The sequence below is a fragment of the Streptomyces sp. AM25 genome (assembly GCF_058146165.1).
The window spans coordinates 1-85,895 of the sequence record NZ_JBKIWN010000025.1 but is presented as its reverse complement, the minus strand read 5'-3'; the positions used below and the strand labels follow the sequence as shown (position 1 = coordinate 85,895).

General features: G+C 72.6%; 66 protein-coding genes. 37 read left to right on the top strand and 29 right to left on the bottom strand.

The annotated features are described in order from the left end of the window. Window positions 1-29: 29 nt before the first annotated feature. From ACLHRZ_RS28980 to ACLHRZ_RS28940, 9 genes are all read right to left on the bottom strand, one after another. Window positions 30-884, bottom strand: a complete 855-nt coding sequence (locus ACLHRZ_RS28980) for a hypothetical protein (protein WP_490421514.1) — start codon at window positions 882-884, stop codon at window positions 30-32. A gap of 15 nt (window positions 885-899) precedes the next feature. Beyond that, window positions 900-1,814 (bottom strand): papain-like cysteine protease family protein, encoded by a 915-nt coding sequence (locus tag ACLHRZ_RS28975; RefSeq protein ID WP_490421513.1) that lies wholly within the window; start codon window positions 1,812-1,814, stop codon window positions 900-902. Window positions 1,815-1,845: 31 nt separating this feature from the next. Then, the gene (locus ACLHRZ_RS28970) at window positions 1,846-3,552 is read right to left on the bottom strand and encodes a mycolysin (RefSeq protein WP_490421512.1); all 1,707 of its coding nucleotides are present in this window, start codon (window positions 3,550-3,552) and stop codon (window positions 1,846-1,848) included. Between the two features lie 350 nt (window positions 3,553-3,902). Beyond that, entirely contained in the window at window positions 3,903-5,450 is a 1,548-nt protein-coding gene (locus ACLHRZ_RS28965; RefSeq protein WP_490421511.1) for a hypothetical protein, read from the bottom strand. A 73-nt stretch (window positions 5,451-5,523) separates the two neighbouring features. Next, window positions 5,524-6,693 (bottom strand): glycosyltransferase, encoded by a 1,170-nt coding sequence (locus tag ACLHRZ_RS28960; protein WP_490421510.1) that lies wholly within the window; start codon window positions 6,691-6,693, stop codon window positions 5,524-5,526. Continuing rightward, window positions 6,690-7,511 (bottom strand): alpha/beta fold hydrolase, encoded by an 822-nt coding sequence (locus ACLHRZ_RS28955; protein WP_490421509.1) that lies wholly within the window; start codon window positions 7,509-7,511, stop codon window positions 6,690-6,692. Before ACLHRZ_RS28955 ends, ACLHRZ_RS28960 begins: the two co-directional genes overlap by 4 nt. Window positions 7,512-7,514: 3 nt before the next feature. After that, window positions 7,515-7,772, bottom strand: a complete 258-nt coding sequence (locus ACLHRZ_RS28950) for an acyl carrier protein (RefSeq protein WP_490421518.1) — start codon at window positions 7,770-7,772, stop codon at window positions 7,515-7,517. A 77-nt stretch (window positions 7,773-7,849) separates the two neighbouring features. Continuing rightward, window positions 7,850-12,352, bottom strand: coding sequence for a beta-ketoacyl synthase N-terminal-like domain-containing protein (locus ACLHRZ_RS28945; protein WP_490421508.1), 4,503 nt, complete (start codon window positions 12,350-12,352; stop codon window positions 7,850-7,852). 20 nt (window positions 12,353-12,372) lie between these two features. Next, a complete protein-coding gene (locus ACLHRZ_RS28940) occupies window positions 12,373-19,203 on the bottom strand; it encodes an SDR family NAD(P)-dependent oxidoreductase (protein WP_490421507.1) in 6,831 nt (2,276 codons plus the stop codon). 518 nt (window positions 19,204-19,721) lie between these two features. Here ACLHRZ_RS28940 and ACLHRZ_RS28935 point away from each other — a divergent pair. The 8 genes from ACLHRZ_RS28935 (at window position 19,722) to ACLHRZ_RS28900 (ending at window position 30,306) form a co-directional block, all read left to right on the top strand. Beyond that, window positions 19,722-20,867: an amidase domain-containing protein gene (locus ACLHRZ_RS28935; RefSeq protein WP_490421506.1), complete on the top strand. Its 1,146-nt coding sequence runs from the start codon at window positions 19,722-19,724 to the stop codon at window positions 20,865-20,867. After that, window positions 20,867-22,150: a polysaccharide deacetylase family protein gene (locus ACLHRZ_RS28930; protein ID WP_490421505.1), complete on the top strand. Its 1,284-nt coding sequence runs from the start codon at window positions 20,867-20,869 to the stop codon at window positions 22,148-22,150. Before ACLHRZ_RS28935 ends, ACLHRZ_RS28930 begins: the two co-directional genes overlap by 1 nt. A 12-nt stretch (window positions 22,151-22,162) precedes the next feature. Next, window positions 22,163-23,059, top strand: coding sequence for an esterase/lipase family protein (locus tag ACLHRZ_RS28925; RefSeq protein ID WP_490421504.1), 897 nt, complete (start codon window positions 22,163-22,165; stop codon window positions 23,057-23,059). A gap of 63 nt (window positions 23,060-23,122) precedes the next feature. Beyond that, window positions 23,123-24,010 (top strand): esterase/lipase family protein, encoded by an 888-nt coding sequence (locus ACLHRZ_RS28920; RefSeq protein ID WP_490421503.1) that lies wholly within the window; start codon window positions 23,123-23,125, stop codon window positions 24,008-24,010. Between the two features lie 70 nt (window positions 24,011-24,080). Further along, the gene (locus tag ACLHRZ_RS28915; RefSeq protein WP_490421502.1) at window positions 24,081-26,057 is read left to right on the top strand and encodes a transglycosylase domain-containing protein; all 1,977 of its coding nucleotides are present in this window, start codon (window positions 24,081-24,083) and stop codon (window positions 26,055-26,057) included. A 118-nt stretch (window positions 26,058-26,175) separates the two neighbouring features. Next, window positions 26,176-28,818: an alpha/beta fold hydrolase gene (locus ACLHRZ_RS28910; protein WP_490421501.1), complete on the top strand. Its 2,643-nt coding sequence runs from the start codon at window positions 26,176-26,178 to the stop codon at window positions 28,816-28,818. 13 nt (window positions 28,819-28,831) lie between these two features. Next, a complete protein-coding gene (locus ACLHRZ_RS28905) occupies window positions 28,832-29,479 on the top strand; it encodes an MBL fold metallo-hydrolase (protein WP_490421500.1) in 648 nt (215 codons plus the stop codon). A 47-nt stretch (window positions 29,480-29,526) separates the two neighbouring features. After that, window positions 29,527-30,306, top strand: coding sequence for an exodeoxyribonuclease III (locus ACLHRZ_RS28900; protein WP_490421499.1), 780 nt, complete (start codon window positions 29,527-29,529; stop codon window positions 30,304-30,306). Between the two features lie 8 nt (window positions 30,307-30,314). Here the strand turns inward: ACLHRZ_RS28900 and ACLHRZ_RS28895 are convergent, their stop codons facing one another. Further along, entirely contained in the window at window positions 30,315-32,138 is a 1,824-nt protein-coding gene (locus ACLHRZ_RS28895; RefSeq protein WP_490421517.1) for an SGNH/GDSL hydrolase family protein, read from the bottom strand. A 147-nt stretch (window positions 32,139-32,285) separates the two neighbouring features. Between ACLHRZ_RS28895 and ACLHRZ_RS28890 the strand changes: the two genes are divergently transcribed. Next, window positions 32,286-32,726, top strand: coding sequence for a DUF6278 family protein (locus tag ACLHRZ_RS28890; RefSeq protein WP_490421498.1), 441 nt, complete (start codon window positions 32,286-32,288; stop codon window positions 32,724-32,726). A gap of 13 nt (window positions 32,727-32,739) precedes the next feature. Here the strand turns inward: ACLHRZ_RS28890 and ACLHRZ_RS28885 are convergent, their stop codons facing one another. Continuing rightward, a complete protein-coding gene (locus ACLHRZ_RS28885; protein ID WP_490421497.1) occupies window positions 32,740-33,513 on the bottom strand; it encodes a GntR family transcriptional regulator in 774 nt (257 codons plus the stop codon). Between the two features lie 217 nt (window positions 33,514-33,730). Here ACLHRZ_RS28885 and ACLHRZ_RS28880 point away from each other — a divergent pair, with 217 nt between their 5' ends. The 4 genes from ACLHRZ_RS28880 to ACLHRZ_RS28865 are packed head-to-tail and all read left to right on the top strand — an operon-like array spanning window position 33,731 to window position 36,943. Next, window positions 33,731-34,474, top strand: coding sequence for an amino acid ABC transporter ATP-binding protein (locus ACLHRZ_RS28880; protein WP_490421496.1), 744 nt, complete (start codon window positions 33,731-33,733; stop codon window positions 34,472-34,474). Window positions 34,475-34,488: 14 nt separating this feature from the next. Continuing rightward, on the top strand, window positions 34,489-35,397 hold the full coding sequence (locus tag ACLHRZ_RS28875; RefSeq protein ID WP_490421495.1) for a glutamate ABC transporter substrate-binding protein: 909 nt from the start codon (window positions 34,489-34,491) through the stop codon (window positions 35,395-35,397). Next, window positions 35,394-36,038 (top strand): amino acid ABC transporter permease, encoded by a 645-nt coding sequence (locus tag ACLHRZ_RS28870; protein ID WP_490421494.1) that lies wholly within the window; start codon window positions 35,394-35,396, stop codon window positions 36,036-36,038. The genes ACLHRZ_RS28875 and ACLHRZ_RS28870 overlap by 4 nt, the downstream gene beginning before the upstream one ends. After that, a complete protein-coding gene (locus tag ACLHRZ_RS28865; protein ID WP_490421493.1) occupies window positions 36,035-36,943 on the top strand; it encodes an amino acid ABC transporter permease in 909 nt (302 codons plus the stop codon). Before ACLHRZ_RS28870 ends, ACLHRZ_RS28865 begins: the two co-directional genes overlap by 4 nt. Here the strand turns inward: ACLHRZ_RS28865 and ACLHRZ_RS28860 are convergent. After that, a complete protein-coding gene (locus tag ACLHRZ_RS28860) occupies window positions 36,898-38,079 on the bottom strand; it encodes a globin domain-containing protein (protein ID WP_490421492.1) in 1,182 nt (393 codons plus the stop codon). The two genes, ACLHRZ_RS28865 and ACLHRZ_RS28860, sit on opposite strands and share 46 nt — an antisense overlap. 78 nt (window positions 38,080-38,157) lie before the next feature. Next, window positions 38,158-38,604: an RrF2 family transcriptional regulator gene (locus ACLHRZ_RS28855; RefSeq protein WP_490421491.1), complete on the bottom strand. Its 447-nt coding sequence runs from the start codon at window positions 38,602-38,604 to the stop codon at window positions 38,158-38,160. Window positions 38,605-38,776: 172 nt separating this feature from the next. Here ACLHRZ_RS28855 and ACLHRZ_RS28850 point away from each other — a divergent pair, with 172 nt between their 5' ends. The 3 genes from ACLHRZ_RS28850 to ACLHRZ_RS28840 all read left to right on the top strand — a co-directional run bounded on the left by ACLHRZ_RS28850 (window position 38,777) and on the right by ACLHRZ_RS28840 (window position 42,946). Beyond that, window positions 38,777-39,667, top strand: coding sequence for an SGNH/GDSL hydrolase family protein (locus ACLHRZ_RS28850; RefSeq protein ID WP_490421490.1), 891 nt, complete (start codon window positions 38,777-38,779; stop codon window positions 39,665-39,667). Window positions 39,668-39,979: 312 nt separating this feature from the next. Beyond that, complete coding sequence (gene ggt / locus ACLHRZ_RS28845) at window positions 39,980-41,803, top strand: gamma-glutamyltransferase (protein ID WP_490421489.1); 1,824 nt, start codon at window positions 39,980-39,982, stop codon at window positions 41,801-41,803. A gap of 93 nt (window positions 41,804-41,896) precedes the next feature. Then, window positions 41,897-42,946 carry a ligand-gated ion channel gene (locus ACLHRZ_RS28840; RefSeq protein WP_490421488.1) on the top strand — a complete coding sequence of 350 codons (1,050 nt, stop codon included), beginning with the start codon at window positions 41,897-41,899 and terminating at the stop codon, window positions 42,944-42,946. On the opposite strand, the gene ACLHRZ_RS28835 is transcribed toward ACLHRZ_RS28840, so the two are convergent. Beyond that, window positions 42,935-43,495 (bottom strand): isochorismatase family protein, encoded by a 561-nt coding sequence (locus ACLHRZ_RS28835; protein WP_490421487.1) that lies wholly within the window; start codon window positions 43,493-43,495, stop codon window positions 42,935-42,937. The two genes, ACLHRZ_RS28840 and ACLHRZ_RS28835, sit on opposite strands and share 12 nt — an antisense overlap. 186 nt (window positions 43,496-43,681) lie before the next feature. Between ACLHRZ_RS28835 and ACLHRZ_RS28830 the strand changes: the two genes are divergently transcribed. Genes ACLHRZ_RS28830 through ACLHRZ_RS28815 form a run of 4 tightly spaced genes read left to right on the top strand, consistent with a single transcriptional unit; the run spans window position 43,682 to window position 48,241 of the window. Beyond that, entirely contained in the window at window positions 43,682-44,524 is an 843-nt protein-coding gene (locus tag ACLHRZ_RS28830) for a nitrilase-related carbon-nitrogen hydrolase (protein WP_490421486.1), read from the top strand. Between the two features lie 29 nt (window positions 44,525-44,553). Continuing rightward, the gene (locus tag ACLHRZ_RS28825; protein WP_490421516.1) at window positions 44,554-45,828 is read left to right on the top strand and encodes an aspartate aminotransferase family protein; all 1,275 of its coding nucleotides are present in this window, start codon (window positions 44,554-44,556) and stop codon (window positions 45,826-45,828) included. Then, a complete protein-coding gene (gene hydA / locus ACLHRZ_RS28820) occupies window positions 45,825-47,228 on the top strand; it encodes a dihydropyrimidinase (protein WP_490421485.1) in 1,404 nt (467 codons plus the stop codon). Before ACLHRZ_RS28825 ends, hydA begins: the two co-directional genes overlap by 4 nt. Window positions 47,229-47,242: 14 nt before the next feature. Beyond that, window positions 47,243-48,241 carry a TIGR03842 family LLM class F420-dependent oxidoreductase gene (locus ACLHRZ_RS28815; RefSeq protein ID WP_490421484.1) on the top strand — a complete coding sequence of 333 codons (999 nt, stop codon included), beginning with the start codon at window positions 47,243-47,245 and terminating at the stop codon, window positions 48,239-48,241. Between the two features lie 88 nt (window positions 48,242-48,329). On the opposite strand, the gene ACLHRZ_RS28810 is transcribed toward ACLHRZ_RS28815, so the two are convergent. Together ACLHRZ_RS28810 and lplAB are read right to left on the bottom strand one after the other, a co-directional pair. Beyond that, the gene (locus ACLHRZ_RS28810) at window positions 48,330-48,632 is read right to left on the bottom strand and encodes a hypothetical protein (RefSeq protein ID WP_336413932.1); all 303 of its coding nucleotides are present in this window, start codon (window positions 48,630-48,632) and stop codon (window positions 48,330-48,332) included. A gap of 374 nt (window positions 48,633-49,006) precedes the next feature. After that, window positions 49,007-50,062: a lipoate-protein ligase LplAB gene (gene lplAB / locus ACLHRZ_RS28805; protein ID WP_490421483.1), complete on the bottom strand. Its 1,056-nt coding sequence runs from the start codon at window positions 50,060-50,062 to the stop codon at window positions 49,007-49,009. Between the two features lie 218 nt (window positions 50,063-50,280). On the opposite strand from lplAB, the gene ACLHRZ_RS28800 reads away from it, so the two are divergent. The 4 genes from ACLHRZ_RS28800 (at window position 50,281) to ACLHRZ_RS28785 (ending at window position 54,930) form a co-directional block, all read left to right on the top strand. After that, window positions 50,281-50,751, top strand: coding sequence for a DUF3761 domain-containing protein (locus ACLHRZ_RS28800; protein ID WP_490421482.1), 471 nt, complete (start codon window positions 50,281-50,283; stop codon window positions 50,749-50,751). A gap of 5 nt (window positions 50,752-50,756) precedes the next feature. Further along, window positions 50,757-52,556 (top strand): gamma-glutamyltransferase family protein, encoded by a 1,800-nt coding sequence (locus tag ACLHRZ_RS28795; protein WP_490421481.1) that lies wholly within the window; start codon window positions 50,757-50,759, stop codon window positions 52,554-52,556. A gap of 94 nt (window positions 52,557-52,650) precedes the next feature. After that, complete coding sequence (locus ACLHRZ_RS28790) at window positions 52,651-53,478, top strand: inositol monophosphatase family protein (RefSeq protein WP_490421480.1); 828 nt, start codon at window positions 52,651-52,653, stop codon at window positions 53,476-53,478. A 33-nt stretch (window positions 53,479-53,511) separates the two neighbouring features. Beyond that, window positions 53,512-54,930, top strand: coding sequence for a phytoene desaturase family protein (locus ACLHRZ_RS28785; RefSeq protein WP_490421479.1), 1,419 nt, complete (start codon window positions 53,512-53,514; stop codon window positions 54,928-54,930). A 103-nt stretch (window positions 54,931-55,033) separates the two neighbouring features. Here ACLHRZ_RS28785 and ACLHRZ_RS28780 read toward each other — a convergent pair whose 3' ends face one another. Next, on the bottom strand, window positions 55,034-55,621 hold the full coding sequence (locus ACLHRZ_RS28780; RefSeq protein ID WP_490421478.1) for a Clp protease N-terminal domain-containing protein: 588 nt from the start codon (window positions 55,619-55,621) through the stop codon (window positions 55,034-55,036). Window positions 55,622-55,623: 2 nt separating this feature from the next. Further along, on the bottom strand, window positions 55,624-55,848 hold the full coding sequence (locus ACLHRZ_RS28775; protein ID WP_490421477.1) for a hypothetical protein: 225 nt from the start codon (window positions 55,846-55,848) through the stop codon (window positions 55,624-55,626). Between the two features lie 2,083 nt (window positions 55,849-57,931). On the opposite strand from ACLHRZ_RS28775, the gene ACLHRZ_RS28770 reads away from it, so the two are divergent. Beyond that, window positions 57,932-58,201, top strand: a complete 270-nt coding sequence (locus ACLHRZ_RS28770; RefSeq protein ID WP_490421476.1) for a hypothetical protein — start codon at window positions 57,932-57,934, stop codon at window positions 58,199-58,201. A gap of 32 nt (window positions 58,202-58,233) precedes the next feature. On the opposite strand, the gene ACLHRZ_RS28765 is transcribed toward ACLHRZ_RS28770, so the two are convergent. Further along, complete coding sequence (locus ACLHRZ_RS28765; RefSeq protein ID WP_490421475.1) at window positions 58,234-59,013, bottom strand: SIR2 family NAD-dependent protein deacylase; 780 nt, start codon at window positions 59,011-59,013, stop codon at window positions 58,234-58,236. A 306-nt stretch (window positions 59,014-59,319) separates the two neighbouring features. Here ACLHRZ_RS28765 and ACLHRZ_RS28760 point away from each other — a divergent pair, with 306 nt between their 5' ends. After that, window positions 59,320-59,958, top strand: coding sequence for a hypothetical protein (locus ACLHRZ_RS28760; RefSeq protein WP_490421474.1), 639 nt, complete (start codon window positions 59,320-59,322; stop codon window positions 59,956-59,958). Window positions 59,959-60,133: 175 nt separating this feature from the next. Next, window positions 60,134-61,276 (top strand): serine hydrolase domain-containing protein, encoded by a 1,143-nt coding sequence (locus ACLHRZ_RS28755; protein WP_490421473.1) that lies wholly within the window; start codon window positions 60,134-60,136, stop codon window positions 61,274-61,276. A gap of 226 nt (window positions 61,277-61,502) precedes the next feature. Here the strand turns inward: ACLHRZ_RS28755 and ACLHRZ_RS28750 are convergent, their stop codons facing one another. Further along, the gene (locus tag ACLHRZ_RS28750; protein ID WP_490421472.1) at window positions 61,503-63,182 is read right to left on the bottom strand and encodes a BCCT family transporter; all 1,680 of its coding nucleotides are present in this window, start codon (window positions 63,180-63,182) and stop codon (window positions 61,503-61,505) included. A gap of 123 nt (window positions 63,183-63,305) precedes the next feature. On the opposite strand from ACLHRZ_RS28750, the gene ACLHRZ_RS28745 reads away from it, so the two are divergent. Then, window positions 63,306-64,397 (top strand): glycerate kinase, encoded by a 1,092-nt coding sequence (locus tag ACLHRZ_RS28745; RefSeq protein WP_490421471.1) that lies wholly within the window; start codon window positions 63,306-63,308, stop codon window positions 64,395-64,397. Window positions 64,398-64,530: 133 nt separating this feature from the next. On the opposite strand, the gene pssA is transcribed toward ACLHRZ_RS28745, so the two are convergent. The 9 genes from pssA to ACLHRZ_RS28700 form a co-directional block, all read right to left on the bottom strand. After that, entirely contained in the window at window positions 64,531-65,391 is an 861-nt protein-coding gene (pssA, locus tag ACLHRZ_RS28740; protein ID WP_490421470.1) for a CDP-diacylglycerol--serine O-phosphatidyltransferase, read from the bottom strand. After that, window positions 65,378-66,034 carry a phosphatidylserine decarboxylase gene (locus tag ACLHRZ_RS28735; protein ID WP_490421469.1) on the bottom strand — a complete coding sequence of 219 codons (657 nt, stop codon included), beginning with the start codon at window positions 66,032-66,034 and terminating at the stop codon, window positions 65,378-65,380. The genes pssA and ACLHRZ_RS28735 overlap by 14 nt, the downstream gene beginning before the upstream one ends. 169 nt (window positions 66,035-66,203) lie before the next feature. Beyond that, entirely contained in the window at window positions 66,204-67,409 is a 1,206-nt protein-coding gene (locus tag ACLHRZ_RS28730; RefSeq protein WP_490421468.1) for an acyl-CoA dehydrogenase family protein, read from the bottom strand. 1 nt (window position 67,410) lies between these two features. After that, window positions 67,411-67,923 (bottom strand): MaoC family dehydratase, encoded by a 513-nt coding sequence (locus ACLHRZ_RS28725; protein ID WP_227725030.1) that lies wholly within the window; start codon window positions 67,921-67,923, stop codon window positions 67,411-67,413. Window positions 67,924-67,928: 5 nt separating this feature from the next. Next, window positions 67,929-68,954 (bottom strand): HpcH/HpaI aldolase/citrate lyase family protein, encoded by a 1,026-nt coding sequence (locus tag ACLHRZ_RS28720; protein ID WP_490421467.1) that lies wholly within the window; start codon window positions 68,952-68,954, stop codon window positions 67,929-67,931. After that, window positions 68,951-70,963, bottom strand: coding sequence for a protein meaA (locus ACLHRZ_RS28715; protein WP_490421466.1), 2,013 nt, complete (start codon window positions 70,961-70,963; stop codon window positions 68,951-68,953). Before ACLHRZ_RS28715 ends, ACLHRZ_RS28720 begins: the two co-directional genes overlap by 4 nt. A 10-nt stretch (window positions 70,964-70,973) precedes the next feature. Next, complete coding sequence (ccrA, locus tag ACLHRZ_RS28710) at window positions 70,974-72,347, bottom strand: crotonyl-CoA carboxylase/reductase (protein WP_490421465.1); 1,374 nt, start codon at window positions 72,345-72,347, stop codon at window positions 70,974-70,976. Between the two features lie 415 nt (window positions 72,348-72,762). Then, entirely contained in the window at window positions 72,763-73,611 is an 849-nt protein-coding gene (locus tag ACLHRZ_RS28705; RefSeq protein WP_490421464.1) for a TetR family transcriptional regulator, read from the bottom strand. Window positions 73,612-73,696: 85 nt separating this feature from the next. After that, window positions 73,697-75,529: a 3-hydroxyacyl-CoA dehydrogenase family protein gene (locus ACLHRZ_RS28700; protein ID WP_490421463.1), complete on the bottom strand. Its 1,833-nt coding sequence runs from the start codon at window positions 75,527-75,529 to the stop codon at window positions 73,697-73,699. A gap of 327 nt (window positions 75,530-75,856) precedes the next feature. Here ACLHRZ_RS28700 and ACLHRZ_RS28695 point away from each other — a divergent pair, with 327 nt between their 5' ends. The 9 genes from ACLHRZ_RS28695 to ACLHRZ_RS28655 all read left to right on the top strand — a co-directional run bounded on the left by ACLHRZ_RS28695 (window position 75,857) and on the right by ACLHRZ_RS28655 (window position 85,868). Continuing rightward, window positions 75,857-76,492: a HEAT repeat domain-containing protein gene (locus ACLHRZ_RS28695; RefSeq protein WP_490421462.1), complete on the top strand. Its 636-nt coding sequence runs from the start codon at window positions 75,857-75,859 to the stop codon at window positions 76,490-76,492. Between the two features lie 150 nt (window positions 76,493-76,642). Continuing rightward, entirely contained in the window at window positions 76,643-77,101 is a 459-nt protein-coding gene (locus ACLHRZ_RS28690; RefSeq protein WP_490421461.1) for an SRPBCC family protein, read from the top strand. Window positions 77,102-77,345: 244 nt separating this feature from the next. Beyond that, window positions 77,346-79,754: an MFS transporter gene (locus ACLHRZ_RS28685; protein ID WP_490421460.1), complete on the top strand. Its 2,409-nt coding sequence runs from the start codon at window positions 77,346-77,348 to the stop codon at window positions 79,752-79,754. Window positions 79,755-79,836: 82 nt separating this feature from the next. Continuing rightward, window positions 79,837-80,553, top strand: a complete 717-nt coding sequence (locus tag ACLHRZ_RS28680) for a class I SAM-dependent methyltransferase (RefSeq protein WP_490421515.1) — start codon at window positions 79,837-79,839, stop codon at window positions 80,551-80,553. A gap of 50 nt (window positions 80,554-80,603) precedes the next feature. Further along, window positions 80,604-81,440, top strand: a complete 837-nt coding sequence (locus tag ACLHRZ_RS28675) for a M55 family metallopeptidase (protein WP_490421459.1) — start codon at window positions 80,604-80,606, stop codon at window positions 81,438-81,440. Then, complete coding sequence (locus ACLHRZ_RS28670; protein WP_490421458.1) at window positions 81,433-82,824, top strand: M20/M25/M40 family metallo-hydrolase; 1,392 nt, start codon at window positions 81,433-81,435, stop codon at window positions 82,822-82,824. The genes ACLHRZ_RS28675 and ACLHRZ_RS28670 overlap by 8 nt, the downstream gene beginning before the upstream one ends. Before the next feature lie 29 nt (window positions 82,825-82,853). Then, window positions 82,854-84,842, top strand: coding sequence for a prolyl oligopeptidase family serine peptidase (locus ACLHRZ_RS28665; protein WP_490421457.1), 1,989 nt, complete (start codon window positions 82,854-82,856; stop codon window positions 84,840-84,842). 90 nt (window positions 84,843-84,932) lie between these two features. Further along, window positions 84,933-85,634 carry a 4'-phosphopantetheinyl transferase family protein gene (locus ACLHRZ_RS28660; RefSeq protein ID WP_490421456.1) on the top strand — a complete coding sequence of 234 codons (702 nt, stop codon included), beginning with the start codon at window positions 84,933-84,935 and terminating at the stop codon, window positions 85,632-85,634. A 12-nt stretch (window positions 85,635-85,646) separates the two neighbouring features. Further along, complete coding sequence (locus tag ACLHRZ_RS28655) at window positions 85,647-85,868, top strand: DUF1049 domain-containing protein (protein ID WP_490421455.1); 222 nt, start codon at window positions 85,647-85,649, stop codon at window positions 85,866-85,868. The last annotated feature ends 27 nt before the right edge of the window (window positions 85,869-85,895 follow it).

Below are 85,895 nucleotides of genomic sequence, written 5' to 3'. Positions count from 1 at the left end.
GCCCGTACGGGCGGGCCGGGGGCGGGGGATCAGGCCGAGCAGCGCCGGCGGCCCAGGTGGAGGGCCGCCGCGCTCGACACCGCCAGGGCTGCCGCGCCGGAGGCGACCGGGAGCCAGGGGAAGGCGGAGGCGGAGGCGGTCTGCTCCTCGGCGAGGGCGTAGCCGCCCGCGAGACCCTTGCGGTCGTAGTCCGAGCCGGGGAGCTTGTCGCCGTAGCGCTTGGCGACCAGCTGCTGGTACGCCGCGAGCGAGACACGGGACTTGCCCTGCAGCGCCGTCCGGGCCTCCTCGTTGAGCGGCTCGACGGAGCCGCCGCCGGTCAGCCGGTACCAGCCGTGGATCTGCGGCTCCATGAACGTCTGCGCCTGGTCCGTGCCGCGTTCGGCGGCGCTGATGTCCGCGTCGCCGTCGCGGATGCCGGCCAGCTGCCAGGCATGGCCCCCATCCTCCGGGGCGAGCAGGACGGCGGCCTGCTGACCGTTGGCGGCCGCGACGCGGGAGGCGAGGTAGGACAGCTTCAGGGCCGCGCGGGCGGTGGCCTTGGTCTTGCCTGTGACGAACTCGGGCGAGAGCTCGTAGAAGGGGACCGGCTTCTTGAGGTCGAAGCCGGTGTCGGCGGAAGGTTTCTGCGCGCGGTCGCGCGAGGCGCCGGCCATACCGCCGTCCGCGCCGCCGTCCGGGGTGCCGCGCTCGGCGGCGGCCGTCAGGAAGCGGGCGACGGTGTCGCGGACCTGGCCGGTGCGCAGCATCTTCTGAGCGGCGGTGTAGTCGGTCGCCGCAGGGGCGGCGGGTCCGTCGGCGGCTTGTGCGGGAACGATTCCGCAGAGGGCGGCGACGGCAGTGGCCGCACACAGGGTGGCGGCGCGTCCGGTCTTACGGTGCATGGTGGGTCGTCTCCTCTAGCCCTGCATGCCGATGCGGGTGTGGGTCCACCGGAAGGAGTTGTTTCCGGAGTAGGCGGAGTAGTTCCACCAGGTGTAGGTCTTCGTGGTGGGCCAGGGGTCGCCGACCGCGATCATGTTGCTGCTGCTGTCGTAGCCGTAGACGACGTTCATGTGGCCGCCGCCGGAGTTCCAGCCGATACGGACGGCGAACGGGCGCCTGCCGGCGATCTCGTTCCGGGTCTCGCCGAAGGAGGCGTTGCGGTACAGGTCGCTGCCGCTGCTGCGGAAGCCCATGTTGCGCAGGCCGTTGGCCATGTCGCCGAGGGTGGCGGGGCGGTTGTTGCAGTCCAGCCGGTTGTTCTGGGCGGCCAGGCGGCAGAAGTCGGCCTGGCTGTAGCGGGTGTAGCCCCAGTAGTTGGCTATGGTCAGGCCGGTGGCGTCCCAGCACCACTGGTCCTTGACCTGCTTCTGCATGCTGATGTCGAGGGCCTTCCGGCCGGTGGGGTTGCCGGTGGGGTTGCCCGTCGGATTGCCCGTGGGCCTCGTGTCGGGCTGGGTGGAGGAGCAGACCGGCAGGCCGTTGGTGTTCTCGCGGACGAACGCGTCGGCGACGTAGTACGTGCCGGACCGGATCCAGCGGGAGTTGCTCTCGACGACGTCGCCGGTGGTGCGGCAGGACATCAGGATGCGGTCGCCGGCCCGGGAGCTTCCGGTGATGCCGGCCGAAAGGGACGGCTGGGAACGCTGGTTGATATTGCTGAAGTTGCCTCGACCGCCGTAGAGCGTGCCGGTGACGGTGGCCTGGGCCTTGGGGGAGATGCTCAGCAGGAGTCCGCAGGACAGGACGGCGGCTGTCGTCGTGGACAGAAGTATCTTGCTGCGCGTCGATATGCGCTTTGACGTGCGGGGTGATCTACGAATTCCGGGCATGGGGGGTCTTTCTCGTGCTGAACGGTGTTGATCAGTACTGGATGGTGTGGTTGTAGAGGATCTGGCGGGCCTTGGCTCCGCTGTCCAGGCCGTACGCGGGCCGGTCGGTGAGGAAGTACTCACGGAAGGTGGACTGGCGCTCGCGGGACATCATGGTGTTGCTCTTCGTCCAGCCCCCGTCGACCTGGGACCACAGGTCGACCAGCGCGGTGGCGACCCGGGCCTCGCAGGCGTCGCCCCGGTCCATGCCGCGCGTGCTGCGGTCGTTGGCGAGGTTCATGGAACTGCCGTTGCCCCACGTCATGGTGGTGTCCTTGAAGGTGTGGAACGCCACGGCGTCGGCGTAGCCCTCGGTCCAGCCGCAGGTGGTGGAGGAGGTGCGGTTGACGTAGTGGGGCGAGCAGTTGGTGACGTACGGCCACCATCCGTTGTAGAGCTTGCCCATGAGGGAGTGGCCGGCCTCGTGGACGGTGGTGTGGCCGGAGTCGGGGTCGCTGTCCGCGAGGTGGACCTTGTCGTCGCGGTTCGTCCAGTACGTACCGTCCTGGGAGCCCGGGTACCACTGGACGGTGATCGGGGTGCAGCGGCCGTCCCGCTCGTTGCTCGTCCAGCACGTGCCGGTCGAACCCCGGTCCCACCAGAGCTTGTTGAGGGTGTCGAAGGCGTGCCAGGCGCGGCTCTGGCCGCTGTTGGCGTAGACGGTGCCCAGGCTCCTGCTGCCCGAGACGTTGCTCAGGGCGCCCGAGGTGGTCGAGTAGCGGCGGTTGTACCCGTCGACGACCGACCACATGCTGCCGGCCTGGGTCTGGAACTCCGCCCAGACCTGCGAGGTGACGGACGTGCCCGGCGTGTAGCAGAGGTTGAACGTGCCGTCCCCGTTGCCGGTCAGGCCCGTGGCGAGCTTCTGCGTGCCGCCGCCCGCGGTCGCCCTGCCCCAGAGGGTGACGTTGGCGTTGCTGACCGGCAGGTCCCGGTCGGCCTTGCGGTTCCAGCTGCCGCCCTCGGAGGACTGGAAGCGGTTGCGCAGCGTGCCGTTGACGCAGACCGGGGCGGAGGGCCTGCCGGGGGCGGCGGCCTGCGGGGGAGTGCTCGGCGCGGCCGGGGCGGCGGCGCCGGGGCGTGCCGGGCGGTCGTGCGTCGTGGGTCCGCCGGCCGCGGGTCCGCCGGCCGAGGCCGTGTCGGCCGGGGTCGCGCCGGCCTTCGTGACGGACATGCCCTTGGCGGTGGAGCCCTTGGCCTTGCCGATGGTCAGTTCCACCGAGGCGTGACCGGCGCGGCGCGGGTCGGGGCGGTCGACGTCGCTGACGTCCGCCTGGATCTGGGCGGGGCCCGCGGCGACGGCCTGGACCTCGACCTTGACGGTGCGGGTGCCCGGGGCGAGGGCCAGCGTCCGGCTGGTGCGCTGGCCGAAGGCGTCCGTCGCGGGGGCGGCGAGGGCGGGGTCCCGGCCGACGATCCGGAGGGCGGGCGGCAGTTGGAGGGAGAGGCCGGCGCGCTTGACGCCGGTCTGCGCCGTGATGGCCACGGTGAGGGTGGTCCGCTCGCCGACGGCGGGGAGGCGGCCGAGGGAGGCGGTGACGCCGAGACAGCTCAGCGGCGCTTCGGAGTTCTTGTCCGCGGGGCGGACCGTGCAGGTGTCCGCCGTGGTGGGGGCTGCCGCGTAGGCGGACGGTACGGCGACGGTGGCGATACAGGCGACGGTGCCGCCGGCTGCGACCAGCGCCGCGGGTCTCGGCATTCGTATTCGGAACATGGGCATGCCTTTCTGCGGCGTGCACGACGGGTCCGGTGCACGCCGATTCGGAACATGGGGGGTGGGTGCTGCCGCGATCGTCAATCGCTGGTGAACGGCAGTGCGTTGAGCAGCAACTTGCCGAGACTTTACGTCACAGGGATTGCGGATGTCATATTCGCCATGCAACTACGCATCCCGGACGGCGAGTTTATGCGGCGTCACCTGCGAATTTGCGGTAAACCCGCAATAAATGACGGAGGTTGGAATGTCGGCGGGGACGCCCGAAAAGGCCACCCGCACGGCAACGGTGCCTCGCCTGCGTGGCGTTGCCGTGCGGGTGGAGTGTCGGTGTGTCAGTGGCGCCGGGGCTTGCCGCCGCCGAACTGGTCCTGGTCACCCGGCTTCGGGTCGTCCTGCGGAGTGCGCGGCTGGGGGATCTGAATGGCTCCCTTGCCGTGTGCGACCTGCACCTCGCGCTGCACCTTGGGCATCGGCAGGCGTATCGCGAGCGCCTGCACGCCGCCGATGTTCAGATACGGCATGACCCAGCCCTCCAGATCGACTCCCGCGAACAGTTTCCAGTCGGCGTCGGCCGCGGCCCTGCCCTCGGTCGACCCGCCGGCCCTGCCCTTGATTTCCGTGCGCACGTACGGCGCGGCGACGTCGCCCTTCACGCCCACGCTGCCGTAGAGACCGAGATTCGCCTCGGTGCCGAACCGGACCTTCGCGTTGACCGCGGCCGAGGCGCTCGCCTTCAGCGTCGCGGGGGTGAAGCCCGCCTTGGCCTCCGGCTGCCAGCCCTCCTTGAGGCTGAACGCGGAGCCGAGGGTGAAGTCGCCCTTCACCGGGTCCTGTTGCACGTCCAGGCTCGCCCTGCCGTCGGCGTCGATCAGGACGTAGCAGGTGAGGTCGATGTTGACGGTGACCGGGAGTTCACCGATGTAGAAGGTCGGGTTGGCGTGCAGGACGACGAACGGCACCCGCACCGGCTTGCCGTTGGTCGTGGGGGACGTCCGCCCCTTGAAGTGGAATCCCGAGGACCAGTCACCGCTGAGCCGCAGGCCGGTCCCCGACGGGCCGTCGCCGGAACCGCGGCCGTAGTAGTTGAAGTCGACCTCGGGCGCGAGCTGGACGAAGCCCTTGAGCGAGGCCTTCGTGGGGCTTTCCACCCCTTCCTTCTTCGCGTCCTTCTCCGTGTCGAGGGTGGTGTCGACGTCGACGCGCATGCTGCCGAAGGGCAGTTTGAGGCCCTCGGGTCCGGCGTGCACGTTCCCGCGCTTGGCCCAGGAGACCTTCACTCCCGGGACGAGCGAGTCGACCTTGAAGGAGGACGGGTCGACGGGCAGCTTGTTCTCGACCTTGGAGTCGCCGAGCACCGTGGAGAGATCGACCGGGGTGGTACGGACCTCGGTGCCCTTCGAGGTCTTCTTCTCCACCTTCGTGACCTTGGCCAGCATGCCCTCGGGCGCGCCGGGCGTGGGCTTGCTGGCGATGATGTCGCCCACGGCGACCGGCTTCTTCGCCTCGGGCGTCGCGGGCGTCGCCGACGGCCCGGTACTGCCGGACGGGCTCGGGGAGTTCGAGGGCTTCGGGGCGACGTCCTGGGAGATGACGGCGCGTCCGCTGCTCGGGTCGATGGAGTCGACCTTCACCGGCGGCTTCTCTGCCTTGATGCCGCCGCCCGCCGGAATGGCCACCGCGCTGGGCCCGGCTGCCCCGGGGGACGGTTCGCCGAAGGTGCGGCCGACACTGGGGGCGCTGGCCGCACCGGTGCTCGCCACCCCGTCCGAGGCGTCGGTGGAGCCGCCGTCGAGCGGTGAGCAGCCGGCGAGGGCGAGTGAGAGTGAGACGGAGGTGAGCAGCACCGGTGTCAGCGCCGCTCTTCTGCGGAAGTTGCGCATGGAGGATCCTCGTGGGTTGGAATGAGGGGTCTGTCTTCTTTGCAGGAGACCCGCAACGGATGGCGGGGGCATGTCACTTCACGCCCGTCGCCAGGGCTTCGAGGTGCGCGGCAGCGGTCTCGGCGCCCCCCGCGGCGCGGAACGACGCGCGCACCCTCCCGGCCGCCTCGCGGCAGCCGGGCTCGCGGAGGACGGTGTCCAGCGCCGCGCCCAGCACGTCGGCGGTCGCCCGGTTGAACCGGACCCGTACGCCCGCCCCCGCGTCCGTCACCTGGGCGGCGACGACGGGCTGGTCGTCCCGGATGGGCGCGACGACCAGCGGGAGGCCGTGCCACAGCGCCTCGCACACGGTGTTGTGACCGGCGTGGCAGATCACCGCGTCGCACCGTTCCAGCAGGGCCAGTTGGGGAACGTGCGGCCGGACCAGCACCCGGTCGGCGAACTCCGGCACCGTGCCCGTCGGGTCGACGATCACCGCCTGCGCCCGGTCCGGCCGTCCGCGCACCGCCTCGGCGCACGCGGCCAGGAAGCGGGACGCCGCCTCGGCGTTGGCCGTGCCGAGGGTGATCAGCACGGTGGGCGTCCGGGGGTCGAGCCGGTGCCAGGGGAAGCCGTCCGCGGCCGGCCGGGCGGCGAGCGACGGGCCGACGAACCGGACCTGTGGGGCGGCGGACGGGACCGGCCCGGCCAGGGACTCGGTGCTGAAGGCCAGCACCAGCCGGTCGGACAGCCGCGGGTCCGCGGTGCCCCGGGGGTTGCCGATGCGCCGCCGCAGATCCTCGATCAGCCCGGTGATCCAGGCGTCGACCAGCGGCAGGCCGGACAGCGACGTGAAGCCCGCCGTGGTGGTCGCCGAGGTGGCCCACACCAGACCCAGCCGCTCGGCCACGAGGCCGCCGGCGACGGCCTGTTGGTCGGCGACCAGGACATCCGGCCGGAACTCCCGGACGGCCGCCCGCACTCCGGGCGCCATGTGCTCGGCGAGCGGCCCGAGGAACCGTTCCCACAGGAACTTCAGCGCCGCCGGGCCGCGGAGCGAGGGCGGGCGCAGCAGGGCGGGGTCGGCCAGGTCCGGGGAGGCGCAGCGGAACACGGTCGCGCCGTCGCCCACCAGCGGTCCCACGACCTCCGGCAGACCGGCCCAGGCCACCCGGTGCCCGCGCCGGGCCAGTTCGGCGGCGACGCCGACCGTGGGGTTGACGTGCCCGGCCAGGGGCGGCACCACGAAGAGGAAACGGCTCACCGGACCACGTCCCCGGCCGCCGGCGCGGGCGTGTGCGCGCGGATCCAGTCCAGGATCAGGTCGCCGGCCAGCTCGGTCGCACCGACCAGGACCCAGTGCTCCTGGTCCGGCACCACGACGGTGCGGCACTGCGGCAGCAGTGAGTGCAACCAGTCCGCCTGGACGGCGAGTTCGGACTCGGCCCCGTAGAGCGCCAGCACCGGGCAGTCCACCGCGCGGAGGGTGTCGTCGTCGAGCACCCGGCTCGCGGGGACGTCCCGCGCCGTGGTGGTGGAGTGCAGCAGCCGGGCGGCCGACCGGATGCGTTTGGTGACGTGCTTGCCGTGCTTCTCGGTGAGTTCCGCGAAGAGGCCGTCGCGGGCGAGCTCCTCCGCCCCGCGCGCGAGGTTGTCCGCCATCTTGCAGGACCAGGCGGCGGTGGCGGGCTCCGACTCGATCAGCGAGACGCTGGCGATCCGGCCGGGGTGCCGCTCCGCGAGGCCGAACGCGATGGTGCCGCCGTAGGAGTTGCCCACCAGGTGCACGGGGCCCACCGGGTCCAGGCGGTCGAGCAGGGCCTCCAGGTCGTCGAGGTGGTCGTCGAGCCGGTAGCCGGCCGGCGGCCGTTCACTGAGGCCCTGCCCCCGCAGGTCGTACATGATCACGTCGAGCCCGGCGGCGGCGAACCGGGGCGCCAGGGTGAAGTAGTAGCTGACGAGGCTGTCGATGAGCATCCCGTGGACGAGCACCACGGTGGGCGGCGGGGCCGTGCCGGCCGCCGCCCGCGCGGGCATCCGTTCCACGTGCAGCGCAAGGCCGTTGGCGTCGATGATGGCCATGGGTCACCGCTCCCCGGTGACCTGCAGGCAGCCGGCTGTGTACGCGACGAGCTGTCCGACCGTCAGACCGATGATCTCCTCCAGCCCCAGCTCGGCCAGGTACTCGGCGAAGTTCACCGATTCCCCGTACCGCGCCTGGAGGTGGCCGCCGAGGGTGACCAGGTCGATGCTCTCCAGGTCCAGGTCGTCGTGGAACCGGGTGTCCATCGTGATCCCGGCGTCGTCCACGCCCCCGTACTCGCCGAGGACGGCGTGGAGCATGCCGGTGATCTCCTCGAACACGGCCTCGGACACGGCCTGCTGGACCTGGGCATCCGGTGCCGTGGCCTGACTGCTGTTCACTTGGCTTCTCCTCGCGTTGCCGGTCCGGTGCACTCCGTGGGCCTGTGATTCCGGCCGGGGGTCCGGGGGTTGTTCCCCGGAGAGACGCAGCACTGCCGGCTCTCCTGTCGTTCGTCTTCCGGCCGGGCGTCCCCGGCGGCCGGGCCCGTGGTCCACGCGACCACGTACTCCCGCTCGGGCAGGCCCTGCGGGTTGGTGACGGTGCGGCAGCGCACCGGGTACCGGTGGCCGCCCACGGCCACCACCAGGGCGTCCGCCCGGGCCTCGACCACCGCGAAGTCCTTCGGGCGTCCCCGCAGCCCGGTGCCCTCGGCCTGGGCCTTGGCCACCGCCTCCTTCGCCGCCCAGAACCGGGTGAACCACAGCGGCTGCGGTTCGCCGGTCCGGAAGCACAGCGCGACGAGGAGTTCGCGCTCGGCGGGGCCGAGGGCGGCGCCCAGGGTTCCCGGCGGCCGGTGGGCGACCTCCTCCAGGTCGATGCCGACCGCCGCCGGGCGCCCGTCCGTGCCGCGCGGCCGGACCAGGGCGACCGCGGCCTCGGCCCGGTGCGCCAGCGAGACGTCGAGGGCGGGGAGGGCCCGGCCGTGCACACCGGTCACCCGCGGCCGGCCGGACGCCTCGTTGTCCACCCGGATCTCGGCCGGGAAGACCGGCCCCTTGCCGTGCTCCCACAGCCACCGGCGGACCGCGTCCTTGGCCGCGATGCGCCCGAGCAGCCACTGGCGGCGGCCGGACGGCGGGCGCCGCTCGTGGTCCTCGCGCTCGGCGGTGCCGAGGTGCCGCCGCATCACGAGGTCGCGGGACGCGAGATCGTGGCACCCGTCGAACAGAAGCACCCAGCCGCCCGGTTGGACGGAGGAGAGGGTGTTCCGCTCGGGGAACCGTTCCTGCGCCTTGGTGTCCGTGCGGCTGTCGAACCGGTGGTCCTGCCAGCCGCCGATCTCCGCCCAGACCCGGCCGTCCACGAGCAGCTGCACGTCCGCCTCCACCGTGGCGTCGGTGACCGAGACGATCCTGATGAGGCACTCGACCCGGGTGCCGGGCGCCGGTTGCGGGCCGAAGAACCGGATCCGCCGCACGCGGACGGGGAACACCAGGGTCCGCTCGGTCAGGGTGGCGAGGATCCAGTGGCCGAGCAGCTGCCCCACGTTGTCGAGCAGAGCGCCGGGTGCCGAGGGGGCGGTGAGCACGCCGCGTACGTGCGCGTCGCCGACCGCCGTCAGTTCGGTGACGCCCTGGAACGCCGGGCCGTGGAACATCCAGCGGTCGTCGTACAGTTGCGCGGCCGTGATTCCGGGGGCCCGCTCCTCCTCGGGAGCCCACTGCCAGGGCCTGGGCGCGCCGTCGGGGTGGCGGTCCGCGAGTTCGACCTCGCCGTGGGCGTACGCGCCGAAGGTCACAGCGGCCCGGCCGGTCCCGCGCGCCTCGACGGTCACGGGGACGTCGACGGCGGGAGCCGCGGCCACCCAGCGGTTCAGCCGCACTTCGTGCAGCGCGACCGCGGTCGTCCCGGGCCGGGCCCGTTCGGCGTGCTCCATCATGTGGTGCACCACCGTCGTGGCCGGGACCACCGGCCACCGGTCGGCCTCGTCCGGCCAGTCGGGGCGCTGCGCGAAGAAGCAGTGGTCGCGCAGGTACGGCATGGCGTCCGTGGACACCCGCAGCACGGTGCGGACCGTGGGCGCCGCCGCGGCGCGGGAGACCGCGAGGGCCGTGTCGGCGGTGTCCTTCAACAGGGCCCGCAGCTCGGCGTCCAGAGGGGAGCCGTCGGGGGCGGGCGGCTCTCCGCCGGAGACGGCGAGCGCCGAGCGCACCGCGGCCACCGTCTCCCGGTCCAGGGACACCAGCTTCCCGCCCAGGTCCAGCCGCGAGGGCGGCAGCCGGCGGGCATGGACTGCGGATGCAGCCGGGTCGCCGCCGACGGTCCACAGCGCCGTGGCGACCCGGAGCAGCTGCGCCGTCCCGTCCCGGTGCGGGGAGTTGGCGGACACCACCAGGTGCGGGAGGCCGCGCAGGGTGTTCTCGACGAGCGAGCCCACCTGGCCCGTACCGGCCTGGACGAAGACCCGGAAGCCGGCCGCGTACATGGCGTGGATCAGCGGGCGGAAGCGGACGGGCTCCAGCAGGTGGCGTACGAAGAGCTCCCGCACCTCGTCCTCGGCGCCGGGGTACTCCGCGGCGGTGGTCGCCGACCAGACGGGAACGTCTGGCCGGTGCAGCTCGAACAGGCCCGCGTAGTGCCGGATCTGCCCGAGGTAGGGGGCCAGCATCGGGGTGTGGAAGCCCGAACGGAACGGCAGGACCTGCCCGATGACGCCGCGTGCCCGGAAGTGCCGTACCAGCTCCTTCACCTGGTCCGGTGGGCCGCAGACCATCGACTGCTCCGGGGCGTTGTCGTGCGACAGCACCACCCCGGGGTGGGCGGCGAGCGCGGCGGTGACCCGCTCGGCCGGTGCGCCCAGCGCGGCGAAGGACAGCCCGGCCACCCGCACCTGGCCCGGGTCGAAGGAGCGGGTGAACTCGTCGACCGCGTCCCCGGCGTACATCCCGGCGGTGGCCATGGCCGTCCACTCGCCGATGCTGTGGCCCGCGACGGCGTCGGGCACGATGCCCATCCGGCGCAGCGCGGCGTCCAGCACCCGCCCCACGGCGATGACCCCGGCCCCGTGCCGTCCGACGTCCGTCACATCGGCCCCGGAGCCGCCGAACCCCGCGGGCAGCAGCGCCGAGAGGCCGAACCGTTCGACTACGTCGTCGATCCGGGGCCTGAACTCGGCCTCCAGCCCGGGGAAGACGAAGGCCAGCCGGCCACCCTCGGAGCCGCCGAGCAGCGGTTCCGGGGAGAACCACACGTCACTGCGCCCGCGCCAGGGGCCGCCCTTGGCCACCGCCTTCCGGGCCAGGGCGAGGCGCTCGGCGGTCGGGGCGACGACGCCCAGCCGGGCGCGCCCGTCGGGCGCGGACCGTCGGCCACGGACGGTGGCGTCCTCGGCGTCGAGCAGCGCGGCGAGTTCCGCCGGGGTGCCGGCGGCCAGCCGGAGCACCTGTTCCGGCTCGCGGACTGTCACCGCCGGACGGCCGGCCGGACCGGGGGCGGCTTCGAGCACCACATGGGCGTTGATGCCGCCGAAGCCGAACGCGTTGACACCGGCGACCCGTTTGCCGGGCGCCCAGTCCCGCGCCGCGGCGATCGTCCGGAAGCGGGTACGGGCCAGGTCCGGGTGCGGCTCCTCGCAGTGCAGCGTCGGCGGCAGTACGCCGTGGTGCACCGCGAGCGCCGCCTTGACGAGACCGGCCACGCCCGCGGCGGGCATGGTGTGCCCGATCATCGACTTCACGGACCCGAGCACCGGCCGGTCCCCGTCGTCGCCGGGGCCGAACACCTCGGCCAGCGTGGCCAGTTCGGCCGCGTCCCCCGAGGGGGTGGCGGTCCCGTGCGCCTCCAGCAGTCCGACGGACCCCGGTGCGGCGGGGTCCAGCCCCGCCTCCCGCCAGGCCGCCCGCACCGCCTTCACCTGGCCCGACGGGTCGGGGTTGACCAGGCTGCCGCTGCGGCCGTCGCTGGCCACCCCGGTGCCGCGGACGACGGCGTAGACGCGGTCGCCGTCGCGCACCGCGTCGGAGAGGCGCTTGAGCGCCACGACTCCGGTGCCCTCGCCGATCAGCAGCCCGTCCGCGTCGCGGTGGAACGGGCGGATCCGCTGGCTCGGCGACATCGCGCGCAGCCGGGAGAACAGGGACCACAACGTGATGTCGTGGCAGTGGTGGACCCCGCCCGCCAGCACCATGTCGCAGCGGCCCGCGGCCAGTTCACCGACCGCCTGGTCGACGGCGACCAGCGAGGAGGCGCAGGCGGCGTCCACCGTGTACGCCGGGCCGCGCAGGTCGAGCCGGTTGGCGACCCGGGATGCGGTCAGGTTGGGCACCAGGTTGATCGCCTGCTCGGGCTCGTCCGGTCCCAGCTGCTCCGTGTACGCGCGCCGGACCCGCTCCAGCAGCCCGGCGTCCAGCTCGGGCAGCAACTCGGCGAGGGTCCGCACCAGTTGGTTGGACGTCTGGACGGACTGGGTGCCCCGCGCCATCCCGGGGGACAGGTAGCCGCCCCGGCCCAGGATCACCCCGATCCGGTCCCGGTCCGGCAGCCGGGCCTCGCCGCCCGCGTCCGCGATCGCCTCGGCGGCCACGTGCAGCGCGATGAGCTGCTCCGGCTCGGTGCCCGGCACCGAGTTGGGCATGATCCCGAATCGGGTGGCCTCCACCTCGGCCAGCTCGTCGACGAATCCGCCGCGGCGGCAGTACACCCGGTCCGAGCGGCTGCCGGCCGCCGCCGGGTCGTAGAAGGACGGGTCCCAGCGCCCGGACGGGACCTCGGTGATCGCGTCGTGTCCCGCCGTCAGGTTGCGCCAGTACGTCGCGAGGTCCGGTGCGCCCGGGAAGAGGACGGCCATGCCGACGATGGCGACTGCGGGCCGGCCGGTCGATGTGTGCGTCGTGCTCATTCTCACTTACCAGTTCTCACTTACCAGCCGGTTGCGGTGTAGACCACGGCGTCGGCCGATTCCTCGCCCCAGGCGAGCTCGCGCAGCAGGCACAGTGCCCCCTCCTCGGGGTCGATGAGCCCGATGCCGCGCCGCGCGTACTCCCGGGCGAGCTCGGGGGTCACCATGCCCGCGTGCTCCCCGTCCGGCGCCCAGGGTCCCCAATGCACCGTCAGCGCACGGGACGTGGACTGCTCCGCCCACCGGCTGCCGAGGGACTGCAGGGCGTCGTTGGCCGCCGCATAGTCCGCCTGGCCGCGGTTGCCGAGGACGGCGGCGATGCTGCCGAAGAACACGGCGAACCGGGGGGCCTGCGGCAGCTCGTCCAATGAGGCCAGCAGGGTGCGTGCGCCGTCGACCTTGGTGTCGTAGACCCGGCGGAAGGAGTCGGGGTCCTTCTCGGCCAGGACGCGGTCCTCGATGATCCCGGCCGCGTACACCACGCCGTCCAGGCGGCCGTGTTCGGCGTGGACGTCCGCCACCAGGCGGCGCACCGCCTCGGGGTCCCGGACGTCCACCGTGCGGTAGCGCACCGGACTGCCCAGGTCCTGCAGGATGTCGAGGGTGCGGCGCACCTCGCGGCGGGCGAGGATCTCCGAGACGGCCCGCTCGATGCCGGCCGGAGAGCGTTCACCCTGCCCGGCCAGGACGGCCCGCAGCGCGGCCCGGTCCGGCGCCTGCCGGACGGAGTCGTCCTCGGGGGTGTCAGGGAGGACGGTCCGGCCGGCCAGCTCGATCCGGCAGCGCGAGGCCGCCGCGAAGGTCGCGGCGATCCGCGCGGAGATGCCCCGGGCGCCGCCGATCAGCAGCACCACCGCGTCCCGGTCCAGGCCGACGGCGGCCGCCTCGGCAGTGCCGTCCCCGGCCGGGCCCGCGCCGCGGTCGCCCAGGGCGCCGAGGCCGGCGGCCACGGTTTCGAGCCCGTACCGGCCGCCGTCCGCCGACCGCAGCACCACCGGGGCCGGCTCCCCGGCCGTCAACTCGCCCACCAGCGCGGCCGCCACCTCGGCGGCGGTCAGCTGCGGGGCCGGCTCGACGAACCGGGCGAGGACGTCCGGGTACTCCCGCGCGACGGTCCGGAACAGGCCCCGCAGCCCGTCCGCCCGTCCGTCGGCCCCGGCGGGCGCAGCGGCGAGCAGCCAGCGCGGCCCGCGCCGCAGCGCGGCCTGGAACACCGGGAAGGCCCCGGGCAGGAGCGGCCCGCCGCCGTCCTGCGACAGCGCCGCCAGGTGGAACACCCCGTCCAGCGGGCCGTCCTCGTCCGTGAGCACGTGGTCCGGCGGCAGGACGACCGCCTCCGCGCCGCGGGCGCCCAGCAGGGCGGCCAGCGCGTCCGGCACCGGCCCGGCGTCACCCAGCAGGGCGAACCGTGTTCCCTCCAGGGCCGCGAAGTCCCCGTCGGGGGAGGCGAGTCGGACGCTGCGCAGGACCAGCCTGCCGGGCGCCTCGCCGACGACGGCCGGACCGGGGTCCTCCGCAGGGGCGGGGGTCTGCTGCGCGGGGGCCGTTCCCCCGCCGGGCAGCCGCTCCTCCAGCAGCTCGGCGATGCCGGACGCCGTACGGGCCTTGGAGACCGCCTCCAGCTCCGCGTCGTCGAGCCGGGGGAGCTCCGTACCGCCGGTGCCGAAGCCCAGCCGTGCGGCCAGCTCGCCGACGATCTCGACGCGCTTGATGGAGTCGATGCTCAGGTCGGCCTCCAGGTCGAGACCGGGCTCGATCATGTCGAGGGGATAGCCGGTGCGTTCGCCGATGATGTCCAGGACGGTCGCGAGCACGTCGGCCGGTGGTGCCGCGGGCTCGGGAAGAGCCTCGACGGCAGGAGGCGCGGCAGGCCGGAACGTGTCCGGCACCGGTGCCGGCACCGGCACCGGTGCGGCCGGTGGCGCATCCGCCGCCCCGCCGAGGTACGTCAGCAGCACGTCGCGCTGCGCTGCGACCAACTCCCGGCTGGTGCGCAGGAATTCGTGGACCATCCGGTCGCGGTCGGCCGCCGTGCCGCCGTCCTGGGCGCGGATCACTGTCATCTCCTCCATCGGTATGCGTCGGGCGGGTGCGAGCGAGCCGGGCAGCAGGCCGCCGTCGCGGGTGCGCGTCAGCTGCCCGTTGACGATCCAGCCGGGGGCCGCGGGGCAGGCCCCGGGGACGGCTTCGACGCTGTCGCGCCCCCGGTGCGTCCAGCCGGTACGGACGGGGACGCCGGCGACGGCGAGCCGGGCGAGCAGGCCCAGGAAGCCGCGCAGTCCGGGGCCTTCGGGCCCCTCGCACCCCACCGCCGTGTGCGGACGGTCGCCGAGGATCTTGCTGACGAGCCCCGTCAGCACCGACCCCGGTCCGGCCTCCACGAAGACCCGGACGCCGGACTCGTACATCCCCTCGATCTGCTGCGCGAAGAGCACGGGGGAACCGATCTGGGCCGCCAGCCCGGCCCGTATCCCGTCCGGGTGGCCGGGATGGACGGTGGCCGTCAGGTTCGCCCACACCGGTATCTCCGGTGCGGCCATGGGCCGGGCGGCGAGGGCCTCGGCGAACCGCTCGCCGGCCGGGGCCACCAGGGGGCTGTGGAAGGCGCACGCCACCGGGATCGGTTTGGCTCCCAGGCCCCGCTCGCGCAGCCGGCGCACCGCTTCCTCGACTGCTTCGACGGGGCCGGAAATCACGGTCTGCCGCGGTGCGTTGTGGTTCGCGACCACCACCCGGCCGGCCGGCCCGGCCGCCCGCAGCTCCTCGGCGACGTCCTCGGGCCCGGCCGCCACGGCGGCCATGGTCCCCGGCTCCGCGCCGGCGGCGGCGAGGATCGCCTCCGCGCGCGCCGCGCTCAGCTCCAGCAGCGTCTCCGGGCCGAACGCCCCGGCCGCGCACAGCGCGACCAGTTCGCCGTAGCTGTGCCCGGCCACCGCCGCGGGCCGGATCCCGGCCCGGCCCAGCAGCTCGGTCACGGTCAGCCCCATGACGCCCAGCGCGGGCTGGGCGGTCCTGGTGTCGGTGACCCGGGCGCGCCGCGTCTCCTCGGCGGCGGGGTCGAAGGCGGTCGGCGGGAAGACGATGTCCGCCCACTCGTGACCGGTCCGCAGATACCGCTGGACCTCCGGGAAGGCGATGAACAACTCGGCGAGCATGTCCGGCCGTTGACTGCCTTGACCGGGGAAGAGGAACGCCACCTCGCCGCCCTCCGGCCCGTCCGTCCCCGCACCGAAGACCCCCGCCCGGGGATCGTGCTCGCCCTCCCGGGCCCGTCCCAGCAGCCCGGGTAGCTCGTCCAGGTCGCGGGCCACGACGGCCGCCCAGGCCGGCTTCCCGGACGCGTCGGCGCGCCGGGCGGCGCTCAGCGCCAGGTCGCGCAGCCGCCAGGTGTGGCCCTGGCGGTCGTTCTCCGCGGCCAGTTCCAGCAGCCGGCCGATCTCCCGGGCGGCGTCCGCCCGGTCGGTGCCGTGGAAGACGAACAGCTCCGCAGGCCAGGCGTCGAGCCCGTGCCGGGGCGGGGGCCCCGCCTCGTGCCCGCGCAGCACCACGTGGAAGTTGGTGCCGCCGAAGCCGAACGCGCTGACCCCGGCGACCCGTTCGCCGGGCTCGGCCGCCCACGGGCGGGCGACGGTGTGGAAGGCGAACGGGCTGCTCTCCGCCTCCCAGGCCGGGTTGGGCCGGGTCAGCTGCGCCGTGGGCGGCCTGACCCCGGTGTGCAGGGCCAGGGCCGTCTTGACCAGGCCGGCCAGTCCTGCGGCGCACTTGGTGTGCCCGATCTGGGACTTCACCGAGCCGAGCGCGCAGCCGCCCGGCGCCGCCCCGGCCTCGGTGAACACCTCGGTGAGCGTGGTGAGTTCGGTGCGGTCGCCGACGACCGTCCCGGTGCCGTGGGCCTCCAGCAGGCCCACGGCGGCGGGCGAGATCCCGGCGTGGCGGTAGGCCCGCTCCAGCGCGGCCCGCTGGCCCTCCGGGCGGGGTGCCGTCAGGCCCAGGGACCTGCCGTCGCTCGAACTGCCGACGCCCTTGACGACGGCGTAGACGCGGTCGCCGTCCCGCTCGGCGTCCGCCAGCCGCTTGAGGACGACGCAGGCGACGCCCTCGCCGAGCGCGATGCCGTCCGCCGCGCTGTCGAAGGTGCGGGAGCGGCCGGTGGGGGACAGCGCGTGCACGGAGGAGAACAGCAGAAAGTCGTTGATCCCGTTGTGCAGGTCCGCGCCTCCGCACAGCACGAGGTCGCTGGTGCCGGCGGACAGTTCCTTGCACGCCACGTCCACCGCGGCCAGCGAGGAGGCGCAGGCCGCGTCCACGGTGAAGTTCGCGCCGCCGAGGTCGAGCCGGTTGGCGATCCGACCGGCGATGACGTTGGCCAGCATGCCCGGGAACGAGTCCTCGGTCAGCCGCGGCAGTTGCTCGTCCAGCCCGGGCGGCAGTTCGCCCAGGTAGGCGGGGAGCACCGTGCGCACGGTGGTGGCGTTCGACAGGTCGCTGCCCGCCTCGGCCCCGAACACGACCGAGGCCCTGGAGCGGTCGAAGGGACGCTTCTCGTATCCGGCGTCGCTCAGCGCCCGCCGCGCGGCCTCCAGCGCGAGCAGCTGCACCGGCTCGATGCTGCCGAGCGAGGACGGCGGGATGCCGTAGCGCAGCGGGTCGAAGGGGATGTCCGGCAGGAAGCCGCCCCACTTCGACTCCGTGCGGGTGCCGTCCGCCCCGGGTCCGTGGTGCAGCTCCGCGTCCCAGCGCTCCGGCGGCACCTCGCCGACCGCGTCGGTGCCCGCGACGACGTTCGCCCAGTAGGCGGCCAGGTCCGGCGCGCCGGGGAACATGCAGGCCATGCCGACCACGGCGATGTCGAGCGGGGCAGGGGTCAGCTCCGGGGCCTCCTGGCGGAACCCCTCGCGCAGCCGCCGGGCGCGCGCGGCGAAGAAGCCGGCGGCCTCCGCGCTGACGGCGGCGTGCAGTTCGGGGACGGTGGTGACCGCGGACCGCAGCACGGCCACCTGGCCGGCCATGAACATGCCCTCGGCCAGCTGCCGGTCCTCGTCCACCTCCGTGAGCGAATCGCCGGTCCGCTCCACGCCCTTGCTGGCGATCCTCAGCCGCCCGACGTTGAGCTGTTCCAGCTGCTCCCACGCCTGCCGCTCCGGGACGCCGCTCTCCCGCAACTCCTCCTTGGCACCGCGGAATTCGTCCGTGAACGGGCTGCTCACGCAGCGGGTGGCGTGGCCGGGCGCGGTCTCCAGCAGCTCGGTCCGGCGGGCCGTCAGGACCTGCCGCTGGAACGACGGCCGCACGGCGCCCCGGTCCACCGCCTCCTCGGTGAACAGGTAGGCGGTGCCCATGAGCAGCCCGACCGCGACTCCGCGGGCGGACAGCGGCGCGGCGAGCGCGGCCACCATCGCGGCCGACCGCTTGTCGTGCACGCCGCCGGCGAAGAACACCCGCAGCTCGGCGGGGTCCGCGTCCGCGGCCGTGTCGAGGAACTCCTCCAGCACCTCGGCCTGCGCCTCCCACAGGGCGAAGCTGCTCCGCGGTCCGACGTGGCCGCCGCACTCCGAGCCCTCGAAGACGAACTTACGCGCGCCCGCGTCCAGGAACTGCCGGAGCAGCCCGGGCGAGGGCACGTGCAGGAAGGCGTCGATGCCCGCCGCCTCCAGCTCGGCCGCCTGCGCGGGCCTGCCGCCCGCGATGATGGCGCAGGAGGGCCGGATCTCCCGGACGAGCTCCAGCTGTACGGCCTTGATGTGCGCGGGCGCGAAGCCGAGGACGCCCACGCCCCAAGGAGTGTCGCCCAGTTCGTCGCGGGCCTGCTCCAGCAGGATCCGCGCCTCCAGGGGCCCGGCGAGGGCCAGCGCGAGGAAGGGCAGCCCGCCGTGGCCGGCGACGGCGGCCGCGAACCGCGCCTGGTCGCTGACCCTGGTCATGGGCCCCTGGGCGATGGGCAGCACGGTGCCCGTCGCGCGGCTCATGGGGGAGCCGCGGAGCAGCGCGTCCCCGGCGGCGTCGTCGCGCACGGCCTCCCGGACGGCGGCGGTGATGCCGCGGACGGCCGAGCCCACGTCGCCCCAGCGCCGCGCGAACGAGGCGGCCAGGAAGCCGTCCTGGCCCACGGGGAGCAGCCGGGTCCGCGGATCCTCCGCGCCCAGCAGCCGGGCGACTTCGGCGGGTTCGTCCGGCAGGGGCGGTGTGTCCGGTCCCCGGCGGCGCAGCACCCGGTGGCCGGCGGCCGTCACGGTCTCCGAGCCGTCCAGGGGGCGGATCGCCGCCGCCACGTCCTCCGGGACGCCGGATTCGTCGAGCAGCGCCAGCTGGGTGTCGAGGACGACCCCCGCCGCACCGCCGACGACGGCGGCCGCGGCGGTGTGCGGCCCGATGCCTCCGCAGGCCCAGACGGGCAGGCCGAGTTCCGGGTCCGCCACCAGCTGCTGGAGGAGGACGAAGGTGCTCAGCTCGCCGACGCGGCCGCCCGCCTCGTTCCCCCGGGCGACGAGACCGTGCGCCCCGGCGCGTGCGGCCGTCAGGGCCGTCTCGTGGTCGGTGACCTCGACCAGGACGCGGTGCCGGCCGGCGGCGAGGTCGGCCGGGGCCAACCCGGCGTCCGCGCCGAGCAGTACGGTGTGCACGCCCCCGTCGGCCGCCAGGTCGTCGGGCCCGAGCGCGCATCCCGCCCCGACGCGCACCCCGAACGGGCCCGGCACCCATTGCCGCACCAGTCGGAGGGCCTCGCGGGCCGCGCGGCGCCGGCCCCTTCCGAGATCGAGCACGCCAAGACCGCCGGCGCGGCAGACCGCCGCCACCAGGCGTGGATCGGGTTCGCCGAACGGGCTGACGCCCAGGATGGTTTCTGTGGACACGGGAACTCCGAGTGGCAGGAGGGTCGTTCGGAAGCACCGGGAATGCGCGGGGCGTCGGACGTCCGAGGCCGGAGGGACGCCGCGATCGGTGCCAAGGTGAGGCAAGAGGTGCGTGAGAGGTGCGTGACGATCGAAGGTCGTCCGAAGGCCGGCACGGAGAGAATGCGGCCCGGCTTCCCCGGCGGGCCTGGCTGGATCATTGCACGGCGGGGCGCGGAGGGAATACCCGGATCGGCATTATCCTGTGAATGGTGTACGTCACATTCGCATCGGTTGCGGGAATCCCGCAAGGGAATTGCGGCAAGCCCGCAACGGGCGTGGAATTGCCGCAAATATAGTCCGGACCAATTGCGGTGACAGGCCCAACTCCCCTGAAAGAGTGGGGAGTTGGATGGCCGTGGGCTCGGTGGTGAATTCCGTCAGGAAAGTTTTTCCCGCCCCGGTGTTGATATTCGGGAACGCTGTGCAAGGATTCCTGCTGTCCGGCTCGAAAAGGGCCGGACGGAGAAAGGAGTCCTGTGAAGTCATTGACGCTCAGATCTGCCGCCGGGACGGTCGCCTGCCTGGCGGTGTCGGCCGCGCTGGTGCCGGCGTCCCCCGCGGGAGCGGCGGACCGGCCCGGGAGCGTGGACAGGGCGACGGCCGAATCCCTCGGCCGCATAGCGGGTGTCGTGCTCACCGACCGGACGGCGGCGATCGTCGACGGCAAGGTGACGGGGCACGCCACTGCGCCGTCCGCGAAGAAGGCGAACCTCTCGTCCGCGACGGCGCGTTCGGAGAAGTCCGTCGTGGCCTCGCTGCACGAGCGCAGGACGAAGCTCAAGGCCCTGGGTGAGGCGTACTCCGCCGGCGACACCCGGGTCGTGGTGGACCGGGCCGGCGTCGAGGGCAAGAAGGCCACGGTCCGGGTGACCGAGACCACGCAGCTGACCTACCAGAAGATCCGCGGTGACGAGCCGGGCACCACCGGCTTCCAGGCCCACCACGAACTGAGCTTCGACGCCGGCAAGAACGGGTCGTGGGAGCTGGCCGGCATCAAGGCTCTGGACGAGATGCCGCAGATCAACGCACCCGCACCGGCACCTGCTGCGCCCGAGGCGAAGGCCGCCGCGGGCGAGAACGACATGCCGAACGCTCCCCAGGCGAGTCTCTGGCCGTTCCCCAAGCGGCTGCCGAAGGACACGAACACCGGCCTCGACTACAAGGCGATGGCCGACTACGCCGAGAAGTACTGGAAGAATTACAACCCGGACTACCGTTCGCACCCGCTGGGGACCGGCGGCGACTGTACGAACTTCGTCAGCCAGGCACTGAAGGCGGGCGGCTGGAAGAGCGCCGGTGGCAAGGCCGGTGACTACACGAAGTGGTGGTACGGATCCGACACCGAGTCGGATTCCTGGACCGGCGTCAACGAGTGGTCCTGGTTCGCGCAGAACTCGGGGCGGGTGAAGCCTCTGAAGTACGCCTACCAGATGGAGGTCGGGGACGTCCTCCAGGCGGACTTCGACCGTGACGGGTCCAAGGACCACACCATGCTGGTGACTTACCGCGATGCTCTCGGCACCCCGTATCTGACGTACCACTCCTTCGACACCTATCGGCGGTCGTTGCTGAGCCTCTCGGTGATGCTGCCGCTCACCAAGTGGTACGCCTACCGCACCTGATGCGTACGGTGCGCGGCGCGGCGGTCCTGGCGACCGGGACCGCCCTCATGCTCGGGCTGCTGTCGGGCTGCGGATCGGGCGGGGGCGGGGCAGGGAACATGGCCGCGTCCACGCCCTCCGCCCGCCCCTCCTCGGCCTCGCCGACCCCCGCCCCGTCGGCGTCGAAGTCGGCGGAGCCGGGGGAGAAGTGGGACGGGAAGGTACGGACCCTGGGCGACGGTTCGACGTCCTACACCGGCCCGCAGCCGCACCAGCCCAAGCCGGAGAAGCTCAAACCGGGGGAGAAGCCGCCGCAGTTCGTGGTGTTCTCCTGGGACGGCGCCCTCCAGGGCGACGACGAGCAGTTCTCGCACTTCCGTGAGGTCGCCAAGGAGAACAACGCGAACATGACGTTCTTCCTCACCGGCACATACCTGCTGCCGAAGTCGAAGGCGTCGATGTACAAGCCGCCGCAGCACAAGCCCGGTGAGATGGCGATCTCCTACGCCACCGACCAGCACATCAGGGACACCCTGGAACAGCTGAGCGGCGCCTGGCTGGAGGGCAACGAGATTGGCACGCACTTCAACGGGCACTTCTGCGGGGCCAAGGGCGGCGGCGACTGGAGCGTCGCCGAGTGGAAGAGCGAGATCGAGCAGTCCTATTCCTTCGTCGAGAACTGGAAGACCAACACCGGCTACAAAGACCTGCCCCCACTGCCCTTCGACTACAAGAAGGAGCTCGCCGGCGGTCGAGCCCCTTGCCTGGAAGGCCAGAAGAACCTGCTCAAGGCCGCCAAGTCGTTCGGCTGGCGCTACGACGCCAGTTCCCCCGGCGACTTCCAGCTCTGGCCGTCGAAAACCGACGGCATCTGGAACTTCCCGCTGCAGCTCGTCCCCTATCCCGGGACCGAGCAGCAAGTCCTCTCCATGGACTTCAACTTCCTCTACAACCAGTCCGGTGACAGCACCCAGGGCGATCCGGCCAAGTACGCGCAGTGGCGCAAGCTGACCAGGGACAGCTATCTCGACGGCTTCGAGCGCGTCTACAACGGCAGCCGCGCCCCGCTGTTCATCGGCAACCACTTCGAGGACTGGAACGGCGGCATCTACATGAAGGCCGTCGAGGACGTCGTGAAGTCGGTCTGCAAGCGCGACGGCGTGCGCTGCGTGACCTTCAAACAGCTCGCCGACTGGCTGGACGTCCAGGATCCCCAGGTCCTGGAGAGGATGCGCCGGCTGGACCCGGCGCAGTCCCCGGACTGGAAGTCCCTGGTCAAGCAACCCCCCGTTCCCCCATTGTGAGGTACCACCCCCATGTCCCCGCGCAAGAGATCCGTCCCCGCCCTCGCCTGCACCGCCACGGCGCTGGCCATGGCCGTGACGGCGGTCGCCGCCTCCGCGTCCGCCGCCCCGGCAGACGCGAAGACCGCAAAGGCCGGCAAGACCGTCACCAGCGGCTGGAACAACTGGTCCTGCAAGCCGTCCGCCGCCCACCCCAACCCCGTCGTCCTCCTCCACGGCACCTGGGCCAACCAGCTGGACACCTGGTTCCTCACGGCCCCGTCGCTGGTCAAGGAGGGTTACTGCGTCTACTCCCTCGACTACGGCAAGTTGCCTTACATGCCGACGCTCAACGGCCAGGGGCCGCTCGTCAAGTCGGCAGGGGAGGTGTCCACCTTCGTGGACAAGGTCCTCAAGTCCACGGGGACGAAGAAGGTGGACATCGTCGGCCACTCCCAGGGCGGCGGCCCCCTGCCCCGCTACTACATGGAGTTCATGAACGGCGCCTCCAAGGTCGACAAGCTCATAGGCCTGGCCCCGGACAACCACGGCGCCACTGCCTCCGGGCTGGCCATTCTCGGGCGCAAGGTCCCCGGCGTGAGCCAGGTGCTGGACCTCACCGTCCCCGGCGTGCAGGACCAGATGGTCGGCTCCGAGTTCCTGAAGAAGCTGAACTCGAAGCCGGACACCGTGCCGGGTGTGAAGTACACGGTCATCTCGACCAAGTACGACGAGATCGCCACGCCCTACAAGACGCAGCAGCTCTCCGGCCCGAACGTGCGCAACGTGGTGGTCCAGGACCTCTGCAAGCTCGACGTCTCCGAGCACATCGCGCTGGGCCTGATCGACCGCATCGCCTACAACGAGGTGAAGAACGCGCTCGACCCGGCGCACGCGACCCCCACCACCTGCAAGTCCGCCGTCAGCTGACCCTGTCGTCCGGTACTCCGGCTCGAAGTCGGTTTCCCAACCCCCTACTTGCGAGGTTGTCCCATGTCCGTACGCAAGAGATCGCTCCGTGTCCTCGCCGGTACCGTTTCGGCGCTGGCGCTGGCCCTGTCCTTCGGTTCCACCGCGGCCTCGGCGGCCCCGGCCGACGGCGCGGCCGGCAAGGCCGTCACCAGCGGCTGGAACGACTGGTCCTGCAAGCCGTCCGCCGCCCACCCCCAGCCCGTCGTCCTGATCCACGGCACCTTCGCCAACTCCTGGGACAACTGGCTGGTGGGGGCCCCTTACCTGGCCAAGCGCGGCTACTGCGTCTACTCCTTCGACTACGGCCAGTTGCCCGGTGTGCCGCTCTTCAACGGCATCGGGCCGATCGAGAAGTCGGCCGGGCAGCTGTCCGCGTTCGTCGACAAGGTCCGGAAGTCGACCGGCGCCGAGAAGGTGGACCTGGTCGGGCACTCCCAGGGCGGCGGCCCCCTGCCGCGCTACTACCTCAACTTCCTCGACGGCGCCGGCAAGGTCGGCAAGCTCGTGGGCATCGCCCCCGACAACCACGGCACCACCGTCTCGGGGCTCTCCCGCCTTGCGGACATCGTCCCCGGCGCGCGCAAGGTCGTTTCGCTCACCCTGCCCGGCGTGGAGGACCAGCTGGTGGGGTCGGAGTTCCTGAAGAAGCTGAACTCGAAGCCGGACACCGTGCCGGGTGTGAAGTACACGGTCATCTCGACCAAGTACGACGAGATCGCCACACCGTACACATCCCAGTTCCTGAACGGTCCGGACGTCCGCAACGTCGTCCTCCAGGACCTGTGCAAGGCCGACATCTCGGAGCACGCCGCGATCGGCACGATCGACCGCGTCGCCTTCCACGAAGTGGCCAACGCGCTCGACCCGGCGCACGCCACCCCCACCACCTGCGCCTCCGCTCTCAGCTGACACCCCCCGTACCGGCCCGGCCGCCTCCCCCCCGGCGGCCGGGCCCCTTGCCCTGTTGCCGGACGGAACAGTGATCACTCGCAAACAGCTCGCGACCGCACTGCGGCGGTTCCGCCCCGCCTATCCCCGCCCGGGGCGGACGGGGTTCCGGCGCTGGGTACCGTCGTGGCGCCAGACGCTGGGGCTGCTCGGCCTCGCCGTCGCCGTCGTGGCCGGACTGCTGACGATCATGTTCATGCGCACCGCGATACCGGCCGACCTCAACGCCTTCGCCACCCAGCAGGACAACGTCTACTACTGGGCCGACGGCAGCGAGATGGCCCGCACCGGCGAGGTCGACCGGCAGGACACACCGCTGGCGAAGGTGCCCGGCAAGGTCCGCTGGGCGGCGCTGGCCGCGGAGAACGAGACGTTCTACTCCGACAATGGCGTCTCCCTCAGCGGCATGGTCCGCGCGGTCTCCAGGATGGCCACCGGGGGCGACACCCAGGGCGGTTCGACCATCACCCAGCAGTACGTGAAGAACGCCTACCTCAACCAGGAACAGACCTTCTCGCGCAAGCTCACCGAGATGTTCATCGCGATCAAGCTCGACAACAGGATGAGCAAGGACGAGATCCTCGAGCAGTACCTCAACACCAGTTGGTACGGGCGCGGCGCCTACGGCATCCAGCGCGCCGCCCACGCCTACTACGGCAAGGACGTCTCGCAGCTGAACGCGAGCGAGGGCGCCTTCCTGGCGTCCCTGCTCAAGGGCGCCGCTCTCTACGACCCGGCCTCCGGCGCCGCGAACCACAAGCGCGCGGTGGAGCGCTGGAACTGGGTCCTGGACCGGATGGTGGCCATCGGCAAGCTCTCCAAGCAGGAGCGCGCGCAGTACACGCACTTCCCCGAGCCGATCGCCCCGCCCAAGGTCACCGGGCTGACCGGCCAGACCGGCTACCTCGTCGAGACGGCCCGCGCCTATCTGCTCGCCCACTCCCACGTCTCCGAGCGGGACTTCGCGCTCGGCGGCTACCAGATCCGCACCACGTTCGACAAGAAGCGGATGACAGCGCTCACCCGGGCGGTCGAGCAGGCGCGGAACGGTCTGGACCCGGACCGGCGCGAGGCCGACCGCAATGTCCGCATCGGCGCCGCGTCGGTGGCCACCGACGGGCGCATCGTCGCCCTGTACGGCGGGCCGGACTACCTCAAGCAGGGCTTCAACGACGCCAATTCGTCCGTCGTGCCCGCGGGCAGCGCCTTCACCCCGTTCGTCTACGCGGCTGCCCTGCGCGACGGGGTGCAGCGCGAGCGCGGCAAACCCCGCACCGGCGTGACGCCGTCGACGCTCTACGACGGCAACGACAAGGTCTCCCTGCAGACCCCGGAGGGCCCCTACTGGGACCGGTCGGGGAAGATCGTCAGAGCGGTCAACGAAGGCGACGAGTCCTGGGGGAGGATCCCGCTCAAGGACGCGGTCGCACAGTCGGTCAACACCCCGATGATGCAGCTGGGCATGGACGTGGGCCTGGACCGGGTCGGCCAGGCGGCCGTGCAGACGGGCCTGCTGGAGAGCAGCCTCGGAGACAAACTGCCGTCGTTCTCGCTCGGCACCGCCACGCCCAGCGCCATCCGCATGGCCGACGCCTACGCCACGTTCGCCGCCAAGGGCCGGCACACCGAGCCGTACTCGGTCGCCGGACTCCGGCGCAACGGCGACGACGTGCCCGTGGAGCGGCCGGAGCCCGAACAGGCCCTGCCGCCGCAGGTGGCGGGCGCCGTGGACGACGCCCTGCGCGAGGCGGTCCGCAACGGCACGGCGAAGCCGGCCCGGGCCGCCGGACCCGGCACGGCCGGCAAGACCGGCACCGCGCAGGACAACAAGTCCGCTTGGTACGTCGGTTACCGCGACTCCCTGTCGACCGCGGTCTCGCTCGCCCGCATCGACCCCAGGACGCAGGAACTGCTCCCACTGGACGGCATCGGCGGAACGCCTGAGGGCACGGTGGGCAGTTCGCTGCCGATCGAGCTGTGGACGCGGTACGTGACCGCGGCGCAGTAGCCTCGGCGGGCCCCGTGGCCCGGCCGGGTCGTCCGACACGTCGGACGCTACGCTGCCCGCCCGTACACTCGTGCCCCCCGCCATAGGGGCAGCCGCGATACATGAGAGGGTCGGGCGGGTGAGTGAGAGACCGGCGAACACCCTGCAATACCGCTCTGACGGACCAGAGGACGCTCCCGTCCTGGTCCTGGGCCCCGAGCTGGGTACCACATGGCACATGTGGGACCGGCAGATCCCGGAACTGAGCCGGAACCGGCGCGTTCTGCGCTTCGACCTGCCCGGCCACGGCGGATCGCCCGCCGAGCCCGCGCACACGGTCGGCGAGCTCACCGACCGGCTCGTCGCCACCCTCGGCACCCTGGGCATCGAACGCTTCGACTACGCCGGCTGCTCCTTCGCCTCCGCCCTCGGTATCGACCTCGCCCTCCGCCACCCGCACCGCCTCGCCGCGCTCGCCCTGCTGGGCTCCGCGGCCCGCTTCGGCGCCGTCGACGCGGAGGGGGTGCGCCGCGGCGGCCTCGAACCGGTCGCCCGCGCCGTGCCCGAGCGGTGGTTCGCGCCCGCGTTCGCGAGCGCACAGCCGGCCATCGTGGACTGGGCCGTCCAGATGGTCCGCAGCACCGACCTGAACTGCTTCGCGGCGGCGTGCGAGGCGCTGGCCGCATTCGACGTGCAGGCGGACCTGACCCGCGTCGCCGCCCCCACCCTGGTGGTCGTCGGCGCGGACGACCGGCTCACCCCGCCCGCCCAGGCCCGCGCCCTGGTCGCGGGCATCCCCGACGCCCGCCTCGCGGTCGTGCCGGGGGCGTGCCACCTGACTCCGGTGGAACAGCCTGCGGCGGTGACGGACCTCCTGGTCCGCCACTTCACGACGCCGGCGGCGACGGCCACGGCGGTCCGCGTCCCCGGGGCGACGGCGCCTGCGGCGGGGCGCGGGGACGACTGGCCGGTGCCGGCCGCGGGTGCTCCGGCGGGGCCGGTTTCCGCGCCTGGTGGGTCCGGCGGTCCTGGTGATGCGGCGCCGCGTGCGGGCGTCGGGCGGGACGACTGGCCGGTGCCGTCGGGAAGCACTCCGGCGGGGCCGGTTCCCGGGCCCGGTCGCCCCGGCGACGCGGGGGCCGGGCAGGGCGATTGGCCGGTGCCGCCCGGCAGTGGGCAAACGCCCGGCGACTGGTCGCCGGTGCCGGGTCCGCGTCCGGACGCTGCGCCGAGGAGCGCCGCTCCGGCGGCCGACGACTGGCCTGTGCCGCCGGGGAGCACTCCGGCGGCACAGGCTTCCGGGCCCACTCGCCTTGGTGATGCGGCGGCGGGTGCGGGGACTGGACGGGACGACTGGCCTGTGCCGTCGGGCAGCACGCCGGCGACCCCCGCCTCCGGGCCCGCTCGCCCCGGCGATGCCGCGCCGGGTCCGCGTCCGGACGCTCCGGCGGCCGACTCGGCTGTGACGGCCGGTGTTCGGCCTGTTCCGCCGGCCGCCTTGCCGTCCCGCCCGGCCGGGGTGCCGGACGACTGGCCGGTTGCGGTCGGCAGCACCCCGCCGGGTACCGCCGTACCCGCTCGCGCAGCAGGTGTGACGGGTGACTGGCACGCGCCGAAGGACGACAGCCCGGCGGCAGCGGCTGACGCCTGGCCGGCTCAGGCGCCGGGCGCGGCGGGCGTCGCTCCGACGAACGGCGGCTCGGCCGCCGACGGCCGGCGGGTCCCGCCCGGCGGAGGAACTGCGCCCGTCCGGCCGCCGGCGATCGACGACTGGCCCGCTCCGGCCGCCCCGGGGACGGCCGGTGACTGGCATGCCCCGCCTGCCGGGCCGAGTGGCACGTCTGTCCGGCCGATGACGGTGGACGATTGGCCGGTTCCGGCAGGCAGCACTCCGGCGACGGATTCCGACGCATCGCCGGTTCGTCCGGGAAGGACGGTTGCCGGCCCTGCCGTCCCGTTGGACGGTGGTCCGGCCGCGACAGGTGCCGCCGGCGTGCCGGCTCGCCCGTCGGGCGCGGCCGACGACTGGCCGGTCCCGCAGGGCAACGCCCCTTCCGGGGCCGGTTCCCTGTCCGAGCGTCCGGCGGGGGCCGTTGACGGCCCTTCCGTCTCGCTGTCCGGTGGCCCGGTCGCCGCAGGTGCCGCTGCTGTGTCCGTCGGCCCGTCGGGTGCCGCCGACGGCTGGCCCGTCCCGCCCGGCAATGCTCCCTCCGGGACCGAAACCCCGTCCGCGCGTCCCGCAGTGGCGATGGACGGTCGCCCCGTCCCGCCGCCCGGCGGCCCCGCCACGGCAGGAACCGTCGCCCCGGCCGCCCGCCCGGCCGGCGCCGTCGACGGTCGTCCCGTTCCGCCCGGCGGCGCCCCCAGCGCCCCCGACGCCCTGGCCAAGCGCCCGGCCGCAGCCGTCGACCTCCGCCCCGCCCAGCCGGGCAGCGCCGTTCCGTTCCTGCTGCCCGCGGGGTCCGGGCTCCCGGCCGAGGACGACTTCCACGAGCTCGTCGTGGCGCGCGACGCCGCGATCTGGGCCCGGCCGGGGCTGGATCTGCGGAGCCGGCTGCTCGTCACGCTCGCCGCGCTCACGGCCGGCGGGCACCTCGACGAGCTGGAGGTGCATCTGCGGGCGGCGCTCCGGCACGGGGTGGCGGCCGAGGAGGTCAAGGAGGTGCTGCTGCAGTGTGCGGTCTCGTGCAGCCCTCCGGCCGTCCGTGCGGCCTACGCCGTGGCACGGCGCGTCGTCGCGGAGGAGGGCGGACAGGAGGAGGCCGCGGAACCGCAGCCGTAGCAAGATGGGCGGCATGAAGCTGACCAAGCACTCCCACGCCTGCGTCCGGTTGGAGAAGGACGGCCGGACGCTCGTCATCGACCCCGGCGGGTTCAGCGAACAGGACGCGGCCGTCGGGGCGGACGCCGTGCTCGTCACGCACGAGCACCCGGACCACTTCGACGAGGGCCGGCTGCGTGCCGCGCTGGAGGCGAACCCGGCCGCCGAGCTGTGGACCCTGCGCAGCGTCGCGGAACAGGTGGCGGCGGCCTTCCCCGGCCGGGTGCACACGGTCGGCGAGGGGGACGCCTTCACCGCCGCCGGGTTCGACGTCCGCGTCTACGGGCAGCTGCACGCCGTGATCCACCCGGACCTCGACCGGATCACGAACGTCGGGTACTTCGTCGACGATTCCGTCTTCCACCCCGGCGACGCGCTCACCGTTCCCGACCGGCCCGTCGACACGCTGATGCTGCCGGTGATGGCCCCGTGGAACAAGGTCTCGGAGGTCATCGACTACCTCCGCGAGGTCGAGCCGCGCCGCGCGATCGACATCCACGACGGGCTGCTGAGCGACCTGGCCCGGCCGGTGTACGACCGGATGCTCGGCCTGCAGGGGCCGGGCGGCGTCTCGGGGGCCGAGCACGGGCGGATGGTGGCGGGGGAGAGCCGGGAGCTGTGAGGGGCGACGCGGGCGGCGTTGTCACACCCGGCCGTTAGGGTGGCAGCATGCGCATCGCCACCTGGAACGTGAACTCGATCGGCGCCCGGCTGCCCCGGCTCCTGGCCTGGCTGGAGAGCAGCGGCACGGACGTGCTGTGCCTGCAGGAGGCCAAGTGCACGGCGGAGCAGTTCCCCACGGCGGAGCTGCGCGAGCTGGGCTACGAGGCGGCGGTCAACGCGACGGGCCGGTGGAACGGGGTGGCGGTCCTCTCCCGCGTCGGGCTGGACGAGGTGGTCACGGGCCTGCCGGGCGGTCCGGAGTACGAGGGCGCACAGGAGCCCCGCGCGATCTCCGCGACGTGCGGGGGTGTGCGCGTCTGGTCGGTGTACGTGCCCAACGGGCGCGACGTCGAGCACGACCACTACGGCTACAAGCTCCGCTGGTTCGAGGCCCTGCGCGATGCGGTGGCGGCGGACGCGGCGGCCGGCCGCCCGTTCGCGGTCCTCGGTGACTACAACGTGGCCCCGACCGACGAGGACGTCTACGACCCGGCCGTCTTCGAGGGCCTCACGCACGTCACGCCCGCCGAGCGCGCCGCCCTCGCCGCCCTGCGCGACACGGGCCTGTCCGACGTGGTGCCCCGCCCGCTGAAGTACGACCGCCCGTACACGTACTGGGACTACCGGCAGCTGTGCTTCCCCAAGAACCGGGGCATGCGCATCGACCTGGTCTACGGCAACGCCCCCTTCGCCGGTGCGGTGAAGGACGCCTACGTGGACCGCGAGGAGCGCAAGGGCAAGGGCGCCTCGGACCATGCCCCGGTCGTCGTCGACCTCGACATGTAGCGTGTGGCTCAGACGAGTTCGCGCAGTTCCACGGAGTCGCTGAAGGCCCGCATCCCGGCGTCGTCGGGGTGCAGGTGGTCGCCGCAGTCGAAGCGCGCCAGCATCCGCTCGGGGTGCTGCGGGTCGCGGACGGCCGCGTCGAAGTCGAAGACGGCGTCGTAGGAGTCCTCGTCGCCCCGGATGTGCCGGTTGACGGCGATGCGTTTCGCCTCGGCGGCCGCGGTGCAGTCGTGGAAGCCGCCGCACGGCGCGATGGTGGCGGCCACCACGCGCATCCCGCGTTCGTGCGCCTGCTCGGCGATCGAGCGCAGGGCGGCGACGATCTGTTCGGCCGTCGTGTTCGTCCGGATGTCGTTGACGCCCTCGAAGACGATCAGCGTCCGGGCCGAGGTCTGGGCGAGGACGTCGCGCTCCAGCCGGTGGCCGGCGCCGACCCCGGCCATGACGCTGCTGGTGCCGTTGCCGGGGTAGCGGTCGGCGACCACCTGGTTCCCGGAGATCCCCGCGTTGAGCACGCCGAGGGCGGGCAGCGAGTGCTGGGCGCGCAGCCTGCGCGCCAGCAGGTCGGGCCACCGCACGTTCGCGCCGGGCGTCGAGCGCTCGCCGTCGGTGATCGAGTCGCCGAGCGCCACCACGGAGCCGGGCCCGCCCTCCGCGTCCACGCCGGTGAGCAGCGGCCAACTGCCCAGCGTCTGGCGGAAGGAGGCGTCGCCGGTTTCGAGCGTGCGGTCGCCGGCGCCGTCGACGGTGAGGTACGAGATCTGGCCGGCGGTGTAGCTGTGCACCGGCAACGCCCGTACGGTGCCGGGCAGATGGAGGCTCACCAGCAGGTTGCCGTCGGCCGGCACCCGGAAGCCCACGGGATCGCTGAACTGCTGGGCCCCGGCGGGGATCTCGGCCCCGGCCCGCCCGCCGAAGGCGAGGGGGACGGGCCGCCCGGCCGCCGTGGCGCCCCGGCCCTGCAGGGCCACGCTGGCGGCGCCGATCCGCACCGGGTGCCCGGCGAAGGTGTTCGCCAGCCGGATCCGGGTGCGCGGGCCGCCCGCGCTGCTGTGCACGACGAGCCGCAGCGTCCGCTCGCTCCACGGACCCACGGAGGCGTACCCGGACGTGGGCGCCGCCCAGCTGCCGGTCCACCCGTTCGAGGGAGTGCGCAGCGCCAGCGCGAACACGTGGAGTGCGGCGGAGTCGCCGGTGCGCGGCAGGACGACGGAGCGGACCTCGCGGTTGCGGACGACCGGCACGGTCACCGCGTACAGCCGTGCGGTCGTGGCCTGTTGGCCTGCCGGCGAGTTGATGTGGGGCAGTCCGACGGCCTTGGTGGTGAGCGGTCCGCGCTTCCAGTCGGGGGCGGTGAGGGTGTAGCCGCCGGAGGAGCCGTCGCGGTAGCGGACGGTGCCCCGGCCGCTCGCCCGGCCGCCGGTGCCGGCCACGAGGAAGGTGAGGGCCTCGCCGCGGCCGGTCAGTTTCACGGCCTGCCCGGCGGCCCGTACGTTGTCGGGCTGCCCGGTGCCGGAGCGGGGCCAGTGCAGCGGCGAGGCGTCGAGGGTCAGGGTGCGGCCGGGCGTCCAGCCCGCGGCCCGCAGGTCCTGGGCGGAGAGCGAGGCGCCCGTGCCGTCGAAGTCCGCGGCCCGGACGCGGCCGTCGTCGCTGACCGCCGTATTGTCGAAGAGCCGCTCCAGGGGGAGCGGCTCTCGTGCTGCCGCCGGGGCGGCGGCGAAGGCGGGGGAGTGCGGGAGGACCAGGGCGCACACGGCCCCTGCGGCGACGGCTCCGGCCGCCGTCCGCCACCGTCTGTGCCGGGTCCTGCCGATCTTCGCTGTGCGCAGCATGCGACTCATGCCTTCCTGCGTACCCGCTCCGACTGTGGCGGGATGAAGCTAAGGAGGCGCCGCGGGAACGTCAAGGAGGCCGGGCGGTCACGTCGTGTGCCGCGCGCCTGTGGTGGGGCCATCCGTGCGAGTGACATCCTGGCCGGTATGAACATTCCCTTCTTGGACAGCTGGCGCAGGCGGCAGGGCACTGCGCACGGGGCGGCGCTGCCCGGGGCGGACGGGCGGGACCCGGAGGGTCTGGCCGGACTGCTGTCGGAGTGCGAACTGCTGCGCGCGCACGCGCAGTCGGCGGGGGTCGCGCTCGACGATTCGCCGGAGTCCCTGGAGGAGCTGGACCAGCTGCAGCCGCGCTGGCGCGAGGATCCGGAGCTGGTGCCCTGGCTCGGCAACGACGCGGGGCTGTACCTGGGCACGGTGGTGGTCCGTACGGTCGCGGGCGCGGGCTGGCGGATCCGGTCCGACGGCCAGCCGGTGGTGCGGCTGGCGAACGGCCGCGAGGCGGACGTGGTGGAGGCGGGCCGCGAGTGGGCGGCGGACGGCGCCCCGGAGCTGTCCCAGCTCTACGCGGAGCTGGCGGAGGTCTGAAGCCCCACGAGGCTCAACTCGTGAACGGGATCGTGTACTCCAGCCGCCAGCGGTCCGCGCGGACCACGATGTCGGAGGTCTCCACGGCCCGGTCCTCGCCGTCGAAGTGGGTGCGCTCGACGACCGTGACGCACTGCCCGGCCGCGCAGCCGAGCGCCTCCGCCTCCGGCGTGGTGGCCGGCCGGGAGCCCACCAGCTCCCGGGCCCGGACGACCCGGATCCCGATGGCCGCCAGCCGGCCGCGCACTCCGCGCCGGGCGTAGGGGCCCCGCTCGGGGAGGGCGACGTCGGTGCCCGCGGTGATGGTCAGCGGCTCCCAGCTGGTGGCCAGTTGCACCGGGTGCCGGTTGGCCAGGTACTCGTACTGCGTGCACAGCACGGGCTCGCCGGGCCCGATCCCGAGCCGCTCGGCGACCGGCGCCGGGGCGGGCGTCTCGGCGGAGGACGCCTCCCAGGTGAGGGCGGTGGCGGGGTGGCCCGCCGGCGGCACCGTCCCGTAGCCGCGGATCTGTGCGGCGAACGGGGTGTCGACCGCGCCCGTCGAGCGCAGCAGCGTCCCCAGCGGTGCCCGGTCGGTGACGAACACGCCCCGCCCGAACTGCCCTTCCGCGTACCCGGCCGCCTTGAGCACGCGCACCGCGCGGTCCACCGTCTGGTCGCTGGCCGTGTAGGCGCGTTTCAGCTCGGAGCGGGACGGGATGCGGTCGCCCACGGCGAGGCCGCCCTCGTCGATGCGCCGCCGCAGATCGTCCGCGATGCGCAGATACACCGGTCTGCTGTCCCCCACGCCAGGCTCTCCTCTCCCGGGCTCCCCCGTATGGACCCACAGGCTAGGTACCCAGGCTCCGTCTGTGTACCTAGGGCAAATGGCGGCTGATGCGGCCCCGATCCGGCTCAATCCCCTTGCGGATGCGTGTCGCCGGTGAAGCCCCGTACCGAGGCGGATTAATTTGCGGCGACTGCTGTGCAGCGACTACGGGCAGCTGAGGACAGGTAGGGCTGGTATGGCCGTCGAGCCGTTGATCGAACTGCGCAACGTCAACAAGCACTACGGCGCAGTGCACGTGCTGCAGGACGTCAGCCTGACCGTCGGACGCGGCGAGGTCGTCGTCATCATCGGCCCCTCCGGCTCCGGGAAGTCCACCCTCTGCCGCACCATCAACCGCCTGGAGCCCGTGGAGTCCGGCACCATCCTCCTCGACGGACAGCCGCTGCCCCAGGAGGGCCGGGCGCTGGCCAGGCTGCGCACCGAGGTCGGCATGGTCTTCCAGTCCTTCAACCTCTTCGCGCACAGGACCGTGCTCGCCAACGTCTCGCTGGCCCAGGTCAAGGTGCGCAAGCGCGGCAAGGAGGAGGCCGACCGGCGCTCGCGCGAGCTGCTGGAGCGCGTCGGACTGCTCGCCCACGCCGAGAAGTACCCCGCGCAGCTGTCCGGCGGGCAGCAGCAGCGCGTGGCCATCGCCCGCGCGCTGGCCATGGACCCCAAGGCGCTGCTCTTCGACGAGCCGACCTCGGCCCTCGACCCGGAGATGATCAACGAGGTGCTGGAGGTCATGCAGCAGCTCGCCCGGGACGGCATGACGATGGTGGTCGTCACCCACGAGATGGGCTTCGCCCGCTCCGCCGCCAACCGCGTCGTCTTCATGGCCGACGGGCGCATCGTCGAGGACCGCACGCCCGAGGAGTTCTTCACCGCCCCCGAGAGCGCACGGGCCAAGGACTTCCTCTCCAAGATCCTCAAGCACTGAGCGGGTGACGACACATGCGACGCCGCGTTGCCGCACTGGCCCTCACCGCCGTCGCCCTCCTCGCCGCCGCCTGCGGCAGGGAGGGCAGCCCGCCCGTCAAGGGCCCCAAGCCCGAACAGCTGCCCGTCTACCACGTCGCCACCGGCTTCGAGCTGCCCGACTCGCCCACCTGGCGTGCCGCGAGGAACCGCGGCCACCTCGTCGTCGGCGCCAAGGAGGACCAGCCCTACCTGGGCGAGAAGGACCCCGCCACCGGCGTCTACTCCGGCTTCGACATCGAGATCGCGAAGATGATGTCCGCCTCCCTCGGCTTCGACCCGAAGACGATCGTCTTCCGCACCATCGCCTCGGCCAACCGCGAAACCGCCCTGCAGAACGGCCAGATCGACTACTACGTCGGCACCTACACCATCAACGACCTCCGCAAGAAGCAGGTCGGCTTCGCCGGGCCCTACTACATCGCCGGCCAGTCGCTGCTGGTCCGCAAGGACGAGAAGGGCATCGACGGACCCCAGGACCTGGACGGCAAGAAGGTCTGCTCCGCAGCCGGTTCCACCCCCCTGCAGCGCATCCAGCGCGACTACCCCAAGATCAAGGCCGTCGCCTACGACACCTACTCGATCTGCGTCGACAACCTCCTCACCTTCCAGGTCGACGCCGTCACCACCGACGACACCATCCTGATGGGCTTCGCCGCCAAGGCGCCCGACCAACTGCGGCTGGCCGGAAAGCCCTTCTCCCGGGAGCCCTACGGGATCGGCGTGCCCCGCGCCGACACCGCCCTGCGCCTCGCCCTCGACGATGCCATCGAGGCGCACATCAAGAACGGCGACTGGAAGAAGGCCTACGACGCGACCCTCGGCCTGTCCGGGGTGCCCGCCCCGCAGCCCCCCGCCGTCGACCGCTACGGGACCGCCTCATGAACGTCCTCACCGACAACCTCTCCCTGTACGGCAAGGGCCTGCTCGGCACCGTCGAACTCACCGTCTACGCCTCGCTGCTCGCGCTGGCCCTCGGCTTCGTGATGGCCTCGTTCCGGGTCGCCCCTGTCGGCTCGCTGCGCGCCTTCGGCACGGCGTGGGTCGCGGTGCTGCGCAACACCCCGCTGACCCTGCTGTTCTTCGCGGTGCTGCTCGGCCTGCCGCGCTTCGGCGTCGTCCTGCCGTTCCAGCTCTTCGCCGTCCTCGCCCTGGGCTGCTACACCTCGGCGTTCATCTGCGAGGCCGTGCGCTCGGGCATCAACACCGTGCCCCCCGGCCAGGGCGAGGCGGCCCGCAGCCTCGGCATGAGCTTCGGGCAGACCCTCGGCAGCATCGTGCTGCCGCAGGCCTTCCGCTCGGTCATCCCGCCCATCGGCTCGACCCTGATCGCCCTCGCCAAGAACTCGGCGATCGCCGGGTCGTTCAGCGTCACCGAACTCCTCGGCACGTACAAGACGCTCAACGAACTCGGCTACAGCATCGTCTGGTCGTTCATCTGGATCGCCGTCGGCTACCTGATCGTGACCTTGTCCATCAGCGCACTGTTCAATGTGCTGGAGAAGCGCTGGGGAGTCGCCCGATGAGCACGACCGGCACCGCGCTGTACGACATCCCCGGCCCGCTCGCCGTCCGGCGGCACCGCCTCTACGGCGTCGCGGCGACGGCCGTGATCCTGGCCGTGATCGCCCTGGTGCTCTATCTCCTGTTCGACACCGAGCAGTTCACGGCGGCGAAGTGGCGGCCCTTCGCGTACAAGGGCATCCAGGAGATGCTGCTCCGGGGCCTCGGCAACACGCTCAAGGCGTTCGCCTACGCGGCCGTGCTCTCCCTCGTCCTGGGCGGACTGCTCGCCTGCGGGCGGCTGTCCGAGCACCGCGCCGTGCGCTGGGCGGCCACCGTGGTGGTGGAGTTCTTCCGGGCGATGCCGGTCCTGGTCATGATCTTCTTCGTCTTCGTGGCCCTGAAGGTCCAGCCCCTGCCCGCGCTCGTCACGGGGCTGACCCTCTACAACGGCTCGGTGCTCGCGGAGGTCTTCCGCACCGGCGTGAACTCCGTGGAGCGCGGGCAGCGGGAGGCGGCGTACTCGCTGGGCATGCGCAAGACGCAGGTGATGTCGTACGTGCTGGTGCCGCAGGCGGTACGGGCCATGCTGCCGGCGATCATCAGCCAGCTGGTCGTGGCCCTGAAGGACACCTCGCTCGGATTCCTGATCACCTACGAGGAGTTCCTGCACGCGGGCAAGCTGATCGCGAGCAACCTGGACTACGACCTGCCGTTCATCCCGGTCGTGATGATCATTTCCCCGATCTACATCGGGATGTGCATGCTGCTGTCACGCTGCGCGACGTGGGCGTCGCGCTGGGAGCGGCGCAGCGTCAAGACCGATGCGGTGGAGGTGGCCCCGGCAGAGCCGGGCATGCTGCTGCCGGGGGCCGAGGCGACTCACCCCTCTGCGCCCAGCCACAGGTCCGGGCCGAAGACCTCGTAGTGGATGTCGGCGGGCGCCACGCCTGCCTCCAGCAGCTGGGCGCGCACCGCGCGCATGAAGGGCAGCGGGCCGCAGAGGTAGGCGACGGTGCCTGCAGGGATGTCGATTCGGGCAAGGTCGACGTGTCCGGTCCGCTCCTCCGGCCAGCTCCCCGCAGGGGTCTCGTACCAGACGTGCGCCTCGGCGTCCGGCAGCTTGGCGACCAACGAGTGCAGGTCGGCCCGGAAGGCGTGCACCGCCGGGCTGCGGTCGGCGTGCACCGCAATCACCTTGCGCTGCGCGCCCGTTGCGGCCAGGTGCGTCAGCATGCCCACGATGGGCGTGCAGCCGATACCGGCGGAGGCGAGCAGCACCGGCGCGTCCCCGTCCTCCAGGGCGACGTCACCGAAGGGGGCGCTGACGAGAATCGTTTCCCCCACCTGCACGTGGTCGTGCAGGTGGGCGGACACCTCGCCGTCGGCGACCCGCTTGACGCTGAACTGCAGGGCCCCGTCCGGCTGTCCGGACAGGCTGTACTGGCGGATCTGCCGCGCCCCGTCCGGCAGCGTCACCTGGACGGATACGTACTGGCCGGGCCGCCCGGCCGGCACCGGCCGCCCGTCGGCCGGCTGCACGACGAAGGTCGTCACCTCGTCCGTCTCCCGGAAGCGGCCCACGACCTCGCAGGGGAACCCGGCCTCGCCGGGGGCCGTGCCCGCCTGCTCGTAGAGCCGCGCCTCCAGGGCGATGAGCGCGTTGGCCATCAGCCAGTACACCTCGTCCCAGGCCGCCGCGACCTCGGGGGTGACCGCGCCGCCGAGCACCTCGACGATCGCGGCGAAGAGGTGCTCCTGGACGATCGGGTACTGCTCGGGCGCTATGCCCAGTGACGCGTGCTTGTGCGCGATGCGCGCGAGCATCGCGTCGGGGCGGACGTCCGGGTGCTCGACCAGCGCCGAGGCGAACGCGGCTATGGAGCCCGCAAGGGCCTGCTGCTGGCTGCCGTTGGCCTGGTTGCCGCGGTTGAACAGGTCGCGCAGCAGCTCCGGGCGGGCGGTGAAGAGCTTGTTGTAGAAGAGCGGCGTGATCTCGCCTATCGCACCGCCGACCGCGGGCAGGGTGGCGCGGACGACCTCGGTCGACTTGGGTGACAGCATCGACGGCTCAGCTCCTTAACTTGCATCTTAAATTCGCATTAAAGGGCGCGAGAAAGCGCCCCCGGGGGGGAGGGTCTGTCAGGTCTGCGGGGGGTGCGGGCTCAGGCTCAGCAGGACCGGTCCGGTGGGCGGGCCGGTCAGCTCCTCGATGGTGAGCGGGTCGAGGGCGGCGAAGAACGCCTCCTGCGCGGCGCGCAGCGCACTGCGCAGCCGGCATGCCGAGCGCAGCGGGCACGGCGGCTCGTCCTCGCAGCCGACGACGTCGCCGGTGCCCTCCAGTTCGCGCACGAGCCGGCCGACCGAGCCGGTGCGCCCGAGGGGGGTGAGGCTGAGGCCGCCGCCCCGGCCCCGGCGGGCCTCGACGACCCCGAGGTGCTGAAGGCGGCTGACCACCTTGGCGGCGTGCGTGTAGGGCACGCCGACCTCGCCGGCCACTTCGCGGGTGGTCGGCGCCTGTGCTTCGTCGGCAACCGCCAGGCGCATGGCGATGCGCAGGGCGATGTCCGTGCTCTTGGTCAGTCGCACGGCAGCAATCTATCTAATTGGACTTCTGGAGTCCAATTAATGGCACCGGGGTGGAGCCGGGCCACACCGGGCCGATGGGATTGACAGACCGTTGACGTGCGGTGAATCTGGCCTGGCGTTGATCACCGAACGGTGGTCGCGTACAGGTCTTTTCTCGACATTCTCGGAGGCAATGGTGTCGCAGGCGCATGGACGCGGTGGGCAGTACGGAAGAGCGCTGGCGGCGTTCGGCGCGGCCACGGCACTGGCGGCCGGCGCCGCCGCCCCCGCGGCCGCCGCCCCGGCCACCCGCGGCGGCGAGGCCTACGTCGCCCTCGGCGACTCCTACACCTCCGGCCCCGGCATCCCGCAGCAGTCCGGCGGCGACTGCGCCCGTTCCAGCGTCAACTACCCCTCGCTGACGGCCAAGAAGCTGCACGCGTCCTCCTTCAAGGACGTCAGCTGCAGCGGCGCCACCACGGACGACATGTGGCGCGCGCAGGGCGCCAACCCGCCCCAGCTGAACGCCCTGAGCAAGCGCACCACCCTCGTCACCGTCGGCATCGGCGGCAACGACATCGGCTTCGGCAGCATCATCGGCACCTGCGCGCAGCTGTCGCCCACCGACCCGGCCGGCGCCCCGTGCCGCAAGCAGTTCACCGCGGGCGGCGCCGACCAGCTCGTCAACCGCATCAACGATGCCGCCCCCAAGATCGCCAAGGTGCTCAAGGCCGTTCACCAGCGCGCACCGCACGCCCGTGTCGCGCTCGTCGGCTACCCCGCGATCATGCCGGACAGCGGGGCCGGGTGTTTCCCGGCCGTGCCGATCGCCGCGGGCGACGTTGTGTATCTGCGTGACACCGAGAAGCGGCTGAATGCGATGTTGCGGCAGCAGGCGCGCAAGGCGCACGTCCGGTACGTCGACACGTACCGGACGACGGTCGGTCACGACGTGTGCGAGCCGGCTGCCGAGCGGTGGATCGAGGGCGTTCACCCCGAGAGTCCGGCTGCGCCGTTCCATCCCAATGCCAAGGGGGAGCGGGCGATGGCGGGTTCGGTCTCCGGCGCGCTGCGCCGGCACTGAGGGCGGTGCCCCGTAGGGGCGCGGGGAACTGCGCGATCAGCCACCGCCGGCCTGCAGCCGACGCCCCCCGGGGGGGCCGGGGTGAAAGCCCCGAGAACCTCGGCTGCGGGCCGTCCGTGGCTTGTCGCGCAGTTCCCCGCGCCCCTACGGGCGCGGGCCGGTCGGTCGTCGGCTGCGGGTCTGTTGTGGTTGCTCGCGCAGTTCCCCGCGCCCCTTACGGGGCGCGGTATCGCGCCGGGCGCGCCCGGACCTGTCGCCGCGCCCCTACGGGGCGGTAGGCTCCGGGGCCCGTCCGGCCGAATGGAGGTAGTGGTGACCCTCGCGAGACCGACCACCCACCGGCGCCTGCCCGTTCTCGTCGCGGCGGCCGCGCTCGTCGGCGGGGCCGCAACGGCCCCCGCCCACGCGTCCGTTGCCGCCGCACCGCCCCCGAAGTCCCCCGTCGCCGCCGGGTACGGCGGCGCGGTCGCCAGTGTCGACGCCAATGCCACGGCCGCGGGCATCGAGGTGCTGCGCAAGGGCGGCAACGCGGTCGACGCGGCCGTGGCCACCGCCGCCGCCCTCGGCGTCACCGAGCCCTACTCCGCCGGCATCGGCGGGGGCGGCTACTTCGTCTACTACAACGCCCGTACGCACAAGGTCACCACGCTCGACGGCCGCGAACGCGCCCCGCTCGACGCGACCAAGGACCTGTTCCTGGAGAAGGGCAAGCCGATCGCCTTCGCCGACGCCGTCACCAGCGGCCTCAGCGTCGGCACGCCCGGCACCCCCGCCACCTGGGACACCGCCCTGCGCAACTGGGGCAGCCGGCCGCTCGCCCAAGTGCTGCGCCCGGCCGAGCGGCTGGCGCGCAACGGCTTCACCGTCGACGCCACCTTCCGCCAGCAGACCGCCGACAACCAGGCGCGCTTCAAGGACTTCCCCGCCACCGCCAAGATCTTCCTGCCGGGCGGGAAGCCGCCCGCCGTCGGCAGCACCCTCAAGAACCCCGACCTGGCCCGTACTTATGCCCTGCTGGCCGAGCAGGGAATGGGTGCCGTCTACCACGGCGCCGTGGGGCGCGACCTCGTACGCACCGTCCGCAAGCCGCCCGTCGACCCGGCCTCGCACCGCCTGGCGCGCCCCGGCGGCCTGACCGTGAAGGACCTGGCGGCGTACGGGATCGAGCAGCAGGCGCCGACCCGGGTGGCGTACCGCGGGCTCGACGTCTACGGCATGGCCCCGTCCTCCTCCGGCGGCACGACGATGGGGGAGGCCCTCAACATCCTGGAACGCGGCAACCTCCGGAAGGCGGACCGGGCGACCTATCTGCACCGCTACATCGAGGCGAGCCGGATCGCCTTCGCCGACCGCAACCGGTGGGTCGGCGACCCGGCGCAGGAGAGCGTCCCCGAAAAGGGGCTGCTGTCCGAGAAGTTCGCGGACTCGCGCGCCTGCCTCGTCAAGGACGACAAGGTGCTGACCAGTCCGCTGGCCCCCGGCGACCCGCGCCACCCGGCGCCGTGCGGCACGCGGGCCGGCACGCCCGCCCCGACGCCGTACGAGGGGCAGCAGACCACGCATCTGACGGTGGCCGACAAGTGGGGCAATGTCGTCGCCTACACGCTCACCCTGGAGCAGACGGGCGGCAGCGGCATCACCGTGCCCGGGCGCGGGTTCCTGCTCAACAACGAGCTGACCGACTTCTCGTTCACCCCCGTCACCCCGGGCGTGCACGACCCCAACCTGCCCGGCCCCGGCAAGCGCCCGCGCTCCTCGATGGCGCCGACGATCGTCCTGGACCACGGCAGGCCCGCCTTCGCGCTCGGTTCGCCCGGCGGCGCGACGATCATCACGACGGTGCTGCAGACCTTCCTCAACCACGTGGACCGCGGCATGCCGCTCGTCGACGCCATCGCCGCACCGCGGGCCAGTCAGCGCAACGCGGCGCAGACCGAGCTCGAACCGGGCCTGTGGAACAGCCCGTTGCGCGCCCTGCTGGAGGCGCGGGGGCACGCGTTCACCCTGAACCCGGAGATCGGCGCGGCGACCGGGGTGCAGCGCCTGCCGGACGGGCGATGGCTGGCGGCGGCGGAGAAGGTGCGGCGCGGCGGCGGCTCGGCGATGGTGGTGCGGCCGGACGGCCCGTCGCACTGAGCGGCTCGCGCTGAGCAGCGAGCCATCCCCCGTACGAGTGGATCGGTCCGCCGATCCGATTGACCCGGGCGGGTGCTGCACAGCATAAGTCCCGTGGGGGAGTGTGCAGTTCATGTCGGCCGGCGGGTCCTGCTCGCCGGCATGGCCGTGTCGGTCCTGCTGGCCGGTGTGGTGGCGGCGCTGGGGCTGTGGTCCGCAGCCCCGGCCGCTGCCGCGCCGTCGGCGGTTCCCACGTGCGAACTCGGTGCCTATCTCAACGATTTGTACAACCTGGATCCCATCAAGCATTCCTTCGACGCCCGGTTCACCCTGTGGTCCGTGTGCCCGCAGAAGGATCTGGACCCGCTGCCCACGGTGGCGTTCAGCAACGGCAACACCCCGCAGAAGGACGACTCCAGGCTGTCGGAGTCCCGGGGTCTGTTCCGCGATCTGGTGCGGGTGCAGGGGACGTTCCGGCAGGACTGGGACCTGCGTGCCTTCCCCTTCGACCGGCACCGGCTGGAGATCGTGCTCACGGCCAACTCCGACACCGGGCACTTCCGGTTCACCCCGGACAACACGAACTCGGCCCACAACATGGCGATCGCGCCCGACGGATGGAAGCTGACGGGCTTCCGGCTGGCCCCGGCCGAGCGGAGCTTCCCCACCAACTTCGGCGACCCCGCGCTGCCGCGCGGTGCGGGCAGCACCCGCAGCGCGGTCGTCATCGAGGCCGACCTGGTGCGCGAGGACCCCACCGTCTTCTGGAAGCTGACCGGTCCGCTGTACCTCACGCTGCTGCTCGTCACGGCGACGTTCCTGCTGCCCGCACACCACCGGGAGCTGGGCATCGCCGAGCGCCTGGACTCCCTGCAGAGCCGGCTGGCCCTGCTGGGCGGCGGGCTGTTCGTCGTGATGCTGAACATGCAGCAGGTCGGCACGGTGGTCACCAGCACGCGCGGGCTGACGCTCGTCGACTGGCTGCACCTGCTGACCCTGGCCTACGTCCTCCTCGCCGTGCTGGCCACGGTGCTGTGCTGGCGCTGGACGGTCGACGGGGACGACCCGGCGAAGGTGGAACGCCTCAACCGCCGCGCGGCGGTGCTGGGTCTGGTGGGGTACTGCGCGGTCGCGGTCGCCCTGGTGTTCCTGTCACTGTCGTGACGCGAGCAGCGCGATGACCTCGTCCGTGGTGCCCGTCTCCGCGAGCCGCGGGAAGATCTTCTCCAGGCTGTTGCGGTGCGCCTGCGCGTCCAGGTCCGTGACCGCGTCCGTCGCGATCGTCACGTGGTACCCGTGCTCGTGCGCGGAGCGCGCCGTCGACTCGACGCCGATGCTCGTCGAGATGCCCGCCAGCACGATCTGGGTGACGCCCCGCCGCCGCAGCTGCAGGTCCAGGTCGGTGCCGTAGAACGCGCCCCACTGGCGCTTCGTCACCACGATGTCCCCGTCCGTGCAGCCCAGTTCGGGCCGCAGCTCCGCGAACGCGGCCGGGAACTCGCCCGCGTGCCCGGCGACGTCCGCCCGTCCCGGAGGTGCGGCGACGACACGGACGAGGACCACCGGCAGGCCGTGCTTGCGGAACGCCTCGGCGAGGCGGGCGCCGTGTCCGACGATCTCGTCGGCGGGGTGGACGGTCGGCAGGGCGGTGATGCCGTTCTGGAGATCGATGAGGACGAGTGCGGTCCGGGGGTCGAGCGTGGTGGCAGTCATGCCGGCAGTCTATGAAATGAAAAGGGAAACTTGCAAGCTTCCCTGTTGATGCCGTGCCTCCGGCAAACCACGGGAGCGATGGTCTTGCCACAGCGTGTGACGGGTCCTACGGTCGCATCCATCCCCACGCGGAGCGGATCTTCGCGTGCCCGCCAGGCGCAAGCCGTTCCGGCAGAGGAGCAGCTCATGGCCAACGTTGTCCGCGCCGCCCTGGTCCAGGCCACCTGGACCGGCGACACCGAGTCGATGATCGCCAAGCACGAGGAACACGCCCGCGCCGCCGCCGCGCAGGGCGCCAAGGTGATCGGGTTCCAAGAGGTCTTCAACGCGCCCTACTTCTGCCAGGTGCAGGACAGCGAGCACTACCGCTGGGCCGAGCCCGTCCCCGACGGGCCCACCGTGCAGCGGATGCAGCGCCTCGCCCGCGAGACCGGCATGGTGATCGTGGTGCCGGTCTTCGAGGTCGAGCAGTCCGGCTTCTACTACAACACCGCCGCCGTCGTCGACGCCGACGGCAGCTACCTGGGCAAGTACCGCAAGCACCACATCCCCCAGGTCAAGGGCTTCTGGGAGAAGTACTACTTCAAGCCGGGCAACGCCGGCTGGCCGGTCTTCGAGACGGCAGTCGGCCGCATCGGCGTCTACATCTGCTACGACCGCCACTTCCCCGAGGGCTGGCGGCAGCTCGGCCTCAACGGCGCCCAGCTCGTCTACAACCCCTCCGCCACCTCGCGCGGCCTGTCCGCCTACCTCTGGCAGCTCGAACAGCCCGCGGCAGCCGTCGCCAACGAGTACTTCGTCGCCGCCATCAACCGCGTCGGTCAGGAGGAGTACGGGGACAACGACTTCTACGGCACCTCGTACTTCGTCGACCCGCGCGGGCAGTTCGTCGGCGACGTCGCGAGCGACACCAAGGAGGAACTCGTCGTCCGCGACCTGGACTTCGGCCTCATCGACCAGGTGCGCCGGCAGTGGGCCTTCTACCGGGACCGCCGCCCCGACGCCTACGACGGGCTGGCCCGGCCGTGACCGGCCTGCACGCGCGGCACCGCGCCGTCATGCCCGAGTGGCTCGCCCTCTACTACCGCGAGCCGCTCGAACTCACCCACGGCGAGGGCCGGTACGTGTGGGACGCCGCCGGCCGGCGCTACCTGGACTTCTTCGGCGGCATCCTCACCACCATGACCGCCCACGCGCTGCCCGAGGTCACCAAGGCCGTCGCCGAGCAGGCGGGCCGCATCCTGCACACCTCCACCCTCTACCTCGACCGGCACATGGTCGAACTCGCCGAACGCATCGCCGCCCTCTCCGGCATCCCCGACGCGCGCGTCTTCTTCACCACCTCCGGCACCGAGGCCAACGACGCGGCCCTCCTGCTGGCCACCACGTACCGGCGCTCCAACCAGGTGCTGGCCATGCGCAACAGCTACCACGGCCGCTCCTTCTCCGCCGTCGGCATCACCGGCAACTCCAGCTGGTCGCCCACCAGTCTCTCCCCGCTGCAGACGCTCTACGTGCACGGCGGGGTGCGCAGCCGGGGCCCGTACGCGCAGCTGTCCGACGCGGAGTTCACCGCGGCGTGCGTGGCGGACCTGGAGGACATGCTCGGTCAAGTGCACGGCACCGTCGCCGCCCTGATCGCCGAACCCGTCCAGGGCGTCGGCGGGTTCACCGCCCCGCCCGACGGCCTCTACGCGGCCTTCCGCGACGTGCTGCAGCGGCACGGCATCCTGTGGATCACCGACGAGGTGCAGACCGGCTGGGGCCGCACCGGCGACCACTTCTGGGGCTGGCAGGCCCACGCCGCCAGCGGCCCGCCGGACCTGCTCACCTTCGCCAAGGGCATCGGCAACGGCATGTCGGTCGGCGGCGTCGTCGCCCGCGCCGAGGTCATGAACTGCCTCGACGCCAACTCCATCTCCACCTTCGGCGGCAGCCCCGTCACCATGGCGGCCGGCCTCGCCAACCTCACCCACCTGCTGGAACACGACCTGCAGGGCAACGCCCGCCGCGTCGGCGGCCTGCTGATCGAGCGGCTGCGCGAAGCCGCCGCGAGCCTGGCCGTGGTCCGCGAGGTCCGCGGCCGCGGACTCATGATCGGCGTCGAGCTCGCCGAACCCGACGGCACACCCTCGCCGCGCGCCGCCTCCCTCGCCCTCGAACACGCCCGCGAGGCCGGGCTGTTGATCGGCAAGGGCGGCCGCGAGAGCCACACCCTGCGCATCGCCCCGCCGCTCACCCTCACCGTCGCCGAGGCCGGACAGGGCGCGGAGATCCTCGAAGGCGTGCTGCGCCGGGTCCAGGACACCATCGGCGGGAAGGAACGGCCATGACCCGACGGACCGTCATCCGCGGCGGGCTCGTCATCACCGCCGCCGAGGAGATGCACGCCGACGTCCTCGTCGAGGGCGGCACGATCGCGGCACTGGCCGCGCCCGACAGCGCGTACGCCCAGGGCTGGACGGCCGACCGCACCATCGACGCGACCGGGAAGTACGTCATCCCCGGCGGCGTCGACGGCCACACCCACCTCGACTTCCCCTTCGGCGGCACCGCCTCCTCCGACACCTTCGAGACCGGCACCCGGGCCGCCGCCTGGGGCGGCACCACCACGATCGTCGACTTCGCCGTCCAGCCGCGCGGGCAGGCGCTGCGCGAGGGGCTCGACACCTGGCACGCCAAGGCCGAGGGACAGTGCGCCGTCGACTACGCCTTCCACATGATCCTCTCCGACGTGAACGAGGGCGTGCTGAAGGAGATGGACCTCCTGGTCGGCGAGGGGGTGACCTCCTTCAAGCTCTTCATGGCCTACCCGGGCGTCTTCTACAGCGACGACGGGCAGATCCTGCGCGCCATGCAACGGGCCTCCGGCAACGGCGGCCTGATCATGATGCACGCGGAGAACGGCATCGCCATCGACGTCCTCGTCGAACAGGCCCTCGCCGCAGGGCGGACCGACCCCCGTTTCCACGGCGAGGTCCGCAAGGCCCTGCTGGAGGCCGAGGCCACCCACCGCGCGATCCAGCTCGCGCGCGTCGCCGGCAGCCCGCTGTACGTCGTGCACGTCTCGGCGCAGGAGGCCGTCGCGGAGCTCGCGCAGGCCCGCACGGCCGGGCTGCCGGTCTTCGGCGAGACCTGCCCGCAGTACCTGTTCCTGTCCACCGACAACCTCGCCGAACCGGGCTTCGAGGGCGCCAAGTACGTCTGCTCCACGCCGCTGCGCCCCCGCGAACACCAGGCGGCGCTCTGGCGCGGGCTGCGCACGGACGCCCTCCAGGTGGTCTCCACCGACCACTGCCCGTTCTGCTTCGCAGGCCAGAAGGAGCTCGGCCGCGGCGACTTCTCGAAGATCCCCAACGGCCTGCCCGGCATCGAGAACCGGATGGACCTCCTCCACCAGGCCGTCGTCGACGGGCACCTCACCCGCCGCCGGTGGATCGAGATCGCCTGCGCCGCCCCCGCCCGCATGTTCGGCCTGGCCCCGCGCAAGGGCACCATCGCCCCGGGCGCCGACGCCGACATCGTCGTCTACGACCCGCAGGCCCGTCAGACCCTCTCCGCCCGGACCCACCACATGAACGTCGACTACTCGGCGTACGAGGGCAAGGAGATCACCGGACAGGCCGAGACCGTCCTGTCCCGCGGCGACGTCGTCATCGACCGGCGGACGTTCACCGGACGCGCCGGACACGGCCGCTACATCCCCCGCACCACCTGTCAGTACCTCCCGTAAGGAGCACGTGCACCGTGGACTTCGGCCTCGTCCTGCAGACCGACCCGCCCGCCACCGCCGTCGTGGAGCTCATGCGCCGCGCCGAGCAGGCAGGCTTCCGCTACGGCTGGACCTTCGACTCGGCCGTGCTGTGGCAGGAGCCGTTCGTCATCTACAGCCGCATCCTGGAACGGACCGAGCGGCTGATCGTCGGCCCCATGGTCACCAACCCCTCCACCCGCACCCCGGAGGTCACCGCCTCCACCTTCGCCACCCTCAACGACATGTACGGCAACCGCACGGTGTGCGGCATCGGCCGCGGCGACTCGGCGATGCGGGTCGCGGGCCGCAGGCCGAACACCCTGGCCGCGCTCAGCGAGTCGATGCGCATCATCCGCGACCTCGCCGAGGGCCGCGAGACGGACGTCCACGGCACGGCCCTGCGCATCCCGTGGGTCCGCGACGGCCGGCTCCCGGTGTGGATGGCCGCGTACGGGCCCAAGGCGCTGGCCCTGGCCGGGCGGGAGGCGGACGGCTTCATCCTCCAGCTCGCCGACCCGTACCTGACGGAGTGGATGGTGAAGGCGGTGCGGAACGCGGCCGCGGAGGCCGGCCGCGACCCCGCGTCCGTCACGATCTGCGTGGCCGCGCCCGCGTACGTGGGCGACGACATGGCGCACGCGCGGGAGCAGTGCCGGTGGTTCGGCGGCATGGTGGGCAACCACGTGGCCGACCTGGTCGAGCGGTACGGGGAGGCCTCGGGGGCCGTCCCCGAGACCCTGACCGCGTACATCAAGCAGCGGCACGGCTACGACTACAGCCACCACGGCCGGGCGGACAACCCGTCCACGGACTTCGTGCCGGACGACATCGTGGACCGCTTCTGCCTGCTGGGCCCGGTCGCCGCGCACCGCGAACGGCTGGAGCAGCTGAGGGAGTTGGGGGTGGACCAGTTCGCGGTGTATGCGATGCACGATGCGCGGGAGGCGACCGTTGATGCGTACGGGGAGCATCTGATCCCGGCCTTCGCGTGACTCCCGCCTGACGCGGCGGAGGCCGCGGGGCCCCGGGCGACACTGCGCGCCCGGCCCGCGGCCTCCTCGGCTCACGCCGTGAACGGCGTCAGCCGGCCGTGTTGGTCTGCCAGATCGCCTGTCCCTTGGAGTAGATGACCACGTTGTGGTCGTCCTGGACGACGAGGACGGCTCCGGGGTGGCCGGAGGTGTTCGAGGCCCAGACAGCCCTGCGGTCGCGGTTGTAGAGGACGAAGTTGCCGTCCTCCTGCATGATGGCCTCGTAGCCCTGGTGCCAGGCGCCCTCGGCCTGCCAGGCAGGCTTGGGCTCGCCGGTCACCTTGTAGACGACGAGGTTGCCGTCCTCCTGCAGGCGCAGCAGGGTGTTGCCGCTTCCGGATGTGAACGCCATGTTCCGGGTCATCCTCGACCCTGCGGGGAAGTCCGCGTTGGCCATGTCCGCACCTCCTGGAACCGGACCGGGGCTTCTCCCCGGCTGCCCACCACGTTAGGCACGGTCCCGTCGTGGCTGGAGAGCGAATGCCGCTGACCGGAAGAGGCGGGGGGAGACCGTCGGTTCACGGCCGCGGGTGCGAGAGAGGGTATACAGGGAGAAACCCCTTGTGCAGGTGGGGAGTTGGCTCATTCCCGCCCGTATCCCCGCCTGGGCCGCGTCAGATGTGACGCGAGTCACACACTCCCGGCCATGGGCCGCTCCTGTCCGGCACGCCGGGTGTCCGGCGATGCACGGTTGACGCGCTCCGGGGGCGCCGGAGCGCGCTCCCGCTACGGGACGCGCGCGGTCCATTCCTCCGTCGAGAACTTCGTCGCGGCCAGTTCCTCGGCCCGCGCCATCTCCTCGGGTGTGACCGCGCCGTCCGCGAGCCCGTAGCGGCTGCGGAAGGTGCCGATCATCCGCTCGATGACCTCGGCCCGGGGCAGCCCGGTCTGCCGGCGCAGCGGGTCCACGCGCTTCTTGGCGCTCTTGGTGCCCTTGTCGGAGAGCTTCTCCCGGCCGATGCGGAGGACGTCCGTCATCTTGTCGGCGTCGATGTCGTAGGCCATGGTCACGTGGTGCAGCACCGCACCGTCGCCGGAGACCATCCGCTTCTGTGCCGCCCCCGCGATCTTCCCGGCCTCGGTGGCGATGTCGTTCAGCGGCTGGTACCAGGCCTTCACGCCCATGCCCTCCAGGGCGCCGAGCACCCAGTCGTCCAGGTAGGCGTAGCTGTCCGCGAAGGACAGCCCCTGCACGAGGGCCTCCGGCACGCTGAGCGAGTACGTGATGGTGTTCCCCGGCTCGATGAACATCGCACCGCCCCCGGAGATCCGCCGCACCACCGTCATCCCGTGCCGGGCCGCGCCCTCCGGGTCGACCTCGTTGCGCAGCGACTGGAAACTGCCGATGACCACGGCCGGGGCACCCCACTCCCACACCCGCAGGGTCGGCGGCCGGCGCCCGGCGGCGACCTCGGCGGTGATCACCTCGTCGAGGGCCATGTGCAGGGCGGGGGACTGGGGGCCGGCGTGGATCAGCTGCCAGTCGTAGTGATGCCAGTCCGTCGCATTGGCCAGCGCCCGCCGCACCGCGACGGCCACGGCCTCGGAGGAGAACCCGAACATCACGGTGCCCTCGGGCAGCGCCGCGTCGACCCGCGCCGCGAGCTCCGGCGCGGTCAGATCGGCGGGGGCGCCTTCGAGGGCGCGGTTGATGTCGAGGAGCGCCTCGTCGGGCTCGAGGAAGAAGTCGCCCGCGACACGGACGTTGCGGAGCGCTCCTCCCGCGACGTCCAGATCCACGACGACGAGCTTGCCGCCCGGCACCTTGTACTCACCGTGCACGGTGCATCCTCCCGTGTGCTTCTCCCCGCCGACCGGTGCAGTCGGCAACGAAATAAACCGTATCCCGGCCATCTGGTATCAGATCCACCGCAGTGCCACTTAGACTCGCCGCACCCCCACACCGCTCTCCCGGATCAGCCGGGCGCCGGCTCGCGACCGGGTGCGGAGCCATGCGCGGAATCGTTTCGTGCAGCAGTGCATCAGGGGGGATCCTGATCGTGAGGACGTTCACCGGACACCGTGCGAGACGGGCCGGCGCCGCGCTGGCGGCCGTATTGGCCCTGGGGCTGTCCACCGTCGCCTGCGACGACGCGGACGGCGGCGCGTCTCCGGGAGCCACATCGACGCCGGCTGCGGCCGTGTCGACTTCGCCGGCACCGCCGACGGAGCCCGGGCCGGCTGCCGAGTCCGCCACGCCCACCCCGTCGCCCACCCCGCCCCCGACACCCGAGGCGGAGCACACACCGTCGGAGAAGGCCCGCACCGGATCCGGCGGTTCCGGTGGCGGGGGTGTGGACACCACCTCCGGAGGCAGTGGTTCCGGATCGTCCTCCGGCGGATCCGGCGAGGCGCACAGCGGTGCGTCCGCCCTCTGCAGCGACGGCTCGTACTCCTTCTCCGCCCACCGCCGCGGAACATGCTCCCACCACGGCGGTGTTGCGCAGTGGCTGAGGAATCTGCCTTCCTAGACGACATGTTCACCACGCGCCCCACCCTGCAGGGCACCTTCGGCATGGTGTCCTCCACCCACTGGCTCGCCTCCCAGTCCGCCATGGCCGTGCTGGAGACCGGCGGCAACGCCTTCGACGCCGCCGTGGCGGCCGGGTTCGTGCTGCACGTGGTGGAGCCGCACCTCAACGGGCCCGCCGGGGACATGCCCGCCGTGTTCGCGCCGGCCGGCGGGCCGGTGCAGGTGCTGTGCGGGCAGGGGCCGGCGCCCGCGGGGGCGAGCATCGCGCACTACACCTCGCTCGGCCTCTCCCTCGTCCCCGGCACCGGGCCCCTCGCGGCCGCCGTGCCGGGGGCGTTCGACGCCTGGATGCTGCTGCTGCGCGACCACGGCACCAAGCCGCTCGCCGAGGTCCTCGGCCACGCCATCGGGTACGCGGAAGCCGGGCACGCCCCCGTCGGGAGCGTGGGCCGGTCCGTGGCGGCCGTGGAGCGGCTGTTCCGGAGCGGGCCCGAGTGGGCGGCCTCCGCCGAGCTGTACCTGCCCGGCGGCAGACCTCCGGCCATGGGCCGGCTGTTCCGCAACCCCGCGCTCGCCGCCACCTGGCGCCGCCTCCTCGCCGAGGCCGACGCGGCGGGCGGCAGCCGCGAGCACCGGATCGACGCCGCGCGCCGGACCTGGCGCGAGGGCTTCATCGCCGAGGCACTGCTGCGCACCGCCGCCCGACCCACCCTCGACACCAGCGGCGAGCGGCACACCGCCACCCTCACCGGCGACGACCTCGCCGGCTTCCGGGCCACGTACGAGGACCCGGTGACGTACGACTGGAACGGGTGGACGGTCTGCAAGCCCGGCCCCTGGTCCCAGGGCCCGGTCCTGCTCCAGCAGCTCGCCCTGCTGCCGGACGCGCTGCCGGAGTACGGCACCGCGGACTACGTCCACACCCTGGTCGAGGGCGGCAAGCTCGCCATGGCCGACCGCGAGGCCTGGTACGGGGACGCCGCCGGGGGCACCGACGTGCCGCTGCGCACCCTGCTCTCCGGCGAGTACAACGCGGCCCGCCGCGCCCTGATCGGCGCCACGGCCTCGTACGACCTGCGCCCCGGCAGCCCGGACGGCCGCACCCCACGCCTGGCCGCGGTCCCGGCGGACGCGGGGGAGGAGCACAGGCGGGTCGACATCGGCGAGGGCGAGCCGAACGTCGCCATGAACGGTGCGGTCCACGGTGACACCTGTCACGTCGACGTCGTCGACCGCTGGGGCAACATGATCTCGGCGACGCCCAGCGGCGGCTGGCTGCAGTCCAACCCCGTCGCACCGGAGCTCGGCTTCCCGCTCGGCACCCGGCTGCAGATGACCTGGCTGGAACCGGGGCTGCCCAGCTCCCTCACCCCCGGCCGCCGTCCGCGCACCACCCTGTCGCCCTCCCTCGCGCTGCGCGGCGGCGAGCCGGTGCTGGCCTTCGGCACCCCGGGCGCCGATCAACAGGACCAGTGGCAGCTGCACTTCCTCCTCGCCGTCGCCCTGCGCCCCGCCTGGCGCGGCGGGCCCGACCTCCAGGGCGCCGTCGACGCGCCCAACTGGCACCAGTCGGGCTTCCCCGGCTCCTTCCACCCGCGCCGGGCTCAGCCCGGCAGCGTCACCGTCGAGTCCCGCATCGGTGAGGAGATCATCGTGGAGCTGCGGCGCCGGGGGCACGACGTGACCGTGGGAGGGCCGTGGTCGGAGGGTCGGCTGTGCGCCGTGTTCCGCGACCCGGAGACCGGGGTGCTGTCGGCCGCCGCCAACCCGCGCGGGATGCAGGGGTACGCCGTGGGGCGCTGAGCCGCGGGCCCGGTCGGACACCTGTTCACCTCCGGTATGTGCTGCATACACCCGGGCCTCACCGATTGTCGGTGGGGCATGGTTCGATGGATGCATGATCGATGAGTTTCTCGCGGGTGATCTGAACGACGTCGAGGAAGCGGTCCGCAAGGCCGCGGCCGCCGAGATCATGCCGCGGTTCCGACAGCTCGCCGCGGACGAGATCGTCGAGAAGAACGGCCCGCACGACCTGGTGACCGTCGCCGACCGGCTCGCGGAGGAGCGCCTCACGGCGGATCTCACCGCGCTGCTGCCCGGCTCCGTGGTCGTCGGCGAGGAAGCGGTGCACGCCGACCCGTCCGTCCTGGCCGCGCTCGGCGGCGACGCCCCGGTGTGGATCGTCGACCCGGTCGACGGCACCCGGCAGTTCGTCCACGGCGACCCCGGCTTCGCCACCCTCGTCTGCCTCGCCCACCACGGCGAGCTGCTCGCCTCCTGGACCTACGCCCCCGCCCTGGACCTGATGGCCGTCGCCCGCCGCGGCGGGGGAGCGGTGCTCAACGGCGAGCCGATACGCAGCGGTTCGCCCGAGCCCGGCAAGCACCTCGAAGTCGCCATATCGCACTACGACTTCACCACGCCCGAGGAGAAGCGCATCCTCGGCACGCTGCTGACCGAAGACGTCACCCCGCGCCCCTGCGGCTCGGCGGGTCTCGAATACCTGCACGTCGCCCAGGGATCGCTCGACGGCCTGGCCTTCTCCTGGGAGAACGCCTGGGACCACGCCGCAGGGCTGCTGCTGGTCGCCGAGGCGGGCGGCGCGAGCAGCACCGTCGCCGGCGAGCCCTTCCGCATCACCGGGGGCAACGCCCTGCCGTTCGCGGCCGCCCGGGACGCGGCGACGCTGCGGCATATGCTGGGGCTGCTGGCGACCGCCGGCTGACGCAGTGCACAGGGGACGAGGGGAGTCCGACCGGTGGCCACCATGCTCGACGCGGTCGTTGTAGGGGCCGGGCCCAACGGGCTCACCGCCGCCGTCGAACTGGCCCGCCGCGGCCTGGCGGTCGAGGTGTACGAGGCCGCCGAGGGCATCGGCGGCGGCGCCCGCACCGAGGAGCTGACCCTCCCCGGCTTCCGCCACGACCCCTGCTCCGCCGTGCACCCGCTGGGCGTCCGCTCGCCGGCCTTCACCGCCATGCCGCTCTCCCGGTACGGGCTGGAGTGGGTCCACCCCGAGCTGCCGATGGCCCACCCCTTCCCCGACGGCACGGCCGCCGTGCTCTCCCGCCTGGTCGGCGAGACGGCCGGCTCGCTCGGGCCGCGCGACGCGGGCACCTACCGTCGGCTCGTCGCGCCCTTCCACGGCAAGTGGCCCACGCTCGCCGCGGACTTCCTGCGCACCCAGTGGGACGGGCTGCCGCGCGACCCCGTCACCTACGCCCGGTTCGGCCTGGTCGCCGCCCAGTCCGCCGCGTTGCTCACCCGCCGCTTCCACGACGAGAAGGCCCGCGGCATGTTCGCCGGGCTCGCCGCCCACGGCATTGCCCCGCTCACCGGCTTCGGCACCGGCGGCATGGCCCTGCTCTTCGCGATCGCCGCCCACGAGGGCGGCTGGCCCGTGCCGCGCGGCGGTTCGCAGTCCATCGCGGACGCCCTCGCCGGGTACCTGCGCGCCCTGGGCGGCACGATCCACACCGGCTTCGAGGTCAAGCGCCTGGACGACCTGCCGCCCGCCCGCGCCTACGTCTTCGACACCTCGCCCACGGCCATGGCCCGCATCGCCGGGCTCGGCAACGTGTTCGCGAACTACCGGTACGGCCCCTCCGTCTTCAAGATCGACTACGCGCTGGACGGCCCCGTCCCGTGGACCGCCGAGCCGGCCCGCAAGGCCGGCACGGTCCACATCGGCCCCACCTACGGGGAGATCAGGAGCGCCCTGGGCGCCGCGCTCGACGGCAGCGACCCGTCCGTCCCCTTCCTCATCACGGCCCAGCCCACCCTGGTGGACCCCAGCCGCGCCCCCGAGGGCAAGCACACGTTCTGGGTGTACGGCCACGTGCCCAACGGCTGGGAGGGCGACGCGACCGAGGTGATCGAGCGCCAACTGGAGCGCTTCGCACCGGGGTTCCGCGACCTCGTCCTCGCCCGCGCCACGGCCGGGCCGCCGCAGCTCGCGATCCGCAACGCCAACTACGTGGGCGGCGACATCGCGATCGGCTCGGTCGCGGCCCTGCGGCTGGTCGTCCGGCCCCGGCTGGCCCGCGTGCCGTACGCCACGGCGCACCCCGCCGTCTTCCTCTGCTCCTCGGCGACCCCGCCCGGCCCCGGGGTGCACGGCATGTGCGGCCACCACGCGGCCAAGGCGGTGTGGCGCAGCCTGCGGCGCTCGCGCTGAGCTTTCGGGGGCGGGGTGGTGCGTCGACTGCGGGTTCGTTGCGGCTGATCGCGCAGTTCCCCGCGCCCCTTACGGGGCACCAGGTTCGGGGCGCCAGGCGTGTTCAGGCGGCCTGTTCCAACTCCGTCAGCAGGCCTGCTCGTACGGCCTCCATGTCCGTGCCGAGCCTGGCCAGCAGCTCGGCGGCCGGTTTGTCCTCCGGGTCGAGGATCCCCAGCAGCACGTGCTGGGTGCCGATGGTGTTTTCCTTACGGGCCAGCGCTTCCCGCAGTGAACGCTGCAGCGCCTTCTTCGCGCGGGGCGTGAACGGGATGTGCCCCTTCGGTGCGCCCTTCGCGGCCCTGCGCCAACGCCCCCGCGCCTGCTCGGGTGTTGCGGCGCGGTCCAGTGCGCCGGGGCCGAACACCTCCTCGGCCCGGTCCCGTACGGCATCGAGGTCGATGCCGATGGCGCTGAGCGCGGCCGCGTCCTCCGCGTCGAGCTCGCCCGCCGCGGCCGGCGCGAGCGCGGCCCGGCAGGCCGCGGGCGTCACGCCGAGCCGCTCCAGCGTGGCCGCGCCGGGCACCCCGGCGCGGGAGGCGATGCCGAGCAGCAAGTGCTCGCTGCCGATCCACGCGTGGTTCAGCATCCGCGCCTCCTCCTGCGCGAGGACGACGACGGTGCGGGCTTCTTTGGTGAACCGCTCGAACATGCCTACCTCCTGGCGTGTTTCTTGTGCACTGCTTGCCTGCTGACTCCCAGGGCGGCCCCGATCTCCTCCCAGGACCAGCCCTGTTGACGCGCGTTGCCGACCTGCAAGGCCTCCAGCCGCTCGACGAGCCGCCGCAGCGCGGCGACGGCGCGCAGCCCCACGCGGGGGTCGGCGTTCATGGCGGCCTCGGTGGTACCGAGCGCGTCCTTCGCATCCGTTCCGGCCATGGTGTCAATGTAGGTTGACGGGCGCCGACGTGTCAACGTTCGTTGACGTGGATGCAGGGTGCAATGCCCCGACTTTGTCTATACATCGACTCTTGAGGGTCGCCGCCACCCTCATGGAGTCGTTTTGTATGCCCGCACATCCCCTGTCGGGGTGATGCGTCGATGGCATCCGGGCCAAGGCCTGGGCCCGTCTCGGCAGGGCGTTCCCGGCCGTGTGGTCCTGTGCCACTCGAGGGTCCCTGAGAGTGAAAGGAGAGACATGTCGCTATTTCGAGGGCGAACGACGCCGTCGATGCCGGGGCGCGGCGCTGTGACGACGGGCGTGGTGTTCGCGCTGTGCGCGTCGGCGGGCGGGGCCGCGTTCGGCCTCGCCGGCGGCAACGAGCAGAACGGGGTGTCCGGGAAGGTGGTCTCCCGTACGGGCCAGCACGTGCGCAGCGAGCCCACGACCACCTCGCGGATCGTCGGTACGCGTGTCTCCGGCGAACGGGTCCTCATCGCCTGCAAGGTCGTCGGCGAGGTCGTGTCGGGAGACCGCTACTGGTACCAACTCGCCGACCGCGCCGGGTGGATGAGCGCGCACTACGTGCAGAGCTCGGGGGAGGTGCCGCTGTGCGGGGGCGGGGCGAGCGGCGGGCAGGGCGGCAAGGGCGGTGCCGGGTCCACCGGCCCGAAGGGGACGGCGGGGGCGGTGGGGCCTGCCGGGCCACAGGGGCCCGTCGGCCCGAAGGGGGACAAGGGCAACCCGGGGCCTGCGGGACCGGCCGGGCCGAAGGGGGACAGGGGCGATGCAGAGGGGGCGGGAGGGGCGCCGGGTCCCACAGGACCGCCGGGGCGGCCGGGGCCGGCCGGAGCGAAGGGCGACAAGGGGGATCCGGGTGGCCCCGGGGGCCCGGGGCCTCAGGGGCCTGCTGGCCCGAAGGGCGAAAAGGGTGAGAAGGGTGAGAAAGGGGATTGGGGCGCGGTGGGCCCTGCGGGTCCGAAGGGTGACCCCGGAGCCGCGGGTCCGACGGGACCTGCCGGTCCGCAGGGGCCGGGTGGTCCGAAGGGTGGCGTGGGTCCTGCGGGGGCGACAGGTTCTGTGGGACCAACGGGTCCTGCAGGACCGTCGGGGCCCGTTGGTTCTGCGGGACCCAAGGGTGACCCGGGTGCTGTAGGTCCCGCGGGTCCTGCAGGGGCCAAGGGAGATCCGGGTGCGGTGGGCCCTGCGGGTCCTGTGGGCCCGACCGGTCCGGTCGGGCCGGTGGGCCCCCAGGGTGACCCGGGCATCGCAGGCCCTGCGGGGCCCACCGGTGCTGCCGGTCCTGTGGGTCCCGTCGGTCCCCTCGGCCCTGCGGGACCCAAGGGCGCCCCGGGTGCCGTAGGCCCGACCGGCCCTGTCGGTCCCCTCGGCCCCATGGGCCCGGCCGGCCCCACCGGCCCTCTCGGCCCCGTGGGGCCGAAGGGGGATGTGGGCCCCACGGGGCCTCTCGGCCCGGTCGGTGCGCAAGGTCCCGTCGGGCCGCAGGGGGCCAAGGGGGACAGAGGCGATCCGGGTGCCACGGGTCCCGCAGGGCCCGTGGGTGCTGTGGGGCCGGCAGGTCCCGGGGGGCCGGCCGGACCCACCGGCCCGTCCGGTCCCGCAGGGCCCACCGGTCCCATCGGTTCCACTGGCCCCAGAGGTGACAGGGGAGAGCAAGGGGCCACGGGCCCCGTGGGAGTTCAGGGGCCCATGGGCCCTGCCGGTCCCGCGGGACCCGTGGGGGCTGCCGGGCCTCAAGGGCCTGCAGGAGCCAACGGACTGACCGGTCCCATGGGGCCGAAGGGCGACAGGGGAGACGTGGGGCCGGTGGGCCCGGCCGGCCCCGTCGGACCCCTCGGCCCGCAAGGGCTCGTCGGTCCCGCCGGCCCTGCCGGTCCGAGCGGCCCCACCGGCCCCATGGGGCCGACCGGACTCACCGGTCCCGTAGGCCCTCCCGGCCCCCTCGGCCAGGTCGGTCCCGCCGGGCCGGCCGGTCCCCAAGGGCCGGCAGGCCCCGTCGGCCCCGCCGGTCCTCCTGGTCCTCCCGGGCCCGCGAGCGGAGCCGGCGGCGGCGCACGACCCGTGCTGCTCCAGCAGGAGTTCACCGTCCCGGGCACGGCCGCCCGCGCCCCGACGCCCGCGGGACAGCGCGTCGTCCTGAAGAGCCCGGCCTGCCCTGCGGATTCACGGATCGTCGGCGGCGGCTACTTCCAGGTCGGCAACTGGGACGGCACCCTGCAGATGATCAACGCCTATCCCAGCTTCGAGGAGAACGTGTACCTGGTGGGCGTGAACAACACGAGCCCGACCGCCGTCACGCTGAGGGTCTACGGGGTCTGTCTGCCGACGTGACCGGAGGGACACCCCGAGCCCGGCAGGGCGGGTCAGGTGGCGGAGCCACCGGGCCCGCCCTGTGCCGTGTACCGCTCCAGGAGTATCGGCAGCGCGCTCCCGATCGGCTCCCGCACCAGTTCGTCGGCCCGTTCGTCATAGGGGGTCGGCTCTGCGTTCACGATGACCAGCCGCGCCCCGTGATCGGCCGCCAGGCCCGCGAGCGCGGCCGCCGGATGCACCGTCAGGCTCGTACCGACCGCGATGAAGACGTCGCACGCCTTGGTCACGGCCACCGCCTCGCCCAGGACCGCCGGATCCAGCCCCTCGCCGAACATCACCGTCGCCGACTTCAGGATGCCGCCGCACACCGTGCAGGCCGGGTCCGGATCGCCCGCCTCCACCCGGGCGAGCGCCTCCGTCATGTCCGAACGGGCCTTGCAGCGCGTGCACGTCACCGCCCGTGCGGTGCCGTGCAGTTCGAGCACCTTGCGCTCCGGCAGGCCTGCCGACTGGTGCAGCCCGTCGACGTTCTGTGTGATGACGCGTACCGGGGTGCCGGACCGCTCCAGCCGGACGACGGCCTCGTGGGCGGCGTTCGGGCGTGCGTGCCGCGCCGGGGATGCGAGCCGCATCTGCCAGGAGCGCCGCCGGACGGCCGGGTCGGACATGTAGTACGCGTACGTGACGAGCTTCTCGGCCTCGGGGTCGCGGCGCCACAGCCCGTCGGGCCCGCGGTAGTCGGGGATGCCGGAGTCGGTGGAGATCCCGGCCCCGCTGAGGATGGCCACCAGGGGGTGGTCGCCCGGACGCGTGTGCTCGCCGCTGCTCATGGCGCGAGGGTAGGCGGGCTGCCGGGCGTCCGGCGAGAACAATTCGGTCGTCAATGATCTATGGATGTGTCGACTTTTCCGGCGCGCGGCGCCGGTCACCTGCGTGGAGTCGTTCTGTATGTCCGTAGGTCCCTCGCGTGGGTGATGAGAGAGCGGCATCCGGACCAGGGACCGGACCCGTCTCGCCGCTGTATTACGACAAATATGTTCCTGTGCCACTTCAGAGTCTCTGTGAGTGGAAGGGGCGACATGTCGCTTTTTAAGACTCGGGCCGCGTTCTTTGTGACAGGGCGCGGAGCCGCCGCCATGGGGGTGACGCTCGCCCTGTGTGCCACGGCGGGCGGCGCCGCGTTCGCCATCGCGGGGGACGGGCACAGCAGCCGGGTGCCCGGCATGGTGGTCTCCCGTACGGGACAGTACGTGCGCAACGGGTCGACGACCACCTCGAAGGTCATCGACAGCCGCGGGCCGGGGGACGGGGTCCTCATCGCCTGCAAGCTCCAGGGCGAGACCGTGCAGGGCAATCGCTACTGGTACCGGCTCGCCGAGAACCACAACGGCTGGATGAGCGCGCACTTCGTGAAGAGCTACGGGGTGGTGCCGCTCTGCCGTGCGGGCGGCGCCACAGGAGGGGTCTACCAGGCGCCCGGCGGCAAGGGGAGCAAGGGCCAGGGGCACGGCAAACCCGTTGCTCCCGCGAAACCCGTCGGTCCCGCGAAACCCTCGGGGCCCGTGAAGCCCGGTGGCCCTCCCCGGCCCCTCGCCCCCAAGGGGAACGGCGCCGTCGCCCCCTCGCGGCCGCCCAAGGGGAATCCCGCGGCGCCGGTGAAACCCGCCGCGCCCCCGCGGCCGAGCGCCCCCGTGGCCCCCGCCTCCCCGAAGACCGACCAGGGCCGGCCGCCGGGCACCGTCCCGGCGGCGCCCTCCAGACCGCCCAAACGGTGAGCGTCGTTCCGTAGTGCCCGCACCCCCTGAGGAACCGCCGGTGGCCCGCCAGCAATGGCCGGGCCACCGGCCTTTTGCAGGTGAGGATCCCCTCCGGAATATCGTTCGAACTGGCGGCCCGTCACACGTATGGTTCCCGGGTCGAATGTCCTGCGTACGAAAAGGCAGCGGTCAGGTGAAGCACAACGGATGGGCCGACGAGGGGTTCGGGCCCGTCGCGGACGAGTTCTCCCGCAACTTCGACGAATTCGGGGAACTCGGCGCGGCCGTCTCCCTGTTCGTCGGCGGACGCAAGGTCGTGGACCTGTGGGGCGGTATCGCGGACGAGCGGGACGGCAGGGCGTGGGAGGCGGACACCGCCGCCCCGGTGTTCTCCACCGCAAAGGGCATCGTGACGATCTGCGCCCTGCTGCTCGCCCAGGACGGCCGCCTCGACCTCGACGCGCCGATGGCCGATTACTGGCCGGAGTTCGCGCAGGGCGGCAAGGAGGGGATCACGCTGCGCATGGTCCTCGCGCACCGCGCCGGACTGCCCGTCATCGACCTGACGCCGTCCTTCGCCGAGATCATGCAGTGGGACCCGGTCGTCCGGGCCCTGGAGGTGCAGGAGCCCTACTGGGAGCCGGGCACCGCGTACGAGTACCACGGCCACACCCTCGGCTGGCTCGCCGGCGAGGCGATCCGGCGCGTCACCGGGCTCACCCCGGGCGCCTACTTCCGCAGGGCGATAGCCGACGACCTCGGCCTGCACACCTGGATCGGCGTGCCGCAGGAGGAGGTGCCACGGCTGGCCCGGCTCACGGAGGCCGAGGGCCGGCCCGGGCTGCCGGGTCCCGAGTCGATCTTCTACCGGATCCTCACGATGAACGGGGAGTTCGTCTTCCCCGGCATCGACGACCCGCGCGGCTGGAACTCTCCCGCGATGCTGACCGCCGAGGTCCCCGCGACGGGCGCGGTCTCGTCGGCGAGCGGCCTGGCCGCGCTGTACGCGGCGGTGGCGACCGGCGTGGACGGCCGGCCGCGCCTGCTGTCGCACGAGACGGTCACCGACGCGGTGCGGGAGCGGACGGCCGGTGCGTCGTGGGGCGGCATGCCGGACATGGGCGCCCGCTGGGGCACCGGCTTCAGGCTCGATTCGAGCCTGCTCCCGCTGCTCGGCGCCCGCAGCTTCGGCCACGACGGCTCGGGCGGCCCGGTGGCCTTCGGCGACGACGAGTTCGGCGTCGGCTTCGCCTACGTGCCGAACCGCATGATCGGCTACGGGGACCCGCGCGCCGAGCGGCTGTTGGCGGCGGTCCGGGGGTGCGTGAAGGGCTGAGCGGCCTCGCCGTTCGCGGGGCACTCCGGGGTTCATGACGTGCCCGGAGCGCCCCGTCGGTGTGTCGGCGGCCCGCTGGATGCGGGAGCGTCGCCCGGCGCCGCGTGCGGTGAAGCGTTCTCGGAGACTCGACCGGCGTATGTATCGAACATGGGCCTGTGGGGCGGGAGTCGGGGGCATCGCCGCTCCCCATGGCGGTCCCGAAAGCCGTGCGCGAGCCCCCTCCCTACCCCCGTCCACCCTCCGTGTCGTCCCCCCGCTCTCGCGCGCTCTTCACAACGCGCCGCAGCCGTGGGTGTCTTACCGGTCCCGTCTCCGTGACGGCCTCGCCGATCATCGTGCGCATCGCGTCGCCCAGGCCGTGCAGTGCGTGGTGCCGGGCGGGGCCCGCGCCGGGGTCCTCGCGGAGTTCGCTCAGCAGGGACCAGCACAGGGCCAGCATCACCACGACGAACGGCAACGCCACGAGGATCGTGGCCGATTGGAGCGAGCCCAGGCCGCCGGCCACCAGGAGCACCGCTGCCACCGCGGCCATCAGCACGCCCCACGTCACCACCAGCCACGTCCGCGGGTGCAGCGCGCCCCGGCTGGTCAGCGAACCCATCACGAGGGACGCGGAGTCCGCGCTGGTGATGAAGTACGTCATCACCAGCACCATCGCCAGCCACGACGCCACCGTCGACAGCGGCAGCGTGTCCAGCAGCGCGAACAGCGAGGCCTCCGCGCCCTCTTTGACCGTTCCCGCCATGTCGGCCGCGCCGGTCATGTCCAGCCGCAGGGCGCTGCCGCCCATCACGCAGAACCACACCACCGTCGCGCCGCTGGGCACCAGCAGTACGCCGATCAGGAACTCGCGGATCGTCCGGCCACGGGAGATACGGGCGATGAAGGTGCCGACGAACGGGGCCCACGACAGCCACCACGCCCAGTAGAAGACCGTCCACGCGCCGAGCCACTTCGAGTCCGTGAAGGCGCCGGTGCGCGTGGCCAGCGTCAGCAGGTCGTGGAGGTAGCCGCCCGTCGCGGCCGGAATGGTGTTGAGGACGAAGACCGTCGGGCCGGCCACGAAGACGAACAGCATCAGGCAGGCGGCCAGCACGATGTTGAGCGTGCTGAGCCACTTCACGCCCTTGTGCAGGCCAGAGAAGGCGGAGAGCACGAAGGCGGCCGACAGGGCGGCGATGATGACGAGCTCCAGCGACCGGGAGTCCTGGACGCCGGTGGTGATGTTGAGGCCCTTGGACACCTGGAGGGCTCCCAGGCCCAGGCTCGTCGCCGTGCCGAAGACGGTGGCGAAGACGGCCAGCAGATCGATCACCCGGCCCGGCCAGCCCGCCGCCCGCTCCTCGCCGAGCAGCGGGGCGAACGCGGCGCTGAGCCGGTTGCTGCGGCCCTTGCGGAAACCGGCGTAGGCCAGGGCCAGACCGGACATTCCGTAGATGGCCCAGGGGTGCAGGGTCCAGTGGAAGAACGAGTACTCCAGCGCCGTCCGGGCCGCCGCGGGGGAGCCGGCCGTCACCCCGCTGCCCGGCGGCGGGGAGACGAAGTGCTGGAGCGGTTCGCCGACCCCGTAGAACATCAGGCCGATGCCCATGCCCGCGCTGAACATCATCGCGATCCAGGCGAGGCTGCTGAACTCCGGCTGGTCGTCGTCCCGCCCGAGCCGGATCCGGCCGAACCGGCTGAAGGCGATGATCACGCACAGCGCGAGGAAGACGTCGGCGGCGATCACGAACAGCCACGCGAAGTTGTTCAGCACCCAGCCCAGGGCCGTCCCGGACACCCGGTCGAAGGAGTGCTTGCCGAGGGCCGCCCAGGCGACCACCGCCACGACGGCGAGACCGCCGATGGCGACCAGCGGCCGGTCCGGGGGGCCCGCCTGGGGATCGTGCGCGTCGGTGCTCATGACGCCCCACTATGGCCGGGAAGAGGCCGAATGCCCGGGCTGGCACGCCGCCGCAGCTCTGGGCACCCCCGGTTCCCGCCGATAGGGTCACTGCGGCGCGACGGACGGAGGGTGGCAGAAGTGATGCGTGTGCTGATCGCCTCGGACAAGTTCAAGGGCTCGCTGACGGCCGTCGAGGTCGCCGAGCACGTCGGTGCCGGGCTGCGGAGGGCCGTGCCGGGGACCGAGGTCGTCCCGCTGCCCGTCGCGGACGGGGGGGACGGGACGGTGGACGCGGCCGTCGCGGCCGGGTACGAGCGGCGCGAGGTGCCGGTCACGGGCCCGGCGGGGCGGCCGGTCCGTGCGGCGTACGCCGTCCGGCGCGCGGACGGCACCGCCGTGGTGGAGATGGCCGAGGCATCCGGGCTGCGGTACGGGGCCGGGGCGCCGTTGACGGCCACGACGTACGGCACGGGCGAGCTGGTGCGGGCCGCGCTCGACGAAGGGGCGCGGACGATCGTGCTGGGCGTGGGCGGCAGCGCCACGACGGACGGCGGCGCCGGGATGCTCGCCGCGCTCGGGGCACGGTTCCTGGACGGGGCGGGCCGGCCCGTCGGGCCCGGGGGAGCGGGGCTCGCGGCGCTCGTGACGGCCGACCTGTCCGGACTCGACCCGCGGCTGCGCGGCACGGAGGTCGTGCTCGCGAGCGACGTCGACAATCCGCTGACCGGGCCGCGGGGCGCGGCCGCCGTGTACGGGCCGCAGAAGGGGGCCTCGCCGGGCGACGTGGCGCTGCTGGACGCGGCCCTCGCGCGCTTTGCGCAGGTGCTCGACGGGGGTGCGCTGGCCGGCGCCCCCGGGGCCGGGGCCGCCGGGGGCGTGGGGTACGGGGCGCTGGTGGGGCTCGGTGCGACGTTCCGCCCCGGGATCGAGGTGATGCTCGACGCGCTGGGCTTCGACCGGGCCGTGGCCGGCTGCCGCCTCGTGATCACGGGGGAGGGCTCGCTGGACGAGCAGACGCTGCACGGCAAGGCCCCTGTCGGCGTTGCCGCGGCCGCCCGTGCCGCCGGTGTCGAGGTCGTCGCCGTCTGCGGGCGGCTGACCGTTGTCCCTGCGGGGATCTCGCGGGCCTACGCCCTGACGGATCTGGAACCGGATCCGGAGCGGTGCATGGCCCACGCGGGGCCGCTGCTGGAGCGGATCGCCGAGTCCATCGCCCGGGACTTCCTGGGCTGAGCCCGGAGCCTCTCCCGGTGGGCATCAACGGGTAGGTGGGCGGGGGAAGGCCGCAGCGCCCACCGGCCCGCACCCGGGAACAACGCGAAGGGCCCCGAACCGTCAGCGGTTCGGGGCCCCACAAGGTCACCGTCTACGGCAGCTGCGCTGCCCTGGCCTCGCGCCGGTTGTCACGGAACGTGTTCACCCGGCGCGCCGTCGCGAACAGCGGAATGACCGCGCCCAGCACCACCTGCAGCGCGCACCCCGTCTGCAGCAGCAGCTCGCCGCCCGGGGCCTCGAAGGCCCAGGCCGCCAGCAGGCCCATGCTGAGGACGATCCAGCTGAGCATCGCCACCGCCAGCCGGCCCCGCGGCTTGGGGTACTCGACCCGGCTCACCATCAGCCACGCCACACCCACGATGGCGAGCAGCGTCGGCACGAAGGGGAGCTCCAGCAGCACGATGGAGACCACCGTCAGCGCCCCGAAGGGGCTCGGCATGCCCTGGAAGATGCCGTCCCGTATCGGCACGCACGAGAAGCGGGCCAGTCTCAGGACCACGGCCAGCAGCACCACGATCGCGGCCACGGCCGAGACGCGCTGCATCGCGTCGTCGGCGACCATGCCCCAGACGACCACGAAGTAGGCGGGCGCCAGGCCGAAGCTGATCAGGTCGGAGAGGTTGTCCAGCTCCGCCCCCATCGCCGAGGAGCGCAGCTTGCGCGCCACGAGCCCGTCGAAGAGGTCGAAGACCGACGCGAGCAGCATCAGCATCACCGCGGTCGCCGCGCTGTGCCGGGCCATGCCGCCGTCCTCGTTGCCCGTCAGGTGCGGGATGAGGACGCCGGTGGTGGTGAAGTACACGGCCATGAACCCGCAGATCGCGTTGCCCAGGGTGAGGGTGTCCGCTATCGACAGCCGGGTCGACAGCGGCATGTCGTCCGTGCCGTCGGGATCCAGGGGGTCGGCCTCGGGGACCCAGGCGGCCTGGGTGTCGGGATCAATCACGGTCAAGGCGGGTCACTCCTGCCGTGGTGGCCTGCCCGACCTCGACCGCGACCTCGACACCCTCGGGGAGGTAGATGTCGACGCGCGAGCCGAAGCGGATCAGGCCGATGCGGTCGCCCTGCTCCACCTTGGTGTCCGCGGTGACGTAGGGCACGATGCGGCGGGCGACGGCGCCGGCGATCTGCACCATCTCGATGTCGCCGAGCTCGGTGTCGAAGTGCCAGACGACGCGCTCGTTGTTCTCGCTCTCCTTGTTGAACGCCGGAACGAAGCCGCCGGGGATGTGCTCGACGGACGTCACCGTGCCGGCCAGCGGCGCACGGTTGACGTGGACGTTCAGCGGGCTCATGAAGATGGCGACGCGGGTGCGCCCGTCCTTCCACGGCATGATGCTCTGCACCACACCGTCGGCGGGCGAGATGACGCGGCCCTGGGCGATCTCGCGTTCCGGGTCGCGGAAGAACCACAGCATGCCCGCCGCGAGCGCGGTGGCGGGCACGGCCAGCGCCGCCCAGCGCCCGGAGCGACGGGCCCGGGTGAGGCTGACCGCGGCCGTGGCGACGGTCGGGAGGAGCCACGGCGATGCTCCGCGCGCGAGGCGTACGCCGGCGAGGCTGTCTCGAGGTGCAGAGGAAGAGCTGTGGGGCATGGGTGACCTTCGTAGCGGAGGGTGCCGCGTAACGATTGGGGGACGGCGGCTTTCCGGGGATGCTATCGGTTGCGGGCGGCAACTGGCCAAGCGCCAGGGCCAGTCACTGGCCGAACACCGATGACGGGGTGTGATCTTCTTCTCTGCTATATCGCCTCTAACCGGACATTCAGCCCTGGATCCGGTACTCCTCGAGTAGCCGGCGCCCAATGATCATTTTCTGGATCTCGGCTGTACCTTCACCGATGAGCAGCATCGGCGCCTCGCGGTAGAGGCGTTCGATCTCGTACTCCTTGGAGAAGCCGTAGCCACCGTGGATGCGGAAGGCGTCCTCGACGACCTCCTTGCAGTACTCGGAGGCCAGATATTTGGCCATTCCGGCCTCCAGGTCGTTGCGCTGACCCGAGTCCTTCTTCCGCGCCGCATTCACCATCATGGCATGGGCCGCCTCGACCTTTGTAGCCATTTCGGCCAGTTTGAACTGGATCGCCTGATGTTGAGCGATGGGTTTTCCGAACGTTTGACGCTGCTGGGCGTAGGAGACGCCGAGTTCGAAGGCACGCTGTGCGACGCCGCAGCCACGCGCGGCGACGTTGACGCGGCCCACCTCGACGCCGTCCATCATGTGGTAGAAGCCGCGTCCGGTGACCCCGCCGAGCACGCGACCGGCCGGAACCCGCAGGCCGTCCATGATCAGTTCGGTGGTGTCGACACCCTTGTACCCCATCTTGTCGATCTTGCCGGGAATGGTCAGGCCCGGCTTGACCTGCCCGAATCCCGGCTCCTTCTCGACGAGGAAGGTCGTCATCGACTTGTGCGGCGCCGTCCCCTCGGGATGGCCCTCGTCGGTCCGGCACAGCACCGCGACGAGGGTCGACGAGCCGCCGTTGGTCAGCCACATCTTCTGGCCGTTGAGGACGAAGTCGTCGCCGTCGCGCACCCCCTTGGATGTGATGGCCGACACATCGGAACCCAGGCTCGGCTCCGACATGGAGAAGGCGCCCCGCACCTCGCCCGTGGCCATGCGCGGCAGGAAGTGGTCCTTCTGCTCCTGCGTGCCGTGCTGCTTGAGCATGTAGGCGACGATGAAGTGCGTGTTGACGATGCCCGACACGCTCATCCAGCCGCGGGAGAGCTCCTCCACGCACAGCGCATATGTGAGAAGGGACTCACCGAGGCCGCCGTACTCCTCCGGGATCATCAGCCCGAACAGGCCGAGTTCCTTGAGGCCCGCCACGATCCGCGTCGGGTACTCGTCGCGGTGTTCCAGGCCGGTGGCGACCGGGAGGATCTCCTTGTCGACGAAATCGCGGACGGTGGCGAGGATTTCCCGCTGGATGTCCGTCAGACCGTCGGTCTGCGCGAGGCGCCCCATGTCACTTCTCCCGGACGATCGGCTCGGGGCGGCCGGGCTGTTCCCCGCCGCGCTTGTCGGTGTACTCGGCGGTGGGGACCATCACCTTGCGCCGGAAGACGCAGACGACGGTGCCGTCCTGCTTGTAGCCGCGGGTCTCCACGTACACGATGCCGCGGTCGCTCTTGGACTTCGACGGCGTCTTCTCCAGCACGGTCGTCTCGCCGTAAATGGTGTCACCGTGGAAGGTCGGCGCAATGTGCTTGAGCGACTCCACCTCGAGGTTGGCGATCGCCTTGCCCGAGACGTCCGGCACGGACATGCCGAGCAGCAGTGAATAAATGTAGTTCCCGACCACTACATTCTTGCCGAAATCGGTCGTCTTCTCGGCATAGTTGCTGTCCATGTGCAAAGGATGATGATTCATCGTGAGCAGACAGAACAGGTGGTCGTCGTATTCGGTGACCGTCTTCCCCGGCCAGTGCTTGTAGACGTCCCCGACGGTGAACTCTTCGTAGGTACGGCCGAACTGCATCGCCCTCACGCCTCCGGGATCTCGAACTTGGAGGTGCGGGACATGCCGGCCGCCCGGCCCTTGCCGGCGACGACCAGGGCCATCTTGCGGCTCGCCTCGTCGATCATCTCGTCGCCGAGCATCGCCGAGCCCTTCTTGCCGCCCGCCTCGGAGGTGCAGTAGTCGTAGGCGTCCAGGATCAGCTCGGCGTGGTCGTAGTCCTCCTGCGAGGGCGAGAAGACCTCGTTGGCCGCGTCCACCTGGCCCGGGTGCAGCACCCACTTGCCGTCGAAGCCCAGCGCCGCGGCGCGACGGGCGACCTCCTTGTAGCCCTCGACGTTGCGGATCTGCAGGTACGGGCCGTCGATGGCCTGCAGGTCGTGCGCGCGGGCCGCCATCAGGATCCGCATGAGGATGTAGTGGTAGGCGTCCGCCGGGTAGCCGGGCGGCTGTTCGCCGACCACGAGGGACTTCATGTTGATCGAGGCCATGAAGTCCGCCGGGCCGAAGACGATCGTCTCCAGGCGCGGCGAGGCGGCGGCGATGTCGTCGACGTTCACCAGGCCCTTGGCGTTCTCGATCTGCGCCTCGATGCCGATGCGGCCCGCCTCGAAGCCCATGGTCTTCTCGATCTGCGTGAGCAGCAGATCCAGGGCGACGACCTGCTGGGCGTCCTGCACCTTGGGCAGCATGATGCAGTCCAGGTTGGGGCCCGCGCCCTCGACGACCGTGATGACGTCGCGGTACGTCCACTGCGTGGTCCAGTCGTTGACCCGGACCACACGCGTCTTGCCCGACCAGTCGCCGGTGTTGAGCGCGTCGACGATGTTGTGCCGGGCGCTCTCCTTGACCAGCGGTGCGCAGGCGTCCTCCAGGTCGAGGAAGACCATGTCCGCGGGCAGGCCCTGGGCCTTCTCCAGGAAGCGCGGGTTGCTGCCCGGGACGGCGAGGCAGGAGCGGCGCGGGCGCAGCCGGTTGACAGGGGCAGGCGCGAAGCGCCTTCCGGCCGGGGTGGTGGCGGGCGACGGGTGGGCAGGGGAAGGCGTGGTCATGCGGAGACCTCCAGAGGGTCGAGCTGGTTCGCTGTGCGGATCTCGTCGACGATACGGCCGATGATCTCCGTGATCCCGAAGTCCTTCGGGGTGAAGACCGCTGCGACACCGGCCGCCCGCAGAGCGGCGGCGTCGGCGGACGGGATGATGCCACCGACGATCACGGGCATGTCCGGCGCCCCCGCGCGGCGCAGCCGGGTCAGGACGTCCGGCACGAGCTCGGCGTGCGAGCCCGAGAGGATCGACAGGCCCACGCAGTGGACGTCCTCGGCGACGGCCGCCGAGACGATCTGCTCCGGAGTGAGCCGGATGCCCTGGTAGACCACCTCGAATCCGGCGTCGCGGGCCCGCACGGCGATCTGTTCCGCGCCGTTGGAGTGGCCGTCCAGGCCGGGCTTGCCGACCAGCAGGCGCAGCTTGCCGCAGCCCAGGTCGGCGGCCGTGCGGGCGACCTTCTCGCGGACGGCCGCCAGCGGGGTGCCGGCCTCGGCGGTCACGGCCACGGGGGCGCCGCCGACGCCCGTGGGCGCCCGGTACTCGCCGAAGACGTCCCGCAGGGCCCAGGACCACTCGCCGGTCGTCACGCCCGCGCGGACGCACTCAAGGGTGGCCGCCATCAGGTTGCCGTCCCCGGCCGCGGTCTTCTTCAGCCCCGACAGGGCCTCCTGGGCGCGTACTTCGTCGCGGTCGTCGCGCCAGGCGTGCAGGGCGGCGACGACCCGGGCCTCGTTCGCCGGGTCGACGGTCATGATGGCGGTGTCGAGATCGGCCGTGAGCGGGTTGGGCTCGGTCGTCTCGAAGCAGTTGACGCCGACGATCTTCTCCTCGCCCGCCTCGATCCGGGCGCGCCGCTCGGCGTGCGAGGAGACCAGCTGGGACTTCAGATATCCGGACTCCACGGCCGCCAGTGCGCCGCCCATCTCCTGGATGCGTGCGATCTCGGCCGTGCACTGCTCGACGAGGGCGTCGACCCGGGCCTCGATCACGTGCGACCCGGCGAAGATGTCCTCGTACTCCAGCAGGTCGCTCTCGTGCGCCAGCACCTGCTGGATGCGCAGCGACCACTGCTGGTCCCAGGGGCGCGGCAGCCCCAATGCCTCGTTCCAGGCGGGCAGTTGGACGGCGCGGGCGCGGGCGTCCTTGGAGAGGGTGACGGCCAGCATCTCCAGGACGATGCGCTGGACGTTGTTCTCCGGCTGCGCCTCGGTCAGGCCGAGGGAGTTGACCTGCACGCCGTAGCGGAAACGGCGCTGCTTGGGGTTCGTGATGCCGTAGCGCTCGCGGGTGACCGTGTCCCAGATGCGGGCGAACGCCCGCATCTTGCACATCTCCTCGATGAACCGGACGCCCGCGTTGACGAAGAACGAGATGCGGGCGACGACCTCGCCCTTGCGCTCCTCGGGGACCTGGCCGGAGGCGAACACGGCGTCCAGCACGGCGATCGCCGTGGACATCGCGTACGCGATCTCCTGCACCGGCGTGGCCCCCGCCTCCTGCAGGTGGTAGCTGCAGATGTTGATCGGGTTCCACTTCGGGATGTGGTTCACCGTGTAGGTGATCAGGTCCGTCGTCAGCCGCAGCGAGGGGCCCGGCGGGAAGACGTGCGTCCCGCGCGAGAGGTACTCCTTGACGATGTCGTTCTGCGTCGTCCCCTGCAACTGCGTGATGTCGACGCCCTGTTCCTCCGCGACCACCTGGTACATCGCCAGCAGCCACATGGCGGTGGCGTTGATGGTCATGGAGGTGTTCATCTGCTCCAGGGGGATGTCCCGGAACAGCCGCCGCATGTCGCCGAGATGGGCGACCGGGACCCCGACCCGGCCCACCTCGCCGCGGGCGAGGACGTGGTCGGAGTCGTAGCCGGTCTGCGTCGGGAGGTCGAACGCGACCGAGAGACCGGTCTGGCCCTTGGCGAGGTTGCGCCGGTAGAGCTCGTTGGACGCCTCGGCGGTGGAGTGGCCGGCGTACGTCCGCATCAGCCACGGACGATCCTTCTGACGCTCGCTCATGTTTCGGCGCTCACACGTTCTTGCTGTGTTGGATGGTCTGCTCCGCTGACGCGTCACGGAACAGGTTGATGGCGTCGATGTGCTGCGCCCGCATCTCCGCGTCGCGCACGCCCATGCCCTCCTCGGGGGCCAGGCACAGCACGCCGACCTTGCCCTGGTGGAGGTTGCGGTGCACGTCGTACGCCGCCTGACCGGTCTCGGCCATGGTGTAGGTCTTCGACAGCGTCGGGTGGATCTTTCCCTTGGCGATCAGGCGGTTGGCCTCCCAGGCTTCGCGGTAGTTGGCGAAGTGGGAGCCGATGATGCGCTTCAGCGACATCCACAGGTAGCGGTTGTCGTACTGGTGGTTGTAGCCGGAGGTCGAGGCGCAGGTGACGATGGTGCCGCCCTTGCGGGTGACGTACACGGAGGCGCCGAAGGTCTCGCGGCCGGGGTGCTCGAAGACGATGTCGACGTCCTCGCCGCCGGTGAGTTCGCGGATGCGCTTGCCGAAACGCTTCCACTCCCGCGGGTCCTGGGTGTGCTCGTCCTTCCAGAACCGGTAGTCCTCTGCGCTGCGGTCGATGATCGCCTCGGCGCCCATCCGGCGGCAGATCTCCGCCTTCTGTCCGCTGGAGACCACACAGATCGGATTGGCGCCGCCGGCAAGCGCCAACTGGGTTGCGTACGAGCCGAGTCCGCCGCTCGCGCCCCAGACCAGCACGTTGTCGCCCTGCTTCATCCCGGCGCCGTTGCGGGAGACCAGCTGCCGGTACGCGGTGGAGTTGACCAGGCCGGGAGCGGCGGCCTCCTCCCAGCTCAGATGCCGCGGCTTGGGCATCAGCTGGTTGGACTTCACCAGCGCGATCTCGGCCAGACCGCCGAAGTTGGTCTCGAAACCCCAGATGCGCTGCTCGGGGTCGAGCATCGTGTCGTTGTGCCCGTCGGCGGACTCCAGCTCGACGGAGAGGCAGTGGGCCACCACCTCGTCGCCCGGCTTCCAGGCGTTGACGCCGGGGCCGGTGCGCAGCACCACGCCGGCCAGGTCGGAGCCGATGACGTGGTACGGCAGGTCGTGCCGCTTGCCGAGGGGGGAGAGCTTCCCGTAGCGCTCCAGGAAGGCGAAGGTGGGGACGGGCTCGAAGATCGAGGTCCACACCGAGTTGTAGTTCACGGAGCTGGCCATGACGGCCACGAGCGCCTCGCCGGGCCCGAGTTCGGGCACCGGCACCTCCTCGACGTGGAGCGACTTGCGCGGGTCCTTCTCCCGGGAGGGGAGCCCGGCGAACATCTCCGCTTCGTCCTTGTGCACGGTGACCGCGCGGTACGACTCGGGGACGGGCAGCGAGGCGAAGTCCTCGCTCGACGTGTCGGACGCGAGGATCGCGTCGAGTATCTGGTTCACGGTGGGCCTCCGGCGAAGCACGTCTTCGAACGGCTCGAGGGAACGTCGGGGGTGGTGCGGAGAGGCGGTGCCGTCGGTTCGGCGGGTGGTGCTCGGCAGGCGCTGGTGGCGCAACTGGTGCCTGTGACGCAGGCGTCCGGGCGCACAAGGTGCTTGTGGGGACAGCCGGCACACGACGTGGTGTCTGCGCGCCGGCCGCCCGGACACGCTCAACGTATGGCACCGCGTGCCATGCGACAAGACACTGCGTGCCAACAATTTCTCTCAGATGTCATCTGAGGGCCACGAATGAGCAAAGCGGCCGCCCCGGATGGGACGGCCGCTGTTGCGCCCCGTAAGGGGCGCGGGGCTGTTACATCATGCGGCTCCGCCGCGTGGGCGCGAGCAACCGAAGACGGCCCGCAGTTGCAATGGATCAGGTGGACTTGAGCGCCTTCTCGATCACCCGCATGACCTCGCCGAGCGGCGCATCGGTGCGCGCCACGGTGACGAGCACCGACCCCTCGGCCCGCGCCGACGCGGCGGGCGCCGCGTCGCGCCCCGCCCCGATCCCCGTGCCGAACGTCTCGCGCACGATGGCGAAGGCGTGGTCGAGCTGCGCCTCCAGATCGCCCTCGCCGCCGCCGCGCAGCCAGCGCCGCAGCACGTGGTTGTGCGCGGTCACCACCGCGGACGCGGCCACCTCGGCGAGCAGCGGGTCGTCGCCCGTGTGGTGGGCGCCCTCGTCGAAGTGGCCCAGCAGGTAGCGGGTGAACAGCCGCTCGTAGCGGGCCACCGAGGCGATCTCGCGCTCGCGCAGCGCCGGCACCTCGCGCGTCAGCTGGTAGCGCTCGACGGAGACGGCCGGGGAGGCCGCGTACATCCGCATGACCTCCTTGATCCCCCGGCAGACGGTGTCCAGCGGGTTCTCGTGCGCGGGAGCGGCCTCCAGCACGTCGGCGGCCCGCACGAGGGTGTCGTCGTGGTCGGGGAAGATGGCCTCTTCCTTGGAGCGGAAGTGGCGGAAGAAGGTGCGCCGGGCGACCCCGGCCGCGGCCGCGATCTCGTCGACCGTCGTCGCCTCGTAGCCCTTGGTCGCGAACAACTCCATGGCGGCCGTCGCGAGTCGGCGGCGCATGGTGAGCCGCTGGGCGGCGGCACGGCGGGAGCCGGCGCCCGCGGAGCTCGCGCTCCGCGGCGCCCGGGCGCTTCCGGGCGCGGCGGGTTCGAGTGCGGCGCTCCCGGAGGCGCGGGTGCCGTGGGCGGACTTGGCGGGCTGGGGCATGTGGGGAACGTAACACGCGTCCGAGTGGCCGTGCCGGGGCGGACCGCCCGTGGGCTCCAGCAGCCCGCCCCAGCCGGCGTCGGCGTCAGGCCTTCGCATACTCGCGGAAGCCGCGGCCGGTCTTGCGCCCCAGACGCCCCGCCGCCACCAGGTGCTCCAGCAGCGACGCGGGGGCGAGCCCCGGGTCGCGGAACTCGCGGTGCAGGACCTTCTCGATGGCCAGCGAGACGTCCAGCCCCACGACGTCGAGGAGTTCGAACGGCCCCATCGGGTAGCCGCCGCCCAGCTTCATCGCCGCGTCGATCTGGTCCAGCGAGGCGTAGTTCTCCTGCACCATCTTCACCGCGTTGTTGAGGTACGGGAACAGCAGCGCGTTGACGATGAACCCGGCGCGGTCCCCGCAGTCCACCGCATGCTTGCCGACCCCGGCGCACACGGCGCGCACGGTGGCGTGCACCTCGTCGGACGTGAGCACCGTCCGCACCACCTCGACCAGCTTCATCGCGGGCGCGGGGTTGAAGAAGTGCATGCCGACGACGTCCTGCGGGCGCCCGGTCGCACGGGCGCACGCCACCACGGGCAGCGAGGACGTGGTCGTGGCCAGCACCGCCCCCGGCTTGCAGATCTTGTCGAGCGCCGCGAAGAGCTGCTGCTTGACCTCCAGGTCCTCCGCCACCGCCTCGATCGCCAGGTCGACGTCCGCGAGCGCGTCGAGCGAGCCCGCCGTGGTGACCGCCGCCAGGGCCGTCCCCCGCTGCTCCTCGGTGATCCGGCCCTTCTCCACCGACCGGGCCAGGGACTTGGCGATGCGCGCCTTGGCCGCCTCCGCCTTCTCCGGGGTGCGGGCCACGAGCACCACCGGGTACCCCCGCTTGGCGAACACCTCGGCGATCCCGCTCGCCATCGTGCCCGACCCCGCGACGCCGACGCTCCGGACGCTGTGCCCGGCCGCCGCGTCGTGCGTCTCGCCGGGGCTCTCCGCATCCGCGACGACCACGGCGGAGCCGGGGGCCTCGTAGGTGTAGAAGCCGCGGCCCGCCTTGCGGCCGGTCAGCCCGGCCTCCGACAGCTGGCCCAGGATCGGGGCGGGTGCGTGCAGCCGGTCGTGCGAGGCGGCGTACATGGCCTCCAGGACCGTGCGGGCGGTGTCGATGCCGATCAGGTCCAGCAGGGCGAGCGGGCCCATGGGCAGCCCGCAGCCCAGCCGCATCGCCGCGTCGATGTCCTCGCGGCAGGCGTAGCGCGCCTCGTACATCGTCGCCGCCTGGTTGAGGTAGCCGAACAACAGCCCGTCGGCGACGAATCCGGGGCGGTCGCCGATCGCGACCGGCTCCTTGCCCAGCTCGCGCGCGAGTGCGGTGACGGCGGTGACCGCGTCGGGCGAGGTGAGCACCGAGGAGACGACCTCGACCAGCTTCATGGCCGGCGCGGGGTTGAAGAAGTGCAGGCCCAGAACGCGTTCGGGGCGGGCGGAGTCGGCGGCCAGCCGGGTAACCGACAGTGCGTTGGTGCCCGTCGCCAGGATGGTGTCCGGGCGGACCACGGCGTCGAGGGCGGTGAACACCTCGTGTTTGAGGGCGTAGTTCTCGGGGACGACCTCGATCACCAGATCCGCCCCGGCGGCGTCCCGCAGTTCGCAGGAGGTGCGGAAGCGGGCCAGGGCGGCCCGGCGCTCGTCCTCGCTGATCCGCCCGCGCTCCACCGCATGGGCGGTCGCGGCCTCCAGCGTGGCTGCGGCACGGGCGGCGGCCTCCTCGCCGACGTCGATGCCGACGACGGTCCGGCCGGCACACGTGAGCACCTCGGCGATGCCGGTGCCCATGGTGCCCAGGCCGACCACGGCGACGGTCGCGAACGGCGGGGCGGACGGGGCGGGATGGGGGAGGGGAGACGGATCGGGACGGGACAGTCGGTCCATCGCGGACTCCAAGGGAAGCCCCCGTCTGCGGACACGGGGGAGACGGCGGCCGGCGGGCCCGTGAACAGGGCACGGCGACTGAGGAAAACCGCGGACGGGTAACGGGTAAGGGGGGTCCGCGGAACGGGAGTTGCGGGCGGCGGGCCCTGTCCCGGGGCCGCGCCGTGCTGCCGAACCGACGTCAGTGCAGGGCGGCTGCGTCACCAGGCCGCCGGAGAGGGGATACCCGCTCCGGCCGGGAGATTAACTCATGGGTAACCAAGAGCACCAGGGGCTGTGCGCGCGACTTACGATGTGGTCCAGGCCACTCGGGGAGGAGAGCGGGAAATGGAAGAGGAATTCCGCGCGCTGCTGAAGCGGGTTCGGGCCGAACTGGTCTCCCCTGCCGAGTTCTCGGCGTACGAACAGCTCCTCGCGCTCGTCCGCGCCGACGGCCGCGCGGCGCGCGACGAGCTGGCGCACGTCCTCGTCGCCCCCGAACGGCCGCTGTGGGCACGGGAGATCGCCGCCTTCGCCCTCGGCTCCCAGGGCGACCGCCGGGCCTTCGAGACGCTGGTCCTCCTCCTCAACTACCGCGAACCGGTGCGCTGCGCGACGGCCGCGCGCGTCCTGGCCCGGCTGCGCGACCCGCGCACCGCGAAGGCGGCGGCGGCCCTCGCCACCAATCCGCTGCGCACTGCATACGCCCTGCACCCCGTGCGCCTGCTGACCGAGCTGCGCGCTCCCGAGTCGGTGCCCGCGCTCCTCTCCACGCTGGAGCGGCTGCTCGCGGCGCGCGACCACTGCTGGCCGATCGCCCGCGCGTGCGTGGAGGGGCTGGGGGTGCTCGGCGACCGGCGCGCGGAGGCCGCGCTGGTGGCAGCGCGCGAACACGAGCGGTTGCGGCCGGCGGCCGTGGTGGCGCTGGCGCGCCTGGGGGCGCCCCGCAAGGGGCGCGGGGAACTGCGCGACCAGCCACGATGAGCCCGCAGACGGCGCACGGCGCCTTCCGGGCAATCGGGCGGCCGGGCGCCGTACCGGGGGCCCCGCACCGGATTTGGGCGGTACCCCCGATGATGGTTGGCTGTGCCGCAAGGCAGAACGGCAAGGTACGAACGTCCGGAGGACAAAGCCATGGGTCAGGTCGAGGCGACCACGGAGCGGATCATCGCGGCGAGTGCGGAGGACGTGTTCGACGCGCTGGCGGACTACAGCGGCGTCCGCCCCAAGCTGCTCCCCGAGCACTTCAGCGAGTACGAGGTGCGCGAGGGCGGCGACGGCGAGGGCACCCTGGTGCACTGGAAGCTCCAGGCCACCAGCAAGCGGGTCCGCGACTGCCTGCTGGAGGTCTCCGAGCCGTCCACCGGCCGTCTGGTGGAGAAGGACCGCAACTCCTCGATGGTGACGACCTGGACGGTCACCCCGGTCGGCGAGGGCCGCGCCAAGGCCGTGGTCCAGACCGTCTGGGACGGTGCCGGCGGCATCGGCGGCTTCTTCGAGCGGACCTTCGCGCCGAAGGGCCTCTGCCGCATCCACGACGCCGTGCTCGCCCGTCTCGCGGCCGAGACCGAGGGCGGGCAGAGCGCGGACTGACCGCCCGCCGCATCCCCGGCACCCGGGGCCCGGGCCGGAACAGACCGTTCCGGGCTCACCGGTTCGAGTGGTTTTCCCGGCCGGGCTTCCCTCTTCCGGCCACCCCCGCCCCCGCTCCGACCGGCGGAAAGTCCGCCTGAACGGCAATCCGGGGCGAATCGTCGCGCTTGCCCGTGCTTGCCCCTCTTGCAGCGAAATGCGAGAAAAAGGCGGCAACGCAGGCGCGACGAAGGGGAGAAGTTACGTGGGCGGGTCCATCGTCGAGACCACCGTGGTGAAGGGCGACAGCACACTCCTCCCGCCCCCGGCCGCAGCCGTCCCCGCCGAGGGGGAGTCCCCGCCGGGTCCCGCGAGAGTGCGCCTGGTCTTCGCCGGCCTGATGCTCACGCTCCTCCTCGCCGCCCTCGACCAGACCATCGTCGCCACCGCCCTGCCCAAGATCGTCGGTGAACTGCACGGTCTCGGCAGGATGTCCTGGGCCGTCACGGCCTACCTCCTCACCTCCACGGTCGTCCTGCCGCTCTACGGCAAGCTCGGCGACATCACCGGGCGCAAGACCGTCTTCGTCTTCGCCATCGTCGTCTTCATCGCCGGCTCCGGCCTGGCCGGCTGGTCCCGCACGATGGAACAGCTCATCGCCTTCCGGGCGTTGCAGGGCGTCGGCGCCGGCGGGCTGCTGATCGGCGTGCAGGCCATCATCGCCGACATCGTCCCGGTCCGCGAGCGCGGCCGCTACATGGGCGTCATCAGCGCCGCGTACGGACTGGCCTCCGTCGCGGGCCCGTTGCTCGGCGGCTTCTTCACCGATCACACCTCCTGGCGCTGGTGCTTCTACGTCAACGTCCCCTTCGGGTTCCTCACGCTCGCCGTCGTCGGCGGCGCCCTCAAGCTGCCCCGGCCGCCGCGCCGGGCCCGCTTCGACGTCCTCGGCGCCCTGCTGCTGACGACGGCCTCCGTCTGCCTGGTGCTGCTGACCACGTGGGGCGGCACCGAGTACGCCTGGACCTCCCGCACGATCCTCGGGCTCGGCGCGGGGGCGCTGGGCACGACGCTGCTGTTCGCCGTGGTCGAGCAGTTCGCCGCCGAGCCGATCATGCCACCGCACCTGTTCCGCGACCCGGTGTTCACCGTCACCGCGCTCGTCGGGGCGGTCGTCGGCGTCGCCATGTTCGGCGCCGCCAGCTATCTGCCCAGCTTCCTGCAGATGGTCGACGGCGTCGGCGCGACCGCGTCCGGCCTGCTGATGCTGCCCATGATGGGCGGCATCGTCGTCTCCTCGCTCTTCGCCGGCCACCTCATCAGCCGCACCGGCCACTACAAGCTGCTGCCCATCCTCGGCCTCGCCCTCTCCTCCGAGGGCATGTATCTGCTGTCCCACCTCGATACGGGCACCGGCCGGATCGTCTACAGCCTCTGGATGGCCATCCTCGGCGTCGGCATCGGCCTGTCCCTGCCCGTCCTCGTCCTCGCGGTGCAGAACTCCGTGCACCCGCAGGACCTCGGCACCGCCACCAGCGCCAACAACTACTTCCGGCAGATCGGCGGTTCGCTCGGCGCGGCCGTCTTCGGCACGCTCTTCGCCCACCGCCTCTCCGCCCGGCTCGCCACCGAACTCCCGCACCGCGCGGACCTCCCGGCCCCGGACTCCATCACCCCGCAGCTGGTGCACGCCCTGCCCGCATCCCTGCGCGACGGCTACGTCCGGGCCTACGCCGAGGCCATGCCGCGGATCTTCCTCTACCTCGTACCGGTGCTCATCGTGGGCTTCGTGCTCGCCTTCCTGCTGAAAGAGAAACCACTGGTGTCCCACCTCAATGCACCCGACGCCGCCATCCCGTCCGCGCGCACCGCATCCTTCATCGACCCGGTGACCCCGGCGCCGCCGCCGCTCGTCGCGGGCATCCCGGTGACGGGCGCCGTCCAGCACCTCGACGGCAGTACCGTGCCGCGCGCCGCGATCACCCTCATCGACGTCCACGGACGCCAGATCGGCCGCGGTGCGAGCGGCGACGACGGGCGGTACGCCCTGAGCACCCCCGGCACCGGCTCGTACGTCCTCATCGCCGCGGCCGGCGGACATCAGCCGCAGGCCGTGACCGTGACGGTCGGCGAACGCCCCGTCGAACTGGACGTGGTGCTCGGCGGTGCCGGCCGCCTGGCCGGGACGGTGCGCACCGCCGACGGCTCGCCGGTGCGGGAGGCGCTGGTGACGCTGACGAACGTGCACGGCGAGGTCGTCGCCTCGACCCGGACCGGACCGGAAGGCGGTTACGTCATCGCCGAGTTGATCGCCGGCGAGTACACGCTGGCGTCGAGCGCCCCGGCGTTCCGCCCGGCCGCGCTCCCGGTGACCGTCCAGTCCGCACGCGAGACCCGCCAGGACATCGAGCTGGCGGGCGGCGCGGTGCTGCGCGGCACCGTCCGCGCGGGCGGGGGGCGCCTGGTGGAGGACGCCCGGGTGACGCTGCTGGACGCGGCGGGCAACGTGGTCGACTCGACGGTGACGGGCCCGGACGGCACGTTCCGCTTCGTGGACCTGTCGGCGGGCGAGTACACGGTCATCGCCGCGGGGTACCCGCCGGTGGCCACGGTGCTCCAAGTCGCCGGGGGCGGGCGGACGGAGCGGGACCTGATGCTGGGTCACGCGGACTGAGGACGGGCGGGTGGGCGGGCGTGGACCGGGGCCGAAATCCCCCTTGCCGTCCCCGCCCCGCCCGCTCAATACTCAACGCATGATGAATAACCGCTATCGCGAAGCCTGGGAAGGCTTCTGGGCCGAGCAGGCAGGCGCCCAGGACGGTGCCATCTGGGACGTCAACCCCTCCCTCGCGGCCGGTCGGCACCTCGAGTTGTTCGGCCCGTACATCGACCCCGGACTCCCCATCGTCGACCTCGGCTGCGGCAGCGGCACCCAGACCCGCTACCTGGCCACCCGCTTCGCCCGCGCCGTCGGCGTCGACCTGTCGCACGCTGCGGTCGAGCACGCCCGGCGCGCCGACGGCGCGGCCTCGGCGGAGTTCGAGCAGCTCGACCTCGTGGACGCCGCCGCGGTCCGCGCCCTGCGCGAGCGGCTGGGGGACTGCAACGTCTACATGCGCGCCGTCATCCACCAGTCCGACCCGCAGGACCGCGCCCCGGTCGCCGCCGCCGTGGCGACGCTGACCGGGGCCCGGGGCCGCGCCTTCGTGCTGGAACTCGCGGGCAAGGCCAAGGAGTTGATCGAGCGGATGGCGCAGGTGCCGGACGGCCCCGTCGCGGCGCAGCTCGGGCGGGTCTTCGAGCACGGCCTGAAGCCCGCCCGTACGCAGCCCGGCGAGGTCGAGGCGCTGTTGCGCGGCGCGGGCCTGGAGATCCTGGCCTCCGGCGCGGCGGACGTCGCCACCGGCCGGCTCGGCCCGGACCTCGCCCACGGGGCCGTGCCGGGCGAGTGGTTCGTGGCGGGCCGCGGCTGACGCTCCCGCATTCCGCTGACGTGTCCCCGTTCGTGCGATAGAACGGGGACATGGTAAAGATCCTGATCTCGGCCGACATGGAGGGCGCCACCGGGGTCACCTGGCCCGGCGACGTGCTGCCCGGGGCGGCGCAGTGGGAGCGTTGCCGCCACCTCTTCACCTCCGACGTCAACGCGGCCGTCGCCGGCTTCTTCGACGGCGGCGCCGACGCCGTCCTCGTCAACGAGGCGCACTGGAGCATGCGCAACCTGCTGCTGGAGAAGCTGGACGAACGGGCCGAGATGCTCACCGGCAAGCACAAGGCCCTGAGCATGGTCGAGGGCGTGCAGCGCGGCGACGTCGACGGGATCGCCTTCGTCGGCTACCACGCCGCGGCCGGCGCGGAGGGGGTGCTCGCGCACACGTACCTGGCCAATTCGCTGACCGGCGTCCGGGTGGGCGGCACGCGGGCCAGCGAAGGGTTCCTCAATTCCCTGGTCGTGGCCGAATACGGTGTGCCCGTGGTGCTGGTGACCGGCGACGACCGGACGTGCGAGGACGCCAAGGGGTATGCGCCCCGGGCCCGTTCGGTCGCGGTCAAGGACTACGTCTCGCGGTACGCGGCCGTGTGCCGCCCGCCGGCCCGTACGGCAGCGGACATCCGGGCCGCGGCGAAGGACGCCGCCGGGCTCGCCGTGCGGCACGAGCCGGTCCGGGGCGGGCCGTTCACCTGGGAGCTGGAGTTCGACGCCGAGCACCTCGCCGGCCAGGCGACCTGCGTGCCCGGCGTCGAACAGTGCGGCGAGCGCCGGATCACCTTCACCACGCCGACCATGTACGACGGCATCCGCTGCTTCAAGGCGGTCACGACCGTCGTGTCGGCGGCGGTGGAGGAAGAGTATGGATGACGGCACGGCGGACCGGGTGGACGGGCTCGCGCTCGACGAGGTGGTGCGGTTCACCTCGGACCTGATCCGGATCGACACCACCAATCGCGGTGGCGGGGACGGCCGGGAGCGCCCGGCCGCCGAGTACGTGGCGGAGCAGCTCGCCGAGGCGGGCCTGGAACCGGTGCTGCTGGAGAAGGAACCGGGGCGGACCAACGTCGTGGCCCGCCTGGCCGGTTCGGACCCGGGCGCCGCGGCGACGCTGCTCCACGGGCACCTGGACGTGGTGCCGGCCGAGCCCGCCGAGTGGAGCGTCCACCCCTTCTCTGGCGAGGTCCGCGACGGGGTGGTCTGGGGCCGCGGCGCGGTCGACATGAAGAACGCGGACGCCATGCTGCTGGCCCTGGTGCGCTCCTGGGTCCGGGCGGGGGTGCGGCCGCGCGGCGACGTCGTGCTCGCCTTCACGGCCGACGAGGAGGACTGCGCCCTCACGGGGGCCGACTTCCTGGCCCGGGAGCACGCCGGGCTGTTCGAGGGGTGCACGGTCGGCATCGGCGAGTCCGGCGCGTACACCTTCCACGGCGACGGCGGCCTGCAGATCTACCCCGTGGGCGCGGGGGAGCGCGGCAGCGCCTGGCTGAAACTGACCGCGCGCGGCACGGCGGGGCACGGCTCCAAGGTCAACCCCGACAACGCGATCGTCCACCTCGCCGCCGCCGTCCAGCGGATCGCCGAGCACGAGTGGCCGGTACGGCTCTCCCCGCTCGTCCGGGCCGCGCTGCGCGAACTCGCCGCGGCGCACGGCATCGACACCGACCCGGACGCACCGGACTTCGACGTGGAGTGCCTGCTGAACAAGCTGGGCGCGGCGGCCAAGCTGGTGCGGGCGACCGTGCGCAACAGCGCCAACCCGACCATGCTGCACGCCGGATACAAGATCAACGTCATCCCGGCCACGGCCATCGCCTACGTGGACGGGCGGGTCGTGCCAGGCGCCGCGCAGGAGTTCCGCGACACCCTCGACCGGCTCACCGGGCCGCACGTGGACTGGGAGTACTACCACAAGGGCGAGGCGCTCCAAGCACCCGTCGACACCCCGGTGTTCGCGCGCATGAAGGCCGCGATCGAGTATTTCGCACCGGAGGGGCACGTGGTCCCGTTCTGCATGTCCGGCGGGACGGACGCCAACCAGTTCTCCCGCCTGGGCATCGCGGGGTACGGCTTCAACCCGCTCCGGCTGCCCGCAGGCTTCGACCACCAGGCGATGTTCCACGGCGTCGACGAGCGGGTTCCGGTCGAGGCGCTGCACTTCGGAGTCCGTGTTCTCGACCACTACTTCATGGATGAGCCCATGGATGAGCACAATGAACGGGCACGACGTGAGGAAGACAGTTCGGTGAACTGAGCGAACACCGTCCCGAGGAGGAGTGGCCCATGGTGTCCACGGCGCCCTACGGAGCCTGGCAGTCCCCGATCGATGCCGCGCTCGTCGCGTCGCGCAGCGGCCGGCCCACGTGCGTGGGCACGGTGGGCGACGAGGTGTGGTGGGTCGCTCCGCGCCCGGCCGAGGCCGGCCGGGCCACCCTGGTGCGGCGGCGCCCCGACGGCGCCGAGGAGTCCGCGCTGCCCGTGCCGTGGAACGTGCGCAACCGGGTCTTCGAGTACAGCGGCTTCCCGTGGGCGGGCGTGCCGCGGCCGGCGGGCGGCCCGCTGCTGGTCTTCACCCACTTCGGGGACCAGCGGCTGTACGCCTTCGAGCCGGACGCGCCCGGGGGCGCGGAGCCCGTGGCGCTGACGCCGGTGTCGGCGGTGGGCGGAGGCCTGCGCTGGGCGGACCCGGTGATCGTGCCCGGGCGGGGCGAAGTGTGGTGCATGGCCGAGGAGTTCACGGGCGAGGGCCCGTCGGACGTGCGCCGCTTCCTCGCGGCCGTCCCGCTGGACGGCTCGGCGGCCGAGGACCGCTCCGCCGTGCGGGAACTGTCGGACGACGCCCACCGCTTCGTCACCGGCCCCCGGCTCTCCCCGGACGGGCGGCAGGCGGTGTGGCTCGCCTGGGACCACCCGCGCATGCCGTGGGAGGGCACCGGGCTCAGGACGGCCCGGGTGACGGAGGACGGCCGCCTCGTGGACGCCCGCACGCTGCTGGGCGGGCCGGAGGAGGCCATCGCCCAGGCGGAGTGGGCGGCCGACGGCTCGCTGATCGTCGCGACCGACCGCACGGGCTGGTGGAACCTCCACCGCGTCGACCCCGCCACGGGCGCGGCCGCCGAACTGTGCCGGCGCGAGGAGGAGTTCGCGGGGCCGCTGTGGACGCCGGGCCTGCGGTGGTTCGCGCCGCTGGCCAACGGGCTGATCGCGGTGGTGCACGGCAAGGGCGCGGCCGTCCTCGGCATACTCGACCCCGAGTCCGGGGAACTGGTCGACGCGGCCGGGCCGTGGACCGAGTGGGCGGGGACGCTCGCGGTGAGCGGCACCCGGGCCGTGGGCGTGGCGGCGAGCCCGCGCACCGCGTACGAGGTGGTCGAGCTGGACACGGCCACCGGCCGGGCCCGCACGATCGGCGCCCGGCACACGGACCCCGTGGACCCCGCCTACTACCCCGAACCGCAGATCCGCGTCTTCACGGCCCCCGACGGCCGCGAGATCCACGCCCACATCTACCCGCCGCACAGCCCGGACTTCACCGGCCCCGCCGACGAACTCCCGCCGTACGTGGTGATGGCCCACGGCGGCCCCACGTCCCGCGTGCCCGCCGTCCTCGACCTGGACGTCGCCTACTTCACCTCCCGGGGCATCGGCGTCGCCGACGTGAACTACGGCGGCTCGACGGGCTACGGGCGTGCCTACCGCGAACGCCTGCGCGGCCGTTGGGGTGTCGTCGACGTCGAGGACTGCGCGGCCGTGGCCGCTGCGCTGGCCGAGGAGGGCACGGCGGACCGGGCCCGCCTGGCGGTGCGCGGCGGCAGCGCGGGCGGCTGGACCGCGGCCTCGTCGCTCGTGTCGACGGACGTGTACGCGTGCGGCACCGTCCTGTACCCGGTGCTGGACCTGGTGGGCTGGGCGGACGGCGGCACGCACGACTTCGAGTCCCGCTACCTCGACTTCCTGATCGGTTCCTTCGACGAGGTCCCCGAACGGTACCGGGACCGGGCCCCGCTGACGCGGGCGGACCGCGTGAAGGCGCCCTTCCTGCTCCTGCAGGGCCTGGAGGACCCGGTCTGCCCACCGGAACAGTGCGACCGCTTCCTGGAGGCGGTCGCAGGGTGCGGGGTGCGGCACGCGTACCTGTCGTTCGAGGGGGAGGGGCACGGGTTCCGGCGGAAGGAGACGATGGTACGGGCGCTGGAGGCGGAACTGTCGCTGTACGCGCAGGTGTTCGGGGTCGTGGACCCGGGGGTGCCGGTGCTGAAGCTGGGGGAGTAGGGGCCGTCCTGCGGGTGCGGGTCCGTTGTGGTTGCTCGCGCAGCTCCCCGCGCCCCTTACGGGGCGCGGCGCCCCGGTAGGGTGATCCACATGGTGATACGGCCCCGCATCCTCGGCCACGACCCCTTCCCGTCAGGGTGGGCCCGCGGCGGCCCGCCGCACGTCTGGCTGCTCCGCATCGCGGAGCACCCGACACCGACGGCAGCGGAATACGACCCGGTCCTCGACCCCGAAGAGCGCGAACGCGCAAGGGCGTTCGTCCACGACATCCACCGCAACCGCTACGCCGCCTCCCACTTGGCCCTGCGCCGCCTCCTGGGCGCATACCTCGGTGAGCCCCCCGCAGGGGTCCGGCTCAGCCGCGAACCGTGCCCCGGCTGCGGCGGCCCCCACGGCCGCCCGGCCGTCGCCGGGGCGCCGTTCCACTTCAACCTCTCCCACTCCGGCGACCTCGCCCTCCTCGCCTTCGCCGACACCCCGGTCGGCGCCGACGTCGAGGTCGAGCAACCCCTGTCCGTCGTGACAGAGGTGTCCCGCATGCTCCACCCCCGCGAGGTCGCGGAGCTCGACGCCCTCCCGGACCGCGTCCGCCCGCCGGCCTTCGCGCGCTGCTGGACCCGCAAGGAGGCCTATCTCAAGGGGACCGGCACGGGCCTCTCCGAGAGCCCGGCCGTCACCTACGTCGGTTCCGGCGAGGTCCCGGCCTCGCCGCCCGGCTGGGTGCTCACGGACGTCGACGCAGGTCAGGGTCATGCGGCGGCCATCGCGGTGGCGGTGCCCACGGGCCGCTGAGATGGTGGAGGCATGAGCCTGGCAAGCCGCGTCCGTGACGCGCTGACGCCCTCCAGGGTCGTGGTGCTCGCCGTCCTGGTCCTGCTGCTCGTCTTCGTGCTGGAGAACACCCGGCGCATCACGATCCGCCTCATCGTCCCGGAGGTGTCCGCGCCGCTGTGGCTGACGCTGGTCGCCATGCTGGTGATCGGCTGGGTCCTGGGACGCTTCGTGCATGTACGGCGGCGGCCCTAGCCCTTCAGTTGGAGATCGGTTCGGGGG

Coding starts and splice junctions, on each gene's coding strand:
- ACLHRZ_RS28980 (WP_490421514.1), bottom strand. CDS start 884: ATGCACCGTAAGACCGGACGCGCCGCCACCCTGTGTGCGGCCACTGCC.
- ACLHRZ_RS28975 (WP_490421513.1), bottom strand. CDS start 1,814: ATGCCCGGAATTCGTAGATCACCCCGCACGTCAAAGCGCATATCGACG.
- ACLHRZ_RS28970 (WP_490421512.1), bottom strand. CDS start 3,552: ATGCCGAGACCCGCGGCGCTGGTCGCAGCCGGCGGCACCGTCGCCTGT.
- ACLHRZ_RS28965 (WP_490421511.1), bottom strand. CDS start 5,450: ATGCGCAACTTCCGCAGAAGAGCGGCGCTGACACCGGTGCTGCTCACC.
- ACLHRZ_RS28955 (WP_490421509.1), bottom strand. CDS start 7,511: ATGGCCATCATCGACGCCAACGGCCTTGCGCTGCACGTGGAACGGATG.
- ACLHRZ_RS28950 (WP_490421518.1), bottom strand. CDS start 7,772: ATGCTCCACGCCGTCCTCGGCGAGTACGGGGGCGTGGACGACGCCGGG.
- ACLHRZ_RS28945 (WP_490421508.1), bottom strand. CDS start 12,352: ATGAGCACGACGCACACATCGACCGGCCGGCCCGCAGTCGCCATCGTC.
- ACLHRZ_RS28930 (WP_490421505.1), top strand. CDS start 20,867: ATGCGTACGGTGCGCGGCGCGGCGGTCCTGGCGACCGGGACCGCCCTC.
- ACLHRZ_RS28925 (WP_490421504.1), top strand. CDS start 22,163: ATGTCCCCGCGCAAGAGATCCGTCCCCGCCCTCGCCTGCACCGCCACG.
- ACLHRZ_RS28920 (WP_490421503.1), top strand. CDS start 23,123: ATGTCCGTACGCAAGAGATCGCTCCGTGTCCTCGCCGGTACCGTTTCG.
- ACLHRZ_RS28905 (WP_490421500.1), top strand. CDS start 28,832: ATGAAGCTGACCAAGCACTCCCACGCCTGCGTCCGGTTGGAGAAGGAC.
- ACLHRZ_RS28900 (WP_490421499.1), top strand. CDS start 29,527: ATGCGCATCGCCACCTGGAACGTGAACTCGATCGGCGCCCGGCTGCCC.
- ACLHRZ_RS28895 (WP_490421517.1), bottom strand. CDS start 32,138: ATGCTGCGCACAGCGAAGATCGGCAGGACCCGGCACAGACGGTGGCGG.
- ACLHRZ_RS28890 (WP_490421498.1), top strand. CDS start 32,286: ATGAACATTCCCTTCTTGGACAGCTGGCGCAGGCGGCAGGGCACTGCG.
- ACLHRZ_RS28880 (WP_490421496.1), top strand. CDS start 33,731: ATGGCCGTCGAGCCGTTGATCGAACTGCGCAACGTCAACAAGCACTAC.
- ACLHRZ_RS28875 (WP_490421495.1), top strand. CDS start 34,489: ATGCGACGCCGCGTTGCCGCACTGGCCCTCACCGCCGTCGCCCTCCTC.
- ACLHRZ_RS28870 (WP_490421494.1), top strand. CDS start 35,394: ATGAACGTCCTCACCGACAACCTCTCCCTGTACGGCAAGGGCCTGCTC.
- ACLHRZ_RS28865 (WP_490421493.1), top strand. CDS start 36,035: ATGAGCACGACCGGCACCGCGCTGTACGACATCCCCGGCCCGCTCGCC.
- ACLHRZ_RS28860 (WP_490421492.1), bottom strand. CDS start 38,079: ATGCTGTCACCCAAGTCGACCGAGGTCGTCCGCGCCACCCTGCCCGCG.
- ACLHRZ_RS28850 (WP_490421490.1), top strand. CDS start 38,777: ATGGTGTCGCAGGCGCATGGACGCGGTGGGCAGTACGGAAGAGCGCTG.
- ACLHRZ_RS28835 (WP_490421487.1), bottom strand. CDS start 43,495: ATGACTGCCACCACGCTCGACCCCCGGACCGCACTCGTCCTCATCGAT.
- ACLHRZ_RS28830 (WP_490421486.1), top strand. CDS start 43,682: ATGGCCAACGTTGTCCGCGCCGCCCTGGTCCAGGCCACCTGGACCGGC.
- ACLHRZ_RS28825 (WP_490421516.1), top strand. CDS start 44,554: ATGCCCGAGTGGCTCGCCCTCTACTACCGCGAGCCGCTCGAACTCACC.
- hydA (WP_490421485.1), top strand. CDS start 45,825: ATGACCCGACGGACCGTCATCCGCGGCGGGCTCGTCATCACCGCCGCC.
- ACLHRZ_RS28810 (WP_336413932.1), bottom strand. CDS start 48,632: ATGGCGTTCACATCCGGAAGCGGCAACACCCTGCTGCGCCTGCAGGAG.
- ACLHRZ_RS28795 (WP_490421481.1), top strand. CDS start 50,757: ATGTTCACCACGCGCCCCACCCTGCAGGGCACCTTCGGCATGGTGTCC.
- ACLHRZ_RS28790 (WP_490421480.1), top strand. CDS start 52,651: ATGATCGATGAGTTTCTCGCGGGTGATCTGAACGACGTCGAGGAAGCG.
- ACLHRZ_RS28780 (WP_490421478.1), bottom strand. CDS start 55,621: ATGTTCGAGCGGTTCACCAAAGAAGCCCGCACCGTCGTCGTCCTCGCG.
- ACLHRZ_RS28775 (WP_490421477.1), bottom strand. CDS start 55,848: ATGGCCGGAACGGATGCGAAGGACGCGCTCGGTACCACCGAGGCCGCC.
- ACLHRZ_RS28765 (WP_490421475.1), bottom strand. CDS start 59,013: ATGAGCAGCGGCGAGCACACGCGTCCGGGCGACCACCCCCTGGTGGCC.
- ACLHRZ_RS28760 (WP_490421474.1), top strand. CDS start 59,320: ATGGGGGTGACGCTCGCCCTGTGTGCCACGGCGGGCGGCGCCGCGTTC.
- ACLHRZ_RS28750 (WP_490421472.1), bottom strand. CDS start 63,182: ATGAGCACCGACGCGCACGATCCCCAGGCGGGCCCCCCGGACCGGCCG.
- ACLHRZ_RS28745 (WP_490421471.1), top strand. CDS start 63,306: ATGCGTGTGCTGATCGCCTCGGACAAGTTCAAGGGCTCGCTGACGGCC.
- ACLHRZ_RS28735 (WP_490421469.1), bottom strand. CDS start 66,034: ATGCCCCACAGCTCTTCCTCTGCACCTCGAGACAGCCTCGCCGGCGTA.
- ACLHRZ_RS28730 (WP_490421468.1), bottom strand. CDS start 67,409: ATGGGGCGCCTCGCGCAGACCGACGGTCTGACGGACATCCAGCGGGAA.
- ACLHRZ_RS28725 (WP_227725030.1), bottom strand. CDS start 67,923: ATGCAGTTCGGCCGTACCTACGAAGAGTTCACCGTCGGGGACGTCTAC.
- ACLHRZ_RS28720 (WP_490421467.1), bottom strand. CDS start 68,954: ATGACCACGCCTTCCCCTGCCCACCCGTCGCCCGCCACCACCCCGGCC.
- ACLHRZ_RS28715 (WP_490421466.1), bottom strand. CDS start 70,963: ATGAGCGAGCGTCAGAAGGATCGTCCGTGGCTGATGCGGACGTACGCC.
- ACLHRZ_RS28705 (WP_490421464.1), bottom strand. CDS start 73,611: ATGCCCCAGCCCGCCAAGTCCGCCCACGGCACCCGCGCCTCCGGGAGC.
- ACLHRZ_RS28700 (WP_490421463.1), bottom strand. CDS start 75,529: ATGGACCGACTGTCCCGTCCCGATCCGTCTCCCCTCCCCCATCCCGCC.
- ACLHRZ_RS28695 (WP_490421462.1), top strand. CDS start 75,857: ATGGAAGAGGAATTCCGCGCGCTGCTGAAGCGGGTTCGGGCCGAACTG.
- ACLHRZ_RS28690 (WP_490421461.1), top strand. CDS start 76,643: ATGGGTCAGGTCGAGGCGACCACGGAGCGGATCATCGCGGCGAGTGCG.
- ACLHRZ_RS28680 (WP_490421515.1), top strand. CDS start 79,837: ATGAATAACCGCTATCGCGAAGCCTGGGAAGGCTTCTGGGCCGAGCAG.
- ACLHRZ_RS28675 (WP_490421459.1), top strand. CDS start 80,604: ATGGTAAAGATCCTGATCTCGGCCGACATGGAGGGCGCCACCGGGGTC.
- ACLHRZ_RS28670 (WP_490421458.1), top strand. CDS start 81,433: ATGGATGACGGCACGGCGGACCGGGTGGACGGGCTCGCGCTCGACGAG.
- ACLHRZ_RS28665 (WP_490421457.1), top strand. CDS start 82,854: ATGGTGTCCACGGCGCCCTACGGAGCCTGGCAGTCCCCGATCGATGCC.
- ACLHRZ_RS28660 (WP_490421456.1), top strand. CDS start 84,933: ATGGTGATACGGCCCCGCATCCTCGGCCACGACCCCTTCCCGTCAGGG.
- ACLHRZ_RS28655 (WP_490421455.1), top strand. CDS start 85,647: ATGAGCCTGGCAAGCCGCGTCCGTGACGCGCTGACGCCCTCCAGGGTC.